A 115,343-nucleotide genomic window follows, 5' to 3' on the forward strand; every position below is an offset into this window, starting at 1 on the left:
TAAGTAAACTTAAAGCAAAATTTAGAGTTACTTATAATACAAATGTGTCCTTATTTACGATTAGACACTTTACAAATGAAGCTATTACCTCTTTAGAAAGAAATAAAGAAATTTTGCTAAAACAAATAACCAGAGAGACTTATCAAATGGTATCCAGAGATTAGTGATATCAATTCAAGGATTTTGCTATATTTGCAGTTAGCGCAAATTGTATTTAATGCCCATAGTCACAGCAAGAGAAGTAGCCGCGGGGCTCAAAATGGAAAAAATTGGTTTTATAGGCACCTTTATTGGTTGGGTGATTCTTAAAGTTACCCGGATATCAAAAATAAATCGACAGTATGATAAACTTAGCCATTTAAAAGGGCTGGAGTATATAAATACAACACTTGATTTATATGGCGTTACTTTTGAAATCCCTGAAGAAGATTTAAAACGATTGCCAAAAGAAGGACCGTTTATTACATTATCAAATCATCCGCTTGGAGGAATTGATGGAGGGGTATTACTTAAATTAATGCTTGAACATCGTTCTGATTATAAGATTATCGCAAATTTTTTATTGCATAGTTTTAAACCATTAGAACCTTATGTTATGCCTGTCAATCCTTTTGAGGATAGAAAAGAAGCAAAGTCTAGTCATAAAGGAATTAAGGAAGCTATTTTACATCTTCGAGAAGGGAAACCATTAGGTATTTTTCCGGCAGGAGAGGTATCTACTTTTAGAGAAGGAAAGAATTATGTAGATAGACCGTGGGAACCAAGTGCAATGAGATTAGTTCAAAAAGCAAAAGTTCCTGTAATTCCTATATATTTTCATGCTCGTAATAGCAGACTTTTTTATCGTTTAGCTTCTATGAGTGATATCTTAAGAACAGCTAAATTGCCGAGTGAGCTTTTTTCTCAGGAAAATAAAGTAATCAAGGTACGAATTGGTAATCCGGTTTCTGTAAAAGATCAGGAAGAGCATACTAATCTTGAGGATTTTACGAATTTCTTACGCAAGAAAACGTATATGTTAGCCAATCCTTTTGAGAAAAAGACATTAAGAGAATCGATTCCTCAAAATTTGAAATTGCCTAAATCACCTAAAGAAATAGCTGTTGAAGGAAATATCAATGCGATAGAATCAGAATTGCAATATTGTAGAGATCATGATAAACGATTATTGACCAGTAAGAATTATGAAGTTTTTCTGGCAAAGAAAAAGCATATCCCAAATGTAGTTCATGAAATAGGAAGGCTTAGAGAGATTACATTTAGAGAAATTGGAGAAGGAACTAATAATTCGTTGGATCTGGATCCTTTTGATGAATATTATCATCATATGTTTTTATGGGATAGTGAAGCAAAAAAAATGGTTGGAGCATATCGAATGGGAATGGGTTCACAGATTTATGCTAGTCGTGGTATTGACGGGTTTTACCTTCAGGATTTATTTAGATTTGAACCAGAATTACATAAAATGATGAATGAATCTATCGAGATGGGTAGAGCTTTTATTATTAAAGAATATCAACAGCGTCCTATGCCATTATTTTTACTTTGGAAAGGTATAGTACATTGTACACTTCGTTTCCCTGAACATAAGTATCTTATTGGAGGAGTTAGTATTAGTAATAAATTTAGTAATTTTTCTAAATCTCTGATGATAGAGTTTATGAAATCTCATTATTACGATCCTTATGTAGCACAATATGTTAGACCTAAAAAGGAATTTAAGGTAAAGCTAAAAGATGCTGATAAAGATTTCGTTTTTGATGAAAGTAAAAGTGATCTGAATAAATTTGATAAAATTATCGACGAAGTAGAACCAGGAAGTCTTCGTATTCCGGTTTTAATTAAAAAATATATTAAGCAAAATGCTAAAGTAGTAGCATTTAATGTTGATCCATTATTTAATAATGCAGTTGATGGTTTAATGTATATTCGTATCGCCGATCTTCCCGATAGTACTGTAAAACCTGTTATGGAAGAATTTCAGGCAGAATTAGAGCAGAAATATTTTAAAAATGGTGATAAATAATACCATTTGTAATTTGAATTTACTGTAAAAATGATAATTATAAAATTAAAAAAGGTCTCGCAGATTTTAAAATCTGCGAGACCTTTTTTAGTTGTTACTTTATTGAGATATGGTTTTCAATATGTTTTTCTCTACAAAATCTTTGCAATATTCTTTAATCTGATTTCTGGTTTTTGTAAATGCAGTATGAATTTCTTCTTCCGTACCATCTATCTTTGATGGATCAAAGAAATTATAATGCAATCGTTCTGCCTTACCAGGAAAGAAAGGGCATCTTTCTTTGGCATTATCGCATACCGTAATGATGTAATCAAATTGCACATCTAAATATTCATCTAGGTTATTAGAAGTATGAGTAGTGATATCAATACCATCTTCTTTCATAATAGCTATTGCTCTGGGATTTACTCCATGTGTTTCTACTCCAGCACTATAAATAGTTGCGTTGTCTTTGGCAAAATGTTTTAAATATCCTTCTGCCATTTGACTTCTACAGGAATTACCGGTGCATAATACTAAAATATTCATAAGTGTTTTCTCTTTTAATTTTCCTCTTTCTAGAAGAGAATTTGTGGTGTTTGTTGTGGTTATATTATTATTTTGCTTCTTCGTTCCAAGAGTATATTGTCGTACCAGACATTATTTAGTTTCGCCACTTTTTCTCTATACCCTATTTCTCTAAATCCTAGAGATTTATGTAAATCAATACTAGCTTTGTTATTCCTAAATATTCCAGCTTGTAAGGTCGAAAATCCTCCTTTTTCGCTTTCCTCAATCAATTTGTATAAAAGTAGTTTACCTATACCCAAACCTCTATATTTTGATGTTATATAAATGCTAACTTCTGCTACTCCTTTATATACTTCTCTTTTTGAAGTAGGGGATAGGGCTGCCCAACCTGCAATAGTATTTTTGCTGATTGCTTTAATTCTACACGATTTTATGTGCGAAACATCCCATGTTTCCCAAGTAGGTATCTGAGTTTCAAAAGTGGCAATCCCTGTATCAATTCCCTCTTTATAGATTGAAGAGATTGTGGGCCAATCCTCTTGGGTAAAATATGTTATTTTGATTGTAGTATCCATCTAGCAACAACCACTACCTGGTGCACAAGAAGCAGTTTCTTCAGAATTGGCTTCTGTAATTCCGCAAACTTCTTTAGCCTTGCAATCTGTTGGATTTACGGTTAGTTTTAGGATCAACTGATCATTTTTAATTTCAAAATCTGAAATATGCAATTGCGCTGTATGAAACATAGTATTTCCATATTCTATTTTAGCAACGGCGTCCATTTCATAAGGCTTCATCTTTCCTACTTTTCTTAATATTCCTAAAGCTTTAAGAGTGCTCATATATTCTGGTTTACCTAACTCGTTTGGACTCTCCCATAGTTGAATAATAGTTTCTTTCCAGAAATCGGTACCAGTGCCACAATCCACAGCATCAACGGTAACATGTTTTACTTCGGTAATGTGATAATTAGTTCCTACCAGCATTCCTGGAGCATATTCGAATAGTAATGATTTATCTTGGTGTTCTGCTAATAGTGTTATAAAGTCTGATGTATTCATAGTTTTTAATAATTAATAGATTTAACAACAATTCTTTTTGGTCGTATTAAAAAATGAGTTTAGATTTTTTTGCAAAGCTGTCCATCGATCGATATCGATACAGTAGCACATACTTTTACCTTCAATCTCTCCCTTAAGTAATCCTAAGCTTTTTAGTTCTTTAAGATGTTGAGATATTGTAGCTTGTGCTAATCCTATTTCTTCAACCAAATCATTACAGATACAAGCATTTTGTTTACTTATGTATTGAAGAATGGCAATACGAGCAGGGTGCCCTAGTATTTTGAAGAACTGTGCCAATTCATTTTGTTGTTGATCGAATATTTGCGTTTTGGTAATTCCCATAATTGATATTATAATATCGCAATATTACGATAATAAAATGTAATAAAAAAGCTGAAAGTTAAAATTTCCAGCTTTTATTATGATTAGAACCAAGGTTTTTTGTTTACTTGATACGTTTGATAGAACTCATCATCAGATTTTACTAAGTACATAATACCTTCTATTAGCCCTATAATTCCGGAAATCGAAGAAGTAATTCCACAGGTAAAAAAACCAAGAAGTCCACAAACAAGCATAATAACACCTTCTTTATTATATCCTAAAATAAATTTATGAATTCCTAACCAGCCCAAAAGTATTCCTAAGATACCAGCCAACATTTTTTTGTTATCTGTAGAATTAACAAATTCTTTAGCTTCTTCTGCAAAATCACTGGCTGCTTCTTTAACAGTTTCTGCCGCTTCTTCTGCTCCTTTTTTTATGTCGTCTCCTAGGTTATTGTTTTCTTCGCTCATATTATTCAAAATGATTTATTAGTTTGGAGAAAATTACAAAAAAATATCAATTAAAAATTAGAAGATTAGCAGAATATTTGAGAGTGTTAATCATTAGTATATACGATAGCTATAGCATGGAGTATTTTGATAAGTCATATTTATTACTATATTTGGTATAACAACTTTGAATAAAAAAACAAATACTAACCTTTTAAATTTGAAAACTATGATATGGGGAATCTCATTAATCGTTTTAAGTATTCTTGCAGTACCATCATTGCTATTATCTAAAAAACCAAATGCAAAAGAACTTTTAGAAAAAATCGAGCCTTACCAGGGTTGGATTGGGTTCATATTTTGTATTTGGGGTATTTGGGGTATTATTTCTGCAATTTTAAATCTGGGGTGGCTTACAACATATCCTATTTGGTGGATAACCTTGTTGGCAGGAAACATTGTTTCTGCAACATTAGGATTTATGCTTGGATTTGGTCTCATCAGCAAATATTTTTTATCCAAAAGTGAAGAGGCAAAAGAAAAAGCGAATCGCCTTAGAGAGAAATTGGCTCCAAAACAAGGTAAGCTAGGTATCTTAGGAATAATAGTAGGTTGCTGGATGATTGTGGCATCTTTATTATTCTTTATGTAATATTCTAGATGAAATTGTATATAAAAAAGGTTGGCTATATAGTCAACCTTTTTTGTTAATACCTTATAAGAATGCTTTATCTACGGGTTCCCAAAGTTCTATTTTATTGCCTTCTGGATCGATAATCCATCCAAATTTACCATATTCATATTCTTCTACTTTGTCAATTACAGTTACTCCTTCTTTTTTGAGCACTTCTAGAAGTTCGATTAGATTTTCTACCCTGAAATTCATCATAAATTCTTTCTTACTTGGCGCAAAATAGGTGGTGTCGTTTTTAAAAGGACTCCATTGTGTAGAACAATCGTTACCTTCTTTGTCTTTCCACCAGAATGTGCATCCATAATCATCTGTATTAAATCCTAGATGATCTCTGTACCAATCTTTTGTTTTTTTAGGATCTGCTGTTTTAAAAAATATGCCCCCTATCCCTGTTACTCGTTTCATAGTTATATTGTTATTTGTTTTTTACTTTAGATTCATACATAGCAATCCATTCTTGCGGAGTCATTTTGGTTGATAATTCTCCGATCAATTTCATCGGAATCTGATCTATTTTCTTAAAACGGATACAACTTTTACCCATATCTAATTTTGTTTTTACATGCTTGGAATATTCTTTAACAAACCAATCCATTAATTCGGGATTTGCATAAATACCACTATGATAGATTGCTATAAAATTCTTTTGAGAAGCTATATTCATAAATGGTAACGGTAGCTTAGGGTCGCAATGATATCCAGATGGATATAACTCATGTGGTACAACATAACCAATCATTTTATAATTAATTACTTCAGAAAAACCTTTTGGAAGATGTTCTTTAATCACCTTTCTAATATTTTGCATAACCTCTTTTCTTTCTTCAGGAATTGCATCTATATATTCATCTGGTGTTTTAGCTTCGTATTGCATGTCTTTTGATGTTTTAGTTACTTCTTTTGGGTTTACGTTGAAGAATCAGTGCAGAGATTAACGAAATTATAAATCCAACAATCATGACTGTAGCAAACATTAAAAAGAAGCTTATAAACCGGTTAGAAAACAACTCTTTTTGAGCTTCTAACTCTGCCAATTTTACTTCAAGTTCGGCTTGTGGGAGAGAGTTTTTCATCTGTTCAACATAATGTGAATAGTATTCTGCCATAAAATCCGGATTGATATATTTTATATAAATTACATCTAATATTCCAAATGCCAAAGCCGCAATAAGAGTGATAAGTACACCTATCAATAATGCTTTTCCAAAGGAAACAATACCATTATTTTCTTTATCTCGATACTGTTTAATTCCAAGAAACACAAAAAGCAGTGATATTATAATACCAGCATACCCAATTACTTCTTGAATAGAATAATCTAGATTTTTTCCTAAAAACCATCCTGCAAGTGCTAACAAACATATAGAAATGGCACTTCGTAATCCATAACGTATAATTGTATTTTTCATTGATTTATAAGTGTTTATTGTTAGTCTCAAAAGTAAATTTAGACTAATAAATAGCATTCATACTAAAGTATGAAATTTACAGTATATAGGGTTGAAATGCCTTAAAGAGGTATAATTTGTAGTTTTTTTGCAATCTGTATTGCCTGAGTACGACGTTTGGCATCTAGTTTTACTAACATATTAGAAACGTGAGTCTTTACAGTACTTTCTGAAACAAAGAGTTTTTCGGCTATTTCCTTATTTGATAATCCCAAAGCAATCTGGCATAAGACTTCATATTCTCGTTTACTTAAGCCTAATTCTTCAATTTTTTGATAATTTATTTCTTGCGTAGGACTTTTCTTTTTATGCAGGACTCTTTTGTTTATTATAACGCCAATTACAAAAAAAATAACAGCGATTATGGCAATTACAGTTTCTATTGATGTATCTCCTGTAATAATACTGTATTTACTTAACTGAAAAAGAGCTAGTATTGCGACGACTAAAGCGGCAAAAGTAAAAATTGTTTTCCTCACTCTATAAATGTAATAAAACTGAAATTTACTTAGCAAGCAAATCAATTTCTTGTTGAAGATTTTCTTTTGCTTTAGCTTCAAACCTTTTATAGAAGTATTCAGATTTAAAGATGGCGGGCATATTTATAAAATGATTTAAAACTTTGATTCTTCCTTTGTTATACATAAAATCGGGATAGTACTTATATTCTTTCCTTACATTTTTAAAGTACTCCTCATAGTTTTTCCAATCACTTCCTAATATCGAGAGATCTGCATCTGTGAAGTAGTTTATGTCTTTATTTTCTGAAATATGATGTCCTTTGGTGGCCAATATAATATCCGAACAAAGAGTGATTCGATTATCTTCAATAGATAATGAACTTAAGATTCCTACTGCTTTCTTTGCACTTTGTTCCTCGTTATCCTGTTTTAGTGCGTTGTAGATATAATCATGATAAAACAAAGCAAATAAGACTATATCCCAGTCTTTGATTTCGTTTTTAACTTCGGTTAGTTTATGATAAAGATGTTCTAGGTGAGAAAGGTTGTGATAGTACCTATTCTTTTTGCTATGGTACTTTACAACATCATCCCATAAAGATTTGATATAACCAACATCCGTTGTGTAGTTTGATAATAATGTGATAAATGCTTGTTTTAACAAAACTCTGCTTTAATTTTATCAACTATGGTTTGTGCTAATTTTTCTTTAGACTCTACAGTCCAGCCTGCTACATGAGGACTCAAGATTATATTATCCATTTTTAATAAAGAGGCAAACGCATCTGGTATTTCTTTTTTTGAAGCAAATAAATTCTCAAAAGAGGATTTTTCATATTCTAAAACATCAAGACCAGCACCAAGAATTTTACCATTGTTAATGGCTTCAACCAGGTCAGCGGTTACGACACTTTTTCCACGAGCAGTGTTGATTAACCAAAATGGTTTTTTAAATTTATTGATGAACGTGTTATTGATCATTCCTATAGTCTCTGGAGTTTCTGGAGTGTGTAGACTTAATACGTCTGTTTTTTCAAATAATTCGTCAAGTTCGACTTGCATCGCATCACTGTTTTCTACATCTTCTTTGATGTCGTAACATATAACTTCTACCGCAAAACCACGAAGTTTTTTGGCAAAGGCTCTACCCATATTACCATATCCAATAATACCCACAGTTTTACCATCGAGTTCTATGCCACGATGTGCTTCTCTAAGCCATTGCCCATTTCGTACACTTTGATCCCCGTTATTCAATTTATTAAATAGAGATAAGATCATTCCCAATGTATGCTCTCCTACAGCATTACGATTGCCTTCTGGAGCATTAAATAGTTTAACTCCTAGCGTTAAAGCATATTCGATATCGATATTCTCTAACCCGGCACCTACACGTCCTATAAATTTTAGGTTTTTTGCCTTGTCTAAAAAAGCTTTGTCAATAGTAAATCGGCTTCTGATAATAATCCCATCATACATATGGATTTTGGATTCGACCTCTTCTTTATTAGAAGTATAATCTACATCGTTTTGAAAATTCGCCTGTTTGAGTTGACTTAAAAGTAGAGGATGGTTTGTATCGAGGTGAAGTATTTTCATATATTTTGTATAGATCATCAAAATTAGTTAATAAAAGATTAGATACAGTATCTTTGGTATGTATCATCCCTTAATTTTAGAAATATTTAAGATGAAGTCATCAATTGTTCTTGTTTTAATTTTTTGTCTTTTTACTATAACCTCTCTTTTTGCTCAAGGAAATGATATAAAAAATGATAGCCTACAAGTAGAAGAATTATATGCAAAGGCAATAGAAATAAAAGATAATGATCTTGTAGAAGCAAAGAAAAAGTTTGAAAGCGCCATAGAGATCATTGATAAGAGCTTATTATCCAAAGATGAATTTTTATTAAAAAAGGCTTCTATATTAGAACAGCTTGCCTATTTTTTGAGAAGAGAAAACAAGTTTGGCCCCGCACTAAAGAACCTTCAGGAAAGCTTAAAATTAAAAAGAAAAATAGGAGAAACATATACCTTGGGATATACCTATTCTCAAACAGCTTGGTTATGGCTTTATCAGTCGGAATTTGAAAAAACGAAGGTTAATTTGGACTCGGCATACGCTCTGAGTAAAAAATACAATAATACAATAGAAATTATTAGGACATTGAGTCGATATGGGATTCTTTATCTAAATATAAAGGATAGTACTAAGGCAGAACAACATCATCTTCTAGCGATTAAACTTGCAGATTCAATTAATGAAACCAAATCTATCGCGGCTACCAATGCGAATTATGCTTTCTTTTTAAGACGACAAAAAAGGTATAAAGAAAACATACCATATCTTGAGAGAGCAGTAGAGATGCATCAAAAAGCAAATAATCAAATAGGATTAGAATCTGGTTATTTTGCTTTGGGAGTTACCTATAGAGTTTTAGGAATGCCTCATAAAGCGATCGAACTATATAATAAGACTCTTGTTATGTCTAAAGAGCAAAAAAATGAAGCTGTTTTGCATTCTAGATATTTGGGGTTAAGTAATAGTTATGCAGATCTCAAAGATTATGAAAAAGCGTATTCATATCATTTAGAATATACTAAGTGGTGGATAAAAGTCAAGAATGAGAAGAACTATCAAAAGATGGTAGATCTGGAGACTAAATATAAATACGAACAGCAGCTTGCTGTAGATAGCCTCAAATTTGCGCAAGAGAAAAGAGAAGTAGAACTTGTGGCACAAACAGAATCTTCAAAAAAGAAATTATACTTTGCCTTATTACTTGTTACACTTATTGGAGGTGGAGTTATTGGTTATCTAATACGACGCAATTATCAACAACGTTCAAAACTTGCGAAGGCTACATATGAGAATGAAAAAAAGATATTAGATCAGAAAATTAATGCGAAAGAAGAAGACATCAAACGACTTGTTGCTGATAATAGCATGCGTTTGGCGTTTAAAGAAGAATTGTTGGATAAAATAAAAAATGAAGTTATAGGGGCTGAGCCAGAAAATATTAAGAAGTCTCTTAGTTCTTTAACCACCCAATTACGATTACAAATTGAAACCGAAAGTAAATTATCAGGTCTGCAAGAAAAAATAGAAGTAGTTAATAAAAGTTTTGATACTAAACTTCAAAAATTATATCCCGAACTCACAAAAGGAGAACGAGAGGTCTGTGCATTACTACGATTAAATCTCTCTATCAAAGAAATCATGACTATTCGTAACGTTTCTTCAGATTCAGTCAAATCTATGCGACGCCGTATTCGTAAGAAGATGCAAGTTTCTTCAGAAATTGAACTTGAGAAGTTTATCCAGGAGTTAGTCTAAATGAATTGTCTATGTTGTGCTTAATCCTGTGTATAGAGCTTGTCGAATCCGTACACTGAGCCTGTCGAAGTGTAGTCTTCGACAGGCTCAGATTATACGATCATAAAACTTCACGCAATCCCATACGTGGCACTACGTATTTTGAGCTAATCATTATAAATGACACCTTTTGACACTGTTAAAACTATCTTAAAATCAGATATTTGTAGTATTTTTGCACTAATATCCAATAAATCCCAAAATATGATAAAACAACTACCCTTCGTTTTAGCACTTTTTTTATTGATCACTGTATCACAAGCGCAGACAAATAATCAATTTGATGGAGCAACAGTAACACCAACGCAAGATTTCAATACACATACACCTGCTCCTTATGATGGCACCCAAACATTTACTCCTGGATCATCTTTTACCTCTGGAGATTGGAACCTTTCTATAGGTCCTGGCGCGGGAGCCTCCTTGGGAGTGTCATATAGTAATATTTTGATAGGAGGTATGGCCGGAGCATTATTAAATGAAAATACTTCTGGTATTGATGCTGAAGATAATATTGTTATCGGAACATTTGCTGCTGATCGAACTCTTAGTGCATCTGATAATGTATTTATTGGAAATTATGTAGCCAGGAATGCCACCGGAAATGATAATGTTGTTGTTGGGCATCGAGCAGGAGGCAATTTAACTACCGGATATGACAATACTATTATTGGAGAACAAGCAGGTGCGTTTCTTACTGAGGGAAGCGATAATGTACTCATTGGTGAAGATGCAGGATATGATTTAACAACAGGTAAAGACAATTGCTTTGTAGGAAGTAGGGCTGGAGCAAATACAACGACAGCCAGCGGTAATACTTTTATTGGTGGAGAAAGCAATTACTCACTACCTAGTTCTTTGGGTAATGGAGTTGATTATGATTTTAATAATTTAGGGGATGGGGTAGGAGAACGAAATACAACAGGTCAAGCCAATACGTTTGTAGGTTCTGGTGCAGGTTTGGATAATGTTGATGGTTTTGCGAATACGTTTTTGGGGTATGCCGCAGGTGCTAATAGCCAGTATGGAGATGGAAACACATTTATCGGTTATGGTACAGGTTGGGATAATAATCGTACTAATGAAAGAAATAATGCAAATCGAAATACTTATGTAGGGGCACTAACTGGAGGTGTGAATAGAGAAGGGTCTGATAATATAGGAATGGGATGGAAAGCTGATTTTAATAGTACAGGATCCGATGGGAGCTCTGATGGTAAGAATAACCGAAATATCTTTTTAGGAAATTCTGTATCGGTTTTTGGAGATGATCAGGTGATTATTGGTCACGCCGCCAGAACTACAGGAAATAGAGGTTCAATTACGATTGGGTCGCAAAGTAGTACAGCCAATTCATATGCTGCAGCTATTGGGTACGATGTAGATGTTACTCAAGCGAATACGATGGCATTAGGAGGAAGCACTACTACCAATCGCATGAGTGTAGGAATTGGTACAGTAGCGGCAAATCAAAATGCGTCACTAGAACTGGCAGATATAGATAAAGGATTTTTGGTAAACAGATTGACCACGACACAACGTACCGCCATGGAAACTGCTGCGGCAAGTGGTAATCCTTTGGCAGCGACTGAAGCAGGAATGCTCGTATATGATACTGATCTTTCTTCTTTATTTGTATGGGATGGAACACAATGGATTAACTCTACCATAGATACTAATACAGATACCGATGATCAAACCATAGATGAGTTTCAGTTAAATGGTGATGATCTCGAACTTTCTTTATTAGATGATGCTGAAGCTACTAAAACGGTTGATCTTTCGGGTTATTTGGACAACACAGATAGTCAAGCCTTATCTTTAGCAACGAATACTTTAAGTATTTCTGGAGCTGCAGGAACTATTGATTTATCTGGATATCTGGATAATACTGATGCTCAGGATCTAAATTTATCTTCTAATACGCTTAGTTTGACTAATGATGGTACAACGGTTGATCTTTCAGGATACCTGGATAATACCGATGCGCAAGAATTGTCTTTAGCTGGTAGTACATTAAGTATTTCTGGAGGGACCAACACTATAGATTTATCAACAGCACTCACCAGTTCTGATAATCAAAACTTAACTTCTGCTACATTAAGTGGTACAGATCTTACGATTACAATAGAAGGTGGTGATGCAGTATCTGTTGATCTTTCTCCCATTATTTCTTCACTACAGACGCAAATAACAGATGTTTTATCAAGGTTGGACACTGTAGAAAATTGTGCCTGTGATAGTCAAGGTAATAAAAACTTAGGTCCTATATTATATCAAAATATACCAAACCCGTTTAACGGAACATCTTCGATCAAATACTATTTGCCTAATGGTATTACTAATGCATCTATTGTTTTTAGTAATTCAATGGGTCAAGTCATATCAACCGTTCCTTTACATAAAACAGGTACAGAAGAAGTAAATATTAATAGCGATAGTTTATCCGCTGGAACGTATTTCTATACATTGTATGTAGGAAGCCAAAAGATCAATACCAAAAAGATGGTGATCAAAAATTAAGAATTTAAAGTATAAGAACAAAAAAGCTTCGTTGTATGGCGAAGCTTTTTTTAGCAAATCACTATTCTCGATACAATCCTCCTGCCTGTACTAGCTATGTCGAAGTACTTGATCACTCCTTTAGATTTGTATTTAGAATTTATACATTAAACAAATAAAGAAATGATTTCATCAGGTATCCTTGCTGGCCGTAATGATTTCTTATGTAAAAAACACCAACTTGTCTTGGCCGAAACCAATACTTTTTGAGTGGTTGTGTTTATTATTTTGGTATGGCGTTCACTTCTAACACCTCTATAGTTATCAATCCAGGTTTGTAGCGTGATTTCATCATTTTCAAAAGCAGGGCTATGATATTCTATATAATGATTAAGAACTACCCAAACATAAGTATTCCTAATATCTTCATTGGTTCCGGATTCCCAATGTTTTTTGGCAACATCTTGTACCCACTGTAGATATACTACATTATTTACATGATCCATATCATCTATTGCAGACTTTGGTACTGTAAAACGGAATTCAAAAATTTTGGATTTCATGAATAGGTGAGTTATATAGAATAAAAGTACAATTATTTTAAAATTTGAAAGAAGATTTATGATCTAAAATCCTAAAATAAGTTTTGCTATATAAAAGAATAAGAAGATCCCAAAAATGTCATTACTGGTTGTAATAAAAGGACCTGTAGCAATTGCAGGATCAATACCTCTTTTGTCAAGAATAATAGGAACAAAAGTGCCAATAAGTGCAGCTACAATAATAACACTCATAAGTGCTGCTGCTATAGTAATACTAAACGAGATTTCATAGTTCATTATAAAACCAAAAACAATAATAAGTAGTGCTAATGCAGCACCATTAATTAAGCTAAGGCTCACTTCTTTTAATAGTCGATTTAATAAACTTCCTTTTACTACATTATTTGCCAATCCTTGTACTATAATTGCAGAGGATTGAACACCAACATTTCCTGCCATTGCAGCAATTAGTGGTGTATAGAAAAATAAATCTCTAATTCTTGGATTGGTCATTACACCTTCAAAGCCCTGCATGATGAATACACTTCCTAATCCTCCAAAAAGGCCTAAAATCAACCATGGTAATCGTGCTCTGGTAAGTTCCCATACATTATCATCTGCTTCTACATCTTGAGAAATACCTGCAGCTAATTGATAATCTTTCTCGGCCTCATCCTTAATAAAATCTACAATATCATCTATAGTTACCCGACCAACTAATACGTTTTCATTATCTACTACAGGAATGGCTTCAAGATCGTATTTTTGCATAATACGAGCAACTTCTTCTCCTTCGGTATCTACATCTACAGAATCTACTTTAGGGATATATACTTCGCTAATATGAGTTTTTGCAGAGGCTGTAAGTAAATCTTTAAGAGATAGCCTACCTTTTAGCTTTCCATCTTTATCTACAACGTAAATAGAATGTACCCTAGTAACATTTTCTGCCTGTCGTCTCATCTCTCGAACACACCCCGCTACGGTCCATGTTTCTTTTACTTTTACTAGCTCTTTGGCCATGAGTCCACCTGCAGTATCTTCATCATAGGTAAGAAGCTCTTTAATATCTTCTGCACGTTTTTCATCTTCTATCTCAGCAATTACTTTTTCTGCACGATCATCAGGAAGTTCGGCAACAATATCAGCGGCATCATCGGTATCCATTTCTTCTAACTCTTCTGCAATCTCTTTTTCAGAAAGGTTTTTAAGGATACGTTCACGAAAATCTTCCTCGAGCTCCATAAGAGCTTCAGAGGTTTTTTCGCTATCTAATAATTTAATAAGATAGGTAGCTTCAGATAAATCAAGTTCACTAATAATTTCTGCAACATCAGCAAAATGTATTTCACTAAGTATTTCGCGCAGACGAGTATCACCTTCTTCCCGGATGAGGTGCCGTACCTGTTTGATTAACTCATTAGAAACTTGAAATTGCATATACTCTGTATTTAGTGATCTCCCCGCACAAACGCTCACAAAGATAACCAAAGAATTTAATTGGACTTTATGGAGGTGTTAAATCACTTAACCTATTGCTTTTCAATTAATAATGTTAATTCTATAAATTGATCTACAGATAATTGTTCAGGTCGTTTAGTCAGTATTTCTAATGTTTTGATCTCATCGTTCAATTCTAAAGTTTTAAGACTGTTTCTTAGGGTTTTACGACGTTGCCCAAAAGCAGTTTTTACGACTCTGAAAAATAATTTTTCGTCACAAGGTAGCGCATATTCATTTTTTCTAATCAATCTCAATACTCCACTATCTACCTTAGGGGGAGGATTAAAAACATCGGGAGGAACAGTAAACAAATATTCAGCATCATAAAATGCTTGTGTAAGCACCGAAAGGATACCATAGGCTTTACTACCCGCTTTTTCGCAAATACGTTGGGCGACTTCTTTTTGAAACATTCCGGTGAATTCGGGAATACGATCTTTGTTTTCTAATGTTTTAAAAACAATTTGAGTAGAAATATTGTACGGAAAGTTACCCGTTATGGCAAATTGCTCTTTAGTAAATATAGTATCTAGATCAAATTTCAGAAAATCTGCTTCGATTACCCTAAATGTAGTATTACCTCTTAGTGTTTCATTTTGTTCTAGACGAAAATTGGTGTTAAGATATTCGATAGATTCCTTGTCCAGATCCATGGCGATGACATCGAGATCTTTTTGAAGGATATATTTGGTAAGAACACCCATTCCCGGGCCAATTTCAATAACATTTTTATAGCCTTGCAAAGTAAGTGTGTCACCAATCTTTTTGGCTATATTTTCATCCTTTAGAAAATGTTGACCCAGGTGTTTTTTTGCCTTTACAGCAGTTTTTTCAAAAGAAGATTTGGGATTAGAACTGTATTTTTTATTTTTTTTTGGTTTACCCATCTTGTTCGCTTACAATTTCTAATTCTGTTCTAAATGCTACAAATTTACCCGTGAAACGATTAGATTTTGACCTAAGATGATCTGCATCTTCATCATAGTATTTTTGTAAAGTTGCTTTATTATTGGTCGTGTATTGTACAGAATAGGTGGCACCTCCCATTTCTTCTTCTACCAATACTTTGGTCATTAAAGCTTTGCTAAACTTTCCTGTAGAAAGCATATCGGGTATATGTTCCTTTTTCATCCAATCCAACCATTCATCATGAATAGTTTCTTCTATATTTATGGTAACGTTATATATGTACATTTTATAGGTGTTAGTTGACAATGAATAACAGTTTATACATTGTTATTACTGCGTTTTTTTATGTTCTCTTTGATTTCTGATTGAATGTATTCTTTTGACTTTCCTTTTGGAATAGAAGGCGAATCCCATCTTTCATTTAAAATCATTTTTCCTATATATGCTATCTGTCCAATATGATATGGATAATGAGCAATCTGTCTGGTAATACTTTCTATTAATTTATATTCCTTATTTCTGATATAAATAGGAGTGTTAAAATTAGTAGAATCTAATGACTCCAGACTAGAAAAAAGGCAATTCCATCCGTTTTCCCATTTTAAAATAATTTCATCATACGTCAAGTTCTGTTCTAAAAATTCATCATCACGATTTCTCCAGTCTTTTTCTCCGTCACTATTGAAGAAATCTGTCCATCGTGATGTCATATTCTCTGATAAATGAACAATGATACATGCAATATTATTGCTCTCTGTATTGTATCTCCAATAAAGATCTTCTTGGGTTAATTGTGAGATGGTTTTATCTGCAACAGTTTTATAAGACCTAAATTGTTTTTTAATATTCTCTAAATATTCCTCTATCATTTTATTTTTTCAAAGTATTTGTACAATAGATTATAATACTCGCACAAAGTTACAAAGATGCAAAGACCTAATATAGAGTAATTATGTCTAAAAAGATAAATTGCCGATTTAATCTATGTATTGTCTGTTTTTAGGATATAAAGAAAAGAGTAGTTTTTATGTACTAGTGTAATAGAAAAATTACAGCCTGTGTCCCCCGTTGTGTAAAGATCTTTTGGAAATCAATGGATATTTAATTTATGGCATCTCCTCGCAAGGTTCTGTATTTTTTTCGTGCTTCCACAAAATAAATACTATCAGCGTGATTAAAAATTATCTTTTCATATAATTCTTTAGCTTTTTCAGGTTCCCCTAGTTCGTTTACATAGAGTTCGGCTAACCAATAATAGGCATCATCAACAAGAATATCCTCGGTATAGAATTCGATAATTTTCAGGTAGTTAATTTTAGCTTTTTCGAATTGTTTTTCTTTTTCAAATAGTTTTGCTTGTCGTAAAAAAGCTTCATCTTCAATCTTTTCACCTTTATGTTGAGTCAAGATAATTTCATACATAGTAATAGCTTCTTGATTTTTACTCTGGAAGGCCAATAGATCAGCCTTTGCAAAAATCTTTAAAGCGGTTTGAGTAGAATCCTCAAGAGAATTATCGCTGATAATTAAGCTTAATTCCATAGCATCGTTAGCAATCAATTGAGAGGTAGAAGATTTTAGTACATCGAGTTGCGTTTGTGCCCAGGCAAAATCCCCTTTGTAATAACTGGTTTTTGCGACTTTAAACCTGGCATCTTGTGCTAGGAAATTATTTTTTAAAGCATTTTGTACCTGAGTATAGTAAATTAATGCCTGATTAAATTTTTGATCTAATACCAGGATATCTGCAATTTTCATTTTTATTCTAGAGGATTGAAACCTTGATAACGGTTCTCTATCCAGTATATCTTTTAAAAAACGAATAGCTTCCTGTTTTTTATCTTGATTAAATGCAAGAAAATGTGAATAATCAATTTGTAATCCTATAGTTTCTCTGCCTTTTCCATATTCCTTAAATACGGTATTATATTGTTCTATAATAGTTTTATGTTCTTTTTTAGAAGCATTATCTACTTTTGCTTTCAGGATAATTTTATGTGCTGTAAGCTTCATGTCTTTTGAAGCTGGTGTTTCCAAAATATAATTTAGAATTTCTACTGCAGACTTAATATCTTTCTCCGAAATAGCAATTCTGGCCAAATCTATGATACCTTCTGGACTTTCCTGTTTACGCTTGTATATTGCTTTCTCTTGTATAAATGCTTTTTTAAATTCCTTTTGTTGTACAAAAAGCCAGCTTAGCATTTCGTTGTATAAAATATCGGGATTCTGTTGAAGTTTTTTAATCAATAATTTTCTAAATATAACATTTGCCTCACCCGTTGGGGTATCTGTTATGTAATCACTAAAATTTCGTTGTACAATATTTATATAATTAGGTTGTAACCGTAATAAAGCCAAATAACTATTAAACATTTTTTCTAGTTCTCCCTGTTCTCCATAAATTTTAGCTAATTGTACATTAAAATTAGCTCTGGGATTATTCTTCATCCCTTTTTCATAAATCAATGCGGCTTCATCTAATAAACTATATTTTTCAAAGGTTTGAGCAAGCGAATATGCATGATTTGCATTATTATTACTATAGTTTTCTATAGCCTTATCATAGTAGGTACGAGCTTGTTCTGTTTTCCCTTGTAGATCATAATGATGTCCTAATTCGACCAGAATTTGAGAATTATTTGGAACTTTCTCAATTCTCTTTTTTAGAATGCTCTCTGCTTTATCAAAATGTTCTAATTGTTGATGAGATTCTACCAATCCTAGTAAATAATTGATTCGGTTTGGGTTTTTGGCATATAATTTTTTATAAACAGAAAGTGCTTTTTCGAATTGTCCCTGCTGGATATAGTTTTTTGCTAACTGCTCCGACTGCGCAAACGTCGAAAAAGCAAATAAAAAGGAGATGTAGAAAAAGATAAAGCGCATTTTGCAAGTTTTTTTGTAAAGATAGCAAAATGCGCTTTAGTAATATGTTATGGATCCCTTAATCTATATATTCAAATCCACAGTAAGGAACTAATACTTCAGGGATTTTGATACCTTTTGGGGTCTGGTAATTTTCTAATATACCTGCAAGTACTCTAGGTAATGCCAAAGAACTTCCATTAAGCGTATGTGCTAATTGGTTTTTTCCGTTTGCATCTTTAAACCTTAATTTTAAGCGATTAGCTTGATAAGATTCGAAGTTAGATACAGAACTAATCTCTAACCAGCGGTCCTGTGCTGTAGAGAAAACTTCAAAATCAAATGTTAGTGCAGAAGTAAATCCGATATCCCCTCCACAAAGACGTAGGATACGATATGGTAATTGTAAATCGTTAAGGATGCTTTTTATATGATCTACCATCCCATCAAGAGCCTTGTATGAATTTTCAGGAGTTTCTACACGCACAATTTCTACTTTATCAAATTGATGCAATCGATTCAATCCACGCACATGTGCGCCATAAGAACCTGCTTCGCGCCTAAAACATGGCGTATATGCTGTACAACAAATAGGAAGATCACTTTCTTGTAACAATTCGTCTCTAAACATATTGGTCACAGGAACCTCTGCAGTAGGGATAAGGTATAAGTCATCTCCGGTTGCATGATACATTTGCCCTTCTTTATCGGGTAATTGTCCAGTACCATATCCTGATGCTTCATTAACCAGATGAGGGACCTGATATTCTTTATATCCTGCTTCAGTGTTTTTATCCAAAAAATAACTAATCAAAGCACGTTGTAATCGTGCACCTTTACCTTTATACACGGGAAAACCTGCTCCGGTTATTTTTACACCCAATTCAAAATCAATAATGTCATATTTTTTGGCAAGCTCCCAATGTGGTAATGCACCTTCTTCTAATACAGGAATATCCCCTTCGCGAAAAATCTCTTCGTTGTCTTCATCACTTTGACCATTTGGTACAGAATCATGAGGAATATTAGGAATGGTATATAGTAACTGTATTAATTTTTCTTGGATATTGGTAAGCTCTGTCGATAACTCTTTAGAACTTTCTTTTAGTTGTGCAGTTTTCTCCTTCAGAAGGTTTGCTTTTTGCTGCTCTCCATTTTTGAACAACATCCCTATTTCTTTAGAGAATTTGTTTGAGTCAGCCAGAGTATTATCTAATTTGGCCTGTGTAGCACGGCGATTCTCGTCTAGACTAATAACTTCTTCTATAACAGAAGCGGCATCAAAATTTCGTTTTGCCAAAGCTTCTATATAAGCACCTTTGTTTGCTATGATGTTTTGTACTACTAACATGATGTCTTTTTTGGGCGATTACCGGGCTATTCGTTATATCCCTGAAACAAGTTCAGGGGATGCCACTACTATCCCTATCGCATTGAAGCAGCAAATTTAAAGAAAAGTGAGGTTTGTAGGTTATAGTTCTGTAGTGAATTTTAAGAAATTTATTTAAACCTTTTTTTTAACATAAAAATTTATGCAACAGGTACTTCAATATTAATGACTGTACCTCTTTGAATTACAGAGTCTATAAACATATTTCCAGATAGAGTATTCAAACGGGTCTTTATATTTTTAAACCCAATTCCATCAACCGCTTTTCCACTTTCAAAACCTACTCCATCGTCCTCAAAAAGTAGTTGTATCGAATCATCGTGATGATTGAGATAGATATCAATATTTTTGGCTTTAGCATGTTTAAGACAGTTAGTTAATAGTTCTTGTATAATTTTAAATAATTCTTCAGTAAGCGTCGGGCTAATTTGATTGACTTGATTTTTGGGATATGGGTGAAATGATATTTGCTGACCACTACCATTGATCACATTATTGATGTATTCTTTTATCAATGAAGTAATTGGGTTTTTTTGAAACTTTTTAGGGATAAGGTTATGAGAAAAATCTCTTACCTGATTATAGGTTTCATCTACTTGTTTAATAATACTTGCTTCCTGGTCATTGGTTTTGTCTGAGTTAGAAAGTTGCAATTTGATACTTGCCAGATTACCTCCAACACTATCGTGTAGCTCTCGTGCCAGGCGTTGTCTTTCTTTATCCTGTCCTTCCATGGTGGCTTTGATGAGGTTTAGTTCCTGATCTTTCATCAACCCATATACTTTTTGAGTATTTACTTCTTCCTGAGATTTGTTAAGCGCTATTTGAGTCTTTAATTTCTGAAAATACATAAATAATAAACCTACTACTGGTAATAGTACAGCAAGAAAACCAATCAAAAACGCTTTTTTGATAGTGCGTTGTCTATTAAGTTCACTTTCTTTTAATAATTGTTCCTCTTTAAGCGATAATATCTCTTTTTCTTTTTGAAGTGTCTGATATTTAATTTCTAATTCTTTTACAATTTTTTTGTTTTGCTTTGTGATAATTTTATTAGAAACATCTACATATTGGGTCATTAATGCATATGCGTTTTTATAATTTCCGCGACTTGCATACAGACCCTTTAGCATATTGATAACTTTTCTTTGCAATTCTAGCCTGTTCCATCGTACTGCATTTGTATAAGCAGAGGTTAGTACCATTTCTGCAGAGTCGTATTGTTCTAGTTTATAATAAACCCGACCGATATGGTATACAGCATCTATATATAGATCATAAAAATGGTTTTCTTGTGCTTCTTCTTTTACAGGAACCAAATACTCCATTGCTTTAATAGTTCGATCATGAAAAAGTTCTATTCTACCCAAATTTATTTGTGTTTCCATGCGAATTTTGTTGGGAGTTTGGGTAGGAATATTTTCAAGAACATCTAAGTAATACGATGAAGCCTTTTCGGTATTTTGTCGATCAAAGTAAATATCACCTAAGAATTTTTTGGCAAGTGTTATCGTTTCCTTATTCTTAGATTCTAGGATACAAGCTTCAAAAATAGGAAAAGCAATATCATGTTTTTTTTGTTCGAGATATACAAGACCTAGCCCGAGTTGATGCTTGTAGTGCATTATTGGCATTTCTGAAACAGGAGAGTTAGAAATACCCTCAAGAAAATGTTTCATTGCTTCATCATAGAGTCCGTTTTTTAGCTTCCCCCAGCCAATAATGTAGTTGGCTTTAGAGAGATATAATGGTTGGTTAGATATACTTTCTGCTAATGCTTCTGTTTTTAAAAGATCCCCATAATAAATAATAGAATCTGTATTCCCAGATTGTTTGTGGATTTGAGATATTTCTTCAATTAACTGTAATGTTGTGGTGATGTTTTTGCTATTCTTAAGTTCTTGATACAGTTCGGGATCCACGGTATTAGGGGTGATACCAAAAGAGGTAAAAGTAATAAGTTCCCTATTTTCCTGACTATATAAAGAAATCGAAGACAATATGAATATGCCAAAGATCCCTCTTACTAAATATTGATACATTGCAATGGTTTTTGTGAGTCGAAATTAGATACAAATTAGAGTGTATAATTTCGAATTAAAATCGTATTTCCCTGATTTTAAACTATACAAAACTACATAAGGTTTTATAATGAAGAGCCATAGGTGCTGAAAAATAACTTAATTTTAGCTCTTTTTATTCTTTTTCTTCATATTTGAGAATCCATGGATTCGTAGTAAAATAATTCCATGAAGCATTCGCTAAGTCAACCTTTGGGTCGATAAGAGTTTGATATTTTTTGCCATTGATTGATACTTTGCTATGAACATAGATGGCAATATCTTTTTCTTTGGTTGCATATTCTGTTTTGAGTCTTTGCGCAAATTGCCACATTGCATCGGGTTTTGAAGAGACTAATCGCAATTGTTTTTTAGAGAGGTAATCATTTTTGTTTATTAATTTCTGTAGTGCTTTAGGATCATTTTTATCTACAACATAAAAATTTGTAGTACCATATCTACCTCTTAGCATCATACGCCAACTCATTCGATGACCTTCTTCTGTCCATAATACATCTCCCGGAATAGTCCAGTGTCGAATGGGAAGTAGGATTTGAATAATAAACCAGAGTGTAATTACCGGAATTAGAAATTTACGATACGAAGGTATAATTATTTCTCCCTCGTTATAAAATTCCTTTTTTTTCATAAACAAATGATGTATCCGTTCTCTTGAAAAGAAAAAGACAGTAAAAGCCAATGATAAATATGGAAATATCCCTATTTGAAAAACAATAGAATTAAAAATATGGAAAAACACACTAAAACAAAAAGCAGCTAGTCGAGTTCTCTTCCATAGTAACAATGGAACAATTAATAAATCAAATAAAATACCGTAATACGCAATAAAAACATGTGCCCAACGCTCCTGAAGAATTTCTCCTACAATAGGGTAATTTGCTTTACCAGCCATCAAGTTTTTGGCAACAGTAAAATCTAGCCAGTCTGGATATAGTTTGGCTACCGATGCATAGGTATATACAATCCATAGTTGAGCAATAATGACCAATACACACCATCTGGGCATCGCAATTTTTTTGAGTAATGGATTTCGTTTTACATCTACCGAGAAATAATTCCCTGCGGGTAACGTACACATTAGTATGCAAAGTAGTAATAAGAGATAGTAATGGTTGTTATAAGATGCTTTTTGCATAAAATAAACTCCTGCCCATAATATGGTATAGCTAATCATACTCCATCGATATTTAAAACCAATCATTACCAACAGGCCAAAAATCCCCATTACAGCAAAATAATAATACATACCATTACCAGGTAAGGGTTGTAAAAAATCTAAACCAATAAAATTGAAGGTGAATTTGGGTTCAACAAGAGTGCGAGTAACCCAGCCTGTAAAAATGGCTCCAATAGCTTCTGCAGCGATCAGGAATCCAAAAAACACTCTAAAAATAATAAGGGAGCTATTATCTATATGTGTGAATAGCCAACGATTGATCATACTAAAGAGTTTATAAAATCACGAGAAAATTCCTCATCTTGTTGCATGGCATCTTGCAACTGTTCTAGGGAATCAAATTTTTTCTCGTCTCTGATTCGTTTTATCATTTCTATTTGAATCTTTTTACCATATAAATTAAAAGAAGTGTCAAAGAAATGAGTTTCTATCGTTTGGTGGGTACCATTTACCGTAGGATTTGTGCCGATATTCATCATCCCAAAATAGGTTTTGCTATCAATAAATGATTTTACAATATAAACTCCATTTTTTGGAATTAGTTTGTAATCTTCTTCAATATGTAGATTAGCCGTCGGATAGTTAAGTTTACGTCCGAGTTTTTTTCCTTTTACTACTTTACCGGTTAACATAAAGTAATACCCAAGGTATGCATTTGCTTTAGTAATATTGCCTTCAAATAGTGCTTTTCTGATTTTGGTAGAACTTACGGCAACATCATCAAGATCTTGTTTAGAAATTTCTTCTACTGTAAAATCATACTGTACACCATAAGAAGCAAGATCTGTGATATTAGAATTACGATTACGTCCAAATCGATGATCATATCCTATAATAATATGTTTTGATTTAAGGCAATCAATAAGCATTTGTTGTACATATTCTCCTGCGTTTAGACGAGAGAATTCCTTGGTAAACGGATGAATAACCAGATTGTCAAGCCCGGTCTTTTCTAATATTTGGATACGCTCATCAATAGTGTTGATCAGTTTAATATCAGAATCCTGTTGTAATACCATTCTGGGATGTGGAAAAAACGTAAGAATAACCGACTCTAGGTTATTTTTTTTAGCATTTTCAATCAGGCGTTCTATTATTTTTTTGTGACCAATATGTACACCATCAAAAGTACCTATGGTAACTACAGAATGTGTTTGGCTATCGTATGTCTTTGCATTTGTATAACGTTTCATCTGTTCATTTTTGATTTGATTTCAACTGTCAGATAGAATTCGTTAATGAATAGTATAACCCGTCTATTGTTGGATAGGTAGGTGTTAATATGATTATTATAACTCATTTTGAGAAGTAAGATTTTAAGCAATTGTAAAAATAAAAAATAGTTGTGAGACATTTCTTTATTTTCCGTTAAAGCTATTCATTGTATTTGATGTTCCTGCGGTAGCAAAAGATTTAATCAAAGCGATTCCTTTTTCTAATCGTTCTGGTATAGCAGACTCTTCTTCGGGATTCCACTCTCCAAGTACATAATCTACTTGCCTGCCTTTGCCAAATTCATCACCAACTCCAAATCTAAATCTACAATATTTAGAAGTTTGTAATTGAACTTCGATATCTTTAAGTCCATTATGACCCCCAGCACTACCTTTTGATTTGAGTCGGATAGTACCAAAAGAAAGATTGATATCATCGGTAACAACCAAAAGGTTTTCTAAAGGTATTTTTTCTTTCTCTAACCAATATCGAACTGCTTTTCCGCTAAGGTTCATATAGGTGTTGGGTTTGAGAAGTATAATGGTTCTTCCTTTGTGTTTGTACATAGTAAGGTCGCCTAGTTTTTTGGTTTCGAAAGTTAGATCTTCTTCTTTGGCCAAGGCATCTAGTATTTTAAAACCAATATTATGGCGGGTATTGTGATATTTAGGACCAATATTACCAAGACCGGCAACAAGAAATTTTTTCATGAGATCTTCTTGATTTTCATGGGGTTGTTTAGAAAATAATTTTTTAATTATCGAAAACATGTTGTTTTTATTTGCGTAAGGGATAGGAGCGGCATCCTTTTTTATACTATTCTGAACTAGTACTCAGAATAGTATAAAAAAGATACAGCATATAGCCCGACCTACACGCCAAAGCGTGTGGGATACGCCCCGAAAATTTTCATAAAAATAAAAAAAGCATTCTGAATTCAATTCAGAATGCTTTTATATTATATTAAAACTGTAAGATTATGCTTCTGCTGCAGGAGCTTCTGCACCTTCGGTTGCACCCTCGGCTGCACCTTCAGTTTCTTCTTCTTCTTCGTCTTCAACCGCTGTACGAGATGTCTTAATCATACAGATAACAGTATTATCTGGATGTAGGATAGTATAATCATCACTTGCTATATCGGTAATGGTTAACTTATTTCCGATTTTTAGGTTGGTGATATCTCCTTCGATAAGGTCTGGAAGATTAGTTGCAAGACCTTTTACTTTGATACGTCTTAAGTTAAAACGTAGCACACCTCCATTAAGAACCCCACGAGAATTTCCTATAGTTCTGAAAGGAATCTCCATAGTAATAGGTTTATCATCGAAGATTTCAATAAAATCGATATGTAAAATTTTATCGGTTACAGGGTGAAATTGGATATCCTGTAGAATAGCATTTACTTTTGTACCATTATCCAACGCTATTACCACGGTATGAACGTCTGGAGTATACACTAAGTTTTTGAAAGCAATTTCTGGTGCTGCAAAGTGTACAATAGTGTCTCCACCGTAAATAACACAAGGTACCTGTCCAGCATTACGTAAGGCTTTTGTTGCTTTCTTGCCTACGCTTTCTCTTTGAGATGCGTTGATTGTTAATGATTTCATTTTTAAAAATTTATTAATTAGTATTTACATTATAAAGTTAGAGCTGATCGACTCGTTTTTATGAACTTTGTTCATAACATCTGCAAATAAATTTGCACAGCTTACAACTCTGATTTTACTACTTTCTTGTTTTAGAGGAATAGAATCGGTTACAATTAATTCTTCTAATTTTGAGTTTTCTAATCGCTCATAAGCATTACCCGAAAGAATAGGATGTGTACAAATAGCTCTAACACTTTTTGCTCCTCTTTCGATCATAAGATCTGCTGCTTTGGTTAATGTGCCGGCAGTGTCAACCATATCATCAACTAATACTACATTTTTTCCGGTAACATCTCCAATGAGTTCCATATGTGAAATTACATTGGCTTTTGCTCTTTGTTTATAGCATATTACTACATCACTAGTTAATGCTTTAGAATAGGCATAGGCTCTTTTTGATCCTCCCATATCTGGTGAAGCGATCGTAAGGTCGGTCAGATTTAACGATTGTAGATAAGGCAAGAAAATAGTAGAAGCAAATAAATGATCTACTGGCTTTTCAAAGAACCCCTGAATTTGATCTGCATGCAGATCCATTGTAATGATTCTTGTCGCTCCTGCAGTTTCAAGCATTTTTGCAATTAATTTTGCAGCAATCGGAACCCTTGGTTTATCTTTTCTGTCTTGACGAGCCCATCCATAATAAGGCATTACTGCAGTAATATGTCTTGCAGAAGCTCTTTTGGCAGCATCAAGCATTAATAACATTTCCATAAGATGATCAGAATTTGGATGTGTTGATCCAATAATAAAAACTCTGGATCCTCTTACAGATTCTTCAAAAGAAGGTTGAAACTCACCATCACTATAGGTTGATGTAATAACTCTACCTAGTTTAGCACCATAGGCAGCAGCTATTTTTTCTGCAAGTTCGGTACTTTGACTACATGTAAAAAATTTTGCTTCTGTAACTGCAGTTGACATAGGGTAAAATGTTGTATTGTAATGAGTTAAAACTTTTTTCTGAAAACAAGGTGCAAATTTAGAAATTTATTTTCACTCTGACCTTTATTTTGTTACTTAATTTAATGGCTAGGAAGAAATATTTTGCTAATTTTGCCATCCGAATATGCTCGAGTGGCGGAATTGGTAGACGCGCTGGATTCAAAATCCAGTGACTTCGGTCGTGTGGGTTCGATTCCCACCTCGAGTACTAGAAGCCCTGATAAACAATTGTTTATCAGGGTTTTGTTGTTTTTAAGGGCAACGAATAGGGCAACTTTTGAGTTAAAAACCTTCATTGTCTTACATTTATATTAAGTAAGGTAAAGGGTTTATTTTGTTTACTCTGCCCTATACTTATTAGGAATTTTATCTCTTATAGATTCTTTAAACCTGTGTAAAGTAGAATATGATACTTTTTTATTGAAGGCTAATATACCAACTACAATTGATGGATGTAATTTATGTGTTCTTGAAAACTCTCTTACTTTGTCATCGGTAATATAACCGAAGTCATTATTGAAGTATTCAAAAATCTCATCTTTAAGTAACATTTTCTCTGCCATATCATTTGCTTCCTCCTCTTTTTTAGAAATTTCATTTATGGCACTAGATGTGTCATCTATAAAGATAGTGTCTTTAGCTTTTTTATTAGTCAAATGAGCATAAACATGGCTGATTTCATGTGCAATTGTGAACCAAAAATTATCTACTCTATCGTATCTTCCTGTTAGTGCTATAACAGGATTTATTTCGGATAAAAATGCTGCACCATCAAGATATGTTTTGGATAAGTGAGATAAAAAGCAAAACTTAACCCCAGATTTAGTCAGTTCATTCAAGAATTTACTAACACCATTTGTTTGAATCGTATATTGATGTAATTCAGACATTAATACTTCTAGCTTTTTTTTATTAAATACTTCTGCCTTGATTTTTTTAGAATGAGTAAGTGCTTTTTGGTGCCAAATTAGCGCATTAAATTCTTTGAACTGACCTTTGTATGATTCAGATGTTCTATATTCAAGTTGTACAGATTTCGAATTTAGAAGAAATGAAAGGTCAATCTCATTATTGTCGGATAAACCCCAGAATGATTGAAGCTGTTTGTCTAGTTCTTTCGAGTCTTTGTAGGGTTTTAACCAGCCTTTTTTGATTAATTCATTAATTGGTAAATATTTATAAACTTCAGCTTTACGCTCAACAAACTGTTCTTTTTTTTGTTCAACCTTTTTAGAGAGTTGAAAGTTTGTGTCTAACATTACCCAATCATAAGCATTCCATTCAAAAACTTTTTCAAGAAGTCTGGCTATATCAATTGATATTGATTTTTTGTCTTTTATTAATTCATTGGTGTGTTTCAAAGAAACAGAGAGGATGTGCGCTAAATCTTCTTGAGTCCATCCATTTAGAGCTAAAAAATGCCTGAGTGCTTGTCCAGGACTTTTAAAATCAGAAGTTGTCTTTGTCATAGAGAGTGTCTTGCCGAATAAAGATGGTTTTCTATATCAGGAAGTTTGATTACCTGTTATTAAGGTTCAGTAAACAATTCTTAAAATAAGATTCATGTAAATATAACCTTTTTGGTAAAATTTGCAAATTATTTAACGTTTTTAACCGAATGAGTTATGAACTATATTTTATATTTTACCTGTTTGGTAATATTTGTTTTTCAGGTATTGATATTTTTCTTATCTTTGTATTTGTTCAGATAGTAGATATCTGTATAAACAAAAAAAATCAGACAGCAAGCTATCTGATTTTGGTATTTTAGAAAATTTGATTTTGGATTGCGTAATCCTGAGTCAAACCTATTGTAATTCGGACTACAAAGGTATATATTCTTTTCAGGAATACCAAATTCACCTAGCTTTTGTTTGATTATCTATTAATCTTTTTAATATAAAATATTACGCGAAGTAAGTACTGATTTTCCTTTTTTTTAATCTATTTCTATATAAAAAATAGGTTGAACATCTTTGCGATGATTATCTCCATTTTTAAGGGTTTTATGAAGAATTTGGAGAAAAAATATTTTATAATTTTAAATTTTAAGAACATGTCCATACAAAAGACAGATTTAAGAAAATGCTTTTGCAGTGGGGTAAAACCAGCGATCGCATACGAATATATATTCGACATAAATGAGGGAAGATATTCCTCTAAAGAGCAAGTAATAACAGGTAATACCTTACATGAACTAGCTGGTACAGATCCTAATACACATTTTATTAGGATGGTCACCAATAAAGGAAAAACACTTGTGGGACCTGATATCAAAATCGATCTAACAGAGTGCGGTATCGAAAGGTTTATCATACGTCCTTACAAACAAGAAACTATTGATTTAGAAAATTGTTTTTGTGAAGGAGTAAAACCGATAATAACATACAAATATCTTATCAAAATTAATGGTAAAAAATATATCATTGAAAAAGAAAAGATTACTGGTCGTGAAATATTGGAATTGGTAGATAAAGATCCTAAGAATTATAGGCTTAGGATGTTCACTAAAAACGGTAAAGTAATAGTTAAGCCAGATGATGTCATCGATGTTACCGAATGTGGAGTTGAAAGGTTTGTTTGCGAACCTCTGGATTGCACAGAAGGATTTATTCAGAAAACGGATTTTGATATACCTGCAGATGATAGTGAGTTCTTGAACTCACTATCAAATAAAGTTGATATATTAAAAGAAGGGAATGTTTGCTGGATCATGCTTAGGGATTATGCTTTGCCAGAGGGATATAATGTAAATACAGCCGATGTGGCGATTATGATTCCTCCTCATTATCCCAGAACCGCCTTAGATATGGTTTACTTTACCCCTCCTTTGCATAGGAAAGATGGTAAACAGATTGGGCAATTGGTAAATCAGTCAATAGAAGGTAAAAATTATCAGCGTTGGTCGAGGCACAGGACACAATATAATCCTTGGCATCCCGAAATTGATAATTTCGAATCTCATTTAGATCTGATGATGCATTGTTTGATAGCTGAATTTAATAAACGTTAAAATCAGTATTATGATGCATATTAAATTAACAAGCAAGATGCATCAAGAGCTAAAGAGCCATCTCCATCCAGGAGATGGTTTGGAAGCCCTTGCATTTGCAGTTTGTGGGAGGCTAAATTTTGGTAAAGACAATTGGTTGTTTGTTCATGAATTGTTTCTTATGCCTTATGATAAATGTGATCGAAAAGTTGATTCTATTCGCTGGAAAACTGAATATGTAGAGGATATTTTGGAGAAAGCGAGAACCAAAGGATTTGGAATAATAAAATTACATTCTCATCCTAGATTTGCAACTGATTTCTCAGATTTAGATGACATTTCTGATACAACTTTTTTTGAAAGTGTTTATGGTTGGACAGATACACCGTTGCCTCATGCTAGTGTAATTATGTTTCCTGATGGTTCTTTAAAAGGCAGGCTAATAGCAGAAGATCTAAGTTTTCAGCCGATTAAAAAAATATCAATAATTGGAGAAAATATTGAAGTTTTTGAGAAGCATACCAAATGTATTCAGCTGAGCAGAGCTTTTAAAAGAAACGAACAAACATTCGGAAAAAAAACAACCGATTTGTTAAGTAATTTGAAAGTTGCAGTTATTGGCTGTTCGGGTACTGGAAGTCCAGTTATTGAACAATTAGTAAGACTTGGAGTAGGAGAATTAGTTTTAATCGATTCTGATATTGTTGAAGAAAAAAACTTGAATAGAATTATTGGTACTACGTTACAGGATGCTAAAAATGGTCGATACAAGGTAGATGTTTTAAAAGAGTATATTGAAAATATCGGTTTAAATACTAAGGTAACTGTTTGTCCAGTTTTACTGCAGGAGAGTAGGGAAGCAATGGATGAATTGGCAAGCTGTGATGTAATATTTGGTTGCCTAGATTCTATAGAAGGGAGGTATGTTTTAAACCTAATGTCTACTTATTACCTAATTCCGTTAGTCGATATTGGTGTTAAACTCGTTGCAGATGGTGAAGGTGGTATTGATTCGATTAATGGAAACATACATTATGTTTACCCAGGATCTCAAACTCTTATAGAGAGAAAAGTATTTACAATTGATCAGCTGTCAGCAGAAAGTTTGGAAAGAATCTCTCCAGAAGAGCATCAAAATAGACAAGTTTATTTTGATAATATAGAGGTAGATAGTCCAGCTGTAATAAGTGTAAACATGATTTATGCTTCACTTGGAGTAAATGAAATGCTTAATAGGCTACATCCTTTTAGATATGGTAATAACAGTAAATATTCTCATACCTGTTTTAATCTTACCGATTGGGATATAAATATTTCGTCTACTGAATTAAGTACATCAATGTTGGATAACAAGTATATTGGAGTAGGGAATTTAGAACCCGATCTAAAGAATATATCTATATGAGAAAGTTTTTTAGATGGTTAGGAAGTTTATTTACTAAACAGGTAAATGAAGAAGTTTATCATTTGAAAATAGTTTCTGAATTACCGGAAAATATTCTTGATCGAACACTTTATCTTGAAGGAGATCCTTCAAAAGAAGATTATTGGTACGCTTTGTTAAAGTGCCCTTGTGGTTGTAATGAGAGAATAATGCTTAATTTGATGCAAGATGCCGAACCTTGTTGGGAGATAAGAATGGATAAAAATGATTTTTCTATTTATCCTTCTGTATGGCGTACTAAAAATTGTAAAAGCCATTTTTGGTTAAGGAATCGAAAGATTATTTGGACTAAGTAGTTTGTTTTAAATTGTTTGTGAAATATTTTTATTAACTTAGAAGCAACGTAAATTAATAATTACCCCATATCCAGAATAGCTCTGGGTATGGGGTAATTAATAATAGTAGAAATTTTAAATGAATAATATACGTTGCTACAACTGTACTGAAGAAATTAATCGGGAAAATCAATCCCTGGAACATATTATTCCAAATGCTTGCGGAGGAAGACTAACTTCTAGAGATTTACTCTGTAAAGAATGCAATTCTTATTTTGGTGAAAAATGGGACGCAGCCCTGGCTAAAACTACCAATGCATTCGCAAATCTATTAATGATCACCAGAGATAGGGGAGAACCTCAATCCGAAAAAGGGGTTGGATTGCGTACTCAGGAGGAGTTTAAACTTCCTCCGGGAAAACCACCGGTGCTTTCAAAGCCTACCATTATAGAAGACCTGAAAAATGGTGAAATTGAAATACATGCTAATTCAGAAAAAGAGTTAAGAAAGGTTCTGGAGGGGTATAAAAGAACATATCCTGAAATAGATGTCGAGAAGGCATTAGCTTCTACAGAGCACAAAAGAGAATACTTCGATCAAGCAGTGAATCTTAAAGTGCATATAGGAGGTCCTGAAGTATTAAAGGCTATAGTTAAAATTGCTGTTAATTTTTTTATTCACAAAGGTGGGGGAAGAGATGACATAAAACATCTGTTACCATATTTAAAAGGGACAAAAGAATTAAATATTGTGTGGCTTTATCATCCTGAAGAAAGGGTATATGCTGCAGGAATCAAAGAGGTTCCTCACGTGATAAAAATTATCGGGGATCCAAAAGAGGGTGTCCTTTACGCTTATGTGGAATTATTTGATACACATAGTTTTATTGTGCTTCTAAACGAAAATTACAAGGACGCACCTGTGGATCTGGACTATGTCTTCGATGTGGTTTCGCAAACCTCTAAAGAAAATGTGACTAAACTTACCCTAGTAAAAAATGACATTATAGAGATTTTAAAACAAAAACCTTTTAACATAAATAAGGTTAGAAGTAGGATTGACAGGGTTCGTAAAATATCGAATAAGCTTCACGATCATAGGGAAATAGATAAAATTATCAGGAATGCAGTAAAGGTGTTTGAAAAAGAATCGGAAGGAGTTCTCATTAGCGAAGAAGCAAAGAATAAATTCTTAGAACAAGTCAGTTTAGATTTTGCAAAATTTATGTTGCACAAACAAAACTCAGTAGCGTATTTAAGAGAGGATAAACCAAAATAAAATTAGTTGACACAGTATGTGATAATTAGGAACCATAACCAAAAATGAGGGTTTACTTTAATACACGATGAGGGAGGTGTTTAGACTTCAGGAACTTATATTTGAATCAAGAATTATAAGCAAAACGCTCAAAATAGATCTGAGAGAAGTAATAGTATACTAAAAAATATCCCATAAAGGTTCATTCTGCCAGTTGGGTTTCATTCCTAAAGCACCTGGATCAACATTAGGATATTTTTGAAACAATGTATCCAATTTGTTTGTAAACGTGTTACCTGGCTGTACCGTATTGAGCAAATATTTCATTAAACAAAGATGTACGTATAATTTCAGGAACTCGTGCTGCTTGGGTATATTTTGTGTTTCAAGTATCCATGGATTAGGAGGTTTTGGTAATAGTTTTGGAGCTCCAGGTAGATTCCTGTTCCAAAGTCTTGAATGATGTGCACAGTAGTTGCGTATTTGAGCTATAGATTGTAACCAACTAGGTAGAAATGTATGATTTACTACTCCGTATTCTTCTGCAATCTTATCTTTAGATTCTATAGTGTTTTTAAGGTTTCCATATAATTTTGATAAAGCACCAAAGCTAGTTTGCTCTAAGGATTTCCAAGCAGGAGGAAAGCGTAAATCATCTCCATATTTTTTTCTGTGATTTTTTATAGTTGGGTCTTTAGATCGAGAAAGTTCTCTTTTTAAATTAGCTAAGGTTTTTTCTAACTCATACTTATTTTTGAATAACTGTTCGTTTGCAAACCACCAAGGATCTGATTCATGCGATAGGTGATAAATAAGTTTAGTTCTAAGACTTATCTCTATTTTTTCAATAACATCAAAAAGTAAAATACGCAATTCTCTGTCAAAACTATAAAGTGCAATAACATCAGAAAAACGGCTATTTTCTTTAAAAAGGTGTTGCTCTTTATCATATTGCATAGAATGCCAATATTCACCTAATCGGTAATAGCTTATGTGAGAAAGATAATGATCTGCTTTATCTTCAGGAGCTATTTTTAGACCTCTATCTTTAAGTTTTTGAATTTGTTCCTGTATTGTAGTTGGTTTTTTTTGAAACATTTTAGCCGTAAAATAGGTGTGTAATTCTGAAAACAGAAAGGTTTATAAAGCAAAAGACACACCCTGGGACGCTGTTCTAATGGGTAGCGTGGTGTGTACTGTTACTGCAAATATATAGTTTTTATATCTTTTTTCTGTCTTTTTTAACAATATTTTTCTATAGCAGAGGAAGGTAATCTTGTTTTTCTATGTATTGTGAACATTCATATTGTCACAAAAGTAGTATGTTTTTGTGACAATATTTGTTTGCTCTTTGCTTCTTCTTGTGAATTTAACAGATAGTGTCTGCTAAATTTTTGTGCTCTTAAATTTATCTACGCTTTTTTCGAGCTTTCTTTTTAATTTTTTGTTCTTCACGTAATAAATCTATTGCACTGTCTACAGACATACAACAAATATTGCCAAATGAACTCTCTCCATTATCTTGTAAATTATATGCATTGATGAAATTATAGTATGCAATAATTGCTTTTGGATTATCTTTTGCTTCTAACAATGTCCTGTATGAAGATACTCTATATTCTTCTGCAAAAATATCATTTACATATTCCTCCAGTACTTCATCAGAAACAGAAACCTCTTTATTAAGTTTTGACCAAAATTCTTTACTCTCTTTTCTAGAATTCCTTTTGTCAAACAAATTTCTTAATTCACCTTTTTTATATGCACTATAATCTTTTTGATTTTTTGTAGGTCTGGCATTAAGGGAATTTCCATCTTTATCAGTCGGATACAACCATAAACCTTTATTGAGTTTCTTTTTGGTCTTTCTCTGCAGCCTGAATTTTTTGATCATTTCTTTTTCTTTTTAACAAGAACCATGTATTCTAAAAGGTCTTGAAGTTGTTTAGTATTCTTAAATCTAATTTCTAGATATCGTTTGGCAAAAAAAGCTGGGATTGAATAAAAAAATGTCTGAATAATAAGAACTATAGCTATCAAAAACATTAATAAATATTTCATTTGATTAATCTCACTTTGATCACCTTCCTTAACTTTTCTTACTTTATCTAGTATATCTGTAAAGAAATCTACTTTAAGGTAAATTTTCACAAATTCGAGTAAAGAAACAGAAATTGCAACAACCAGTATACCAACAACAAAAACTAAAAAAGAAGCATTAACAGCTTCTCTATGTCTTAAACTATTAATAATGAAATCGGGTTTAAAATCAATGCTATTTTCCTTTAGGAATTTCTTTGTTTTTTTTGCTCTAAGTTTTAAAATCTTTAGAGATAAACCATCATCTCCAATTTTGACGTTATTACCATCTTCAAATGCTCTATCAATCATAGCATCACGCTTGGTAAAATAATTATATAAAACCCCTTTCTTTTTATCTCTGATTAACAAGTTAGCGTCTACAACAATTATTAATAAAAGGATTATTGCTAAAATTGGAAAAAAATTAAGCAGTAAAATTGAGAAAAGAAAAACTCCGAAATACAAAAAAATCAAATTATGATAAATTCTTTGCCAAAAACCAAGTTTTTTTATTACTAGCTTTTTGTATGCTAATTCATTCTTGAAAAAGTTTTCCAGTTTATTGATCATCTTTAAAATTTTTAAGTTAAATGGTTTTATTCGAAACATATATTTCATCCAAAAAAAGATATAAAATCAACTCACTAAATCCATATATTATTATAAAACATTACTCTTTTGTTGCATTATTAACATTACCTCCTCGTAAGAAATAGGATAAAAGTCATGACAATCAACCCCAACATCTAAAGCAGATTTTCTATTAAAGCTATTGAGTTTCCCGTGAGAGTGCCCGAAAATATGGTAAGAACCACTATGTTTTCCTTTCCAGGTCATTAATGGGTAATGCATCATCACAATAAGTTGATTATTGGCTGAATCTGGATCAGACAGCTTTAATTCGTGATAGTCTTTGATCCATTCAAACCGATCTTTACAATTTCGGTTCAAATCATCATGATTTCCTTTGATTAAATGAATTTTTCCATTTAGCCTCTCTAAGATCTTAACTAACTTACTAGATGCCATTAATCCAATATCACCAAGATGATAGACGATATCATTCTTTTTTACTTTATCGTTCCATTTAAGAATCATAGTTTCATTCATTTCTTCCACTGATTTAAAAGGTCGTTTGGCATGTTTAATAATTCCTTTATGTCCGAAATGATGATCAGAAGTGAAAAATATAGTGCTCATTTTTTTGATTATTATATTGGCTTAGTGAAGTGAAACGAGCAAAGATTTCTGGTAAGTGCCTGTATAGGCCTTAACAGGAATTTTGCGAAGCTTGATCGAGCTAAGCCAATATAATTTGCAGTTTAATTCGATTAATACTAAATTCTTAACTATTTTGATTACCTCTAATAGTCATAGTAATCCACATTTATTGATTTTTCATATGTTGCTCCGTTGGAATCTCTAAAATGAAATGTAACAACCCCTTTTCGAGGAGAAACCATCCCTAATTGTTTTAGTAAACCCCCATTCGAAATTCTATTACCAATATTCCACTCAAATCCTTGAGGAATATGATCTTCACTCCCGTCAATGATATACATTAAATCTCCTAATCCAACCGAAGTGATATGTAAATAATATTCAATTTCTTGCTTCAAATTATCTGGACGTTTAATGAAATAAGTAAAACTTAAATCCCAACGATATGGTACAGATAAAGGATCAGGAGTCATTACTACCTCAAAATCCGTAAGTAATGTTTCAAAATTGATTACTTTAGATTTCACAACCCCATTAGAAGCTTCAGCTATAAACTCTATATCAGTATCTTGAGCCTTTGTTCCCTCATACTCTCCAAAAGTTATCCCTTCAGAAAGGTTAAACTCTCTATTTTGAAGTATTTCTTGATCTTCTGAATCCAATTTCACTTCTCCTTCCACATTTTTAAAGTATACTTTATACGTTAAGTTTTCTGTTCCTTTTGTTTTAATATCTATACTGAATGGTGTGGATTCATTAATGTAGTTTTTCTCTTTATCAAAAAGAACTGTAAACTCAAAATCTGTTTCATTAACTGTTATTGGTACAATAATCTCTTTGGTAATTTCATTTGAAGCTGTTACTTGAAAGGTTAGATTCCCAGCCCCTATTGACGTTCCTAGGTAATTCAAACTCATAATACCGTTTGAAATATTATTTATAATTTCTCCCTGGGCATATTCGACACCATTTATAGAAAGCTTACCTTCAACGCCAGTGTCAAAATATTTCATTGAGAAATTAAGCTCTTCTGTTACTGGTTCTTCAATAGTAATAGATAGATTAAGTTCTATGCTTTGATTGATCAAAAGAGTTTCTTGATCTGTATTTGTAGTAAGTGTAAAATTTGTTTTTTCTAAATTTTGAATATCTACATCAAGTTCTTCACAAGAAATTATAGATAAAGCAATACTAACTAAGATGATTATTTTTTTCATTGTTATAAAGTTTAAAATTTAAAGGCAAGTCCAAGCCCAATCATGAATTTGTTTTTTCCTATCTCGCTTTCAGGATGGTAAAAATGAGTATATCTAGCTATAGCAGAAAGATGATTTGTTATTTTGACATCTGCTTCTGCAGCTCCATAACCACCATAAATAGCCCCTCCCTTCGTAGTTATAAACTCTCGTTCTTGTAATTGTATTTCTGAAAAATCAATAGATTCATTCCCTATAACTCCACCAACTCCGACAGAAAAGAGAAATGACTTACTGTAATTACTTATCAAAGGTATATTTGTGAAATACCCTACATTAAGAGTATACACTTCTATTGGAATGTCATATCCAGTTTGTTTTTCTTCGAGAAAGCCTGCATATCCCCCAATCTCAAAATATCGTCCAATATTTTTATCTGGATAATAATGAAAATTACCCGCAGCAGAATAGCCATTATTTGAATAGCCAATCAAACCGCTTACCTCATTTGAATACTGACCGCTTACAGTACAAAATGCTAGTAACATAATAAGCAGAATTATATGTTGTTGTTTCATGATCTTAATTTTGTTTGTTACTTGTGATTCCATAATGATTTAATAATAGATTAGTTTTAAATACTTCATTTTTCATAAGTCTGATTTCTGTTTTTAGATGCTCATTTTCTAGTTCAATAAGATTAATGGTATTACTGTCGTTAAAAGTTAATGTCCTTCCTCTCAGCTTTTCTATTGATAGGTATACTAGCCCTATTGTTACTGCAATCATTATTGAGATAGATGATCGGTAGATTTTATCACTCAAAAACCAGTTTTCGGTTTTGTTCCATAAATTGTTTTCACTTGTTTCCATAATTTTGATTTTTAGAAATTAATTAAATTGCCATCTTCTTTTTGGTCTATACCTGCAATGCCCAAAACTTCATTGATGATGTTGTTGTAATTACGTTTGAAATATTCTTCGGGAGTTTTGATGTTATAGGTATGTTTTATTTCAGGTTGTTCAGAAATCAAAAACTTAGTCTTTAAAAATTCTCGGGGTGTTCCTTCTGCTACAATTCCATAGAATTCCCCTTTATCCAAATTCATAATATCAGTAACCTTAACACGATCTCTTTCCTGAATCGATTCATTTTGTCCTTTGCTCTTACTTCTTCCTAATTGCCAAGCTAATCCTCCAGATTTTCCATCATTCTGCGAAGTGGTTACAAAAGTTCTATCTTGTTTACTGAAAATAGATTTTATCATTTCTGCAGTTTTTACATTTGCGGTTCGCCCATAAATTTGCGTACCTAAATTTGAAAGAATAGATTGAGCAGCCTCTTTTCCATTTTGAGCTTCGATTTGACCATAATCCTGTGCAGCATAGATTGTAGAAATTTTATTGGATCTTGCTGTGGCTAAAAATTCCGTTAGTCTAGGAATGAAAATTGTAGGAGCTTCATCAATTATAATTGTACTCTTATATTTATCTTCTTGATTCATTAACCGCAGTGTAGAAGATAGAATAAGGGAAATGACTGGGGCATATGTAGCTGATAAAGTACTGTCATTACCAATGCACATAAACTTTGGATCGCTGGGATCATTAAGGTTTAATGAAAAATCATTCCCAGATAGAATCCAAAATATTTCAGGGTTATTAAGTGTTGATAAAGCATTTTGAAGTGTTGACATCACACTCGCTACTAATTTATTAGCTTTACGATCCATTGCTTGCCTCAAACTAGAAATCATTCCAGAAGCTTCGGTATCTGTTCCTACCATTTCTATAATTTTCTCTATATCGACATGTAAAAACATGCTAATGATATGTGGTATGGTGCAATACTCTGGGTGATTATTTCTCATATACCACATCACGCCTGTTAGAATACTTTGAGCTTCCCTATCAAAATATTCTCTCTGCTTTATAGTTTCTGGCAGAAGGTTTTGAATAAGGGTTTGACTTAATTCAAAAGCATGGGCAGATTTGAGAAGGTATTTTGGGGAAATCGGATTAACTCTATTACTTCTAGAAGGATCTTTAAAATCTACAAAAAATGTACTTACCTTAGTTGAATCTTTATATTCGTATAATAGTTTTTCACTCATGGAAGGTGCTTTAAAATCATAAAAGACACCGGCCATTTCATTTTTTGCGGATTGAATGATTGTTGGTTCGATTACGCTTTTCGATTTTCCTGCACCAGCTCCACCTTGTACATATATATTTCTATAGATGTTATCAATTGTTATGATTCCTTTTTCTGTCTTAAAACTTAAACTTTCTGAGTTATCACTATTTTCAGAATCAGCAACTTCAATATCATTAATTTTATCAATATTCTTTTTAGCAACCAGTTTATTGATCCAGTAATAAAAGGGAAATACTGTGACCAATAAGTTAACTAAAGGAAAAAAGTAGATAAGTACTCCGAAGGCATAATGAATCTTAAAATATTTGCAGAATAGGTAACAGCTATATACTGTCCAGATTTTTATTAAAAAAAATAAAGTGTGTCCTAATGCTTCAATTATATTGATGTCTTTCATAATTCTAGTTCTTTTGATTTATCTAAATTATTTTCTTGTATTAGGCTTTTATATTTTATCTTTTCTTCAGGAGTTCCATTCTTTAAAGCATATTGTACTTCAAACTTCTCATTCAGGCTTCTTTCGTATTTAAATTGCCTATCAAATGATTGTTCATTTTTGATAACCCATTGCATTCGGTCAAAACTTGCGTTAGGTACATTTCTACCTCTTAGTTTATGATTATTAGTGTTCCTGGCACTTCTGTGCGGACTTAATCGGATTCGTTTTTCTTTATGAGACCTGCTAACAACAATATGTACGTGACTTTGTAGCCCAGGTTTTAATTCCCCACTTTTAGCTTTGCCATTGATGACTTCTTTTTCTGTGCCTTTGTACTTTCGTTTGTGCTCAGTTTTTCCGAAGTATACAATGTCGTTTTTCGAGATATTGTTTCGGAAATTTGAAGCATAGTTTTTCATTGCGTTTCTCGCATACTCACGGATGTTAGTATTATATTTTTCAAATTCTTTTTTACTCATTTGGTTTACGTTATCAATCCCTTTTCTACCAGTTGCCTTTTCTGCCAAATAGCTCAATTCTTTTTCGCTAAAATTCAATGTAACAGTGAAATATTTATCTTCTTTTCTGGTTAGTCCTTTGCCTCTGGTATTTTGATCGATCTTTTGCATAGCAGTTGTAGAGGATAGTTTATTTTGATGTTGATCAAAAAAGAATTGTTGGCGATCATACTTTTTCTCTGCAATGAGTTCTTGATTTTCTTTATTTAGATAAAAGGTATATTTAGAACAACTTCCTTTACTGTCAGCAGTAGTTTTATGTATAATACAAACTGGCATTATCTTAATTTTGAGTTCAATTGTTCTAATGATTCACTAATCTTTAATAGATCATTTTTTAGCTCAATATCTTTTTCTTTTACTCTTCCAAAAATAGAGTTGAGATTCTGAATTAAGTCTTTGAAAAAAGAGGTGTTCTGTTCAATAGATTCTGATAATGACACTTGTAACGGATAAAGAATTTCAGATTCTTGTGTTTTGAAAAAACCGACAATTCTACGATCAATAACCTTTATCATTTGAGAGGGAGTTTTGTCATTTATTAGTGCAGGGTCTTGTCCTGTTTTTTTGAAAAACAGTATCATATCTTCTGTGAATTTTCCGATAGGACGGTTAAATTCTTCAGAAAGATTCCTCAAATCCTTATGGGGTTTTTCATTAATCACAATACTCTTTTTCATCTGTTTTATAATTTTTAATGTTGAAAATCAGATCATTACATAGATGTTATAAGAATCTTATAAATCGTTATAAATTTTAACTTGTTCTAATTGATTGATATCCCATTGATTAGCCTCGCAGAGCAAGTTGGGTTCACTGCGTTAGCATGAATCCTACTTGCTGTTCTTAAAATAAGAACACACTCACCGTTTCTTAGAATTGGGTATCAAAGGGAAATTAAAATCTACGACTCTCTCCATTAAGAGGAATCACATTAAACATGTGGTAGATACGATCATCGATGCGTTTATGATTTTCTTTAGCATCCCCATCATATTTTTTTACGAGTTCTTTAATAGTAAGATTAGTAGAGCAAAAAGTCTTTGTACCGATAGCTTTAAAGCGATTATATCGCATTTCTAAAATCTCTCTCATGAGCTCCTTTCTAATACCAAAGTCGTTCGCGATTCTTTCACTGCCCAGATCATCAAAGTATACTTTGCCTTTTGAGTAATTTTCAATTACACTTTCACCACCTCCTGCGGAATTATTTTTTTTGTTTTCTTTATTAAATTTTGTGGTGATGGTAAGACAAGAGACATTAGTAAACCATAATTGTGGAATATTATGTGCTTTTCCGATACTTTGCATGATTTCAAAAAATGAAGTTTTGCCAACTCCACAATTTCCAGCAAGCATGATACCTTTTTGTAATTGCCCATTTTCTACTATTTCTTCAAATGAGGGATCATTTGCAAAATAGCGACAAAGGATATCGAGTATGTGTCGATTTTCATCATCTACAATGAATGCTCTGCGTTCTTTCAAGTAATATGCTTTTGCAGCCTTATAGAACTCTTTTTTAAGCCACTCTAGGGGTAAGGTCATATTTTTAATTTTAATAGGTTCTGGTGTATTATGAAGCTTTTCGAAGTATTCTATAGTTTTTCTTTGTCGCGCAATTCTTTCTTTTTTTTCTTCGGGAGTTTCCAACCCAAACTTTTCTTTTACTCTTTGTCCTAATGAATTTTTCATTTTTTTCTTGGATTTGCGTTGATGATTTTTGATTTTTTCTTTTTAAAAGAAAATGTATTATTACTATGTATTATTATATTGTCACTTTCCGCACTTTGCGAATCCTGTATGTGCGAAGTGCGGACTGCTAGATTATGGGAGTGCGCAATAACAGTTTTCAGGTAGTGCGAAACATTAAGGTATCTAACAGAGCCATTCTGAGTTCTAACCACTTTTCTAGTGATCATTTTTTTGCTTACAAGCGTTTTAATTATATTTGAGACTCTACTCTCGGATACGCCAAAGAATTCAGAGAAATATTTATTTCCAGCGTAGCATCCACCTTTTACATGATCCTCAAGGCTATCAATTTCTACAATGAATATTTTTTCCTGAATAGATAGGTCTTTACTAAGCCAGATTTCTTTAGGTATCCATATTCCTTTGAATGCTCTATTCATTACCTTCTACTTGATTGTACTAGCCCTGGATTTTTTTGAGCAAGTTTCAAAAGTTGTGATTTGGAAAAAAACACAGATCTACCAATTTGAAAATAAGGCACTTTACCTTTCTTTTTCCAAGCTATAAGGCTTGTTACTGATATACCAAGAAATTTGGCTGCTTCTTTTTGTGATAGTCGATCTTCTGTAGGGTTAATAGGAGTTTGTTGTATAAACTCTGTCTTACGCAATCTATCGATTACAACCTCTACAATACGTTCTAGGTCTTTTTTGGAATGTGTTATTAATTGGAAACTCATATGACACTGTTTTTAAATTAAACCACCTTAAATAGTTTAGGTGTTTGAACAGGTCAAATTTGGATAAATAATGAGTAGAAAAAATTTGACGAAAAAAATTGTCAGAGCAAATGAGTAGTACTAATGAAAATAAGGAATTATTTATTAATCAATTTGTCAAGTATAGTTTTCAAATCATACTTGATTTCGTTTGAAAAATCTGATTTCTTGTACAACTTGGTTCTAAAAGTCACATCACCTATCAAGAGTTTTATATCTGGAAATGATTTAATTAAATTTTCATACAACCTATTAGCATTCAAATTCAGGATAATAGATTCATTGCTAAAAAACTTTAAGAGTCCAACGAAATCTGAGAGCTCCTCTATAGTTAGATTTGTTGTGTATTCTTGAAAATCAAATATTTCTTTAATATAAAAACTCTCTGGAACATTCTTTTTGTACACTGTGCATTGTTGTATAAATAACCGAAAAAATGTGTTATTATAATCTTTGGGCATATATTCAGTCCAAAAAGTCTCCATAGCTAATTTTAGAGCTTTTTGAGACAGCTTGTTCGAAATGTATAGAGGATTCTTATTTTTACTCCTTTTGAGAGCTTCTTTTAACGTTACTATTGAATAATCTTGATCTATGACTTCTTTATAAATTTTAAAATCATCATATATCCATCTATTGATTCCATTATGGTCAATATTTAAATTATCATAATATGAATAGAATTCATTGTAATTGCTTCTTTCCAACCCTAACTCAAAACAAGTCTTAACCATGTCTCTAATACTTCTAGCATCGGTTCCTTTGAGATGGGAATTTTTAATGTCTTTCCTAAACTGAGTTTTCCATTCATTGAGAGTCATGATGAATAAGGATGCAGATAAAAATTTTGGGTCATGAAGTAGTAATGGTTGATTATTAAAATAAATCTGTTCCCAATGCTCAACACGATAAATCTTTCTCACTTTAAAAATGGTTTTAACTATAAGGCTCGTGATTTTTTCATCAAGCAAACTTTTTTTTTCTTGATTAATTTTGCAACTAACTGATTTTCTCAAAAGAAAAAAAAGACGATCCAGTATATCTAATTTAAGTCCTTCAGAGATTATACTATTAATATCTGTTTGTAAAGTGTTCTCGCCCTTAATAGCTGATTTATTCATATGTCCCTGATTCACGCTGATTCATTTCAAATTAACTATATTCACTTAATTTTATCCCAAGTATTATCCATTTCACTACGTTTTAGATCCTCAGCAATCTTTACATAACGTCTAAAACTTTCCTCTTTTTTGTGACCGGTGATGTTACGCACTACCATTTCTTTCATACCTAACACCAGGCTATTTGTTACAAAAGTTTTACGAGCTGTATGACTCGTGATGAGCTTGTGCTTAGGAACTGTCTTATCAATTCGTTGTTGTCCAACATACCTTGTTGTTGTTATAGGAGTGTTGATTTCTGCTTTTTCACAACACTCTTTGATGTATTTATTGAACTTCTGTTGTGAGATGATAGGCAAAGGTTCATAAATGGTGTCTTTGTATTTCTCCAAAATAGCTTTAGAAAATCGATTTAAAGGAATTCGAGTGTTATTAGCTCTTGTTTTCTGAATTGTTAGTGTAATCGCATCATCACTAATATTTGATGGTTTAAGAGAGCTGGTATCACTTATCCGTAATCCCGTAAAACAGTTGAAACAATAAACATCTCTTACTTGGCTTAATCTATTGGATTCGAATTCAAAATTATATAGTGTCATTAGCTCATCCATTGTAAGGTAGATAATCTCTGTTTCATCTATTCTAACTTTAAATTTTTTAAACTTTAGATTGTCGTGATATTCTTTGTCATGCGACCACTTCATAAATGTGTTTAGGACTTTTATGATGAATGCTAAATAACTATTCTTGTTCTTTCGGATCAGAAATGTATAATCCTGTATTTTTTCAAAGAAGTTGTTGTCAATGGATTCAAAGGTCAGTTTATAACCAGTAGAAATTTCAAAATCCTGTAAAAAGTTACGTGTGGTAGCATATGATTTAATAGTCCGTGGAACTTTTACTGATTTACAGGTCTCAATAAATTCTTCAAAGGAAGGGAAGAATAGGTGTGTAAGCTCAACTTTCTCGATACCAGAAGTAAGTTTTTCTAAAATGTATTCTTTTGTAGGGACGATATTATTCAGGAGAATATATCTATCAAGCTTCTTTATGTTTGCTTCCAGTTCATCAATGATCTTATTGTATTCGATGTAGTTGTTGTATTCTTCTTTTCTTTTTTGAGCTTTTATTCTTTCTTTTCTAGTATCCCAATTGCTTTCAGAACATTTTACGCCTTTTACCGCTTTAAAGATTTTAAATCCATTGGTCGCGATAACCATCCTAATGGGAGCTAGCCCAGCTTTACCGATTTTGTCCTTTCTTAAATGAAATGAAACTTGCATTAGTGTATAGTTTGATATAAATATACTAAATAGGGCAACAAAAAGGGCAACTTTTTTGAATAAAAATTGATTTAATTGGATTTTAATTTATTTAACATAATCTATGTATAGTAGTCTAAAAGGGTTTAAAAGGATTTAAGTATAATTAAAAATAATGGTACTCCCACCTCGAGTACTTAGATCAACCCTTTGATTTTCAAAGGGTTTTTTTGTTTTTGCCTGCTTCTTGCTTTTTTCTTTTAGATTTAAAATAGATGGGTCAATTTCATAGGGATATACAAGCAATACAGTTTAATCAAAATGCACTTATTTGTAGTGTTTTCTCTTATTATGCATTCTATGTTGTCAATCAGTTTGTCATTTAACCCTCGTTCTGGTTTTACTTTTTTGAAAATAAATCAAATTGCCTCAGAAATAGTTTTATTCTCTTTCAGGGACTAAAGAAACAGCTTGAAAATCAAATTCTTCAGTAAAAAGTGCTATATCTATTTGAATCTTGAAAAGAATATCAATAGTAATTATTGGATACTCAGATAACGAGAATAACTTGTAATTGTTCTCGGTACTAATTATCCTTTTATCCTACTTGGACTAACTCCGAATTTTCGTTTAAATGCTGTAGAAAAATGCTGTGGGTTTTTATAGCCAATCCTATCTGAGACCTCGTTGACAGAAAGTTTTTGATTTAGTAACATCTTTTTTGCCTGTTCCATTTTTGTGTCTCTTATGTAACCAAAAACAGTTGTCCCAAATACATTTTTAAATTCTTTTTTCAATGTACATTCGTTGGTACTCACTACTCTAGCTAAATCGGATAAACACATTGGGTTATTTAGTTTGGCTAAAACAATTTCCTTTGCATAATACATCTTATCAATAATGGTTTTAGAAGTATTGATATTCACAAGACATACATCACACAATCTAATTTGCTCTAATTGTAACAATAAAAGTTCTAAAACCTTAGCTTCCAAAAACAACTGTCTGTATTTGTTTTTCCATGAACAATTTATTATTTCATATATAATAATGAGCATAGGAGGGGTAATGGGATGATTGTGTGGGCTTAAAAAACCTATTTCTTTATTTTGTATTATTTTTTTGAACGTATCGAATAAACCATCATCAGGCAGGTATTGCTCAAAAAATTTAGGTTGTAGATTGATTTCAAAAATGTAAAAATCTTTTGAGTTCCACTCCATTTTCCCTTTAATATCGTTGCAATAAAAAATGTTATGTGTATTATTACCAATAGAAAAATCGGTAGGTAGAGCTTCTATTGAAGTACTCGAACTTCCTTGAAGGGTGAAGTGCATTTCTACGGTTTCTTCATTAAACTCAAAAAAAAGAGTTGTTTTTTGTGAAAGTGTACTACTACCATAGCCTATTTTAAAATTATCCAGTACAATTTCTTTGTACCATCCTCTAAAATTCTTGTAATTGTAGGATATGTTTAATTCATGAGTGCCTGCAACATCAATATCATATTGGTGTTTTCCAGATTCAAACATGATATCCTGAACATCCTCTAAACATAATTTGAGTCCCATATATTATTCCGTTACACGTATATAAACTTCCCTTTTGCGTAGTTGAATTTTTTTTTCAACAGTATTTTTGCGCTTTCAAATTTAACTATTTAAAATGAATCTAAATAAAACAATTAAAAAAATTAATCTCTGTATTACTCTAATTATATGTGTATTAAGTTCTTATGCTCAGAAAACTATCAGCGGAAATGTAACGGATGAAACAGGAAATCTAATTGAAAGTGCCGATATTATCATTTTAGGTACAGTAAAAGGAGTTTCTACTAATGCAAAAGGAGAGTATAGGATTACCAATTTATCCAATAAGTCATATTTTATAAAAGCCAACTATTTAGGATTTGCATCACAAACAACAAAGATTGACCTAGAAGAAGATAATACTATACTAAATTTTGTGTTGAAAAAATCTACTAATGAGCTGGAAGAAGTTATTATTTCAGGTGCAAACAACCGTCTAGAGAATATACAAACAACAGCCGCTTCTATATCGGCAATTAGTTCTAAAGAAATAGCTCAATTGCAAATCAGTCAAATAAGCGAGTTAAATAGCATTTCTCCAAATTTTAGGGCTTATGACGATGGAGCAAATGGTGCTTTTACAATGATTAGCAGTAGAGGTATTACTACTTATGATAATAAACCAGTTGTTGGAGTATATATAGATGATATCCCGTATTTTAATGGATATTCATTTCCTATAGCACTACAGGATATCGATAATATTGAGTTACTAAGAGGTCCTCAAGGTACGCTTTACGGAAGAAACTCTTTAGCAGGTGTAGTCAGAATAACAACAAAAAAACCTACCAATACAATAAATGGCTACATAAAAGCAGGCTATGGTAATCTAGAGGCAAAAGAACTAGCTCTAACATTTAATGCACCTCTAGTAGAAGACAAATTATTCTTTAGAGCAAGTACTAATATAATTGACAGGAATGGTTTCATAAATAATAGTTTTAACAATAAAGAACTACAAAACAGAAAAAATATTGATGCAAACTTTAAATTAAAATATTTGGCAACAGATAGGTTAAGATTAGGTTTCCTATATAATGTACAACGCAAAGAATCTGATGCCTATGCGTTTTTGATTTCTTCTTCACAAAATGCATTACAAGATCTTTTAAAAGATCCATACAAAGTTAATTTTGATGTGGATGTATTTAGAAAGACCGTAAATCAAAACATTGCCTTTAATATTAAGTATGACTTCTCAGGCTTTAATATAAACTCAATTTCGGCCTATCAAACTACAGTAGAAGATGGTGCAGATGATTATGACTATACTCCTCTTGATATTCAGTCTTCATCTGGACTTTCGAAGGTCAAGAACTTTTCACAAGAATTTAGATTCGTCTCTAACGGTGATTCTAACCTAAAATGGGTAGGAGGGCTGCTTTTATATCATAATATGTTTCAGCTTGACAGAAATCTAAACACAGGAAACGATATTGGGCAAATTAATCCAACTTTAGAACCATTGGCACCATTTACACGTTTAGATGATTCTAAAAATACTCAAAAAGGAATTGCAGTTTATGGGCAAGCATCGTATGATATTATTGATAAATTAATACTTACTGGAGGGGTGCGGTTTGATTATGAAGAAAGTAGTCTTGATATTAAAAGAACATTTAACACATCTGCTTTTCTACCGGGCAGTTTTGAAAAAACTGCAGAATTCAATGCGTTTTCACCCAAGTTGTCATTAAGCTATACTGCCAATGATGATGTATTTGTATTTGCTAGTATTGCAAAGGGATTTAGACCTGGAGGGATCAACGAATTTGTACTCGATAAACAAAAAGCGACCTTTGACAATGAAAGTAGTATAAATTATGAGATAGGTGTAAAAACTAATTTTTGGGATAATAGAATAAAGTTAAACCTTACGGGCTTCTATACATCCTATACAGACCAACAAATCTATACTATAGTTGATCTGTCTGCCTTTGCATTTGGTAATGATAATATTGGTGAATCAAGAATTTTTGGAGCAGAACTGGAAGCTAAAGCTTCTCTTGCCAAAGGTTTAACTCTCGGACTAAATTTAGGGTACTTAAACGCTGAAATCAAAAAATATGAGGAAACAGTGATAAATCCTCAAGATGGTTCAACAACTCTGGTTGATCGGTCAGGAAAATCACTGCCTGTTTCCCCTGAAATTAATGGAAATATCACCCTAAACTATATTCAGCCTATCACTAAAAAGATAGACTTTGAAACAAGTCTGGACTATAATTACCAAGATGACATTTATTTTGACATTCCTAATCAAATGCTTCAAAAGGCTTATGGCTTGCTTAACGGTAAAGTAGGAATAACTTCGAAAAATATAGATGTGTTTGTGTGGGCTAAAAACTTAACCGATGAAGCTTATTTCAGCTATGGTTATGGTGTTGGTGGGTTTCAAGCATCGACTTTTGCATTGCCTAGAACCTATGGCACTACATTGACCTTTAAATTTTAAGATAACAGGATGAAAGTAGCAATCTATATCATTCGATTTTTATTAGCTCTAATGTTTATTTATGCGGGTATCGAAAAATTGTTCCTGCCCTATGATCCTTCGATATTTAGAGCAAATGCAGTGGGTAGTGATCCGCTGTTTTTTGAATTTTATGATTTCTTGCAGAATAGTGGATATCTCTATTTTGTAGGCTTTTTTCAATTGCTGTGTGGTGTTTTATTAGTTTTCAAAAGAACCTATATTTTGGCAGCCATAATGCTTGTGCCTTTGATACTTTGCTTGTTGATGACCCATGTGTATTTTTCTAAAAACACCTTCTATATCCTTTTTGACTCCAGTATGTTTTTGTTGAATACAATACTGATTATGGGTAGGTACAAAGAATGGTATCCTATCCTTTTCCAAAAAAATAAAACTCTCATCTAATAAAGAACAGACAATGAACAATAGTGTAAACATATTTGAAGGCGACCGTGCTATCAATTACGATGAATTTGTTCAATGTTGGATTCCCAATTATGATTACTTCATATCGACACTGCCACAAATGTTAAAAAGTGTTTGTGAAAAGGAAATTTTGGTTGCCGGTTGTGGTACGGGAAATGAAATTCTAGCTTTCGCCCAAGCCAAGGAAGACTGGTCAATAACAGGTGTAGACCCCTCACCCGAAATGGTTAGCATAGCTAAAAAGAAACTGCATCACTATAAAAACATCAAACTTATCAAAGGAGAAGTAACACAGTTACCCACAAACGAACTTTTTGGTGCGGCAACTTTGCTACTTGTTTTACATTTTATAAAAGATGACGGTAGTAAGCTACAATTGTTAAAAGAAATAGCACAAAGACTACGACCTGGATCCCCCTTTGTCCTAATGAGCATTTTTGGCAATAAAACAGAGCTTAAAAAGAACTTGGAAATTTTGAAACAATTACTATCTCCTTTTCTGAATAAAGAGGACATAGACGAACGAATAGATAGAATTACCAATACCCTGTATCACGATACAGAGGAGCGACTTATCAAATTGTTGATCGATACTGGTTTTGAAAAACCTGTACGCTTTTTTCAAACGTCTATATACGGTGCTTGGATAACCAAAAAAGTATAACAATGAAACTCAAGATTACCATGCCATCAAAAAATAATAGAGTATGGATTTAATAGCAAAACAAAAAGAATTCATACTGACCGGAGCTCTAGCGAAAGTTATGTGGAAGTTATCGCTTCCGGCAATTATCGCTATGGTGCTTTTTGGATTAAATGCCTTTATGGACACTGTTTATATAGGGCAATTGATGGATGAAATTGCGCTTTCTGGAGTTGCTTTAGCATATCCATTAACCTCTATTACTTTAGGTCTGGGGGCATGGGCAGGAACAGGAGGTGGAAATTTACTGAGTATCGCCCTGGGCAAAAATGATACCAACACACAACGTTCTATTTTATCCAATGCAACTATTTTAATGCTCATAACCACGTTGTTGTTCGCTATTCCATCTTATGTTTTTGCTGAAGAATTAATCGAATTGATGGGAGGAAATGGAGCAGTTAAAATGTATGGAGTGTTGTATCTGAGAGCTACTTTATGGGCATCACCTTTCTGGGTATATGGATTGGGACTGAATTTTATAGTAAGAGCTGAAGGTAAAATGAAAGAAGCAGCTATAATGATGTCTTTCGGTCTCATTATAAATCTTATACTCACCCCTATCTTTATTAAATATTTTAATATGGGAGTAGAAGGGGCTGCGTGGGCAACTAATACAGGAATGCTGATTTACTGTATTATGGGCTATCGCTATTTTAAAAAAGGAAAAGCTTCCTTTACCGCAAATATCGACTCATTAAAATACAATAAACCCATTTTTAACAACATTGTTAAAATGGGTTTCCCTGGACTTATGATGTCTATCATGGGGCTGGTACAGGCATTGGTGGTTTTCATTGCCATATCTAAGTATGGTACAGTAGAAGATCTTGCATTTTTTGCTTCTGCAAATAGAATTCTACTTTTTCTGATGACTCCTCTTTTTGGTTTAATGAGATCTTTGCAGCCTGTAACGGGCATCAATTATGGGGCAAAACAGTATAAAAGAGTGAAGAGTAGTTTTGTTTTGTTTTCAAAAACAGGCTTTTGGCTTGTATTTCCTTTTTGGCTTTTGCTGACCATTTTTCCACAACAAAGCCTTTCATTAATGTTACCAGATGTACAGTTTTCTACAGACAATTTATGGCATTTTAGAATCTATGTTTTTGTTCTCCCATTTTTACCTCTTGTTTTTATGGCATTAACCTATTTTCCTGCTATAGATAAATCTAAGCCTGCAAGTATATTGGTTTTGGCCAGACAACTTATATTTTATATCCCTTTAATGATTTTTCTACCAAAATGGTTTGGAATAGGTGGTATTTATTATGGAGCAACATGTATAGATATTGTAATCACCATCTGGATTGTCTTTCTCTGCTTAAAATCATTTAAATCCTTATCAGAACTACAAGATAATGGGCAAAACATACCCAAAATAGTTATTAATTCAGATTTAAAATCAATAGAAAAATGAAATTAGAAATAAAAAACTTATCAAAAACATATAAAAACGGGGTAAAAGCCCTACAAGACGTATCGCTTACAATAGGTAAGGGAATGTTTGGGCTTTTGGGACAAAATGGAGCCGGAAAATCTACCCTTATGCGTACTATTGCTACTTTACAAGACCCCGATTCTGGAAGTATTGATTTTAATGGAATAGATGTATTGCATAAACCAGATGAACTACGAAAAACACTGGGGTACTTACCACAGGAATTTGGTGTTTATCCTAATGTAACTGCCGAAGAGTTATTGACCCATATAGCAGATATGAAAGGGGTTACTCAAAAAAGCGAACGAAAAGAACTGGTTTCGACACTACTACAACGCGTAAATCTATATGAAGCACGCAGCAAAAAACTAGACGGTTTTTCTGGGGGGATGAAACAACGTTTTGGTATTGCCCAAGCGCTGCTCGGAAATCCACAATTGATTATTGTAGATGAACCTACCGCAGGATTAGACCCAATGGAACGAAACAGGTTCTATAACCTACTATCTGAATTGGGTGAAAATACCGTAGTTATTTTATCTACCCATATCGTAGAAGATGTAAGTACATTATGTAATGAAATGGCCATTATAGGCAACGGAAAACTATTGCTTACAGGTAAGCCCCATCAAATTGAAAGTGAGTTAAATGAAAAATTATGGGAATTGGAAATCGATAAATCAGAATTGGAAACCTATACTAAAAACCATACCGTTATATCCAATCGTTTTCATGGCGGAAAAATGCTGATTACCCTTTTGGATGATGATATGCCCAATGAAAAATGTTGGAAAAAAATGCCAACATTGGAAGATGCTTACTTTAACCTTATTTCCAATCAACAAAGCTTAACTGTATGAAAACGATATTTAGCATCATAAAACACGAACTAAAAACAAGAGTGTTCACGTGGCTGTCTCTTATCTTTTTTATTATGTTGGTGTTTCAAGGTATTTGGTATACCAAAGGAGCCTTCGATTATTATGTAAATGATGGCGTTTTAATGAACGCTCCTGCAATTATCTATCAAAATTATGCGGGTCTGGGAATGCTTATGGTAATTATCATAGCAATTGTTACAGGGGGAGTATTGTACAAAGACATTCAACATAAAACTGCACAATGGATGTATAGTATGCCTGTAAATGAAAAACAGTTTTTTGTAGGACGCTATCTAGCTGCTTTTCTGTATTTAATGATTTTAGGTACCGGAATGTTCGTAGGAATGTTGCTGGTTCCTTATTCGGGTATTGGAGAAGCACATCGATTTGGTCCTGTTCCTATTGGGCAGATGTTTCATGCGATATTGTTTTTCTATATTCCCAATGTATTGGTTTATGTTTCACTCATTTTTGCCAGTATTGTATTCTCTAAGCGAATGGCTGTTGGCTATTTGGCAAGCTTTGTATTAGTTATTCTATTTGTAGTAATGCAGGTATCCTATGAAGGTGGTGGAGGAAGTCTCATCTATTTTTATTTAGACCCATCTGGTTACGTTTCTGTAGAGAATTATATGGATTACCTTACTACTGCACAAAAAAATACTGAATACATTAAGATAACGGGTTATGTGCTTGCCAATAGATTGATATGGATAGGGGTTGCATTGTTTCTTTTTATCCTTGCCTATAGAAAATTTAGTTTTAAAGATTTTGTAAATGCCGGTAGTTCTACAAAAACTAAAATCAAGGTAATAGATGCACCTAATAAGGCAAAAAGCAGTATACTACCTAAGGTAAATATCTCTCAGACCTTTAAGGATTTTGTAATCAAGCTATTTAGGCTTTCAAAGCTTGAGTTGTTGAACATTGTTCGGCCAACATCCTTTAAAATCATTTTATTTGTAATGATACTAATGATTTTATTACAAAACCTATTATTTAACACCAGTTATTATATAGGAAATGAAATGCCGCTGACCAGTAATATGACCTTCTTTAGGTTGCCTTGGGGCGTGTTCATTACAATGCTGTTGATGATATGGTCGGGCGAATTGTTCTTTAAAGAAAAAACAGTGAAAATATGGCAAATTACAGATGCCTTGCCCGTGCCCGTTTGGGTGACACAAGTTTCTAAACTCATTGCAACCTATGCTTTAGCGCTTATTTTATGTTTAGGATTTGTAGTTGTGGGGATGTTCTCACAAATTATCGAAGGCGGATTTTCGTTGATAGACCTTAAACAATATGCGATTGATATTCTAGGATTCAGGTTAGGGTTCGTAAACTTTGTATTCCAGATTTCATTGGTGTTTTTTATTGCTGGACTTACAGGAAATCGATTTTTAACCCACATACTTACCGTTGGTTACTTTTTGATCAATATTATATCGTTCGATATGGGGCTCTTTGAGCAAATACGCCACGGTTATGCACTTGTACCGGGTATAGAAGACTTTTCTGAAGTTAGTGGTTATGGCATTCTAAGCAAATCTGCATATTGGTTTGCTGCAATGTGGGCATTGTTGGCAACAACCTTTGTACTTTTAGGAGTATTGTTTTGGCATCGAGGCGTAGGAAAAAAATGGTATAGAAAATTAATGGGTAACCAATTAAGTATTGGTAGTAAAATAGCCACAATATTATTTTTTGCTGGATTTATAGGGGTACAGTTTTACCTGAATCAACAGATATACGCAAATGGAAATTTTACACTCTCAGAAGCACAAGAAGCTCTAGATGCCGATTATGAGAAAAACTACAAATACATAGCAAAAAAATCACAACCAAAATATGAAAAAGTAGATTTGATAATGGATTATTATCCTGATATACGTAAAGTTAATTATCAGGTTAACATAAAATTGACTAATAAAAACGTAGATACATTATTTCTGACTTTTAAAGATTTTATAACAATCCATAAAATTGCTTTGAATGGTAAAGATTTGCAAAAAGTAAGTGAAGATATTGATCACCACATTATAGGATACCTTGTGCCAAAAGCTACTCAAAAAGATAGTTTACTTACTTTAAATCTTCAGGCGACAAAACAGTATATTGGGCTTTCGCAAAGCGAATTACAACCCGATATTACTAAAAACGGTTCTTTTGCTCCTATTAAAGAGTTTCTGCCTGTTATTGGGTATGATAGCGATATTGAATTGACCGAAAACCGAAAACGCCAAGACAATGGGTTAGAAAAACTAGGTTCTAGAATGGCCAATACAGATGATAAAAAGGCCTTGTCGCAAAATGTGTATAGTCCTGATGCGAATAGGTTAACAGGTTCAATAATCATTAGTACAAGCTTAGAACAAACAGCCATAGCTCCTGGTGAAATTGTAAAAAGCTGGAAAGAAAATGAACGCAATTTTTATAAATATGTTATCGATTCTCTTTTACCTTTTAATTGGTGTGTAGGTACTGCTAATTATAATAATTATGTACAGGATAATTATGGTGGTATCAAATATCAAATATATGCCGATGCTAAGCATCATTTCAATATCTCATTTTATCAAGATGCCATTAAAAAAAGTATCACATATTATCAATCTGTTTTTCAAGGATTTTCACCTAAGGAATTGAGGTTTTATGAAATTAATAAATGGAACGATGAAGATTTTTATGCCTTTGCCAATGTAATTGCCATATCAGAAAAAGAAGGGTGGTTTGCGAATACAAAGTATATGGCTGAAAAAGCATACATATATCAAACCGTTGCTGCTCAAATGGCAAAATTGTGGTTAAACAATCATATGGAAATAGCCAATGTACAAGGTGCCGATATGCTACGGGTAGCCATACCAGAAGCCTTGGCACTTAGCTTTGTTGAAAATGCCTTAGGCAAAGAAGCTATTGAACATATTATTAAAAAGAAAAAAGACAAATACGGTAAAGACAGAAACAATGAGCCTAACGTAGAACAACCATTGATTTATGCTGACGGAATAGAGTATTTGGAAGCCAATAAAGGAGCTATTAAACTGTATAATTTAAGTAAAGAAATTGGGGATGATTTGTTTAATAAAACTATTATAGAATATTTAAATGCAAACTCCAACCATCTAATTGTCTTTGAAGAATTATACCAACAGTTGTTAAAAACTGTACCAAAGGTCAAAAAAGAAGCTATAAAAACAACATTTGAGACGGTAGAGTAATTATGTAGAATGATAAAATTCAATCAATATGGATACTATTCTAAAAGGGTTTGACTGGTTTTAAAGTCAAACCCTTTTTGAGAGTTATAGAACTTATTCAAAACTTAATATCAAGTAAAGGCCTTTTCCATTTTTGCAGTATGATTTTTACTGTATTTCAATAAATATCTAAAAAAATAACACAAAAAATGTTTTAATTTAGAATCATTCTTAATAGATTTGCTTCAAAATTATTTTTATTTAATTTAAATAAGAATAGAACCAAAACTAATTATAAATGAAAAATCAATTATCAATAATTATTACATTGTTATTGTTGAGTTTCTTTTCATATTCTCAAAATGGAATTGTAAAAGGAACTACGACAGATAATGCTCAAAAAGTACTATCGGGAGTTAATATCTTGATAAAAAATTCGACCCTTGGAGTACAGTCAAATACAGATGGAACCTTTGAAATTGCCAATATAGAAAATGGAAACTATACTCTTATTATTTCTTATTTAGGTTTTAAAACAAAAGAAATTTCTTTTTCAATAGAAAACAATCAGACAAAGGAACTTGGCTTTATCACTTTGTATGAAGGAAATGAGATTTTAGCCGAAGTTATAATAGAAGGAACTCGCAAAAATAAGTTTTCAAGAAAAAAAACTGCTTATGTTGCTAAACTGCCCCTAAAAGATATAGAGAATTCTCAAGTATATAGTACTGTAACTACAGAACTATTAAAATCACAAGTAGTCACGAATTTTGAAGATGCATTAAAAAATGCAGCAGGTGTTGAAAAATTATGGTCTTCTACCGGGCGTGGTGGTGATGGTGCAGGTTATTATTCTTTACGTGGTTTTTCTGTACAACCTCAATTGGTTAATGGAATACCAGGACTTACTAACGGGACTATCAATGCTGCCAATATCGAAAGAATTGAAGTCGTAAAAGGGCCATCAGCAACCCTTTTTGGAAGTGCAGTAACTTCTTATGGAGGTCTTATAAATGTAGTGACAAAAAAACCATATGTAGGATCAGGAGGAGAGCTTTCATTTACATCTGGGACTTATGGTTTTAATCAACTAAGTGGAGATTTTAATACAGCACTTGATGCAGATAAGAATATTTACTTTAGGCTAAACACATCTTATGCTACAGAACAGAGCTTTCAAGATGCTGGTTTTAGAAAATCATTTTTTGTTGCTCCGTCACTTTCCTATCGTGTCAATAATAGGTTGTCATTTTCATTCTATGGAGAAATTTCGCAAGCAGAACAAACCAACCCTATGTTTTTGTTCTTGAATAGGAGTGCACCTACAGAGGCTGCTAATTTAGATCAATTAGGGTACAATTATAAATTATCATTCACCAGTAATGAACTAACCTTAGAAAACCCTACCCAAAATTATCGTGTAGAAATAGACTATAAACTTTCTGATACATGGCAATCACAGACGATATTGTCAAAAAGTGCTACATCAACCAAAGGGTATTATTCTTTTTTGTTTGATTATGGTATTCTGGGTAATGATACGTTTTCTCGTTTTGTTAGTAAACAAAATGCGAATACACAAACAACTGATATTCAACAAAATTTCATAGGAGATTTTAAATTAGGATCAATCAGAAATAGAGTAGTTTTTGGTATAGATTACTTTAATTCTACTCAAACAGATAATAGTAGTGGTTTTGCTTTTTATGGAAATGTAACCCCAGAAGGAGGAGCTAGTAGTGATAATCCTTTTACTCCAGATGTAGAAACGAATCCATTTCCACTATCTGAAGCAGGAGTAGATGCCGTACTCGCATCTCAGGGAATTGCTAATATAAAATCTAAATCACACGTATATAGTGCTTATATTTCTGATGTCGTTAATATTCTTCCATCTTTATCGGCTATGGTAGGTTTACGATTAGACGTATTTGATAATGAAGGTGACCTTTCAAACCTTGATGATGATTATGATCAAACAGCTTTCTCTCCAAAATTTGGAATTTTATACCAACCTATACAAGATAAACTATCAGTATTTGCCAATTACCAAAATGGATTTACAAATGTAGCACCTGCACTAGTTGGTGATCCAACTGCTGGTCCGCAAACACTAAAAACGTTCGATCCAGAACAAGCTAATCAATTAGAATTTGGGGTGAAAGCTAATTTATTTAATAATAGATTAAACGCGACTATAAACTATTATGACATAAAGGTCAAAGATCGGGTTATTACAGATCCAACTTCTCCTTTTAATAAAATACAAGGAGGAGAAGTAGAAAGTAGCGGTTTTGAAATTGAGGTAAATGCAAACCCCGTAGACGGACTTAATATTAAAGCTGGTTTTAGTAATAATGATAGTGAAACCACAAAATCTGATAATGTAGAAATCTTAAATCGTAGACCATTAGAAGCTGGTCCTGAAACCATTTATAATTTTTGGACGGATTATGAATTTCAGAAAGGAAAGCTTGAAGGTTTTGGATTAGGACTAGGTTTTAACGGAGCAAGTGAACGTTTTGCAATTAATTATGCTTCTACAGGAGATTTTATTTTACCTAGTTATACCGTTGCCAATGCATCTATTTTTTATCAAGCAAATAAATATAGAATTAGCCTAAAGCTCAATAATGCCTTTAATAAGGAATATTATAAGGGATGGTCAACAATAACACCGCAAGCCCCTAGAGCGTTATTTGCCAATATAATTTATAAATTTTAAGTAAACGGTAATATTAGTTAAATACAAGCAACTATAAACATCTAGTATATAGTTGCTTGTTTTATCAAAATGAAATGATATCAATTAGTGTTTTATTAATCTTTTTTAGTAGTTTTTTACTGTATAATGCTTCAAAAATGGGTGTTTATAGTAAAGAGCTTATTACTAAAAAATGGATACAACCAAACATAAAAGTTTCAAAACTACTGGGAATTACGTGTCTACTAATTTCACTAATACTCTTTTCTATTTCTTTTGGAAGAGTCTCAGGAATTCTATTTTGGCTTTTCTTATTGATTATAATTTTAGGATTATTTATCATAGTAGCGCCTTTAAAACAAGTGACCTATAAACAGGTGTTGATTTTATTTTTGGTTCTACTATTAGTTGAATTCATATACTAAACTATGCCAGCAAATCCAAAATATTTAGACAAGTCACCTTGGCAACAATTTGCTAAAGTATCTGCCGGAATTATAGGAGGATACATTATTTCGGCATTGTTTCACATGTGCTTACCGCTCTGGCTGCCATATCCAAGAGAGATTTTGATTACATCTATACTTACCTTATTTGTTGTTTGGTGTGTGCTTTTGATTATTCCTTTTTTATTTAAAAATGGCTGGAAAGCATGGGGGATGTATCTGCTGATCATAGTTGCGTTATATAGCATTTATTATGTAGGAAACCTAAATAATCCTTTTATATAATGAGTAAAAGAAGTTATAACGTGTTTTTTAATACACATACTGTAAGTGGTATCGTTATAAGTGTTGCCTTATATGTTATTTTTTTTGCTGGTGCATTTGCATTGTTTAAAGAAGAAATTGCAATATGGGAAGAAGGGGAACTAATTGGTCATACAGAAAGAGATGATATTGATTATGATAAAATTTTTGAAACACTAGATGATCGATATGAATTAACAGGCAGAGATTTACAACTTAACTTTGGCGAAAAAAGTGATCATATCTTTGTTTTTATGGGAGCTAGTAAAGATTCGCTAGCTTCCGAAAAAGGAAAAAAGGCGAATTATTTTTCTGTTGATATTAATTCTGTTGAAACTAAAACATACTCTGAACGATATAGTTTAGGTGAATTTTTATATCGATTACATTTTTTTGCTCAATTGCCTGTAATAGGGATGTACTTGGCTGGTTTTATATCTTTCTTTTTTCTATTTGCTATAGTAACAGGTGTTATTGTTCATTGGAAAAAAATCATTCCAAATTTCTACTCATTTAATCCCAAAATAGCTTTAAAAAAAGTTTGGACTGATGCACATACAGTTCTTGGTGTTATTGGGTTACCATTTCAGTTTATTTTTGCGGTTACTGGGACTTATTTTTGTTTAAGTGTTTTAGTGTTAATCCCTGCTAATGCCTTATATAATAACGATCAGGTCAAGCTTATGGAGGATTTACGCCCAGAACGTAAAACCTATGAATGGATTGGCAAGGCAAAAAAGAGTCCGCCCAGTTTTAATGATTTTTCTCAAAAAATGACCAATGATTTGTTAGATTTTCATATTACAAACGGGTTTATAAAAAATTATGGTGGCTCCAATATGAAATATGTTTTAATTGGAGAGTATAAGGATAACAAGCGTTTTATTGGTACTGGCCGTAGGGTTCTTGATGCTTTTTCAGGAAAAATAGAAGAACAAAAGAATCCTGATAAATTAGTATATACTGAAGATGTTCAACGTTTAGTTGGGCGCTTACACTATGGAGATTTTGGAGGTATTCCCATGAAAATAATCTATTTCAGTTTAGCTTTAATCACGTGCTTTGTGATCATTACTGGGGTGTTGATTTGGATTGAAGCTCGTAATAAAAAAAGTATGACAATTAGCCAAAGACTATACACTGCTAAAGTTGGTCATATTTACCTTGCTATTTGTTTATCAATGCTTCCCATAACTGCATTAGCATTTTTATTCGTAAAATTTTCAAATGGATATTTCGAAGATAAACAAACAGCTATCTACTATTTTTATTTTATTACTTGGTTAATAGTAATCTTGTTTTTTCGATTTAAAAGAGATAACTACATTATCAATAAGTACAGTTTATTATTTGGAGCCATTTTTGGATTTCTTGTCCCAGTTACTAACGGAATCATGTCAGGAAATTGGCTATGGAGTTCATTTAGTCAACATCAATATGAAATTTTATTGATTGACATAATGTGGATTATAATTGCCAGTATTTCATTAATTTTTTATCTAAGAATACGTCCAAAGGTTAAAAATCAAAGCATTTTTGACAAAAACCCTATTGATTATAAAAATATTTCAGCTTTAAAAGCTGAAGAAACCAAAAAGATGACTCATAACAACTATATGGAAACAAATACAATAGCAACAACAGCTAAGAACGATAATTACATGTCAGTTAGGACAAAAATTATTATACTATGGATGTTTATCATTCTTGGTTTTATATTTCATCATATATATGGATTAGCCAGCATATTTTTTAATGAATCAGTATTGATAGAAGGGGCTACTGGAGAAACTCCGTTTTGGGCACATCAATGGCGTATTTTAATGGAAGGACTCGCCTTCTTTTTTGCTGTATTGACTGTGCAACTATCCAAAAGTTGGTTTAGATGGGCTTCTTTTGTTTGGGCAATTATTGTAGCTTTATTTAACGTGTATCACGTTGCTGAAGCCATTATGCATGAAGCTAGTAATTATTCAGAAATTTTAATACTACTTTTAATGGCGGTAGCGAGCATCTTTTTGGTTATAAATTTGAATACATGGAGGAAAATCAAAGCATTCTAGATCCTTTATGTTCTAATAGTCTCAGCAAAAATTAATAACAATCCATCTTAAGTTGCCCTTTATTTTGATAATAACCTATAGGCTTATTATTGACTTCTCTACATATTTCATCTAATACATTAATAACCTCTTTTTGCATAATAACAGAGCCGCAAATTAGTACAACTCCGTTTTTATCTAATGTTTTTGTAATTAGGTTACTATTTCTTTTTAGCAAATGCTGTACATATATTTTTTCTTGCTGGGCTCTTGAATACGCAGGATAAAAAGTAGTTAAGCGACTGTTTTTTAGGCTTTCTCGGATTGTTTCGTTATACAGTTCATTAGATTGTTTATTTCGTCCTCCCCAAAATAGATGTGTTTTTATATTCTTATTATTTTGGCTAATCATTCCTAGAAAAGGAGCTATTCCTGTTCCGTTTGCAATCATAATAACCTCTTTTGCATAGGTTGGAAAATTAAAATCAGGATTTCGCTTTATTGATGCCGTAATATTATCGTTTTTGCTAAGCTTACTAAAATAGGTTGAACATATACCGAATTCATGTTTTTTAATACTCAAAAGAATATCGTCATCAATTTTTCCAATAGAGTACAGGCGTTCTGCATCATCACCTTCTGGATAAAAAGCTAGCAGATCTCCTGATTGGAATTGTATTTTCTCTTCTGGACGTAAACGCAGTATAAATGTATTGTCAATATTTAGTGGTGATCTATGAACAACAATGAATTGTTTATTGTTTTTAGATTTTGTAGTCTTTTGTAACTGTTTTACCTGTATTGGTAAATCAATCTTTTCTCCCCATTTTAAAGACCAATTTTTAAAGGATTCATAGGATTGATTATTTATAGTGTATAGTTCTATAATCGATTTAAATTTTGGATGGGATTGTAACATTTTGTCAACGTCTATTGCATATTTACAAAAATCAGGATATGCTAATGAACCGAAACCGATAACCGAAAATTTAATTTCTTTTTTAGGTTCATTTTTCTTAAAAAGTAACTCAAAACTTTTTGCATTTGCAGGAGGCTCTCCTTTACCATAAGTTGCTGTAAATACAATCAAGTGTTCTACTGTTTTATAAGAAGAGTATTTGTTTAATTCTGAAATAAAAACTGTTTTCCCCAAATCAATTAAAGCATTATAGCAAAGTTTTGCATAATCAAATGTATTTCCGGTTTCTGAGCCAACCAAAATGATGTATTCGGATTTGTCTTTATGATAAACATTTTTTAGCACTAGACTTTTCTTTCTTCGTTTGAGAGTCATTAAAAAGCCTGAATACATAAAAAACAGAATAGAACAACTGGAAATAAGTAAAATAATAGACCATAAGATACTTCCTTGCCCTGTATGTAATACCATGCTCCAATGTGATAGTAATGTATTAAAAGGGTACTCTGCTTTACTTAATATTTCGCCTGTAAATTGATTAATATTCAATTCCTTATCAGATAGTTTTATATGAAAATAATCTTCACGATCATCAGAAAAAGGGAACTCTACTTTTCTGACATTTTTAAGTTGTATTTGATTAAAAACTTTAAAATCTTTGATTTGCTGTTTGGGAATTTCTTTTATATTCTCAAAATCAATTTGATGTTTGATTATATTGGATGGTAATAGTGAAAATTTTTCTAATGACAAATACACACCTGTTAGCGCTATTATGATAATAGGAATCAATGTTAACCTGCCTATTTGTATGTGATAATATTGCTCAAAATTCTCTTTTATAACTTTAGAAAAAAAACGGCGTATACCTTGTTGTCTTTTAATAATCAAAAGGACTCCGGTAGTTGCAATTAAAAACAATATAAGAGAGACTAACCCTACAAAAAAGCGACCAGTACTTTTTAGAAATAAAGAACGATGTAGGTTGGTGACAAACTTAAAAACAGGCTCTTTTTCAATAATATCACCTACCTTTTTACCAGTTAAAGGATCGACATAAAAAGTTTTGTTTTTTCCTTCCTTGGTAATTACAGAGGTTGATACAAAATCATTATTATCGATTTCAATTTCAATTATCTCATCATAATTTTTTTGTAATACTGTTATAGTTTGTGCAAGAGTAATGTTTTTTATGTTTTTTGCAGCATAAGGTTCTAGCTGATTCGATATAGGTTCGAATGCTAAAATAATTCCTGTTAATGAGGCTATACCTATAAAAGCAAATGAAGATATAGCCAAAGCAAGGTGGCTATATCTCCAAATTGAAATCGTCATTTATTCGTATTGTTATTGTGGCATCATACGAATATATCGTATAAACCCTTTTCCTTCAACTTTACTTTTTATGGTTTCAGATGTTAGCTCAAACTCTACATCATTCTTGTAATATTCTTGATCTTCTACAGCAGTTTCAAAACGTATTTTATAGCCAGAGTCAATCTTATTGCTTTCAATTTCAATAATATTGATAGATCGTCCACCACCACTTACAGTTGCTCCCGTAATAGCGTCAATATCTTGACGTTTTTTTCCATAGAATTTCCACCAATCGGTAATATCATGATACCATTCTTCATCGTCACCTTGTACATATAGTGTTTTTTCATAGTTGCCATTTGGGTCTAATAAAGAAATGACAATATATGCACCTTCTCCGGTATAATTTGTCATTTGTATCATGCATTTGTAAGTATTACTTTCTATACTACTTTTAAATCCAAATAGTGTAAAAATTGTAACTGCTATTGAAAACACTTTAAATATTACTGTTTTTTTCATTTTATTTTAAAAAATTTAAATCTACGTTTTTTCTTTTTAATACTTCATTTTCACTTGCCAAATCAAATACAGATTCTTCAAAATCAGTTTTAATAGTCTTATCGGCTCCAATAGATAATAAATATGCTAAGATTTTATTATTCTGGGCATTCATCGCTGCTTTATGTAAAACTGTAATTCCTTCTTTATTCTTAGCATTGATGTCGATATTATAATAAGGAACCATTTTTAATAATTCCAGATCATTTTTCTCTATGGCTAAATGATACATTGTATTTCCGTTTTTTTGAGGTTTGGTAATATCCAATCCTTTTTTAGTCAAAGCATCTATTTTCTTTTTGAATTGATCAACCTTATTAGGGTTATATGATTTTAGTGTATAGTATCCTAAATCATTCCCTTTAGAATCAATTACATTTACATCGGCTTTTTGACTAATCAGAAAATCAACCACATCTATTGTATTATTTTTTATGGCATTGGTTAGCGCAGAATGTCCTTCTTTATTAATGGTATTTATATCATTTGTCTTTTTTACCAATAATTTTACTACCTCTAAGGTATTGCTATGAGATGCATTTAACAAAGGAGTATTACCTTTATCATCCTTTTGATTACTATTCACCTCTTTATCTAAAAAGTAGTTGAATGTATTTAAGTCTCTATTACCATAAGCGATGTTATGCAGTGGTGTTATTCCATCTTTATTAGTAATGTTCGGGTTAATGCCTAAACCTTCTAAGTACTTGATAAAACTCAATGGATTATAACCGCTACGTGAGCCTATAGTAGCTGCCAAAATAGCGTTATCCCCGTTGACACTTGGATTTTTATAAGGCAATCCCTTTTTTATTAATAACTCCAACATGGTTTTGTTGCCCTTATAAGCTGTATAGTTAAAAACTCCGTTTCCATTGTTGTCTATGCTATCAAGGTTAAGCCCTTTGCCCGCAAAATAATCTACAAGTTCAAAATCTTTTAAATGACCAATTAATAGTAATAAAGCATTGGCTCCTTTTTCATCTAAATCACTTTTAACATCAATCCCGTTTTTTATAAATACATCGTAGATTTCTGTATTAGTTTGTCCTGCGACGGCAGCAAAAGTTAATGGTGAAAAATTGTGTGAATCTTTTAAATCTAATCTGGCATTATTATTAATAAGATGTTTTACCAATTCAAGATTTCCTTTATAAGCTGCCCAAAATACATAGGTTCGTTTATCATGGGTTAACTTGTTAACGCCATTCCCTTTTTTAGAAAGCAAATGTTTTATTATAGTATTGTCTGCTTTTTCCAAAATAGCATATACTACAGCATCGAATCCATATCGATTCAATTCTGAAGGATTATTCCCTTCTGTTATTTTTTGCTCTATCGCCTCTACAGAGGGCTTGGTTTCCCAGAATTCTCTTTCTAAAAAAACATTTTTTGTCTGAGCTTGTATGCCACTTACAAACAAAATAAATGCTGTGGCTAATAATTTTATTGTATTCATTTTATTTAATTTAAAATTTATATCGCAATACTGTTCCAAAACTAACAGGTTGAATCCTGTTAAGATATACTGTACGATATGCATTATATCCAATTTCATTAAAAACATTATTTGCGAAAACATCTAAACTTAATTTGTTATTAAATTTATATGATGCTTGTACATTTACCGTAGTATATGCTTTTAAGTCAAATGGTTTAACCCCAGGCACTACTCCAGTATGTGTATAATTCCTGGACCATACATTATGTGGTCGTTCTCCTAAATAATAAGCTCCCGCACCTAAAGACAGACCTTTTACATGTTTTTTGAAGTTATAACGTGCCCAAAAATTGGCTGTATGTTTAGGTGTATTTAGAGGGCTAGAATTAAAATAATATGATGCGTGGTTCTTATATTTGGCATCTAAGTAAGAATAGCCTCCGATTATTTCTAAATTTGGTAATACTCGACCAATTAATTCTATTTCTATACCATTTCTGGTATCTTCTCCTCCTTTTAAATAATATCCTAAGAAATTACCTGCAGGATCAATTGCTTGTAGGTTTAGATTTTTACTACTCGTTAAGAAGTAAGTAACATTAAAACGTAAGGCTTTGTTTAACCATTTAGATTTAATTCCTGTTTCGAATTGATCCCATCGTTCTGTACCCAACTCTTCACCATTAATATCTCTATAAAATGATGTCATAGGGTTAGAGCTGCTGGCATAAGAGCCAAAAATAATAATATTTTCGTTTGGCTTAATATTTATTCCTGCCAGAGGGTTAAAAGCATCATCACGTTTGGCACCAGTTAGGCTACGGCCAATAAAATTACCTTTTGTTCTCTCTAAAGAGGTGTATCGCAGTCCTAAAAATACATCTGCCCATTTTGTAACAGAGATTTTATCTTGAATAGTGAAACCATAAGATTTTGTTTTTGATCCTGTAGCTCTTGCCGGATTAACTGTTAACGATATCGCTGATGGTAAGGTGTTATTTATTGGTTGAGTTACATCTATAATATCTACATAAGTAGGAGGATCATTATTAGGGTCATTATCATTATCTGGATAGTTAGCTGTATAAGCAGTATTGTCAAAAGTTGTGTTTCTATAATCTACACCAACTTGAAACGTATGCTTTAGAAATCCTGTTTCAATAGCTTTACCAACAAGATCAATCTGCAGCACACTATTTTTATCACTTCTTCCTCCACCATAATACTCTCTGTATCGTTGTGTATTAGATAATTCAGGTAAACCTGATCTTCCTCCACCTTCAAAAGCATAGGCTCCTTCATTATAAGTTTCTAGGTCAGAAGCAAAATATCCAGCTTTTATAGTTAAATCACTGTTTATTTTTCTTTCGAACCTTACAGCATAAGTACTGTTTACAGAAGTATATCTATCGGATTCGAAACCTAAAAATTTTGAATCTGGTAATTTCAAAATATTATTAGTGCTGTAATCTCCAAGATTGATTGTACCTTGATCAGGAGTTGTACTATTATCTGTATAATCCATTTCTAAAACAATAGAAGTTTTATCATCTGGTCTCCATGCTAGAGAAGGATTAATATAAAAACGTTCTGAGTTTACTTTTACTCTATAACTGTCTGCTCTATCATATGAACCAGCAACTCTAAAAGCTACTGTTTTTTCTTTATTTAATGGGCCATAAAAATCAAAAGTAGGGCGTACTTTTCCGTAGCTACCTGCTCTTAAAGTTACTTCGCCTCCACTATAAAATTTTGGAGTTTTGGTAACTATATTAATTACGCCTCCTACAGAACCTAAATCTCCTCCCAGACCTTGGCTAATTGCAGAAATACCTTTTAATACCTGAATGTTATCTACTCCAGCCATATCAGTAACAATACCAACTCCTCTAAAATCAGAATTAATTCTAACTCCATTTTTTAGTAGAGGAATACCTCTATATCCTCTTAAAGACATACTCTCTCTAATGTTGCCATAAGTAGCAAAAGTATAAACACCAGCTACATTTTTGGTAACTTCACTTAGAGTGAGTGCATTTTGCTGATCAATAAGTTTGTTAGACAAGATCGAGATACTTTGTAATTGCTCATTTGGTTTTAAAGGAAGTCGAGTTAGTGTTTCTAGTTTTTCTGCTCTTTTATTTCTAGAGCCAAAAAGCTCAACTTCTTCTAACTGAGTATCATTTTGTAATACAAAAATAAGATTTGATAAATCTCCTGATACAGCTATCTTTTGGCTAAGTTCATTATATCCAACAGCACTAGCTACTATCTCGTAGGTGGCAAAAGGAACATTGTTAATGGTAAAAGCACCATCTTCTTGTGCCTGTGCACCTAGATTGGTTCCTTTAATAAAAACATTTGCATAAGGAACCGACTCGTTAGATTCGCTTTTTACAACACCTTGTATAACAGCTTGACTATACATTAAATTTAAGCTACATAGAAGAAGTAGTAATAGGGGTAATTTTTTTAAGACTGACATGGTTGTATTATTTATTGGTTGTATTTGTATTTATTTAATAACAAAGGATTCAATGACTTTATTAATATCTTTTTCTTTTATATTTTCATCAGAAAATAAATGTTTATATAATGGTTTGTTATCGACTTTGGCTTCTAATACCAGGTCAGCATTTCTACCATAAACATTTTCCCATTTGTTACGAACCAAAGCCCATTTCTGGTTGTTTTCTTTCCACCAGTTTGCGGCGGCTTTACATTTACTATCGTCTACTTTTACATAAGTATTATATCCTTTTTCCTTAGCCAAAATAACATCAGCTTTACCTGCTTCACGTATTACTTTATCATTATTTTGATCATGGACCCAACCGTTTTTAGTAATCTCATGCCTATTTCCTCTAACAGTTACATTGTAATCGCTTCTTTTGGTATATTCTCGTCTTGGTAGTGGTGCATCTGTTCTGTTTTCCCAAAAACTTTTTCCATCTACATGCACCCAGGTTGCAGAACCTTCATAACGAGGACTATCGTCTACCTGATATACTTTTTGAGTCCATTGTCCTTTTACTTCAGACGCAGACTTACTCTCGTAGTTCCAAGAATTATTTCCATTAAACATATAAAAATTGGTGTTTTGATATATCCAATCTTGTCTCCAATGTTTTACAATATGAGGTTTTGATGGATCTCCAACCTGTAATAAATGCTGAATAGAAACTTTGTTTTTATCATCTTCAATTAGCTGGGCCCATTCTAGTGCTGAAGCAACTTTTGTCTTTGAAGGTTTATAAAGAGAATCTTTACTATACTGAAAAGTTTCAGCAAAATTAAAAGTCACTTCATAACAGCCACACATCTTTTTTATGGCATTTTTATCCTGGACCTTTTTGCTCTGCGCATTTGTAGTAAATACAAATGCTAATAATAAAAGTGATGAAAAAGTAAATCGTTTCATTTTTGAATATTTAAAAAATTATCAATTCTTATTTAGATTGAATTAAAATAAGATATATATTTGCTGCAAATTTATTAAGAATGAATCTAAATAGAAATAGATTTTTGCTTTATTTTTTAATTTTTTGCTTTAATTTCCTTTTTGCGCAAAAAAATGAAATAGAAAAAGATTCTGTTAAAACAGAAAAATTGGAAGAAGTAGTTGTTACGGGTCAATATTCTCCACAATCAATTAAAAAATCAGTCTTTGAAGTAAAAATTATTAGATTATGAAACCAGAAATAGTATTGGAAGTGGTTGGCGATTCCCATATTCATCAACAGCAAAATTGCTTGATGATAGGTATTATATCATAAAAGATACCATTGGTAATTATTATAAACTTCGTTTTACCGCAGTTGTAAATGAAAGTAATGAAAGAGGAAACCCTAAATTTGAGTATACTTTGTTAAAATAATGAAGTGTGTTTTTTGTTTTATAACCATAGTGTTAATGTTAACTCTCCATGTCTTTTGATATGGAGAGTTTTTAGTATTGAAATAGTTTAAATTTTCTGTTTTCACTTTTGAATTTTAGAATATGATTTTGAATGTTAATTGGTTAGATGTTGTTTTGTTATATCAAATCCATAAAATAACGATCTAAGTATTGGTTTGTTCAATAACATATCTTTAATCATATAGTTCTAGATTAAAATATTTTTCTCTATCAATATTCCGTTATATCCCTTGAAACATATGTAAGGTTGACCTTCCTTGAGTTTATGAGTTTTTCCAAACTCCTTGAAATCAAACGCTACACTGTCATGATATGGAGTTCGATATCCATCTCGTGTTCGGGAATTAAAAGATCCCTTTGGTTTCAAAGAATCTTTTTATTTTTAGCTAATTTGTATACTTTATTAAATCATATACTGTTTTATTAATAGCATGGTCGATAGAAGGTGAATTCTAAATTAGAATCTATGGAAAAATTTTATGCCAAGATTGTTGTGGTTTTAGTATTAATTTGTTGCCAGTATGATGCGCTAGCCAATGAGAAGTATAGTATTGAACAGATCACAGTTAAAGATGGTCTGGCTAGTAACAATATTCGTTCTATCTATCGTGATCATTTGGGCTATTTATGGATAGGTACTGTTGGAGGATTGCATAAGTTTGATGGTTTTTATATGCAAAAATTCTTCTATGATGACGAAAATGATAAGTCCATACCAAACAATCATATTAATTTTATTATTGAGGATGATTCTTTAAATCTATGGATTGGCACACGTCGGGGATTAGCACGTTATAACAGAGAAGAAGATTCATTTTCAACTATCGTATTTGATGAAAACTCTGCAGGAGTTCATTCTTTTAGTAAAGAAAATAATCAACTGGTATTTGGTTTTTCTACTGGATTGGCATTCTTCAACTATAAAACTAATGAGTTCGATGTAAGACTCTTTGAAGGAGAAGGCCCAGATTATTCTATTTCTAAATTGGCTAGTTTTGATAGTGAAAACTTTGTCATTGGATCAACTAGAGATGGGCTATGGGTATATAATAAGTCATCAACCAATATGATTCAAATTGGGGATAATGAAATTGAAGGTGTTTATGATGTCTTGGTCGACAAAAAAGGAATACTATGGGTTGCTACCAATAAAAATGGGATAAGACTTTTTGAAAAAAATGGAGAAGAGATTTTTGATAAGACCGTAAATCAACTGATAGACCCTAAGTATCATTTTGTAACAGATTTAGTTGAAAAAGGGAATGAGCTATACATTGCTACCGATGGTGGCGGGATCATAATATTTGATCAAATAACCCGAAAGATTAGGAAATTACAACATCAAAAAGGAGTAGAGAATTCATTACTCTCTTTACCTAGTAATTCTATTACCGATTTATATTTTGACCATTTTGGAAACCTTTTTGTAGGTACAGTTCGTACTGGTTTGATCTGGATCAATGAAGTATCTGCTCAATCTTTTGCTGAGGTTCCTTTTGGTAATCATTTCGGGTTGTCTAATCCAACTGTTTTAACACTATTTGAAGGTAATGATGGTAAAATCTGGATAGGAACCGATGGAGGAGGGTTAAATGTGTTTGATCCTAGACATAATACATTTGAACATATAAAGGAATTTCAAGAAGGAAAAATTGTTTCGATATGCGCATACGGAAAGGATAAGCTTTTGGTGAGTTTTTATCATGATAAAATTAGAGTATTTGATAAAAAACGAAATACGTTTGAAAAAGAAGACAATACCTCTTGGTTAGAAGAGTGGAGTGATTCAGATTCTTATATCCCTACATATCTTTTTCATGACAAATATGGTAATATCTGGAATTTTGGAAGAGAAAAAGTAGAGCTAAGGACTAAAGATGGTGAAATAGATGTATTAGCAAAGAATAATGGGTGGGATATAAAACAGTCTATAACGATTAATATTATTGAAGAAATCAATGATGAAGAATTTGTTGCCAGTGGAGTGGATGGAGCATATCTAATAAATACTTCAAAAAAATCGGTTAGCAATATTTTTTCATTATCTGATGAGAAATGGAATTGCGAAAAGTATAATAATTCTATTTATTCGATGATCAAAATAAAGGATAGTATATGGATGGCTTCTTCTATAGGACTCTTCTGCTACGACAATAAAAAGAAACAAATCTATTATAATAAAAACAAATTTTTCTCAGCTGTGCAGAGCGTTACAGAAGGAGTAGACAATAGCCTATGGCTAGGAACCAATAATGGACTGTATCGTTATTATCTTTCTGATAGAAGCTATCAACTTTACGGGAGATTTAAAGGAGTACGAATCCATGAATACATGAGTGGTTCAGTATTAAAATGTAGAAATGGAGATGTGTATTTTGGAGCTGCAGATGGATTAGTAAAAATTAATGCCAATCAAGATGTTAATGAATCATTAACTGCTCCTGTGACTTCTATTGTTGATATCATAACTGATGGTGTTCGAAAAACAGAACATCAAGAGGGTAACCTGCTAAATAATAAAATTAAATTAGTTTGGGATAATTCAAGTTTACGTTTCAATTTGGTAGTAAATGAAAAAGATATTTTTCGTAATAGAATATATAAAATTCAATTTGATGGATATTTAGATAAAGTTATAGAAACTACTAATCCGCAAGTTTATTTTACGCATATCCCGCATGGAAACCATGAAATAAAAATATGGTGCAATCTTACAGATGGAAGTTGGCCTAAAGAATATACGTCAATATCACTTTTTGTTCCATTACCCTGGTGGAAAAGTTGGTGGTTTATTGGCGGTGTTATTTTTCTGACATTATTTGTTTTTATTCAGATGTCATTAGACTTTAAAAAGCGAGAAAAACTAAAGGCTGAGCTATTTATAGAAAGAGAACGGAAAGAACAAGAGAAGTTACTTCACAAAAAAAAGCAAGAATTCTTTACTAATATTTCACACGAACTAAGGACTCCTCTAAGCCTGGTTTATGGTCCGTTAAAGCGTTTGTTGGGTGAACAGGTTTTTACAAAAGAAGAGGTCTTTCGAAATATAAAAATAATGCACGGCGCTACCCTTAAAATGAAACGATTAGTAGAGCAGGTTTTGGATATTCGAAAGTTTGAAGTAGGGATAGGAGAGGTCAAATTGGATATGTTGCAGTTAAATGATTGGTTACATAAATATTTAAAACAGTTCGAACTCGAATTTGAAACAAAAGGCATAACTCTTGTTGTTAAACTGCCAGAGAAAGAAAAGGTTGTAGCTCTAGATGAAGATAAATTGGATAAAATCCTTAGCAATTTATTAGTCAATGCGATTAAGTATTCTCCTCAGAATGGACAAGTGTTTTTAAGTTATACAAAAAAAGCTGATAAAATTGAATTTGTGATTGCTGATGAAGGACCAGGGGTTTTAGAAGAAGAAAAGGAGGTTATTTTTGATCGCTTCTTTCAAGGAAGTAATCATTTAGGAGGTTCAGGAATTGGATTAACATTTGTTCGTAAACTAGTAGAGTTTCAGCATGGCAAAATTTGGGTAAATAATAGACCCGAAGGAGGAGCCGAGTTTAGTTTTTACCTACCATATACAAATAATATACTATCAGAAAATAATGACAATCCAGCATTTGATGAGGTTTATTCTGATAAAAATGAATTTGTACAGGATAATAATTATGAAGTATTGCGAGATAAAGTGATTTTGATTGTTGAAGATGATATCGACTTGAGAACTTTTATTGCTAGAGGACTTGAACAGTATTGTAAGGTCATTGAAGCTGCCAACGGAGAAGAGGCATGGCATTTGGCCCTGTCTCATTTACCAGATATTATTATTTCTGATATAATGATGCCAAAAATGAATGGTTTTCAATTATGTGAAAAAATCAAGAATGATGTTCGCATAAGTCATTTAGTAGTTATACTCTTAACTGCTAAGAGTGATGAAGAAAGTCGATTATTAGGATATAAAGGGGGGGCTGATGCATATCTGTCAAAACCTTTTAGTTTGGATTTGTTATGTGTTCGAGTGGTGAATATTATTGAAAATCGAAGTCTTCAAAAAGAATTAGTAAGAGTGAAACAAAAAATTGTTCCCTCATTGATAACCTACAATAATACGGATGAGGTTTTTCTTAAAAGAGTGATTACTATTATAGAAAATAATCTCGATAACCCTAATTTTAATGTAAATATGTTAAATGCTGATTTTGCAATGAGTAGATCTGCATTTTATGCAAAAATGAAAACTATATCTGATTTAGGTGTTAACGAATTTATTAAACTCATTAGAGTTGATGCTGCTGCAGAATTATTAAGAAACACCAATCTCCCTGTAAACGAGATAGCCATGAAAGTCGGGTTCGACAACCAACGATATTTTAGTACAGTTTTTAAAGAAATGAAACATTCTACACCTACTCAATATCGTGAAAGTGAAAAATAATTCCAGTTCTTATATCAAATAACTATATAAAATCATTTCTGTGGATAGGCATATCCACAGATTTTTTTTCTTCTCTGAAAACAAAATAATTCAATTTTCCTTTTGGGTAATTTCACGTCAGAACTGGTATAATATCTGTTTTTCAAAGAACGTACTAGTTTAGATTTTACTTTTCGTTTTTGTTGTTCCGCAAAGTCGGGAGACTTTACGGGGGTCATCCTGAGTGTGTCGAAGGGCTCGATACACCATTCGTACTTCACGGCATTCCTTTAGACGGATTTTGGTTAAAATAAGGGTATGTTGGACAAAATCAAACATCATTTGGATAGTATTGAACATGATAAAAACTAAAATTTGGTTGCTTTGATTGTTCTATAAAATAAACTGATTTATAAAACTAAAATTCACGAACAGTTTACTTATAGGTAAAAAAAATAATCTTTTAACCAAAATTTTTAACCATGAAAAAATTATTTTCAAAAGTGCTTTTGTCAATGGTACTACTCTTATTCTTTTTTGGAAATGGGTATGCACAAGCGATAAAAAATGATGCTGTTTCTGCCAACGGCCAATTACAAGTTAAAGGCTTAAAATTATGTAATCAATATGGTAATCCAATTCAACTAAGAGGAATGAGTACCCATGGTATTCAATGGTATGGACAATGTGTTACCGACGCCTCCTTAGATGCTTTAGCAAATGATTGGGATGCCGATATTCTTCGTATTTCTCTTTATGTTCAAGAAGGAGGGTATGAAACAGATCCTGTTGGTTTTACTGCTAAAGTCGCAAAGATGATTAACATGGCAACTGATCGGGGTATGTATGCTCTGGTAGATTGGCACCAGTTAACTCCGGGTGACCCAAATTACAACACCGAGAATGCAAAAACCTTTTTTACAGACATTGCTACTCAATTCAAAGACTACAATAATATCATTTATGATATTTGTAACGAACCAAACGGAGTTCCATGGGCAAATGTTAAAAGGTATGCTGAAACTATGATTCCTTTTATTCGCAAGATTGATGCAGATGCACCAATATTAATTGGCACACATGGTTGGGGTTCACTAGGAGGTGATATGACTGGTACTAAGGAGATTGTAAATAACCCTGTGAATTTCTCAAATATCATGTATACCTTCCATTTTTATGCTGCTTCACATGGGCATTATTATGAAAGATTTGATTGGGCATCAGATAGGTTACCTCTATTTATTTCAGAATTTGGTACACAAACATTTAGTGGTGATGGTCCAAATGATTTTGATACGTCCAAAAAATATCTGGATTTATTTCGTAGAAAAAAGATCAGTTGGATAAATTGGAATTATTCTGATGATTCTCGATCTGGTGCCGTATGGAATGCAGGAACATGCACAAGCGGAAATTGGACTGATGCTAATTTAAAAGAAGCCGGAAAATGGATAAAAAAGAGAATATTACTTCCCGCAGATGATTTTCCAACTCAAACTAATAATATAGCCCTTGGTAAAACAGTTACCGCCTCATCTATAGAAACAGCAAATTTCCCAGCAAATTTTGCCGTTGATGGTAAGAATACTACTCGTTGGTCTAGCAGATATTCAGATCCACAATGGATTTCTATTGATCTGGGAGCAATTGCCAATATTAATCGGGTAGTCCTTAATTGGGAAGTAGCTTATGGAAAGGCTTATCGTATTGAAGTTTCAAATGATGGTACGACATGGAGATCTATATATTCAACATCAAATGGTGATGGAAGAGTAGATGACTTAAGTGTTTATGGAACAGGACGATATATTAGAATGCATGGTGCTGCCAGAGGAACTGCTTATGGGTATTCATTATATGAATTTGAAGTTTATGGTGCTTTTGCAAGAGGAACACTTAATAGTAAATCATTAAGCGCTATTGATGTAAAAGCATACCCAAATCCTTTTACAAATACTATTAACTATGCATTTAACTTGGCAGAGCGTACTCATGTAACAATGAAATTATTTTCTTTACAAGGAACTGAGGTCGATGTAATAATTGACAAAACGTTACCCGCCGGGAACCACAATCTTAAATATGATGGAACTTCGTTAAATAGTGGCATGTATATGTATAGAATGCAACTGGATAAAGGTAAGACCATGTATAACTATTTGATCAAATAGCATCCAAATAAGCTTCAAATAGTTAGCAAGAAAGCTGTCCATCCCTCAATGAGGCAGCTTTCTTTATTCCATTCTGGAATTTATAAATTATTGTTGCTTGTATACGCACTCTAAATGGCTGTTTTAGGAGTTTTTAGGTGTTGGTATAACAGCGAATTTGAGATAAAGGATTCGACATAAAATATCATGAACAATTTCATTACTTGATCACGTACTATTGTTTAAAATAAGGGTATGTTGGACAAAATCAAACATTATTTAGATAGTATTGAACATGATAAAAACTAAAATTTAGTTGCTTTGAATAACTATAAAGACGAACTGATTTATAAATAAAATTTGCAAACAGTTTACTTGTAGATAAAAAATTAATCTTTTAACCAAAATTTTTAACCATGAAAAAAATATTTCCAAAAGCTTTTTTATTAATAGTGTTACTCTTATTCTTTTGTGAGAATGGATATGCACAAACAATAAAAAATGATGCCGTTTCGACCAACGGCCAATTACAAGTTAAAGGCTTGAAATTATGTAATCAGTATGGTAACCCAATTCAATTAAGAGGAATGAGTACACACGGTATTCAATGGTTTGGGTCATGTTATACAGACGCTTCCTTAGATGTTTTAGCAAATGATTGGGATGCTGATGTTCTTCGTATTTCTCTTTATGTTCAAGAGGGGGGGTATGAAACAGATCCTGTTGGTTTTACTGCTAAAGTTGCAAAAATGATTAACATGGCAACTGATCGAGGCATGTATGCTGTGGTAGATTGGCACCAGTTAACTCCGGGTGACCCAAATGCAAATACCGAGAGTGCAAAAACCTTTTTTACAGACATAGCTACTCAATTCAAAGGCTACAATAATATCATTTATGATATTTGTAATGAACCAAATGGAGCTGATGTTACATGGCCAAAGATTAAAAAATATGCTGATACTATTATCCCTGTAATTCGCGCCATAGATGCAGATGCACCAATATTAATAGGAACACATGGTTGGGCCTCACTTGGTGTATCTATGGGACTAAGTTCTCAGGACATTTTAGATGACCCCTTGAATTTCTCAAATATCATGTATGCCTTCCATTTTTATGCTGCATCACACCAAGATGCATATTTAAAAGAAGTTGATTTGGCATCAGACAAGTTACCCATATTTGTTACAGAATTTGGCTCACAAAATTATAGTGGAGAAGGCCCAAATGATTTTACTATGACCGATAAATATCTGGATTTATTTCGTAGAAAAAAGATCAGTTGGATAAATTGGAATTATTCTGATGATTTTCGCTCTGGTGCCGTATGGAAACAAGGAACATGCAAAACTGGAAAATGGACAGATGCTAATTTAAAAGAAGCCGGAATAGAGATAAAAAAGAGAATATTATTTCCTGCAGATGATTTTCCAGTTGACATAGTAACTCCTCTTTTTGCCCCAAGTGATTTAACCGCAATAGCTATCTCAAAAAGCCAAATCGACATTAATTGGTTAGATAAATCCAATAATGAAGATTTATTTAGAATAGAACGTTCTGCAAATGGTACTAGTGGTTGGACATCTATTGCAACAACTACGGCAGATGCAACCTCATATTCTGATACCGGTCTTACTGCCAATACAACCTACTATTATAGAGTAAGAGCTGAGAATACAGCGGGTAATTCTAAGTATTCTAATACTGTTAATGCAACTACGTTGAAAGATGGAATTCCTCCTCCTTCTGGAGAGAATATAGCTCTTAATAAAACAGCCACTGCTTCATCACTAGAAGCACCAAGTTTCCCCGCTTCTTCTGCAGTCGATGGTAAAGGTGCTACGCGTTGGGCTTCTGTTGAAAAGGTTGATCCCCAGTGGATTTCTATTGATCTGGGAGCAAATGCTAAGATTGATCGTGTAGTGCTAAACTGGGAAGCAGCCTATGCAAAAGCTTATCGTATTGAAGTTTCAAACGATGGTACAGCGTGGACGTCTATATATTCTACATCAAATGGTGATGGTAAAATAGATGATTTGAATATCACAGGAACTGGGCGATATATCAGGATGTATGGAACAGCCAGAGGAACTACCTATGGGTATTCATTATATGAATTTGAAGTTTATGGTACTATTGGAGATATTCCTCCTCCTGGAGAGAATATAGCTCTTAATAAAACAGCCACTGCTTCATCTATAGAAACATCAAGTTTCCCCGCTTCTTTTGCAGTTGATGGTGATAATACTACGCGTTGGGCTTCTGTTGAAAAGGTTGATCCCCAATGGATTTCTATTGATTTGGGAGCAATTGCTAAGATTGATCGCGTAGTGCTTAATTGGGAAGCAGCGCATGCAACCACTTATAGTCTCGAAGTTTCAGATGATGGCACGACATGGACATCAATATATTCCACATCAAATGGTGATGGTAAGATAGATGATTTGAGTATTACCGGAAACGGGCGATATATCAGAATGCACGGAACAGTCAGAGGAACTCCTTATGGATATTCATTATATGAATTTGAAGTTTATGGTGCCTTTACAAGTGGAGCACTTAATAGTGTATACCCGTTAAGTGCTATTGATGTAAAAACATATCCAAATCCTTTTACTAATGATATTAATTATGCATTTGATTTAGCAGAACGTACTCATGTAACTTTGAAATTGTTTTCCTTAAAGGGAGCAGAGATCGATGTAATAATTGACAAAACTTTACCAGCTGGAAACCATATTCTTAAATATGATGGTACTTTGTTGAGTAGTGGTATTTATATATATAGAATGCAACTAGCTAAAGGTAAGGTCATGTATAACTATTTGATTAAATAGCACCCAAATAGTTATTAAGAAAGCTGTCTCTTAATGAGATGGCTTTCTTTTCTCTACTATAATCTGAAATTTTTTAGAGGATATTCAGGGTGAAAATTTGGACAACAAATATTTGGTCAATATATGTAGTATCCAAGATCAATATATGAATTTCAATTAAAGAAACACTTTTTAACGGTCGAAACCTTTGTGTCTGATCTGATTTTAAAGTGTCTAATGCTATTTGTTAATTCAGAATTCTTATCTGTACTCAAAACAAGCAATTGTTGAAGTAGTTTTTCGATTTTTTAGGACTTATAAAACTTAAATACAAACTCAAATCGTCGTGAACAAAAAAATACACCTAACTTCTCTGCTATTCACTATACTTTCTTTTAGTGCTTTATTTTCTCAAACAGTAGAATTAAGCACAGATGTGAATTCTAATACAATATGTAGAGGGAATGCTATTCAAGTTACAGTTGATGTAAACCCATCTTCGGTCGCTTATACGTACAATTGGAAAAACCTTACAACCAATCAGTTTATTAAAAGTGTAAATGGAGATGCAGGAACTTTTCATGTTTTTCAGAGTGCTGATCGTTTATTAGAAAATACAACTATTCAAGTAGAAGTATTTGGAAGTCCATCAGGAGTCGTATCGGGGACCATTGATATCATTGTTGTACAATCTTTAAACCCAGGGGCACAGGGAGATGTTTTGCTTTGCAATCTATCAGGAAGTATCGATTTATTTGATCGATTGAGAGGAACACCGGATCGTGGAGGAACCTGGAACCCACCTTTGGCAAATGGAGATAGAGGTACTTTTAACGTTGAAGTTGATGCACCCGGAGAATATAAATATATCCTTAAAGGAACTGTTCCATGCCCAAATAGTGAAGCTAGTGTGATGGTAAGAGAATGTAAGAACGATGATTTTGATAATGATGGAGTTATCAATGATATCGATCTTGATGATGATAATGATGGTATTTTGGATGCCGAGGAGAATGGAAGTTGTAATGCAGGAGGTCTTACCGAAACAAGACCTATTGTTGATATTGATTTTGGTCAAGGAAATTCAACTACAGACCCTAATGTTATTAGCCATACCTACACAGCAATCTATGCTCAAGATGGAGAGTACAATGTTGCCACTTCATTGGATATGTTTAACTCTGTGAGTTGGGACCCCGAATTTGCTTGCACCAATGATAACCCAATCCCTCATATTGATGGTAGTGGAGATATTGATGGACGCTATTTGATGGTAAATATTAAGGATAATTTTGTAAACAAGGCGCTGTACCGATTAGAAAACATTCCAATTGTTCAGGGTACTGATTATAATTTCAGAATTGATTTGGTGGGATTATGCAGTGATCCCGTTGCGTGTATTGATATTCCAATGTTGGATTTGGAACTTATTGATCAAGTGACCGGAGCGATCATTGGTTCTGAAACTTCCCAAGGTCTGGGGGTTGCAAATGATGATATCTGGAGACGGTTACTACTTAATTTTACAGCACCATCTTCAACTTTTTTGACTTTGATTATCAGAAATCAACAGCCCAACGGAGCCGATGGGAATGATGTAGGAATTGATAATATCCGATTTGCACCTTTGGAGTGTGATTTTGATCGTGATGAAGTGCCCAATTACTTGGATTTGGATAGTGATAATGATGGTATTTATGATTTGGTAGAAGCAGGGTTTGGAAACCTTGATGCTAATGGTGATGGAATTGTTGATGGTGCCATTGACCCATCGAATGGAGTTCCCGTAAATGCTACAGGAGGACTCACTCCTTTACCTCATTACTTGGATATAGATGCTGATGATGATGGTATTCAGGATAATATAGAAGGGCAGTCTACCGCAGGATATATTGCTCCTAGCGGTAATGATACAAACAGGAATGGAGTGGATGATGCATATGAGGCTGGAAATAAAATAGATCCAGTAGATACAGATAGTGACGGAACACCGGATTATTTGGATTTGAACTCTGATGATGATTGTTTAACAGATACAATAGAAGGATATGATCTTGATCAAAATGGAGTTGCTGATAGTATTCCTGCAGGTACTGATACTGATGATGATGGTTTGGATGACGCTTTCGACACTATAACATTAGATACATCAACTTCAATGATCAACGCCACAGATGATAGAGAACTCCCAACGGATTTTCCTGATTTTTATACTCCTGGAGGTGATGTCGATTTTAGAGAGGAATATGTAGCAATAGATGAAAAAGTAAATGTTCAAATCTGTACAAGAAATTCTACAACCATTAATCTTTTTGATAGTTTGGTAGATACTGCAATTATTGGCGGTGTTTGGTCTGGACCTGATATCTTGGTAGGTGGTCATCTGGGTACGTTTGATGCATTAACAAATACAGCAGGACAATACAGCTATACACTTCCAATAATTGACTCTTGCCCTAAACGTAAAGCAGAGGTAACCATAACAGTGATCCCAGATCCTGATGCTGGAGTAAGCACATCATTGAATTTGTGCGCAAGAGACGAAATAATTAATCTCATTGACAGCCTGGGGGCAACAGCTCAAACAGGAGGAACATGGACCGATCCTAGCGGAAATCCTTTTGGGATTAACGATCAGGGAAGTTTTAACCTTTCAACAGATTCTTCTGGCTTGTATACATATACAATAGGTATAGCACCATGTAACGATATAGCAACGGTAGACGTAATTATTGGAACGAGTGCAGATCCAGGAGATTCAGGTGCTGTATCGTTTTGTTCAACAGATGTAATAGTAAACTTATTTGATAGCTTGGCAGGGGCACCAAACACAGGAGGTATCTGGACTGATCCCAATGGAAATCCATTTGGGAGTGATCACCTGGGGACTATAGATCCAACAAATGCAACTACATTATCAGGAAATTATACATACACAGTTACAAGTGCAACATGTCCCGATTCATCATCAAGTATAATTGATGTGAGTATAGAAACAAGCCCCACATTGCTGCTTGATAGCACTTCTTGTTCATTTGATAATGCTACTTACAATGTGATTTTTACCACCAATGGCATCTGGGATATAACAACAGATCCACCAGGTGTTGGAACTATAGATATAACTGCTGGTACGATTACCGGAATTACTTTGGGAGTCGATATTACAGTGATTGCTAAAAACCCTGTAAATGTAGCATGCAAAACAACCTTAACAATTGCAGCACCAGATTGTAGTTGTCCTGATATAACAAAACCTATCAACCCTGGTAATGAAGTCATATGTGAAGGAACTCCAAACCCAATACTTTCTGTTCAGGTTTTGGCAGAACAAACTGCAAATTGGTATGCTCAGGATGGAACTCTGTTGGTTGCTAATGAAACAACTTATACCCCAACAGATACAACAATAGGTGATTATGTATACAGTGTAGAAGCTTTTGATACCACTACTGGTTGTTTTAGTGATCAGATTGAGGTGTTATTTAGCATTATACCTGTTCCCACAATAGAATTAGATTCTGAGGCTGTTATCTGTGTTGATGAATTGGGTGAACCATTGGATACAGGGAGTTTTCCAATCATAAATACATTCCTTAGTGAAGCAGATTATGCTTTTGTATGGAGTCTTAACGGAATCGAAATTGTTGGGGAGACCGGAGCTTCTGTACAAGCGATACGCCCAGGAACATATCGTGTAACATATACAAATATTGTTTTTGGTTGTTCCAATAGTGCAGAGATAAGTATTGAAGCTACTATTGGTCTGGAGAACATGAGTTTATCATTAACAAATGGAGCTTTTGCCGATAGTAATACTATTGTTGCATCTGTTATAGGTGATGGGGTTTACTCATATTCATTGGATAATGGATCTCCGCAAGAAAGTAATGTATTTACTAATGTAGCTCTTGGACTTCATACTGTTACCGTTTTTGATATCAATGGGTGTGGAACGCTTACAGATGAGATTTTTGTTATAGGTTTTCCAAAGTTTTTTACACCTAACAACGATGGTTTTAACGATACATGGAATGTTATAGGGGGTGCAGATCTGCCCGATATGAATATTTATATATATGATCGATTTGGGAAACTTTTGACACAAATACAAGGTGCTGGTCTTGGTTGGGACGGTACTTATAACAGTCGTAACCTACCTTCTTCAGATTATTGGTTTACAGCCAAACTGATTGATAGTTCAAAAATCTACCGTAGTCATTTTACATTGAAACGATAATAAATAACATCATTCATAATTAAGAAATAAAGATCGATGAGAAGTAAAAAAATAGCACTACTAGTAGTAATGACCTTATGTATAAAGATTATGATTGCGCAAGAAGGTTTGCCAATATATTCTGACTACCTCACAGATAATTATTATTTGATACATCCATCAATGGCAGGAGCATCAAACTGCTCTGAAGTACGATTGACTGGACGTAAAAACTGGGTAGGAGAAGAAGATTCGCCCGGGCTTTTTACAGTTGGTTACAATGCAAGAATTACAGAGAGTTCTTCTATAGGAACAACTGTATATCAGGATAAAAATGGTTTTCATTCGCAAACGGGAGCATACTTGACGTATGCGCATCATTTGATGTTTTCAAGAAGTGAAGTTGATTTAAATAGGTTATCCTTTGGATTGAGTGCAGGTACTATTCAATATCGATTGGATCAGAGCCGTTTTGTACCCAATGGAGATCCCATAATATCTAGTAATTCAATAAATACAAGTGCGTTTAATATTGATTTTGGGTTCTCTTATCATGTATATAACTTCTACATACACCTTACTGGAAAAAATTTACTAAAGAATTCAGGAATTAATAACGATATACAAATCACTAGTGATTTGAGACACTATTTGATGTCTGTAGGATATGTTATCGATAAACAAAACAGTGAATGGTCTTTTGAACCATCATTATTATTTTCTCATAGAAAAGGGATTGATCAATCTTCTATTGATTTTAATCTGAAAGCATATAAGGATATGTCTTTTGGAAAATTATGGGGAGGATTATCATATAGACGAAGTCTAGATGCTGTTAAGATTATTCAGGGTGCCGAATCCAGAAGTCAAAATTTGAATTATATCACACCTTTTTTGGGAGTTAATTATAATAAATTTATAGTAGCCTATACCTATTCATACCAATCGAATCCTATAGTATTTAATAATGGGGGGTTTCATCAAATTACATTAGGAATTGATTTTTCTTGTAGAGCCAAAAGATATGCTTGCTATTGCCCGGCTGTTAATTAAAAATTTCTGTTTATTATATCTAATACCCTTTCTTTCTCACAAAAACTAATCGAATACATCATCTTCCCGATACATTGTTTTGTGTCATCGGTAAATAAGTTAATGCTAATTTTGCGATACGTAGGGTTTGATTTTTATGTAAAAATGGAAACTATATCTGATTGTGCGTTAACGAATTTATGAAACTCATTACAATAAATTCTTCTACAGAGGTATTAAAAAATACAGACCTTCCTACTAGCAAAATAGCTATGAAAATTGGACTTGATGACCAACAATATTGTAGTGCAGTTTTTAAAGAAATAAAATAGTGTACATCTACTTACTATCGTGAAATTGAAAAGTATAATTTTTTAGAGAACAGTTTAGGCCTTTGACCTCAGTTCGATGTAAACAATAGTGTTTATTAAAGTGTCAATTCGAGTGGTTTTTCAGAATAAAATGGAGAAAAACTATATCGAGAATAGTGATTTTCTTATGTCGAATTTAGGTTTTTAATCATTTGTTGCTAATAATAATTAAACAAAATCGGTTTTTCATCTCTGAGTGAGATGAAGAGTTTTAAGCAGTAGTATACACTAATGTAAAATTTAAATAAAGAGTGTTATATAAAATACCTTCAACAATTTTTTCACTTGATCACATGCTATAGGTTAAAATAAAGCATATTGGACAAATTCAAACATCATTTGGATAGCATTGAACATGGTAGGAATTAAAATTTGGTTGCTTTGGTTAATTATTAAGACAAACTGATTTATAAAACTAAAACTCGCGAACAGTTTGCCTATAAATAAAAATAAATCTTTTAACCAAAATTTTTAACCATGAAAAAAATATTATCAAAAGTTTTTTTATCAATGGTGTTACTTCTATTTCTTTTTGGGAATGGATACGCACAAACAAATGATACCACACCTAAAAACAGAATAGCTATACCACCACCATACGACTATTCTGATAATGTCCCACATTCAGTTAATCATCCAGGTAGTGATAAAATACCGTTATCAAAAGTTCCTATGTTTGTATCTATAGGCTGGGATGATAACGCAATTTCTGGAGATCCTCTTAGTAAAAAATTAAAACCAGGTACCAAGGATAGTATACCGCGTCACAAAAATGGAGGGATGAAATGGATACTTGATTTTCTTGCAGGACTACAAAATCATGAAGGAGTTGGTAATAAAAGAACCTATGATGGCACATATGCCAAGAATACTTTTCTAAATACCTCACGCCCTATTACCGAATGGGTCTGGGAAGATTCCAAATATGTACGTAAAGCTTTGAGAAGAGCTATGGAAGAAGGGCACGAAGTAGGAAATCATACCCGTACACATTTAAAAAAACCTCTGAATGGTAAGACCATGACAGTAGATCAATGGAGAAAAGAAATCAAGGATTGTACTGATGATTTTAAGAAACCTTATCCAGAACAAGGTGTTGGTCTTACTCGCTTATTTGGATTTAGAGCCCCACGCTACGAATTTAATAACAATACCTATACTGTATTAAAAGAGCAGGGGATAATGTATGACTGCAGCGGTTATGGAGGCAGTAAAGAACATACTGTGGCAGATGGGAGACATTATTATTGGCCATATACTATGGATAATGGTCTGCCAGGAAAAAGAAATCTTAAACACCCTGGTATATGGAGAATGCCTAAACATGGTCTCATAGATTCAATAACAGGTAAGAAACGTTCATCTACTGATTATACTTTACTGAATGGTAAGAACGGGATGAATTATGATGAGTTTTTGGGAGCCTTAAAGCGTACGCTTGATGAGCGAATGAAAGGTAACAAGGCTCCATTTATATTTGGAGGACATACAGAAATATATACAGATGGAGCTGGTTTTCTTAACGATAAAAGCCCAACATCAGAAGCAGAAAGGAGAAAAGCTATTGAGAAATTTTTGATCTATGCCAATAAGTTTGATGATGTTAGAATTGTTAGTACCAAGCAAATCCTTGATTGGGTTCGTAATCCGGTAGCATTAGATGATTTGTCAGACAATCATGAGCCGCCTAATAATAGCCAAATGGAGGCTATTGATGCACCTGCAGCGCCTACTAATTTATCAGCAACGTCTAATTCTAATAGTCAGATTAATATCACCTGGACGGATAATTCTATAAATGAAAGTAAATTTATAGTAGAACGTTCTGCAGATGGAGCTAGTGGATGGAAAAATGTTGCTGAACTAAAAAAAGATGCAACGAACTATCTAGATACTGGTTTAACTGCGAATACCACTTATTATTACAGGGTAAAGGCCAAGAATTTTGGAGGAGATTCTAAGTATTCTAATACCGCTAATGTAACTACTCTTAGTCGTGGTACTGTCCCTGCAGCGCCAACCAGTCTAAAAACTGTCTCTGCTATAAGTACCCAGATTGAATTGAATTGGACAGATAATGCTAATAATGAAGATTCATTTAGAATAGAACGTTCTGCAAATGGCACTAGTGGTTGGACATCTGTTGGTACCACTGCTATAAATGTAAGTTCATATACCGATAAAGGCCTCTCATCTAATACGACCTACTACTATAGAGTAAGAGCCGAAAATACTATAGGAAACTCTACATATTCTAATACAGTTAATGGAACGACCACAGCAGGAAATATAGCCCTTGGTAAAACAGCCACTGCTTCATCTTTAGAGACACCAAGTTTCAAAGCTAATCTTGCTGTTGATGGGAAAGATACTACCCGTTGGGCTTCTAAAGAAAAAGTTGACCCTCAGTGGATTTCTATTGACTTAGGAGGCGTTGCCACTATTGAGCGGGTAGTTTTAAATTGGGAAGCTGCCTATGCAAAAAAGTATGAAATTAAAGTTTCAAACGATGGCACAACGTGGACAACACTATATGCTACATCGACTGGAGATGGAGGAATAGATGATCTAAGTATTTCTGGAACAGGACGATATATTAGAATGTATGGTACTGCCAGAGGAACTTCTTATGGGTACTCATTACATGAATTTGAAGTGTACGGTACTATTGGAGAAGGAACAGCTCCAAAAGCACCTACTAATTTATCAGCAACTGTTGTTTCAAAAAGCCAGATTGATTTAAGTTGGACAGATAATGCTAATGATGAAGATTTATTTAGAATAGAACGTTCGGCGAATGGTACTAGTGGTTGGACATCTGTTGGGACCACTACAGCAAATGCAACTTCATATTCTGATACCGGTCTTACTGCCAATACAACCTACCATTACAGAGTAAGAGCTGAGAGTGCGACTGGTAATTCTTCGTATTCGAATCCTGTTAATGCAACCACTTCGTCAGATGGAACTCCTTCTGTAGGGAATATAGCCCTTAAAAAAAGAGCTGTTGCGTCATCTTTAGAAACACGCAAGTTCCCAGCTTCTTATGCAGTTGATGGTGACAAAAATTCACGTTGGGCCTCTACAGAAAAACATGATCCTGAATGGATTTATGTTGATTTGGAAGGAGTTGCCACTATCGAGCGGGTAGTTCTAAATTGGGAAGCCGCTTATGCAAAAAAGTATCGTATTGAAGTTTCAAATGATGGCAATATATGGACATCAATATATGAAACATCGACTGGAGATGGAGGAATAGATGACTTAAATATTTCTGGAACTGGACGATATATTAGAATGTACGGCACGGCAAGAGGAACTCCTTATGGATATTCATTACATGAATTTGAAGTGTATGGTACCTATGGAAATAGAGCACAAAATAGGTCGGAGCTATTAAGTACTATAAAGGTAAAAACATATCCAAATCCTTTTACCAATGATATTAATTATGAATTTGATCTGAAAGAAAGAACTCATGTAACTTTGAAATTGTTTTCCTTAAAGGGAGCTGAGATCGATGTAATAATTGACAAAGTTCTACCAGCAGGAAACCACATTGTTAAATATGATGGGAGTTCCTTAAGTAGTGGTGTTTATATATATAAAATGCAACTAGATAAAGGAAAGACCATTTATAACTATTTGATCAAATAACCCCTTCATATACTCATATCAAATAGTTATTAAGAAAGCTGTCCACTCCTCAATGAGACAGCTTTCTTTAATTAAATTCGATACAATTTTCTGTCGAAAATCGCACTGACTGATGTAAATTATTATATCAGTCAGTGTTATTTGTATATAGAGTGGTTTATTCTAGAAGTGATTCTAGCAATAAATAACTCATTTCTTCAAGATGATGTAAATTCTCGAGTAAGGACTATTTGTCTACATTAGAAACTTAGTTTTCTTGTTGTTAATAACATTTTTAATAACTCATTTTTATTAATTTGAAATGAGAAGTTTCTATGCTTAATTTTATAAATGATAAAAAGGTCTTTTAATAGTGTAATGATGAATTTTTATGATTTTCATATAGTGCTTCAGGAAGTACCAGGGGAAATAAGTATATGTTTTAGTATTTCAGGGTGTCCTTTACGATGCAAAGGGTGTCATTCACCTTTTTTATGGAAAAAGGGGAGTGGAGAAAAATTAACTAAAAAAATATACAAGGATATACTCAATCAGTATTCTGGATTTGCTACCTGTGTTGTTTTTATGGGTGGAGAATGGCACAAAAAAGAATTGATAAACAACTTAAAACACGCTAAAGAGAAAGGATATAAAACCTGTTTGTATACAGGCTTAGAAAAAGTAGATGATAAAATCTTATCTCAATTAACCTGGATTAAAACCGGAAGATGGGATCAATCTCTTGGAGGACTAAATAGCGAAACCACCAATCAAGAATTTATAGAAGTAAAAACCAATAAGCGACTTAATTACTTATTTATTAAAAATTAAAAACTCATGATACGACTTTCAGATGATCAAATAGCAAATAAAATAGACTTTATAACTCATTATTTAGATTCTACCAATGCAGCAGACGGTTCTAAAGTAGATGCTAACGCCAATGTAACTTCAAAAAACATTGCAACAATGGAAGCAGAATTAAATAAAGATATTAATATACAGGTAAATAGGGCATTGGTAAAACAAAAAATAGCTGCTCTGTATGGCGATGATCTGGCAGAAGAATATATAAGGCAGATAGAGTCACATGAAATATATGTACATGATGAGACTTCACTAAAACCATATTGCGTTTCTATAAGTATGTATCCGTTCTTATTAGATGGACTTACAAAACTAGGAGGCGAAAGCAAAGCGCCAAAACATCTTGAGAGTTATTGTGGTGAGTTTGTTAACCTTGTCTTTGCAGTAAGTTCACAGTTTGCAGGAGCATTGGCGACCGTAGAGTTTTTGATGTATTTTGATCATTTTGCTGCTAAAGATCTTGGAGAAGATTATTTACAGACTCATGAAAAACGCATTGCAAATCATTTACAACATGTAGTTTATGCGGTTAATCAACCCGCCGCCGCAAGAGGGTATCAATCCGTATTTTGGAACATCTCACTATACGACGAAGCCTATTTTAATAGTATGTTTGGAGATTTTGTATTTCCCGATATGACCAAACCAAAATGGGAAAGTGTAAAAAAACTACAAGACTTCTTTATGAAATGGTTCAATAAAGAACGAAAAAGAGCCGTGCTTACTTTTCCTGTAGTTACTGCGGCAATGTTAGTGAAAAATGGAACTCCTGTCGATAGAGAATTTACCGAAATGTGCGCACAAGAACTTAGCGATGGAAATTCTTTTTTTATATACCAATCCGAAAACGCAGATAGTTTAGCATCTTGTTGTCGTTTACGAAATGAAATTAGTGATAACACCTTTAGCTATTCTTTGGGTGCTGGCGGAGTAGCAACAGGGTCGATTAATGTAATCACTCTTAATATGAACCGGTTGATTCAAAAAAAGGCTGATATGGTTGAAGAAGTGCAAAAAGTTCATAAATATCAGGTTGCCTATAGAACACTTATAGACGAATATAATGAAGCGGGATTATTGCCTGTTTATCAAGCGGGTTTTATCGCATTGGACAAACAATTTTTAACAGTGGGTATTAACGGTATGGTAGAAGCTGCCGAAAGTCAGGGGATTGAAGCAAGCAATAACACAGCATATAAGAACTTTGTAAATAGATACCTAAAAGCAATTTACCAGGAAAACAGGGCAGCAAAAGAAAAATACGGATATATGTTTAACACAGAATTCGTTCCTGCTGAAAATCTAGGGATAAAAAATGCAAAATGGGATAAAGAAGATGGACTATTTGTACCTAGAGATTGCTATAATTCATATTTCTATGCGGTCGAAGACAATAAAGTAAATGCTCTGGATAAAATAATGTTACACGGTAAAGAGATTATACAATATCTGGACGGAGGTTCTGCACTACACCTTAATCTCGAAGAAGCACCGAACAAAGACGGGTTTATAAAACTAATTCATGCAACGGCCGCTGCAGGATGTAACTATTTCTGTTTTAATATAAAAATTACAATATGCAATGAATGTTCACATATAGATAAGCGCACTATGTCTATGTGTGGTGATTGCGGTTCTAAGAATGTAGATCATGCTACCCGAGTAATAGGATATTTAAAACGAGTATCTAATTTTAGCTCTGGCCGACAGGGTGAACATCAATTAAGACATTACCATACGCAGCCTGAAAAACCTAATTTGGCAAATAAAAGAATTGAAATTTTGACAGAAAATCAACCCGAATACCAGATTGATGATCATGCCCAAAACTTAGAAGTTATTAAAACATGATAATTGTCATATTTAGTTCTGTTTCCATTCGTGATTTTTGACAGCTGCATATGTGTTAATGTATGTTGAGAAAATTAGGATGATTATGGTATTATATCATAGTGAACTAATACATAACTAAACCAGTACAAAACTTAATTCATTATGATGAAATTACATTCATTTCATATTCCTGTAATGGGAATAGGTTTTACTATTGATACTCCATTAAAAGTTTCTCATCTAGGAATAGATTCTGTTATTTCATTAGTCGATGATATTCTATTAGAAAAACTAAGAAAGATGTATTGTGATACATTCGAAATGCCATATAATGAAATCACAGAAAGCATAGAAGATTTTAGGGCAAAGAGGATTACTTCTTACCTTAATTTGATGAATGATCTGGCAGAAGAAAAGTTTAATCAACTTAAAAGTATTACAACAGAATGTAGTAATGAATTGAAGCAATATTTCAATATTTTACCCGACACATCCTCATTAAAACAACGATTTAAAAATCTTACATCCAATGATTTTAATTTTAATGGGATCAAAGATTTAATAGAATCAAATTTATCAATGGGTAGTATTGATGTTAATATTATGACCAAAGTTGATAAAGAAAATTATCAAAAAAAAGAAAAACTACCTTCTAAGTATAATGATGCACATGCAGCACTTAGAGGATATGCTAATAGTGATTTATCATCATCAGTAATACTTTCTGCTGGGATGAACCCCAGACTGTATAGCTATATGGAAGAGTTTGAAGATTTTTATCCAAACGAGAACGGAGAAATAAAAAAGAAAATAGTTTTAAAAGTAAGTGATTATAGATCTGCGTTAATACAAGGAAAGTTTTTGGCCAAAAAAGGGTTATGGGTTTCAGAATATAGAATCGAATCCGGACTTAATTGCGGTGGACATGCATTTGCAACAGATGGGTACCTTATGGGGCCAATACTAGCTCAGTTTAGAGATCAGAAAGAAGAATTGATTTCTGAAACACATAAAATCATAACAGAAGTATTATCTCGTAAAAATCGATATACTCCTCAATCTCCTTTACCGATTAAAATCACTGCCCAAGGTGGGGTAGGTACAGCAGAAGAACACCAGTTTTTACTAGACCATTACAAAGTAGATTCTGTAGGGTGGGGAACTCCGTTTCTTTTAGTGCCAGAAGCAACAACAGTAGATAATGCTACATTAGATAAATTAGTAAAGGCCAAAGAAGATGATTTATATTTAAGTGATATCTCACCATTGGGGATACCATTTAATAGCCTTAAAGGAAACACAAAAGATCAGGAAAAGTTAACTTTAATAGAAAAGGACAGGCCTGGTAGCTCATGCCCTAAAAAATTTGTTGCACTAAACAAAGAATTTACAGAAAAAGGGATATGTACAGCATCACGACAATATCAACATGTAAAGATTAAGGAGTTAGATAAAAAGGGGCTTTCTAAAGAAGACTACCAAAGAGAATTTAACCAAATTGTAGAAAAATCATGTACTTGTGTTGGTCTTGGGACTTCTGCACTATTAAAGTACAACCTAGATACTAAAGTTGAAGGAGAAGGAGTTTCTATATGCCCTGGGCCAAATATGGCTTATTTCTCTAAACTTATGAGTTTAAAAGAAATTACAAGTCATATTTATGGAGAGTCTGACGAGGTTGTACGAGCAGATCGTCCTAATATGTTTATAAATGAGCTTACTATCTATATTGATTTTTTAAAAAATAAGCTTGAAGAAACAAAGCATTCTATAAATGATAAACAAAAACGATATTTATCGACGTTTGTCAAAAATCTAAAAGAAGGAGTTTCTTATTATGAAAATATCTTTAGTGATATAAAAATCGCTTTCGAAAATTCTAAATCACAAATATTAAATGACTTAGATAAAGGAAGAACGACTTTAAACAAAATAAACTCAGAAATTGATGATTTGTAAATAGCACTCTGGTAGAAAAACTATTATTTCAAATCAAACCCCTTTAAAGAAATTACAGTTCCTTCTATTTCAATTTCTTCAACAAGTTTTGAAATCGTTTTATCTCTAAATTCATTCAATATTTTTTTCTTGAAAGGAGATACAGTAAAATGTACAGGACAGGGGTTTTTATCACTACATTTTGATAACCCAAGAAAACATTTGTCAAATTTATGAGTGCCGTCAATACAACAGATGACATCCCAAATCGATTTCTCTTTATTGTTTTTATCCAGAAAAAAACCTCCCCCGGGACCTTTAGTCGAGGAAACCAGCTTATTTGAGGTCAATTGCCTTAATAATTTGGCTAAAAAAGGTTGAGGAGTTTCTAAGTCTTCAGCAATTTTTTTTACACCTATTTTGTTAGTCTCATCAGAGTGTATTGCCAGATAAAGTATAGCCCTTATAGCATATTTACAAGCATTAGATAGCATAATAGCACTTTTTTTTAATCAAATATAATAAAAAAGATCGTTTTGTCTTTTTTGTGACTTTTATCATGTTTTTTTTATGGTAATTGAGACTATATTTGCCGTATGAAAAGTACGGTAATATTGTTTGTTGCTTTCCTTATGCTTATAAAGCCTCTTTGGCCTATAGGAGAGTATATTATGAACTATGATTACATCGTAAAAAATCTGTGTGAAAATAAAGACAGGCCTCGATTAAAATGTAATGGTAAATGTTATCTGGTAAAACAATTAGCCAAACAATCAGAAGAAACAAATACCAATCCGTTCAAAAAAGAGCAATCCAAAAATAAAACTCAAGAAATCGTCTTTTTTCAACTGTTATTTCAGTTTGATTTAAAAAAAGAACCTGAAAACACATTAGAGAACAATTATAAAACTACTTCAGAAATTATTTCTAAGTTACTTATTACAGATCTTTCTCCACCTCCAAAGTTTGGATAGTTCAATATAAGTGTATTTGTTTTTGAAGGTATACCATACCTATAAAAACCGCTACACAAACTTATTTATATGTTGAATTATTTATAAAATATACTTTAATGAAAACCAGTATTAGGGTGACCTCTTTGTATAAGATATTGAGGGCACCGTTTAAAAGGGTAAATACCCTATGGTATATCCTGCTTTTTCAAATTATCCCCTGTTGGATTAGTGCTCAGGAAGAAATCCCTAATAAAGAGGCAGATAGTATTATGTCTGTCAATTTAGAAGAAGTGATTTTGATATCTGCAAGGAAAGAATTGGATTATCAAAAACAACCTAAACCATTATCCTCGTTGGATGAATACCTAGAGCTTTCGCAAAAAGTGGGTATGATAAAACGAGGAGCCTATGCCTGGGAACCTGCACTAAATAATATGACATCAGAAAGGCTCTCGGTTACTATAGATGGGATGCGAATCTTTGGTGCATGTACTGATAAAATGGATCCTATAACCTCGTATGTAGATGTGTCTAATCTAGCCAAAGCACATGTTGCATCTGGACAACAAGGATCAGAATACGGAAACTGTATAGGAGGCGCAATAGATCTGGAGTTGGATAAAAGTAATTTTAGAGAAACAGGATTTAAAGCAAGTTTAGAAGACGGATTTGAAACCAATAACCAATTAGTGGTTTTAGGAGCAGAAGCGAATTATTCAAATTCTGATTTTTATGTAGATGGAGATATCATTTATCGCAAAGCGGAAAATTATACTGCAGGAAACGGCGAGGAAATTAATTTTTCTCAATACACAAAGTATAACATTTCTGTAAACGGAGGGTATAAGATTGATGAGGATAGAGCACTCACAGCAACTGCAATTTATGATGAGGCACGAGATGTAGGGTATCCTGCCTTACCCATGGATGTTTCTTTGGCACGTGCAATTATTGCATCTGTTGGTTTTGAACAAAGTACTATTGGTGTGTTTAGCGATTGGAAGTCTAAAGTGTACTTTAATAAAGTTACTCATGTGATGGATGATTCTAAAAGACCAGATGTACCTATTCGAATGGATATGCCGGGATGGAGTGATACATATGGGTTTTTCTCTGAAGTGAATCTAAAAACCAAAAAACAACACTTTTTGATGAAATGGGATGGGTTTTATAATAAGTCTCTTGCAGAAATGACAATGTACCCAAATAACCCCAATGAGAACCCCATGTTTATGCTTACTTGGCCCGATGTACGAACTTGGAATACAGGTTTATATGCAGAAGATAAGATGAGCTTTAAAAAAAGTTCTTTAAAACTATCTGCAAGATTAGCAGTGCAAAATAATAATGTAGCTGATGAATTTGGACTTAATAGTCTCAGAATCTTTTATCCAGATATGGAAGAATCTAAAACAAGGTTTCTTAAAAGTGCTTCGCTTCAATATCATAAACATTTAGAACCCATTCACATCAATGCAGGACTATCCTATGGAGAACGTGCACCATCGGTATCAGAAGGGTATGGATTTTATCTTTTTAATAGTTTTGATAATCACGATTATATTGGTGATCCAAACCTAAAAAATGAACAATCTATAGAGGCTAATGCTAAAATTTCTTTAGAAAAATCGAAACTAAAAATTGCTCTGGAAGGAAATGTTTTTCGAATGCCAAATTACATTATTGGAGAGGTAAATGAATCGCTAAGTACTATGACAATTGGGGCAGATGGAGTAAAAATATACGAAAATCTAGAGTATGCTGATTTGATTAATGTGTCTTTGAGTACAGAATACAAAATCCTACCAGAACTTGCATGGTCTGCTTCAGTATCCTACCATCAGGGAAAAGATGATACCGATCGTAATTTGCCTTTTATAAGTCCTGTATCATATCGGTCTGGTATTAAATATAATAAGAACAGTTTTTCAGGAGAAGTTACCATGAAAGGTGCTGGAGATCAAACAAATTTTAATCCAGAATTTGGTGAAGATAAAACATCAGCTTATACCATTTTTTCGCTAACTCTGGGAAAAACCTTTTATATAGCTAACGATGTGGTATACGCCAAGGCAGGTGTAGAAAACATTTTTGATGAATACTATTCAACGTATGCAGATTGGAAAAATGTTCCTAGAATGGGACGCAATTTCTTCATTACACTTTCATATAAAATCAATTAAAAAAACATAATTAAAAATAAACAAATGAAAACCATAAAATTAATTTTTACAGCAATCATTCTTTCAACCATTTTTGTCTCATGTAGTTCTGATGATGATGAAATGATATTAAATCCTATGGATGGATTTAATATAGTAACCTCTTTTGATGCGAACAATCATTCTATCGAACTATATTCTAAGAAAAACGATTTTAGCATAGGATATAATGAGGTACACTTACGTATTAAAGATATGGCAACAAAAAGTTATATTTCTCAATCCGAAATTTCTTGGATGCCTGTTATGCATATGACACAAATGAAACATTCTTGCCCAAAATCTACTCTGACTGTTACCGAAGATAAGACGGTTTCTAAAGGATTCTTGGTTTTTCAAATGCCAGGTAATACAGATGAATATTGGGATCTTATTATTACCTATACAATTAATGGAGAAGAATTTACGGCCAAAAACACTATAGATGTAATATCACCTAAAGATGGTAAACAAAAAGTAAGCACATTCAAGGGTAGTGATGGTACTCGCTATATTTTGACTATGACCGGACCAGTAGAGCCAAAAGTTGCAGTAAATGATTTTAATGCAATGCTTTTTAAAATGGAAAATATGATGACTTTTCCTGTAGTAGAAAACTATAAAATTACAGTAGATCCTCGCATGCCTGGCATGGGTAATCATAGTTCGCCAAACAATGAAGATTTGAGCTATGATGCAGCATCAAAAATGTACAAAGGAAAATTGTCTCTTACCATGACAGGATATTGGAAGATTAACCTAAAATTATTAAACGAATCTCAAGAAGTACTAAAAGGAGAAGACGTTACCACAGATAACGTGGAAAGTAGTTTGTTTTTTGAAATTGAGTTTTAAAATTCCTCTTTTCTTTTTTGAAAGGCCACTCGAAAGAGAGGCCTTTTTTTATGGGAGTAGAATGAATTTTGAAATGAGTTCTTTTATTAAAAATTATAAAAAAGACTTTTTTATCTTTAATTATGATTTTTGTCATAGTATTCACATTCAAAGACCTCTATTTTTCGCGATGTAATGAATACTATGATAAAAGTGGAGCTAAAAGAAAAAATAAATAACATAAAGAAAGAGAAAAATGCTGTAATCCTTGCACATTATTATCAACGGCCAGAAATACAGGAGGTTGCTGATTATGTGGGGGATAGTTTAGGATTATCTCAAAAAGCAGCAGAAATTGATGCAGATATTATTGTCTTTGCAGGTGTGCACTTTATGGCAGAGACTGCAAAAATTCTTAATCCATCAAAAAAAGTAGTATTGCCAGATTTAACTGCCGGGTGTTCATTAGCAGATTCGTGTCCCCCTGATGCATTTGGTTCTTTTGTAAGATCACACCCTAATCATGTTGTGATTACTTATATCAATTGTTCGGCAGAAATTAAAGCAATGAGTGATTTGGTTTGTACCTCTTCTAATGCGCTTAAAATTGTAGAATCAGTACCAAAGGATACACCTATCATTTTTGCTCCGGATAAAAACCTGGGTAAATACATCATAAAACAAACCGGTAGAGACATGATACTTTGGGACGGTAGTTGCATAGTACATGAAGCATTTTGCATTGATAAATTGCTGGATTTATATCAAGATAATCCAGGGTCGGTGATTATAGCGCATCCTGAATCTGAAGAACATATTTTGAAAACCGCAAAGTATGTAGGTTCTACTGCCGGGATGATAAATTATGTAAAAGAACATCCAAAAGAGAAATTTATAGTAGCTACTGAAGCAGGTATTTTACATGAAATGAAAAAAGAAGTACCCAATACAGTATTGATTCCGGCTCCAGCCGAGGAGGATAATACTTGTGCTTGTAGTGAGTGTAGTTATATGAAAGTAAATACACTTCAGAAATTATATGACTGTCTACTTAATGAAACTCCCGAAATAAATGTAGCAGAAGATATAAGAAAAAAAGCTTTAACTCCTATTGTACGAATGTTAGACCTCTCTAAATAAAAGAATGATGATATCTGTAGATTATTTAGTAATTGGATCAGGTGCTGCCGGATTAACTTTTGCAGTTAAAATAGCAGAAAAATTTAAAAACAAAAGGGTTTGTATCGTAACAAAAGCCGATGATGACGAATCTAATACAAAATATGCCCAGGGAGGAGTAGCAGTGGTATTAGATGCCGAAGAAGACTCTTTTCAAAAACATATACAAGATACTTTGATTGCTGGTGATGGTTTGTGCGATTCTGCAGTCGTTAAAATGGTGGTTAAAGAAGGCCCAAAAAGACTTAATGATTTAATACAATGGGGAGCTAATTTTGATTTAGATTATAACGGAAATTTAGATCTAGGTAAAGAAGGAGGACACTCAGAATATCGTATTGTTCATCATAAAGATATTACAGGTCGCGAAATAGAAACTGCATTACTAAATCGTATTCATCAATTGCCTAACGTTAATATATTAAGTCATCATTTTGCAATTGATCTAATTACAGAACATCAATTGCAAATACAAGATCGTGAACATATTTCTTGTTATGGAGTCTATACTCTGAATCAAAAAACTGGAGAAATAAAAACGATAAAAGCCACCGTTACATTGTTAGCAACAGGAGGTATTGGTAAAGTATACGGTCATACTACTAATCCTGTTATTGCAACTGGTGATGGAATTGCAATGGCCTATAGGGCAAAAGCAAGAATTAGAGATATGGAGTTTGTTCAGTTTCATCCAACAGCATTATATGAAGATAACGATGGACAATCTTTCCTGATTTCTGAAGCAGTAAGAGGTTTTGGAGCCTATCTAAGAAATAAAAACGGTCATAGGTTTATGCTGGATTATGATGAAAGAGGAGAACTTGCTTCACGAGATATTGTTTCAAAAAGTATAGATAACGAGCTTAAAAAATCAGGAGATTCTAGTGTCTATTTAGACTGTACTCATCTTCAGATAAATGATTTTAAAAAACACTTCCCTACAATTTATAAAAAATGCATGGCCAATCATATCGACATAGAAAAAGATTGGATTCCGGTAGTTCCGGCATCACATTATTTATGTGGTGGTATTGAGGTTAATAAAGATGGTATGACATCTATTCAAAATTTATTTGCCTGTGGAGAATGTTCGAGAACAGGTTTACATGGAGCAAACCGGTTAGCTTCAAACTCTTTACTAGAAGCCTTGGTATATGCGCATAATAGTTACCAATACCTTTGTTCTAATGTTGTACAATCGGTTTCATTAGCAATTCCCGATTGGAATGATCAGGGAACTCATGTTAATAAAGAACACATCATCATAAAACATAATACCAGACAATTACAAGCCTTGATGAGAGACTATGTTGGTATTGTGCGTAGTAATCACCGTTTGACAAAAGCTAAAGAACATTTAGATGTAATGTATAGAGAAGTAGAAGAATTATATAAGGATTCGAAGGTAAATACGTCATTATGCGAATTACGAAACATGATTAATATTGCGCATTTGATTATCGGACAATCTTTAGAAAGAAAAGAAAATAAAGGAGGATATTTTAATATAGATAATAGTACTTCTCCAGAAATTTTAGAAATACAGAACCCTTAATATAGTATGATATGATGAATGAAATAATTAAAGAAAGTATAGCCAAAGGGATTTCTTATGTGGCATATGTCGAACTAATAAATCGCTTTGTTGCAGAAGAAAAAACGACAGGAGCAGAACAGACGAAACAACGGATTGATTTTACTAAGTTAAATGCGAGTAGAATGCGAAGACTTGATAAAACTCTTATAGTACCAGAGCAATCCAAACAAGTTTTTCTGGATCTGAAAGAAAAGCAAACCTGGTTTGTTCTTATAGAAAGTTGGTGTGCCGATGGCGCACAGACTATTCCTATCTTAAATAAAATAGCAGAAGCTTCACCTGCTATTGATTTAAAAGTTTTGTTACGAGATGACAACCCTGAAGTTATGGATCTTTTTTTGACAAATGGAACGCGCTCTATACCTAAACTCATAATTGTAGATAATGATGGTAATGTATTAAATACATGGGGGCCAAGGTCACAAGCAGCAACAAACCTGGTTCTGGCTTATAAAAAGGAAAATGGAAAAATAGATGATTCTTTTAAAAAGTTTCTTCAAGTATGGTATAATAAAAACAAAGGAGAAGCTATTGTTGAAGATCTTGTGAAAGTAGTTGAAGATTCACTTACGCTGGAAAAAGATTTTGATTGAATAATGTTACCTACATATGAAAGAGGGTGTCTAAAAATATACTTTTTAGACACCCTCTTTTTATGAATGAAAAGATATTAATCTTTAACAAGCGAAGATGTTTTCGATTTTTCTATGATGTTCTTCTCTAATTCCACTGCTTTAGGAAATAAAATGTTGTTTTCTAAGTGAATATGTAAGTGTAAATTCTTTTCAAATTCTTCTAATAACGAAAAAGTAACACGATAGGTGTTGCAGGCATCCTCTGGTGGAGTATAATTATCTGTTAATGAAGCAATTTTCCGAAATCGTTCTCCTTCATTGTCATGTTCTTGCATCATCATCCCAATAGGATTTTCGACGGTTCCGAAATGGGGAGGTTGAACGGTATTATTTTGCGCTAAGCTTGTTACCATTTTTCTAATAAAAGGGAAGAGTATAATTTCTTCTTTTTTCATGTGTTGCGTAAGTTCTCCTCCGGCTTGATGAAAGAGTTCATAGATTTCTAGTAACTCTTGGTGCCGCCCTCCATGTACCTTACATAATTTTCCTAAGTATTGAGTCACTATTGGTATCTTTTCTTCAACATAACGATGATGTGTTTTTTCGATATAGTCTGCTAATAAATCAAGTGGCCAGGATTGATAATCAATTGCAGTATCATCTTTTTTGGTTAATACATCATTCAGACTCTCTAAAATATGTTCAATTTCGATCCCATTCTTATTACAAACTTCTTCTAATGTTCTATCTCCTCTACAGCAAAAATCAATTCCATGTTTTGAAAAAACAACAGCGGTTCGGTAATCCTTTGCTACGAATTGTCCTACCTTGGTTTTTATTAATGTTTCCATAATGTATTTATTTTAAAATTGTTTTTATTTTGTTCTTTAATGTTAGGTCAAACACGAACCAGCAAGTAGTTACTATGCCAATTGCAAAAATGATATCACCAATAGATCGTAACCATTTTAAAATAGTCATTGTAGGATGTTGCATTAGTTCGGCGGAACGGGCGTACCACATTCCGTGCTCCATACTTTCTAGTGCTTGCCATATACCAATGGGTAATAAGCTTAGTAATGCCATAGCCAATAAACCTATGTTCAAGGACCAAAAAGTAATTTTCAGCAACTTTTGATTCCAGAGTATATCCCTGTATAAGCTTCTTAAAACAAATAGCATTAAGCCTATTCCCAACATGCCGTAAACTCCGAACATGGCTGTATGTGCATGAAGTGGTGTTGTATTAAGCCCTTGAACATAATACAAAGCAATTGGCGGATTGATGATAAAGCCAAAAATCCCTGCCCCAAGAAAATTCCAGAAAGCGACTGCTATCATAAAATAAATGGGCCACTTATAATCGTTAAGCCAACGTGTTGCTTTTGATAATTTATAATTGTGATATGCTTCATAACCTATAAGAGTAAGAGGTACGATTTCTAACGCACTAAATGTTGCACCCAGAGCCATTATAGCGGTAGGAGTCCCAGAAAAATAAAGGTGATGAAAAGTACCCAAAATACCACCAGATAAAAATATAATAGTAGCAAATAGTACATTGTGTATTGCGGTTTTTGTTTTTAGAAGTCCTAATCGCACAAATAAAAAAGCAATAACTACTGTGGCAAAAACTTCAAAAAAACCTTCTACCCATAGATGCACAACCCACCATCTCCAATATTCTGCTATTGCAAGATTGGTTTGTCTACCCCACATAAGACCTGCTCCATAAAACATGGCTATGGCAATACAGGATATTAAAAACATGATGATGAGGTTTTTTTCTTCAGTTTTTTTCTTCAATATGGGTAATAATGGTCGAGCCATTAATGCCAACCATAAAAATAAACCTATAAGCAGGAAAATTTGCCAGAATCTACCCAGATCAACATATTCATATCCTTGATGACCAAACCAAAAGTTTTCTACTAGATTCAGTTTTTGCATTACTCCTAACCATTGCCCAAACATCGAACCTGCTACAATAATCAGAAGGGCTATAAATAAGAAATTAACCCCAAATACCTGAAATTTTGGATCCTTACCAGATATTGAAGGAGCAATATATAATCCAGTAGCCAACCATGCGGTGGCTATCCAGAAAATAGCTAATTGAGTATGCCAGGTACGGGTAACTGAATAGGGAAGAATTTGATCTAAAGGAATCCCATAAAATCCATCTCCCTCTACACCATAATGAGCGGTAACAATACCAAGTAACATTTGAATGATCATTAATAGACTTACAACCCAAAAATATTTTTTAACCAATTTCATAGAAGGTGTCATACCTTGTTTTAATAAAGGATCCTCTGATGGAGGAGGAGTATCTTCATCTTCACCTGATTTAACGTGATAAAAGATCAATATACCAATGCATAGTATCAATAAGATAATACTTACCCCAGACCAAGTATATAAACTCGTTGTTGGAACGTTACCTACTAATTCATCTGAAGGCCAGTTGTGAGTGTATGATATAACATCTTCTGGTCTTTGTGTAACCGTCGCCCAGGTAGCCCAAAAGAAAAAAGCATTCATTTTACGCATTCGCTCTTCATTTTTAATAGTGTTTTTGGGGATTGCATAATCCATACGTAATTGATCAAACTTCGGGTCGTCTGTAAACAAATCTTTATAATAATCACTCAGATGGTGTATGGCTTCAATTCTCTCTTGTGAAATTGTAATTGTACCATTCACTTTATCATACGTATTAGTTCGTAGATTCTTTTGTAATCGTATTTTTAAAGCCGCCTGCTGCTCTTCATTGATTTCATCATAATTTTTATTAAAATCTGCTTGAGCATATTTGTTAAGAATAAATAATGCTTCTCGATGTAGCCAATCTGCAGTCCAATCGGGAGCAACATAAGCCCCATGCCCCCATATAGAACCTATCTCCTGGCCACCTATACTTTGCCATATATTCTGACCATCTTTGATATCTGTACCAGTGAAAATAATACTATTATCTGATGAAATAATTTTATCGGGTATTGGAGGAGCTTCTTGATAAATTTCATAACCGTAATACCCTAAAACGCTAAAGGATAGCAGTATGATTACTGCAAACCCTAACCATAATTTTCTTTCTTTATTCATTTTTTTGTCATTGAAAAATTAATTCGGACAATTTTATCCTATTTAGTGATAATTTTTTTTAAGTTTTTAAATATGAAGCTCCAGATTTTATTCCAAGAGCTAATTCTTCAAGGTTGGTAGACTCCAACATTATTTTTAATTCGTTTCTTACGGAAACAAATTTATGATGAACAGGGCAAGGGTGGTCTTCAGAACACTTATTAAGACCTAATCCACAGCCAATATAAATATCATCACCATCTATGGCGTCAACAATCTCTGCAAGTTGTATAGATGCTATTTGATCTTTTTCGATTTCAAACCCACCAGCTGCACCTTTTATTGAATTAACAATCTTATTTTTGGCAAGTTTTTGAAGGATTTTTGCTGTGAATGCTTCTGGCGAATTAATTCGAGCTGCAATATCTTTTAGACTTACACGCTCTCCTTGATATGATTTTAAGGCGATAAAGATAGCAGCTTTAATTCCGTATTCGCAGGCTTTTGAAAACATTCAAATTAAAAATTAGTTACAGTACAAAAATAGTAATTATTTAATTAGGATAAAAATATCCGAATTAAATAATGAGATCTTTTTCTGTCGCAAATAAATAAAAGACTAATTAGTCTGAAATATGATAATTATCATATTTCATGTGCTACGGTAATTATTATTTTTACAAAATAAAAGATAAAAAAGTCTTTTATTAATAAAAAAAATAGTTTAAACATGAAATCAAAAAAACCATTTGTATTGTTATCCGGTACTGGATTGTTTGCAGTAGTTCTATTGATGATCCTGTCTGCGTGCTCTGAGAGTAAAGAAGCAGAGGCAAAGAACTACTTGGGGCCAGAAGGTATTCCTGTAAGTCAAGAAATGATTGCCGAATTAACTGCACCGCCTAATGTACCAGGACCAACAGCAAGAAGAAAGGCAAAGAAGCTTATTGTAAATATGGAGGTTCTAGAAGAAGAAGGAGAGATGACAGATGGTGTGAAATATGTATATTGGACCTTTGGAGGTTCGGTACCAGGAAGTTTTATTAGAACAAAAATTGGAGATGAAGTAGAGTTTCACTTAAAAAACCACCCTGATAATAAATTACCCCATAATATAGATTTACATGCTGTAACAGGCCCAGGGGGTGGGGCAACATCTTCTTTTGTTGCTCCCGGACACGAAGCTCAGTTTTCTTTTAAAGTACTAAACCCAGGATTGTATGTATACCACTGTGCAACAGCTCCGGTAGGGATGCATATTGCTAATGGAATGTATGGATTAATACTTGTTGAGCCCGAAGAAGGTCTTCCACCGGTAGATAAGGAGTATTATGTAATGCAAGGAGATTTTTATACTAAAGGAGAAAATGGCGATAGAGGACTACAGCCTTTTGACATGAAAAAAGCTGTAGATGAAGATGCAGATTATGTGGTTTTTAATGGAAAAGTAGGCTCGTTAACAGGAGATAATGCTATTACAGCAAATGTCGGAGAAACGGTTAGATTATATGTAGGTAATGGTGGACCAAACCTTGTATCTTCTTTTCATGTTATCGGCGAAATTTTTGATGTCGTTAGGGTAGAAGGAGGTGATCTTATTAATACCAATGTGCAAACTACTCTGGTTCCCGCAGGAGGTGCAGCTATCGTAGAATTCAAGGTTGATGTTCCTGGAACCTTCATTTTAGTGGATCATTCGATTTTTAGAGCATTTAATAAAGGTGCCTTAGGAATGCTCAAGGTGCAAGGAGATGAGAATAAGAAAATCTATTCTGGTAAACAGGAAGAAGGAGTTTATCAACCAGAAGGAAGTGGAATTCAGGAAATGCCGGTTGATAAAGATATCGTTCAAACCAAAGAAACTGCAAAATCACTACAAGAAAAAATGGAATTTGGTAAAGCTACCTATATGAGAACTTGTTTTGCTTGTCACCAGGCAGAAGGGCAAGGAATCCCGAATGCTTTTCCTCCTCTTGCCAAATCAGATTACTTAAATGCTGATCTAAATCGTGCAATAGATATTATTTTACATGGTAAAACAGGCGAAATTACTGTAAATGGCGTAAAATATAACAGTGTGATGACAAAACAGGATTTAACTGATGAAGAAGTGGCCAATGTACTTACTTACATATATAACAGTTGGGGAAATTCTAAAAAAGAAGTTACGCCTTCTGTAGTCGCTAGTAGAAGAAATGCACATTAAAAATTGAAATAAATGATAACCTCTCCTTTAAAAATAGTTTTCTTTTTTGCTATATGTATAATATGTACATTAAATAGTGTTATAGCACAAACAGAGAATATGGTTACTGTTAAAGGAGGGGTTTATATTCCTTTATACGGGGTGGATTCTACAGCTGTTAAAGTTAATGACTTTTTAATGGACATCTATCCTGTATCAAATAATGACTTTTTAGCATTTGTTAAAAAATATCCACAATGGAAGCGCAGCCATATAAAACGATTATTTGCAGATGAAAATTACTTGGTACTTTGGAATGACGATAACACTCTAGGAAATCAACTAAAACCTAACTCTCCTATAACTGGTGTTTCTTGGTTTGCTGCAAAAAAATATTGCGAATGCCAAGGAAAAAGATTGCCAACTATTGATGAGTGGGAATATGCAGCAATGGCAGATGATAAGATGCCAGATGCTAGAAAAAAAGAAACCTACAATCAATATATTTTGGAATGGTATGAGACTCCTAAGTCTTTTAACAATAGCATAGGGTCTACTTTTAAAAATTATTGGGGGATATACGATTTACATGGATTGGTTTGGGAATGGACACTCGATTTCAATTCTGTACTAATATCGGGAGAATCGAGAAAAGATGTGGATAAAGACAGTAATTTATTTTGTGGTAGTGCAGCGGTTGGAGCTTCAGATTTAATGAATTATGCTGCATTTATGCGTTATGCTTTTAGAGGCAGTATGAAAGCAAATTATGCAGTAAAGAATTTGGGTTTTCGCTGTGTAAAGGACCTAAATATAACTCCTTAAAAATCGAATATAGAATGTATGTTTAATCATCAAATATGATCAAAATGAATATCATAAAAACATTACTATTAGGAGCAGTCATTGTGTTAAGCTCTTGTAATAAAGAAAAAAAACAGGAAGAAGTAGCTGTATCCGAATCTAAATCCAAAGAAAATAGTGCTTCTATTTCTGAACTTTCGATTTATAATTTACCTTCCGTTTGGACCACACAAAACAATAAAAAATTAGAACTGAAAGAACTAAAAGGGGATGTTCTTGTGATGGTAATGATTTATACTTCTTGTAAAGCAGCCTGCCCCAGATTGGTGGCTGATATGAGAGATATAGAAGCAAAAATTCCAGATTCAAAAAAAGATAATATTAAACTATTATTAGTTAGTATTGATCCAGAAACAGATACTCCCGAAAGACTCAAAAAATTCTCGATTGAGAACAAAATGAGTTCTGATCAATGGTTGTTTCTAAGAGGAACTAAATCAGATACTAGAGAATTTGCAGCTGTTCTTGCTGTGAATTACAAAAAAATATCACCAATGGATTTTTCGCACTCCAATATCATAAGTGTCTTTGACCAAAAAGGAGAACTAGTACATCAACAAGAAGGGTTAGGGGTAAACAACAAAGAAACGGTAAATAAAATTATTGAATTGGCACATTAATCTGAAAAAGAACATAGCCTATATCGATGTTTTTGAGTGTTGTCAATGATTGATGATACTTGATTTCTATATACTATTTTCAATAAAACAATAAGATAAAGGACTAATTTGTCCGAAAATATGATAAAAATCATATTTATGTCTCTTACTCATACCTAATTTTGCCATATGTACTCAAAATAGTGTTTCACTAGAGAAATGAACTTTTGAAAAATAATTTTAAATCGATTAAAATGATTAGACTAGACAAATTAATGATGTTATTCGCTTTTACACTACTAATAAGTTGTGGGGGAAAAGAAGAAAAAAAAGAAGAGCAAATTAAAATAGGGAAAAGTACAACAACTCAAAAAAAAGAAACCAAACCGGTTTCTACAGGTACTCCTGCATCAAAGACAGTTGATCTTACTAATAAAGGAGTTGGGCCAATCAAAAATTTGGAGTTGGATGCAACTATTGATCAAAAAAAGGCTGATCTTGGTTTAGAACTCTTCAAAACAAAATGTGCTGCATGCCATAAGACTCATAAGAAATTTATTGGGCCTGCTCCTGTTGGTATTCTTGAAAGACGAACTCCAGAATGGGTTATGAATATGATTTTGGATCCAGAAAAAATGATTAAAGAAGATCCATTAGCTCAAGAATTATTAAAAGAATTTAATGGTTCTCCTATGGCAAATCAAAGTTTAACAGAAGAAGAAGCCAGATCTATTTTAGAATACTTCAGAACTTTGAAATAAAAGTGACGTAATTTCTTATTGGAAATGTTGTAACCTGTCTAAGGAGAAAGAATGTTAAAACAAATTGTTGAACCGACCATATTAAATTTAAAACAAGCAGAAGAGATATTTGCAGAATTACCACCTGCCATTTATTCCAGTACATCTGCAGCGCCTTATTACAGTAGTATAGGAGGGCATTTACGACATATACTAGACATTTTTAAATGTATACTTAAAGGTATAGATTCGAGAATTATTGATCTAACTAATAGAAAAAGGGGAACTATTGTAGAACAAAATCCGATTGAAGGCCAGAAATATTTAAGAAAAATAATTTCTGAACTTGAATGTATTTCTGATTTTGACCCCAGCATTTCCATTATCATAAAAGATGATCTTGGAATGGGAATAGTTGAGATTCCAACAACTTTAGGAGGAGGGGTGAACCAAGCGCATAGTCATGCAATTCATCATTTTGCCTGTATTGGATACATATTACATATCCATGGAATCACGTTACCTAATAAAATTTTTGGATACAATCCTACAACACCTAAAAATCAGAATATTTGATGCTGTAGGGGTTATAGATTTTGTGCAAATCAATACCCGCACAACAGAAAAATAAATTAAACTAAATATTATGAAAACAACTAAAGCAATTTTTTTAATTCTAATGAGCTTTACCTTCTTGCTAAGTTGTAAAACCGAAACGAAGAAAGAGGAAACAAATTCAACACCCCAAAATACAGTTACTGAAACCACCGAAAAACAAGGCCAAGCATTTATTCAAGATGATGAAGCGACTCCTAATGTGCTTAATATAGCAATTGGTTCTAAAGACCATACTACATTGGTAGCTGCTGTTCAGGCCGCTGGTTTAGAAAATTCTTTGGTGAATGCAGGACCTTTAATGGTATTTGCCCCAACTAATGAAGCGTTTGATGCATTACCAGCCGGAACGGTAGAGAATCTTTTGAAACCAGAAAATAAAGATGCATTAGCAAATATTTTAAAATACCATGTAACACCAGGTAACTACTCAAAAGATTTTTTGAAAAAATTTAAAAAACTGGGTCAATCTAATGGTGTTAATGTAAAAGTCACTAAAGAAGGTGAAGATGTTTTTATTGGCGAAGCCAAAATCGTAGCAAGTATCCCTGCTGGTAACGGAATTGTACACGTTATTGATAAGGTATTATTGCCACCATCAAATTAGTAAACTAATAAAAAAGAATAGATGAAATCATTGTTATATGACTCCATTTAACGCTTATAATAAATACAAACCAATGAAACGTATATCTCAAATACTCTTTATAACAGCGGTACTTAGTTTGGTAATAACCGGCTGTGCTGACATTAGTAAAGATAAGAAAACAACCAATGGAGCATTAGGATCTAATGCTGCAGAAAAAGTCTATGTAGCTCCTGGAGAGCATGATGAGTTTTATGCATTTGTCTCAGGAGGATTTAGTGGACAATTATCTGTATATGGACTTCCATCAGGACGATTATTTAAGGTAATTCCCGTTTTTTCTCAGGACGCAGAAAAAGCCTGGGGATATAATGAAGAAACAAAACCAATGCTTAATACTTCTTATGGTTTTGTTCCATGGGATGATTCTCACCACCCTGATATATCACAAACAAATGGAGAAGTTGATGGGCGTTGGGTTTTTATTAACGGAAACAATACTCCAAGAATTGCAAGAATTGACCTAAGTACTTTCGAAACTACAGAGATAATTGAAGTTCCGAATAGTGCAGGTAATCATAGTTCATCTTTTGTAACAGAAAATACAGAATATGTAGTAGCCGGAACTCGTTTTTCTGTGCCTGTACCACAAGAAGATATTGCCATCAAAGAGTATAAAGGTAAATTTAAAGGAGCCGTATCCTTTATTAGTGTAGATCCTGATCATGGAAATATGGATTTGGCTTTTCAGATTTTACTACCAGGCTTCAATTATGATTTAGCTCACCCAGGTAGAGGAGCTTCACATGGTTGGTTCTTCTTTACTACTTACAATACAGAAGAAGCAAATTCTTTGTTAGAAGTAAATGCATCTCAAAATGATAAAGATTTCATTGCTGCAATCAATTGGAAAAAAGCAGAAGAGTATATCAAACAAGGGAAGTTTAAAACCATGCCGGCTAATTACGCACATAATGTATATGATGAGAAAACACATACAGCGACTTCGATAATGAAGAAAGAAGTGAAAGTATTGGATCCGGCAGAATGTCCAGGTTTAGTATACTTTTTACCAACACCTAAGTCTCCACATGGCTGTGATGTAGATCCATCGGGAGAGTATATTGTAGGTAACGGTAAGCTTTCTGCCGATCTTACGGTACATTCATTTAGTAAAATGATTAAGGCTATTGAAAATAAACAGTTTGATGGTGATGCTTATGGAATTCCAATTATTAAATTCGAAGATGCATTGGCTGGTGTTGTTTCTCAAGCTGGTTTAGGACCATTACATACAGAATTTGATGGTAAAGGAAATGGATATACTACTTTCTTTATTTCTTCTGAAGTCGTAAAATGGAAACTAGGAAGCTGGGAAGTAATAGATAGAAAACCTACATATTACTCTGTAGGTCACTTGATGATTCCGGGTGGAAACTCTAGAAAACCATTTGGTAAGTATGCATTGGCAATGAACAAGATAACCAAAGATCGTTACCTGCCAACCGGACCAGAAGTTACACAATCAGCACAATTATATGATATCACTGGTGAAAAAATGGAATTACTATTAGATTTTCCTACCATTGGAGAACCCCATTATGCCGCTGGTATACCTGCAGATCTAATAAAACCTCGTTCTAAAAAGATCTATAAGCTAGAAGAAAATGAGCATAAATATGGTGTTAAGAATAATGAAGATGTTAAAGTAGTACGTAACGGAAAAGAAGTACATGTGTATATGACCATGATTCGTAGTCATTTTACACCAGATAATATAGAAGGAATTAAAGTAGGGGATAAGGTCTATTTTCATGTAACAAATTTAGAACAAGATTATGATGTGCCTCACGGGGTGAGTATGATCGGAGCCAATACTTCTGAATTATTGATTATGCCAGGACAGACAGAAACCTTTATATGGGAACCAAAACAAGTAGGAGTTTGGCCATTCTATTGTACCGATTTTTGTTCAGCATTACATCAAGAGATGCAAGGATATGTTAGAGTATCGCCTGCATCATCAGATATAGAACTTTCTTGGTCTCTGGGAGAAGATTAATTTTCAGATGTATCAAGAAGGAGATAGATTAGTTATATTTCCAAAAAAGCGAGAGGACAATAACTCCTCTCGCTTTTAAATCAATTTAAAAGATAGTTGTCATGAAGAAGAAATCAAGATTATTAATGCTTGTAGGAGCTCTGCTGCCTTTATTTCTATTTGTATTCCCTCTTTGGAATATTACATTAGAAGCTCCTCAGTATCCAACTCCATTAGGAATGGATATCTATATAAACGATTTTGCAGACATGCATCCTCATGACATTAAGAATATTAATTTAATGAATCACTATGTAGGAATGAAGTACATTCCTGAATCGATTCCAGAATTTAAAATCTTTCCAGCTGTAATCATGATAATGGCTGCTCTGGGAGTTATATTGGCTTTTAAAACAAACTATAAATGGTTTTTAGGCTGGTTTATTATAATGACCATTTTGGCCTTAGCAGGAATCTATGATTTTTATCTTTGGGAACATGATTATGGACATGATTTAGATCCAAAAGCAATAATGAAATTTACTAACCCAGATGGTACTGTTATGGGCTTTCAACCTCCTTTATTTGGCACAAAAGATATTTTGAATTTTAGAGCTCATTCATATCCGCAACTTGGCGCATATTTTTTGGCAGTAGGAATGGCTCTTACTTTTATTTCTTATTTTGTAGGGAAACGTGAAAAAAACTTCAAACGTCTATAAAAATGAAAAAATATAGCTTTAATAAAATACCTCTTTTTATTTTGACGATTGTGTTTTTGAATTCATGCAGTGTTCAACCTGAAAAAATACACTACGGAGAAGACAATTGTCACTATTGTAGAATGACTATTGTAGATAAAATTCACGGAGCAGAAGTTGTTACAAAAAAAGGTAAGGTGTTTAAGTTTGATGCGATTGAATGTATGATAAATTATTCTGCAGAGGTAGACAAAGAAGAAATCTCACTTTATCTTTCTAATCATTATGATACTCCAGAAGAATTGATTGATGCAACACAAGCTACGTTCTTGATAAGTAAAAATATTTCAAGTCCTATGGGAGCATTTTTGACTTCATTTGAAGATAAGGCAAGTGCCGAAAAAATAAAATCAGAAAAAGGGGGGGATTTATTTACCTGGGAAGAACTTTTAAAACACTTAAGACGCTAAAAATACATATCTTGATGAAAATCAGGAGTTATTCAAATTCTATATTGATCTAGGTCGATCTGCATTGGTACAGATCTTATCTTTGAAAAAGCAAAAAATAATAGATGTTTCAAATCAGAAAAATACTATACCTAGCTATCTTTCTCCTACCTATATTTCTTCAGGCCAAGACTGTAGAGGTTTGTGATTCTTGCGAAACAAAAACCATAAAAGAAGGTATTGCCAGAGCAACCGCAAGTGATACAGTACTCATAAAAAAAGGAAAATACAATGAATTTGATATTGTAATTGATAAACCTTTGACATTGCTGGGAGAAGACTATCCTGTTATTGATGGAGAGTTAAAAGGAGGGATTATAAAAGTGATCTCTGATAATGTTACAGTAGATGGGTTGTTTATTATTAATGTAGGGACTAGTTATACAGAAGATTATGCAGCTGTAAGAGTGGTAAAAAGTAAAAATTTTTTGATACAAAACTTAGTATTAGAAAAGCTATTCTTTGGGATATATTTAGAAAAATCAAGAGATGGCAGAGTATTTCATAACAAGATTATTGGTGATGCAGTAGAAGAATATAATTCGGGTAATGGGATACAATTATGGTATTCTCAAAATATAGATATCGAAAATAATATCATTACACATGTAAGAGATGGTATCTATCTTGAGTTTGCTAATGATTGTAGAATAAAAAATAATATAAGCTCTGATAACTTACGATATGGGTTGCATTTTATGTTCTCTAATAATGACCTTTATGAAAATAACACGTTTGAGAATAATGGAGCAGGTGTTGCTGTGATGTTCTCTAAGAAGATAAAAATGCTAAATAATACATTTAAAGAAAACTGGGGGACAGCATCATATGGTCTTCTGTTGAAAGAAATTAATGACGCAGATATAGTAGGAAATATTTTTAAAGAGAATACCATAGGAATTAATATTGAAGGCTCTAACCGAATTAAGTACACTAAAAATAATTTTATAAAAAACGGTTGGGCTATAAAAGTACGAGGAGCTTGCTACGCAAATATATTTAGCAACAATAATTTTATGTATAATTCATTTGATGTCTCTTATAACAGTAAACTAAACGATAACAAGTTTGATCAGAATTACTGGAGTGGGTATACAGGATATGATTTGGATAAAAACGGCGTAGGAGATGTACCATACAGACCTGTAAAGCTTTTTTCATATATCGTAAACCGAACGCCAGAAACGATTATCTTAATGAGAAGTTTATTTATTGATATGATTGATTTTTCTGAAAAAGTTTCACCAGTATTTACTCCGGATGATTTACTTGATAATTTTCCGCTAATGAAAAGACAAGAATGATTAAAATTGAAAATTTACATAAGAATTTTGGAAAGAATCAGGTCTTAAAGGGAGTTGATCTAGATATAGCACAAGGAGGAATATTTGCAATACTAGGACCAAATGGATCTGGCAAGACAACATTGATCAAATCTATTCTTGGGATGGTGATTCCAAATGAAGGAGATATTTTTATTGATAACATACTAATTAAGAAAAGTTGGAAATATCGACAACAAATAGACTATTTACCACAAATAGCTAATTTTCCTGCAAATCTAACAGTACAGGAATTGATAAAAATGATTAAAGATCTACGAAATAAACCTGGAAATGATGAAGGACTTATAACATCTTTTCAACTAACTCCTTTTTTAGACAAAAAACTAAGCAACCTATCTGGGGGAACAAAACAAAAAGTAAATTTAGTATTAACACTAATGTTTGATAGCCCATTGATTATTCTAGATGAGCCTACCACGGGACTTGACCCTATTGCTTTGCTCGAGCTTAAAAAAATAATACAGCAAGAAAAAGATAAAGGAAAGACAATTTTGATTACTTCTCACATCATGAGTTTTGTAGAAGAGATAGCCGATGAAATTGTTTTTCTACTCGAAGGGAAAGTATATTTTAAAGGAGATATACATACCTTAAAAGAAAAAACAAAGGAAAATGATTTTGAACATGCTATTGCTAATCTGTTAAAAGAAAACAATGCTTAAGATTTTAAAATATAGTTTTTATGACCTTATCCGTAGTCGCTGGAGTTATGTATACCTGCTTTTCTACTTGGCATTAGGTTTCGTATTATTATTCTTAAATAGTGACTTGTCTAAAGCCGTAATTACTTTGATGAATGTGATTATCATTCTTGTTCCTCTTATCGGAACCATTTTTGGAGTAATGTATTATTATAATTCTAAAGAATTTACAGAATTACTTTTGGCACAACCCATTAAAAGGTCATCTATTTTTCTTGGGCAATACCTAGGAGTAGCTCTTTCACTTTCTATGAGCTTGGTCATAGGGTTAGGATTACCATTTATAATGTATGGTCTTTTTCAATCCAGCGCAATTTGGGAATTTTCATTACTCCTTATAACAGGTGCATTTTTGACATTAATTTTTACTGCTCTGGCATTTAATATTGCCTTGTATAATGAAAACAAGATCAAGGGATTTAGCTATGCTATTTTACTATGGTTATTTATGGCAGTAATCTACGATGGCCTTTTTTTAATGTCATTAATTATGTTTGAATCCTACCCATTAGATAAATTTTCAATAGGAGTAACTTTATTTAATCCTATCGATTTATCTAGGATTTTAATTTTATTAAAACTTGATATCTCTGCTCTTTTAGGATATACCGGTGCTGTTTTTCAGAAATTCTTTGGTACTAATTTAGGCGTGATTTTATCTTGTATCGCACTTTCTATTTGGGTATTTTTACCTACATTCAACATTTATAGAAAATCTAAGAAAAAGGATTTTTAAAGCTAAATAGTTGTATTGAATAGACGAATAGATGATTAAATCAAAACGAGATGCTACAATA

The 115,343-nt window shown here is 33.0% G+C and carries 99 protein-coding genes and 1 tRNA gene (2 of these 100 cut by a window edge); 50 read left to right on the plus strand and 50 right to left on the minus strand.

What is annotated here, in order from left to right; translation table 11 throughout:
* Positions 1-164, plus strand: partial view of an aspartate kinase gene (locus ATE84_RS05810; RefSeq protein WP_101446651.1) — the end only. 1,090 nt of this gene lie to the left of the window's left edge; only the last 164 of its 1,254 coding nucleotides appear in the window; the start codon falls outside the window, past its left edge; its stop codon occupies positions 162-164.
* A gap of 53 nt (positions 165-217) precedes the next feature.
* On the plus strand, positions 218-2,026 hold the full coding sequence (locus ATE84_RS05815; RefSeq protein ID WP_101446653.1) for a lysophospholipid acyltransferase family protein: 1,809 nt from the start codon (positions 218-220) through the stop codon (positions 2,024-2,026).
* A gap of 99 nt (positions 2,027-2,125) precedes the next feature.
* On the opposite strand, the gene ATE84_RS05820 is transcribed toward ATE84_RS05815, so the two are convergent.
* The 5 genes from ATE84_RS05820 to ATE84_RS05840 all read right to left on the minus strand — a co-directional run bounded on the left by ATE84_RS05820 (position 2,126) and on the right by ATE84_RS05840 (position 4,397).
* Positions 2,126-2,554: an arsenate reductase ArsC gene (locus tag ATE84_RS05820; protein ID WP_101446654.1), complete on the minus strand. Its 429-nt coding sequence runs from the start codon at positions 2,552-2,554 to the stop codon at positions 2,126-2,128.
* Between the two features lie 59 nt (positions 2,555-2,613).
* Positions 2,614-3,111: a GNAT family N-acetyltransferase gene (locus tag ATE84_RS05825; protein ID WP_101446656.1), complete on the minus strand. Its 498-nt coding sequence runs from the start codon at positions 3,109-3,111 to the stop codon at positions 2,614-2,616.
* Positions 3,112-3,597, minus strand: a complete 486-nt coding sequence (locus ATE84_RS05830; RefSeq protein ID WP_101446658.1) for a DUF6428 family protein — start codon at positions 3,595-3,597, stop codon at positions 3,112-3,114. It lies immediately after the preceding gene.
* Positions 3,598-3,618: 21 nt separating this feature from the next.
* Positions 3,619-3,942: a helix-turn-helix transcriptional regulator gene (locus ATE84_RS05835; protein WP_101446659.1), complete on the minus strand. Its 324-nt coding sequence runs from the start codon at positions 3,940-3,942 to the stop codon at positions 3,619-3,621.
* Positions 3,943-4,025: 83 nt separating this feature from the next.
* Positions 4,026-4,397, minus strand: a complete 372-nt coding sequence (locus tag ATE84_RS05840) for a TM2 domain-containing protein (protein ID WP_101446661.1) — start codon at positions 4,395-4,397, stop codon at positions 4,026-4,028.
* A 208-nt stretch (positions 4,398-4,605) separates the two neighbouring features.
* Between ATE84_RS05840 and ATE84_RS05845 the strand changes: the two genes are divergently transcribed.
* Entirely contained in the window at positions 4,606-5,028 is a 423-nt protein-coding gene (locus tag ATE84_RS05845) for a hypothetical protein (protein ID WP_101446663.1), read from the plus strand.
* A 63-nt stretch (positions 5,029-5,091) separates the two neighbouring features.
* Here ATE84_RS05845 and ATE84_RS05850 read toward each other — a convergent pair whose 3' ends face one another.
* From ATE84_RS05850 to ATE84_RS05875, 6 genes are all read right to left on the minus strand, one after another.
* Positions 5,092-5,475: a VOC family protein gene (locus ATE84_RS05850; RefSeq protein ID WP_101446665.1), complete on the minus strand. Its 384-nt coding sequence runs from the start codon at positions 5,473-5,475 to the stop codon at positions 5,092-5,094.
* 10 nt (positions 5,476-5,485) lie between these two features.
* A complete protein-coding gene (locus tag ATE84_RS05855; protein WP_101446667.1) occupies positions 5,486-5,944 on the minus strand; it encodes a DUF1801 domain-containing protein in 459 nt (152 codons plus the stop codon).
* Positions 5,945-5,957: 13 nt separating this feature from the next.
* A complete protein-coding gene (locus ATE84_RS05860; protein WP_158237187.1) occupies positions 5,958-6,479 on the minus strand; it encodes a DUF4199 domain-containing protein in 522 nt (173 codons plus the stop codon).
* 101 nt (positions 6,480-6,580) lie between these two features.
* Positions 6,581-6,997, minus strand: coding sequence for a response regulator transcription factor (locus ATE84_RS26765; RefSeq protein ID WP_101450848.1), 417 nt, complete (start codon positions 6,995-6,997; stop codon positions 6,581-6,583).
* Between the two features lie 25 nt (positions 6,998-7,022).
* Entirely contained in the window at positions 7,023-7,643 is a 621-nt protein-coding gene (locus ATE84_RS05870) for a hypothetical protein (RefSeq protein WP_101446670.1), read from the minus strand.
* Positions 7,637-8,578: a 2-hydroxyacid dehydrogenase gene (locus tag ATE84_RS05875; RefSeq protein WP_101446672.1), complete on the minus strand. Its 942-nt coding sequence runs from the start codon at positions 8,576-8,578 to the stop codon at positions 7,637-7,639. The genes ATE84_RS05870 and ATE84_RS05875 overlap by 7 nt, the downstream gene beginning before the upstream one ends.
* Positions 8,579-8,669: 91 nt before the next feature.
* On the opposite strand from ATE84_RS05875, the gene ATE84_RS05880 reads away from it, so the two are divergent.
* Together ATE84_RS05880 and ATE84_RS05885 are read left to right on the plus strand one after the other, a co-directional pair.
* Complete coding sequence (locus ATE84_RS05880; RefSeq protein WP_158237188.1) at positions 8,670-10,316, plus strand: tetratricopeptide repeat protein; 1,647 nt, start codon at positions 8,670-8,672, stop codon at positions 10,314-10,316.
* A 243-nt stretch (positions 10,317-10,559) separates the two neighbouring features.
* Positions 10,560-12,878 carry a T9SS type A sorting domain-containing protein gene (locus ATE84_RS05885; protein ID WP_158237189.1) on the plus strand — a complete coding sequence of 773 codons (2,319 nt, stop codon included), beginning with the start codon at positions 10,560-10,562 and terminating at the stop codon, positions 12,876-12,878.
* A gap of 146 nt (positions 12,879-13,024) precedes the next feature.
* Here the strand turns inward: ATE84_RS05885 and ATE84_RS05890 are convergent, their stop codons facing one another.
* From ATE84_RS05890 to ATE84_RS05950, 13 genes are all read right to left on the minus strand, one after another.
* Complete coding sequence (locus ATE84_RS05890) at positions 13,025-13,420, minus strand: thioesterase family protein (protein WP_101446678.1); 396 nt, start codon at positions 13,418-13,420, stop codon at positions 13,025-13,027.
* A 63-nt stretch (positions 13,421-13,483) separates the two neighbouring features.
* Positions 13,484-14,839, minus strand: a complete 1,356-nt coding sequence (gene mgtE, locus ATE84_RS05895) for a magnesium transporter (RefSeq protein WP_101446679.1) — start codon at positions 14,837-14,839, stop codon at positions 13,484-13,486.
* 92 nt (positions 14,840-14,931) lie between these two features.
* A complete protein-coding gene (gene rsmA, locus ATE84_RS05900) occupies positions 14,932-15,789 on the minus strand; it encodes a 16S rRNA (adenine(1518)-N(6)/adenine(1519)-N(6))-dimethyltransferase RsmA (protein ID WP_101446681.1) in 858 nt (285 codons plus the stop codon).
* Positions 15,782-16,096: a DUF4286 family protein gene (locus ATE84_RS05905; protein WP_101446683.1), complete on the minus strand. Its 315-nt coding sequence runs from the start codon at positions 16,094-16,096 to the stop codon at positions 15,782-15,784. The genes rsmA and ATE84_RS05905 overlap by 8 nt, the downstream gene beginning before the upstream one ends.
* 32 nt (positions 16,097-16,128) lie before the next feature.
* On the minus strand, positions 16,129-16,680 hold the full coding sequence (locus ATE84_RS05910; protein WP_101446685.1) for a DUF1572 family protein: 552 nt from the start codon (positions 16,678-16,680) through the stop codon (positions 16,129-16,131).
* 232 nt (positions 16,681-16,912) lie between these two features.
* Positions 16,913-18,700, minus strand: a complete 1,788-nt coding sequence (locus ATE84_RS05915; protein ID WP_101446686.1) for a tetratricopeptide repeat protein — start codon at positions 18,698-18,700, stop codon at positions 16,913-16,915.
* Between the two features lie 58 nt (positions 18,701-18,758).
* Entirely contained in the window at positions 18,759-20,030 is a 1,272-nt protein-coding gene (serS, locus tag ATE84_RS05920; protein ID WP_101446688.1) for a serine--tRNA ligase, read from the minus strand.
* A 179-nt stretch (positions 20,031-20,209) separates the two neighbouring features.
* A complete protein-coding gene (locus ATE84_RS05925; RefSeq protein ID WP_101446689.1) occupies positions 20,210-22,111 on the minus strand; it encodes a histidine kinase in 1,902 nt (633 codons plus the stop codon).
* A 154-nt stretch (positions 22,112-22,265) separates the two neighbouring features.
* A complete protein-coding gene (locus ATE84_RS05930; protein WP_101446690.1) occupies positions 22,266-23,591 on the minus strand; it encodes an HTTM domain-containing protein in 1,326 nt (441 codons plus the stop codon).
* Positions 23,588-24,520 carry a bifunctional riboflavin kinase/FAD synthetase gene (locus tag ATE84_RS05935; protein WP_101446692.1) on the minus strand — a complete coding sequence of 311 codons (933 nt, stop codon included), beginning with the start codon at positions 24,518-24,520 and terminating at the stop codon, positions 23,588-23,590. Before ATE84_RS05935 ends, ATE84_RS05930 begins: the two co-directional genes overlap by 4 nt.
* Positions 24,521-24,685: 165 nt before the next feature.
* Positions 24,686-25,252 (minus strand): aminoacyl-tRNA hydrolase, encoded by a 567-nt coding sequence (pth, locus tag ATE84_RS05940; RefSeq protein ID WP_233195749.1) that lies wholly within the window; start codon positions 25,250-25,252, stop codon positions 24,686-24,688.
* A gap of 267 nt (positions 25,253-25,519) precedes the next feature.
* A complete protein-coding gene (locus ATE84_RS05945) occupies positions 25,520-26,152 on the minus strand; it encodes a 50S ribosomal protein L25/general stress protein Ctc (RefSeq protein WP_101446694.1) in 633 nt (210 codons plus the stop codon).
* Between the two features lie 24 nt (positions 26,153-26,176).
* Entirely contained in the window at positions 26,177-27,118 is a 942-nt protein-coding gene (locus tag ATE84_RS05950) for a ribose-phosphate pyrophosphokinase (protein WP_101446695.1), read from the minus strand.
* 147 nt (positions 27,119-27,265) lie between these two features.
* On the opposite strand from ATE84_RS05950, the gene ATE84_RS05955 reads away from it, so the two are divergent.
* Positions 27,266-27,347 (plus strand) — tRNA-Leu (locus ATE84_RS05955).
* A gap of 130 nt (positions 27,348-27,477) precedes the next feature.
* On the opposite strand, the gene ATE84_RS05960 is transcribed toward ATE84_RS05955, so the two are convergent.
* A complete protein-coding gene (locus ATE84_RS05960; RefSeq protein ID WP_101446697.1) occupies positions 27,478-28,608 on the minus strand; it encodes an ImmA/IrrE family metallo-endopeptidase in 1,131 nt (376 codons plus the stop codon).
* 587 nt (positions 28,609-29,195) lie between these two features.
* On the opposite strand from ATE84_RS05960, the gene ATE84_RS05965 reads away from it, so the two are divergent.
* From ATE84_RS05965 to ATE84_RS05980, 4 genes are all read left to right on the plus strand, one after another.
* A complete protein-coding gene (locus ATE84_RS05965) occupies positions 29,196-30,152 on the plus strand; it encodes a multiubiquitin domain-containing protein (protein ID WP_158237190.1) in 957 nt (318 codons plus the stop codon).
* A gap of 10 nt (positions 30,153-30,162) precedes the next feature.
* Positions 30,163-31,536 carry a ThiF family adenylyltransferase gene (locus ATE84_RS05970; RefSeq protein ID WP_101446699.1) on the plus strand — a complete coding sequence of 458 codons (1,374 nt, stop codon included), beginning with the start codon at positions 30,163-30,165 and terminating at the stop codon, positions 31,534-31,536.
* Positions 31,533-31,871 (plus strand): DUF6527 family protein, encoded by a 339-nt coding sequence (locus tag ATE84_RS05975; protein WP_101446701.1) that lies wholly within the window; start codon positions 31,533-31,535, stop codon positions 31,869-31,871. The genes ATE84_RS05970 and ATE84_RS05975 overlap by 4 nt, the downstream gene beginning before the upstream one ends.
* Positions 31,872-31,989: 118 nt before the next feature.
* Positions 31,990-33,129, plus strand: a complete 1,140-nt coding sequence (locus ATE84_RS05980) for an HNH endonuclease (protein WP_101446702.1) — start codon at positions 31,990-31,992, stop codon at positions 33,127-33,129.
* A gap of 159 nt (positions 33,130-33,288) precedes the next feature.
* Here ATE84_RS05980 and ATE84_RS05985 read toward each other — a convergent pair whose 3' ends face one another.
* The 16 genes from ATE84_RS05985 to ATE84_RS06060 form a co-directional block, all read right to left on the minus strand.
* The gene (locus ATE84_RS05985; RefSeq protein WP_101446703.1) at positions 33,289-34,206 is read right to left on the minus strand and encodes an Abi family protein; all 918 of its coding nucleotides are present in this window, start codon (positions 34,204-34,206) and stop codon (positions 33,289-33,291) included.
* Between the two features lie 310 nt (positions 34,207-34,516).
* A complete protein-coding gene (locus ATE84_RS05990) occupies positions 34,517-35,002 on the minus strand; it encodes a hypothetical protein (RefSeq protein ID WP_101446705.1) in 486 nt (161 codons plus the stop codon).
* Positions 34,999-35,760: a hypothetical protein gene (locus ATE84_RS05995; RefSeq protein WP_101446706.1), complete on the minus strand. Its 762-nt coding sequence runs from the start codon at positions 35,758-35,760 to the stop codon at positions 34,999-35,001. The genes ATE84_RS05990 and ATE84_RS05995 overlap by 4 nt, the downstream gene beginning before the upstream one ends.
* 90 nt (positions 35,761-35,850) lie before the next feature.
* Positions 35,851-36,390 (minus strand): metallophosphoesterase, encoded by a 540-nt coding sequence (locus ATE84_RS06000; RefSeq protein ID WP_101446708.1) that lies wholly within the window; start codon positions 36,388-36,390, stop codon positions 35,851-35,853.
* A gap of 164 nt (positions 36,391-36,554) precedes the next feature.
* Entirely contained in the window at positions 36,555-37,628 is a 1,074-nt protein-coding gene (locus ATE84_RS06005) for a TraQ conjugal transfer family protein (protein ID WP_101446710.1), read from the minus strand.
* Between the two features lie 11 nt (positions 37,629-37,639).
* Positions 37,640-38,185 (minus strand): conjugal transfer protein TraO, encoded by a 546-nt coding sequence (locus tag ATE84_RS06010; RefSeq protein ID WP_158237191.1) that lies wholly within the window; start codon positions 38,183-38,185, stop codon positions 37,640-37,642.
* A 4-nt stretch (positions 38,186-38,189) separates the two neighbouring features.
* Positions 38,190-38,480 (minus strand): hypothetical protein, encoded by a 291-nt coding sequence (locus tag ATE84_RS06015; protein ID WP_101446714.1) that lies wholly within the window; start codon positions 38,478-38,480, stop codon positions 38,190-38,192.
* Between the two features lie 11 nt (positions 38,481-38,491).
* Entirely contained in the window at positions 38,492-40,162 is a 1,671-nt protein-coding gene (locus tag ATE84_RS06020) for a type IV secretory system conjugative DNA transfer family protein (RefSeq protein ID WP_101446716.1), read from the minus strand.
* Positions 40,159-41,001 (minus strand): DUF5712 family protein, encoded by an 843-nt coding sequence (locus ATE84_RS06025; protein WP_101446718.1) that lies wholly within the window; start codon positions 40,999-41,001, stop codon positions 40,159-40,161. The genes ATE84_RS06020 and ATE84_RS06025 overlap by 4 nt, the downstream gene beginning before the upstream one ends.
* The gene (locus ATE84_RS06030) at positions 41,001-41,402 is read right to left on the minus strand and encodes a BfmA/BtgA family mobilization protein (protein WP_101446720.1); all 402 of its coding nucleotides are present in this window, start codon (positions 41,400-41,402) and stop codon (positions 41,001-41,003) included. Before ATE84_RS06030 ends, ATE84_RS06025 begins: the two co-directional genes overlap by 1 nt.
* A gap of 217 nt (positions 41,403-41,619) precedes the next feature.
* Positions 41,620-42,417, minus strand: a complete 798-nt coding sequence (locus ATE84_RS06035) for a hypothetical protein (protein ID WP_101446721.1) — start codon at positions 42,415-42,417, stop codon at positions 41,620-41,622.
* Positions 42,414-42,857: a helix-turn-helix domain-containing protein gene (locus ATE84_RS06040; RefSeq protein WP_101446722.1), complete on the minus strand. Its 444-nt coding sequence runs from the start codon at positions 42,855-42,857 to the stop codon at positions 42,414-42,416. The genes ATE84_RS06035 and ATE84_RS06040 overlap by 4 nt, the downstream gene beginning before the upstream one ends.
* Complete coding sequence (locus tag ATE84_RS06045; RefSeq protein ID WP_101446723.1) at positions 42,857-43,156, minus strand: helix-turn-helix domain-containing protein; 300 nt, start codon at positions 43,154-43,156, stop codon at positions 42,857-42,859. The genes ATE84_RS06040 and ATE84_RS06045 overlap by 1 nt, the downstream gene beginning before the upstream one ends.
* 137 nt (positions 43,157-43,293) lie before the next feature.
* A complete protein-coding gene (locus ATE84_RS06050; protein ID WP_143273581.1) occupies positions 43,294-44,118 on the minus strand; it encodes a hypothetical protein in 825 nt (274 codons plus the stop codon).
* 239 nt (positions 44,119-44,357) lie between these two features.
* On the minus strand, positions 44,358-45,599 hold the full coding sequence (locus ATE84_RS06055; protein WP_101446726.1) for a site-specific integrase: 1,242 nt from the start codon (positions 45,597-45,599) through the stop codon (positions 44,358-44,360).
* Between the two features lie 569 nt (positions 45,600-46,168).
* On the minus strand, positions 46,169-47,149 hold the full coding sequence (locus tag ATE84_RS06060) for an AraC family transcriptional regulator (protein ID WP_101446727.1): 981 nt from the start codon (positions 47,147-47,149) through the stop codon (positions 46,169-46,171).
* A 94-nt stretch (positions 47,150-47,243) separates the two neighbouring features.
* Between ATE84_RS06060 and ATE84_RS06065 the strand changes: the two genes are divergently transcribed.
* From ATE84_RS06065 to ATE84_RS06110, 9 genes are all read left to right on the plus strand, one after another.
* Positions 47,244-49,622 (plus strand): TonB-dependent receptor, encoded by a 2,379-nt coding sequence (locus ATE84_RS06065; RefSeq protein WP_101446729.1) that lies wholly within the window; start codon positions 47,244-47,246, stop codon positions 49,620-49,622.
* Positions 49,623-49,631: 9 nt separating this feature from the next.
* The gene (locus ATE84_RS06070; RefSeq protein ID WP_101446730.1) at positions 49,632-50,048 is read left to right on the plus strand and encodes a MauE/DoxX family redox-associated membrane protein; all 417 of its coding nucleotides are present in this window, start codon (positions 49,632-49,634) and stop codon (positions 50,046-50,048) included.
* Between the two features lie 13 nt (positions 50,049-50,061).
* The gene (locus ATE84_RS06075) at positions 50,062-50,733 is read left to right on the plus strand and encodes a class I SAM-dependent methyltransferase (RefSeq protein WP_101446731.1); all 672 of its coding nucleotides are present in this window, start codon (positions 50,062-50,064) and stop codon (positions 50,731-50,733) included.
* A gap of 43 nt (positions 50,734-50,776) precedes the next feature.
* The gene (locus ATE84_RS06080; RefSeq protein WP_101446733.1) at positions 50,777-52,189 is read left to right on the plus strand and encodes an MATE family efflux transporter; all 1,413 of its coding nucleotides are present in this window, start codon (positions 50,777-50,779) and stop codon (positions 52,187-52,189) included.
* Positions 52,186-53,070 carry an ABC transporter ATP-binding protein gene (locus ATE84_RS06085; RefSeq protein WP_101446734.1) on the plus strand — a complete coding sequence of 295 codons (885 nt, stop codon included), beginning with the start codon at positions 52,186-52,188 and terminating at the stop codon, positions 53,068-53,070. The genes ATE84_RS06080 and ATE84_RS06085 overlap by 4 nt, the downstream gene beginning before the upstream one ends.
* Positions 53,067-56,315 carry an ABC transporter permease gene (locus ATE84_RS06090; protein ID WP_101446736.1) on the plus strand — a complete coding sequence of 1,083 codons (3,249 nt, stop codon included), beginning with the start codon at positions 53,067-53,069 and terminating at the stop codon, positions 56,313-56,315. The genes ATE84_RS06085 and ATE84_RS06090 overlap by 4 nt, the downstream gene beginning before the upstream one ends.
* A 277-nt stretch (positions 56,316-56,592) precedes the next feature.
* On the plus strand, positions 56,593-59,019 hold the full coding sequence (locus ATE84_RS06095) for a TonB-dependent receptor (protein ID WP_101446738.1): 2,427 nt from the start codon (positions 56,593-56,595) through the stop codon (positions 59,017-59,019).
* Positions 59,020-59,426: 407 nt separating this feature from the next.
* Positions 59,427-59,729 carry a hypothetical protein gene (locus ATE84_RS06105; protein WP_101446742.1) on the plus strand — a complete coding sequence of 101 codons (303 nt, stop codon included), beginning with the start codon at positions 59,427-59,429 and terminating at the stop codon, positions 59,727-59,729.
* On the plus strand, positions 59,729-61,810 hold the full coding sequence (locus ATE84_RS06110) for a PepSY domain-containing protein (protein WP_101446744.1): 2,082 nt from the start codon (positions 59,729-59,731) through the stop codon (positions 61,808-61,810). Before ATE84_RS06105 ends, ATE84_RS06110 begins: the two co-directional genes overlap by 1 nt.
* Before the next feature lie 31 nt (positions 61,811-61,841).
* On the opposite strand, the gene ATE84_RS06115 is transcribed toward ATE84_RS06110, so the two are convergent.
* Genes ATE84_RS06115 through ATE84_RS06135 form a run of 5 tightly spaced genes read right to left on the minus strand, consistent with a single transcriptional unit; the run spans position 61,842 to position 69,448 of the window.
* Complete coding sequence (locus ATE84_RS06115) at positions 61,842-64,043, minus strand: PepSY domain-containing protein (RefSeq protein WP_101446746.1); 2,202 nt, start codon at positions 64,041-64,043, stop codon at positions 61,842-61,844.
* A 12-nt stretch (positions 64,044-64,055) separates the two neighbouring features.
* Positions 64,056-64,547 (minus strand): DUF2271 domain-containing protein, encoded by a 492-nt coding sequence (locus tag ATE84_RS06120; RefSeq protein WP_101446748.1) that lies wholly within the window; start codon positions 64,545-64,547, stop codon positions 64,056-64,058.
* Between the two features lies 1 nt (position 64,548).
* Positions 64,549-66,045, minus strand: coding sequence for an ankyrin repeat domain-containing protein (locus tag ATE84_RS06125; RefSeq protein WP_158237192.1), 1,497 nt, complete (start codon positions 66,043-66,045; stop codon positions 64,549-64,551).
* Positions 66,046-66,055: 10 nt separating this feature from the next.
* A complete protein-coding gene (locus ATE84_RS06130; RefSeq protein WP_101446752.1) occupies positions 66,056-68,512 on the minus strand; it encodes a TonB-dependent receptor in 2,457 nt (818 codons plus the stop codon).
* A 30-nt stretch (positions 68,513-68,542) separates the two neighbouring features.
* Complete coding sequence (locus tag ATE84_RS06135) at positions 68,543-69,448, minus strand: DUF6607 family protein (protein ID WP_101446754.1); 906 nt, start codon at positions 69,446-69,448, stop codon at positions 68,543-68,545.
* A gap of 80 nt (positions 69,449-69,528) precedes the next feature.
* On the opposite strand from ATE84_RS06135, the gene ATE84_RS06140 reads away from it, so the two are divergent.
* The 12 genes from ATE84_RS06140 to ATE84_RS06190 all read left to right on the plus strand — a co-directional run bounded on the left by ATE84_RS06140 (position 69,529) and on the right by ATE84_RS06190 (position 93,251).
* On the plus strand, positions 69,529-69,720 hold the full coding sequence (locus ATE84_RS06140; protein WP_101446756.1) for a hypothetical protein: 192 nt from the start codon (positions 69,529-69,531) through the stop codon (positions 69,718-69,720).
* Positions 69,721-69,733: 13 nt separating this feature from the next.
* A complete protein-coding gene (locus tag ATE84_RS26790) occupies positions 69,734-69,904 on the plus strand; it encodes an HmuY family protein (protein ID WP_101446758.1) in 171 nt (56 codons plus the stop codon).
* A gap of 507 nt (positions 69,905-70,411) precedes the next feature.
* Positions 70,412-74,386, plus strand: a complete 3,975-nt coding sequence (locus tag ATE84_RS06150; protein WP_101446760.1) for an ATP-binding protein — start codon at positions 70,412-70,414, stop codon at positions 74,384-74,386.
* Positions 74,387-74,847: 461 nt separating this feature from the next.
* Positions 74,848-76,536 carry a cellulase family glycosylhydrolase gene (locus ATE84_RS06155; RefSeq protein ID WP_101446761.1) on the plus strand — a complete coding sequence of 563 codons (1,689 nt, stop codon included), beginning with the start codon at positions 74,848-74,850 and terminating at the stop codon, positions 76,534-76,536.
* Between the two features lie 395 nt (positions 76,537-76,931).
* A complete protein-coding gene (locus tag ATE84_RS06160; RefSeq protein WP_101446762.1) occupies positions 76,932-79,355 on the plus strand; it encodes a cellulase family glycosylhydrolase in 2,424 nt (807 codons plus the stop codon).
* A 325-nt stretch (positions 79,356-79,680) separates the two neighbouring features.
* Positions 79,681-83,574, plus strand: coding sequence for a T9SS type B sorting domain-containing protein (locus ATE84_RS06165; protein ID WP_101446763.1), 3,894 nt, complete (start codon positions 79,681-79,683; stop codon positions 83,572-83,574).
* Positions 83,575-83,610: 36 nt separating this feature from the next.
* Positions 83,611-84,606 carry a type IX secretion system membrane protein PorP/SprF gene (locus ATE84_RS06170; RefSeq protein WP_101446764.1) on the plus strand — a complete coding sequence of 332 codons (996 nt, stop codon included), beginning with the start codon at positions 83,611-83,613 and terminating at the stop codon, positions 84,604-84,606.
* A 179-nt stretch (positions 84,607-84,785) separates the two neighbouring features.
* Positions 84,786-84,917, plus strand: a complete 132-nt coding sequence (locus ATE84_RS26720; protein WP_255411988.1) for a hypothetical protein — start codon at positions 84,786-84,788, stop codon at positions 84,915-84,917.
* Between the two features lie 516 nt (positions 84,918-85,433).
* Entirely contained in the window at positions 85,434-88,613 is a 3,180-nt protein-coding gene (locus tag ATE84_RS06175; RefSeq protein WP_101446765.1) for a discoidin domain-containing protein, read from the plus strand.
* 330 nt (positions 88,614-88,943) lie between these two features.
* Positions 88,944-89,423, plus strand: coding sequence for an anaerobic ribonucleoside-triphosphate reductase activating protein (nrdG, locus tag ATE84_RS06180; RefSeq protein WP_233195750.1), 480 nt, complete (start codon positions 88,944-88,946; stop codon positions 89,421-89,423).
* Positions 89,424-89,429: 6 nt separating this feature from the next.
* Complete coding sequence (gene nrdD / locus ATE84_RS06185) at positions 89,430-91,310, plus strand: anaerobic ribonucleoside-triphosphate reductase (RefSeq protein WP_101446767.1); 1,881 nt, start codon at positions 89,430-89,432, stop codon at positions 91,308-91,310.
* A 147-nt stretch (positions 91,311-91,457) separates the two neighbouring features.
* A complete protein-coding gene (locus tag ATE84_RS06190) occupies positions 91,458-93,251 on the plus strand; it encodes a hypothetical protein (RefSeq protein WP_101450850.1) in 1,794 nt (597 codons plus the stop codon).
* A gap of 23 nt (positions 93,252-93,274) precedes the next feature.
* On the opposite strand, the gene ATE84_RS06195 is transcribed toward ATE84_RS06190, so the two are convergent.
* Positions 93,275-93,724 (minus strand): Rrf2 family transcriptional regulator, encoded by a 450-nt coding sequence (locus tag ATE84_RS06195; protein WP_101446769.1) that lies wholly within the window; start codon positions 93,722-93,724, stop codon positions 93,275-93,277.
* Between the two features lie 102 nt (positions 93,725-93,826).
* On the opposite strand from ATE84_RS06195, the gene ATE84_RS06200 reads away from it, so the two are divergent.
* From ATE84_RS06200 to ATE84_RS06225, 6 genes are all read left to right on the plus strand, one after another.
* Positions 93,827-94,204, plus strand: coding sequence for a hypothetical protein (locus tag ATE84_RS06200; RefSeq protein ID WP_143273582.1), 378 nt, complete (start codon positions 93,827-93,829; stop codon positions 94,202-94,204).
* Between the two features lie 98 nt (positions 94,205-94,302).
* Positions 94,303-96,369, plus strand: coding sequence for a TonB-dependent receptor (locus tag ATE84_RS06205; RefSeq protein WP_233195751.1), 2,067 nt, complete (start codon positions 94,303-94,305; stop codon positions 96,367-96,369).
* A gap of 24 nt (positions 96,370-96,393) precedes the next feature.
* Positions 96,394-97,242, plus strand: coding sequence for a hypothetical protein (locus ATE84_RS06210; protein WP_101446773.1), 849 nt, complete (start codon positions 96,394-96,396; stop codon positions 97,240-97,242).
* Between the two features lie 183 nt (positions 97,243-97,425).
* Positions 97,426-98,361 carry a quinolinate synthase NadA gene (nadA, locus tag ATE84_RS06215; protein ID WP_101446775.1) on the plus strand — a complete coding sequence of 312 codons (936 nt, stop codon included), beginning with the start codon at positions 97,426-97,428 and terminating at the stop codon, positions 98,359-98,361.
* 7 nt (positions 98,362-98,368) lie between these two features.
* On the plus strand, positions 98,369-99,955 hold the full coding sequence (nadB, locus tag ATE84_RS06220) for an L-aspartate oxidase (RefSeq protein ID WP_101450854.1): 1,587 nt from the start codon (positions 98,369-98,371) through the stop codon (positions 99,953-99,955).
* An 11-nt stretch (positions 99,956-99,966) separates the two neighbouring features.
* Positions 99,967-100,590 carry a thioredoxin family protein gene (locus ATE84_RS06225; protein ID WP_233195752.1) on the plus strand — a complete coding sequence of 208 codons (624 nt, stop codon included), beginning with the start codon at positions 99,967-99,969 and terminating at the stop codon, positions 100,588-100,590.
* A gap of 77 nt (positions 100,591-100,667) precedes the next feature.
* On the opposite strand, the gene ric is transcribed toward ATE84_RS06225, so the two are convergent.
* From ric to ATE84_RS06240, 3 genes are read right to left on the minus strand one after another with little or no spacing between them, the layout of a single operon-like run.
* Positions 100,668-101,423 (minus strand): iron-sulfur cluster repair di-iron protein, encoded by a 756-nt coding sequence (gene ric / locus ATE84_RS06230; protein WP_101446779.1) that lies wholly within the window; start codon positions 101,421-101,423, stop codon positions 100,668-100,670.
* Positions 101,424-101,430: 7 nt separating this feature from the next.
* Positions 101,431-103,680, minus strand: coding sequence for a nitric-oxide reductase large subunit (locus ATE84_RS06235; protein WP_101446781.1), 2,250 nt, complete (start codon positions 103,678-103,680; stop codon positions 101,431-101,433).
* Positions 103,681-103,738: 58 nt separating this feature from the next.
* Positions 103,739-104,173, minus strand: a complete 435-nt coding sequence (locus ATE84_RS06240) for an Rrf2 family transcriptional regulator (RefSeq protein ID WP_101446782.1) — start codon at positions 104,171-104,173, stop codon at positions 103,739-103,741.
* A gap of 216 nt (positions 104,174-104,389) precedes the next feature.
* Between ATE84_RS06240 and nirK the strand changes: the two genes are divergently transcribed.
* From nirK to ATE84_RS06305, 13 genes are all read left to right on the plus strand, one after another.
* The gene (gene nirK, locus ATE84_RS06245) at positions 104,390-105,865 is read left to right on the plus strand and encodes a copper-containing nitrite reductase (protein ID WP_199176858.1); all 1,476 of its coding nucleotides are present in this window, start codon (positions 104,390-104,392) and stop codon (positions 105,863-105,865) included.
* Positions 105,866-105,877: 12 nt separating this feature from the next.
* On the plus strand, positions 105,878-106,669 hold the full coding sequence (locus ATE84_RS06250; RefSeq protein WP_233195753.1) for a formylglycine-generating enzyme family protein: 792 nt from the start codon (positions 105,878-105,880) through the stop codon (positions 106,667-106,669).
* A 44-nt stretch (positions 106,670-106,713) separates the two neighbouring features.
* Complete coding sequence (locus ATE84_RS06255; protein WP_369828508.1) at positions 106,714-107,328, plus strand: SCO family protein; 615 nt, start codon at positions 106,714-106,716, stop codon at positions 107,326-107,328.
* Between the two features lie 233 nt (positions 107,329-107,561).
* Positions 107,562-108,068, plus strand: coding sequence for a c-type cytochrome (locus tag ATE84_RS06260; RefSeq protein WP_101446786.1), 507 nt, complete (start codon positions 107,562-107,564; stop codon positions 108,066-108,068).
* Positions 108,069-108,119: 51 nt separating this feature from the next.
* Positions 108,120-108,623, plus strand: coding sequence for a hypothetical protein (locus tag ATE84_RS06265; protein WP_101446788.1), 504 nt, complete (start codon positions 108,120-108,122; stop codon positions 108,621-108,623).
* 70 nt (positions 108,624-108,693) lie between these two features.
* Positions 108,694-109,269, plus strand: coding sequence for a fasciclin domain-containing protein (locus tag ATE84_RS06270; RefSeq protein ID WP_101446790.1), 576 nt, complete (start codon positions 108,694-108,696; stop codon positions 109,267-109,269).
* A gap of 73 nt (positions 109,270-109,342) precedes the next feature.
* The gene (gene nosZ / locus ATE84_RS06275; RefSeq protein ID WP_101450860.1) at positions 109,343-111,310 is read left to right on the plus strand and encodes a Sec-dependent nitrous-oxide reductase; all 1,968 of its coding nucleotides are present in this window, start codon (positions 109,343-109,345) and stop codon (positions 111,308-111,310) included.
* A 101-nt stretch (positions 111,311-111,411) separates the two neighbouring features.
* Positions 111,412-112,011 carry a hypothetical protein gene (locus ATE84_RS06280; RefSeq protein WP_233195754.1) on the plus strand — a complete coding sequence of 200 codons (600 nt, stop codon included), beginning with the start codon at positions 111,412-111,414 and terminating at the stop codon, positions 112,009-112,011.
* A 2-nt stretch (positions 112,012-112,013) separates the two neighbouring features.
* Positions 112,014-112,460, plus strand: a complete 447-nt coding sequence (locus ATE84_RS06285) for a nitrous oxide reductase accessory protein NosL (protein WP_101446794.1) — start codon at positions 112,014-112,016, stop codon at positions 112,458-112,460.
* Between the two features lie 104 nt (positions 112,461-112,564).
* A complete protein-coding gene (locus tag ATE84_RS06290) occupies positions 112,565-113,803 on the plus strand; it encodes a nitrous oxide reductase family maturation protein NosD (RefSeq protein ID WP_101446796.1) in 1,239 nt (412 codons plus the stop codon).
* A complete protein-coding gene (locus tag ATE84_RS06295; RefSeq protein ID WP_101446798.1) occupies positions 113,800-114,507 on the plus strand; it encodes an ABC transporter ATP-binding protein in 708 nt (235 codons plus the stop codon). The genes ATE84_RS06290 and ATE84_RS06295 overlap by 4 nt, the downstream gene beginning before the upstream one ends.
* Positions 114,500-115,282: an ABC transporter permease gene (locus ATE84_RS06300; protein ID WP_101446800.1), complete on the plus strand. Its 783-nt coding sequence runs from the start codon at positions 114,500-114,502 to the stop codon at positions 115,280-115,282. Before ATE84_RS06295 ends, ATE84_RS06300 begins: the two co-directional genes overlap by 8 nt.
* 31 nt (positions 115,283-115,313) lie before the next feature.
* Positions 115,314-115,343, plus strand: the start of a protein-coding gene (locus tag ATE84_RS06305; RefSeq protein WP_101446802.1) for a hypothetical protein. 1,191 nt of this gene lie beyond the right edge of the window; 30 of the gene's 1,221 nt are visible here — the first part of the coding sequence; its start codon is at positions 115,314-115,316; its stop codon lies beyond the right edge, outside the window.

The organism is Aquimarina sp. MAR_2010_214, from assembly GCF_002846555.1.
Taxonomy (GTDB): Bacteria; Bacteroidota; Bacteroidia; order Flavobacteriales; family Flavobacteriaceae; genus Aquimarina.

Coding starts and splice junctions, on each gene's coding strand:
- ATE84_RS05815 (WP_101446653.1), top strand. CDS start 218: ATGCCCATAGTCACAGCAAGAGAAGTAGCCGCGGGGCTCAAAATGGAA.
- ATE84_RS05820 (WP_101446654.1), bottom strand. CDS start 2,554: ATGAATATTTTAGTATTATGCACCGGTAATTCCTGTAGAAGTCAAATG.
- ATE84_RS05825 (WP_101446656.1), bottom strand. CDS start 3,111: ATGGATACTACAATCAAAATAACATATTTTACCCAAGAGGATTGGCCC.
- ATE84_RS05830 (WP_101446658.1), bottom strand. CDS start 3,597: ATGAATACATCAGACTTTATAACACTATTAGCAGAACACCAAGATAAA.
- ATE84_RS05835 (WP_101446659.1), bottom strand. CDS start 3,942: ATGGGAATTACCAAAACGCAAATATTCGATCAACAACAAAATGAATTG.
- ATE84_RS05840 (WP_101446661.1), bottom strand. CDS start 4,397: ATGAGCGAAGAAAACAATAACCTAGGAGACGACATAAAAAAAGGAGCA.
- ATE84_RS05845 (WP_101446663.1), top strand. CDS start 4,606: ATGATATGGGGAATCTCATTAATCGTTTTAAGTATTCTTGCAGTACCA.
- ATE84_RS05850 (WP_101446665.1), bottom strand. CDS start 5,475: ATGAAACGAGTAACAGGGATAGGGGGCATATTTTTTAAAACAGCAGAT.
- ATE84_RS05855 (WP_101446667.1), bottom strand. CDS start 5,944: ATGCAATACGAAGCTAAAACACCAGATGAATATATAGATGCAATTCCT.
- ATE84_RS05860 (WP_158237187.1), bottom strand. CDS start 6,479: ATGAAAAATACAATTATACGTTATGGATTACGAAGTGCCATTTCTATA.
- ATE84_RS05875 (WP_101446672.1), bottom strand. CDS start 8,578: ATGAAAATACTTCACCTCGATACAAACCATCCTCTACTTTTAAGTCAA.
- ATE84_RS05880 (WP_158237188.1), top strand. CDS start 8,670: ATGAAGTCATCAATTGTTCTTGTTTTAATTTTTTGTCTTTTTACTATA.
- ATE84_RS05885 (WP_158237189.1), top strand. CDS start 10,560: ATGATAAAACAACTACCCTTCGTTTTAGCACTTTTTTTATTGATCACT.
- ATE84_RS05890 (WP_101446678.1), bottom strand. CDS start 13,420: ATGAAATCCAAAATTTTTGAATTCCGTTTTACAGTACCAAAGTCTGCA.
- mgtE (WP_101446679.1), bottom strand. CDS start 14,839: ATGCAATTTCAAGTTTCTAATGAGTTAATCAAACAGGTACGGCACCTC.
- rsmA (WP_101446681.1), bottom strand. CDS start 15,789: ATGGGTAAACCAAAAAAAAATAAAAAATACAGTTCTAATCCCAAATCT.
- ATE84_RS05905 (WP_101446683.1), bottom strand. CDS start 16,096: ATGTACATATATAACGTTACCATAAATATAGAAGAAACTATTCATGAT.
- ATE84_RS05910 (WP_101446685.1), bottom strand. CDS start 16,680: ATGATAGAGGAATATTTAGAGAATATTAAAAAACAATTTAGGTCTTAT.
- ATE84_RS05915 (WP_101446686.1), bottom strand. CDS start 18,700: ATGCGCTTTATCTTTTTCTACATCTCCTTTTTATTTGCTTTTTCGACG.
- serS (WP_101446688.1), bottom strand. CDS start 20,030: ATGTTAGTAGTACAAAACATCATAGCAAACAAAGGTGCTTATATAGAA.
- ATE84_RS05925 (WP_101446689.1), bottom strand. CDS start 22,111: ATGTATCAATATTTAGTAAGAGGGATCTTTGGCATATTCATATTGTCT.
- ATE84_RS05930 (WP_101446690.1), bottom strand. CDS start 23,591: ATGATCAATCGTTGGCTATTCACACATATAGATAATAGCTCCCTTATT.
- ATE84_RS05935 (WP_101446692.1), bottom strand. CDS start 24,520: ATGAAACGTTATACAAATGCAAAGACATACGATAGCCAAACACATTCT.
- pth (WP_233195749.1), bottom strand. CDS start 25,252: ATGAAAAAATTTCTTGTTGCCGGTCTTGGTAATATTGGTCCTAAATAT.
- ATE84_RS05945 (WP_101446694.1), bottom strand. CDS start 26,152: ATGAAATCATTAACAATCAACGCATCTCAAAGAGAAAGCGTAGGCAAG.
- ATE84_RS05950 (WP_101446695.1), bottom strand. CDS start 27,118: ATGTCAACTGCAGTTACAGAAGCAAAATTTTTTACATGTAGTCAAAGT.
- ATE84_RS05960 (WP_101446697.1), bottom strand. CDS start 28,608: ATGACAAAGACAACTTCTGATTTTAAAAGTCCTGGACAAGCACTCAGG.
- ATE84_RS05965 (WP_158237190.1), top strand. CDS start 29,196: ATGTCCATACAAAAGACAGATTTAAGAAAATGCTTTTGCAGTGGGGTA.
- ATE84_RS05970 (WP_101446699.1), top strand. CDS start 30,163: ATGATGCATATTAAATTAACAAGCAAGATGCATCAAGAGCTAAAGAGC.
- ATE84_RS05975 (WP_101446701.1), top strand. CDS start 31,533: ATGAGAAAGTTTTTTAGATGGTTAGGAAGTTTATTTACTAAACAGGTA.
- ATE84_RS05980 (WP_101446702.1), top strand. CDS start 31,990: ATGAATAATATACGTTGCTACAACTGTACTGAAGAAATTAATCGGGAA.
- ATE84_RS05985 (WP_101446703.1), bottom strand. CDS start 34,206: ATGTTTCAAAAAAAACCAACTACAATACAGGAACAAATTCAAAAACTT.
- ATE84_RS05990 (WP_101446705.1), bottom strand. CDS start 35,002: ATGATCAAAAAATTCAGGCTGCAGAGAAAGACCAAAAAGAAACTCAAT.
- ATE84_RS05995 (WP_101446706.1), bottom strand. CDS start 35,760: ATGATCAATAAACTGGAAAACTTTTTCAAGAATGAATTAGCATACAAA.
- ATE84_RS06000 (WP_101446708.1), bottom strand. CDS start 36,390: ATGAGCACTATATTTTTCACTTCTGATCATCATTTCGGACATAAAGGA.
- ATE84_RS06005 (WP_101446710.1), bottom strand. CDS start 37,628: ATGAAAAAAATAATCATCTTAGTTAGTATTGCTTTATCTATAATTTCT.
- ATE84_RS06010 (WP_158237191.1), bottom strand. CDS start 38,185: ATGAAACAACAACATATAATTCTGCTTATTATGTTACTAGCATTTTGT.
- ATE84_RS06015 (WP_101446714.1), bottom strand. CDS start 38,480: ATGGAAACAAGTGAAAACAATTTATGGAACAAAACCGAAAACTGGTTT.
- ATE84_RS06020 (WP_101446716.1), bottom strand. CDS start 40,162: ATGAAAGACATCAATATAATTGAAGCATTAGGACACACTTTATTTTTT.
- ATE84_RS06025 (WP_101446718.1), bottom strand. CDS start 41,001: ATGCCAGTTTGTATTATACATAAAACTACTGCTGACAGTAAAGGAAGT.
- ATE84_RS06030 (WP_101446720.1), bottom strand. CDS start 41,402: ATGAAAAAGAGTATTGTGATTAATGAAAAACCCCATAAGGATTTGAGG.
- ATE84_RS06035 (WP_101446721.1), bottom strand. CDS start 42,417: ATGAAAAATTCATTAGGACAAAGAGTAAAAGAAAAGTTTGGGTTGGAA.
- ATE84_RS06040 (WP_101446722.1), bottom strand. CDS start 42,857: ATGAATAGAGCATTCAAAGGAATATGGATACCTAAAGAAATCTGGCTT.
- ATE84_RS06045 (WP_101446723.1), bottom strand. CDS start 43,156: ATGAGTTTCCAATTAATAACACATTCCAAAAAAGACCTAGAACGTATT.
- ATE84_RS06055 (WP_101446726.1), bottom strand. CDS start 45,599: ATGCAAGTTTCATTTCATTTAAGAAAGGACAAAATCGGTAAAGCTGGG.
- ATE84_RS06060 (WP_101446727.1), bottom strand. CDS start 47,149: ATGGGACTCAAATTATGTTTAGAGGATGTTCAGGATATCATGTTTGAA.
- ATE84_RS06065 (WP_101446729.1), top strand. CDS start 47,244: ATGAATCTAAATAAAACAATTAAAAAAATTAATCTCTGTATTACTCTA.
- ATE84_RS06070 (WP_101446730.1), top strand. CDS start 49,632: ATGAAAGTAGCAATCTATATCATTCGATTTTTATTAGCTCTAATGTTT.
- ATE84_RS06075 (WP_101446731.1), top strand. CDS start 50,062: ATGAACAATAGTGTAAACATATTTGAAGGCGACCGTGCTATCAATTAC.
- ATE84_RS06080 (WP_101446733.1), top strand. CDS start 50,777: ATGGATTTAATAGCAAAACAAAAAGAATTCATACTGACCGGAGCTCTA.
- ATE84_RS06085 (WP_101446734.1), top strand. CDS start 52,186: ATGAAATTAGAAATAAAAAACTTATCAAAAACATATAAAAACGGGGTA.
- ATE84_RS06090 (WP_101446736.1), top strand. CDS start 53,067: ATGAAAACGATATTTAGCATCATAAAACACGAACTAAAAACAAGAGTG.
- ATE84_RS06095 (WP_101446738.1), top strand. CDS start 56,593: ATGAAAAATCAATTATCAATAATTATTACATTGTTATTGTTGAGTTTC.
- ATE84_RS06105 (WP_101446742.1), top strand. CDS start 59,427: ATGCCAGCAAATCCAAAATATTTAGACAAGTCACCTTGGCAACAATTT.
- ATE84_RS06110 (WP_101446744.1), top strand. CDS start 59,729: ATGAGTAAAAGAAGTTATAACGTGTTTTTTAATACACATACTGTAAGT.
- ATE84_RS06115 (WP_101446746.1), bottom strand. CDS start 64,043: ATGACGATTTCAATTTGGAGATATAGCCACCTTGCTTTGGCTATATCT.
- ATE84_RS06120 (WP_101446748.1), bottom strand. CDS start 64,547: ATGAAAAAAACAGTAATATTTAAAGTGTTTTCAATAGCAGTTACAATT.
- ATE84_RS06125 (WP_158237192.1), bottom strand. CDS start 66,045: ATGAATACAATAAAATTATTAGCCACAGCATTTATTTTGTTTGTAAGT.
- ATE84_RS06130 (WP_101446752.1), bottom strand. CDS start 68,512: ATGTCAGTCTTAAAAAAATTACCCCTATTACTACTTCTTCTATGTAGC.
- ATE84_RS06135 (WP_101446754.1), bottom strand. CDS start 69,448: ATGAAACGATTTACTTTTTCATCACTTTTATTATTAGCATTTGTATTT.
- ATE84_RS06140 (WP_101446756.1), top strand. CDS start 69,529: ATGAATCTAAATAGAAATAGATTTTTGCTTTATTTTTTAATTTTTTGC.
- ATE84_RS06150 (WP_101446760.1), top strand. CDS start 70,412: ATGGAAAAATTTTATGCCAAGATTGTTGTGGTTTTAGTATTAATTTGT.
- ATE84_RS06155 (WP_101446761.1), top strand. CDS start 74,848: ATGAAAAAATTATTTTCAAAAGTGCTTTTGTCAATGGTACTACTCTTA.
- ATE84_RS06160 (WP_101446762.1), top strand. CDS start 76,932: ATGAAAAAAATATTTCCAAAAGCTTTTTTATTAATAGTGTTACTCTTA.
- ATE84_RS06170 (WP_101446764.1), top strand. CDS start 83,611: ATGAGAAGTAAAAAAATAGCACTACTAGTAGTAATGACCTTATGTATA.
- ATE84_RS26720 (WP_255411988.1), top strand. CDS start 84,786: ATGAAACTCATTACAATAAATTCTTCTACAGAGGTATTAAAAAATACA.
- ATE84_RS06175 (WP_101446765.1), top strand. CDS start 85,434: ATGAAAAAAATATTATCAAAAGTTTTTTTATCAATGGTGTTACTTCTA.
- nrdG (WP_233195750.1), top strand. CDS start 88,944: ATGATAAAAAGGTCTTTTAATAGTGTAATGATGAATTTTTATGATTTT.
- nrdD (WP_101446767.1), top strand. CDS start 89,430: ATGATACGACTTTCAGATGATCAAATAGCAAATAAAATAGACTTTATA.
- ATE84_RS06190 (WP_101450850.1), top strand. CDS start 91,458: ATGAAATTACATTCATTTCATATTCCTGTAATGGGAATAGGTTTTACT.
- ATE84_RS06195 (WP_101446769.1), bottom strand. CDS start 93,724: ATGCTATCTAATGCTTGTAAATATGCTATAAGGGCTATACTTTATCTG.
- ATE84_RS06200 (WP_143273582.1), top strand. CDS start 93,827: ATGAAAAGTACGGTAATATTGTTTGTTGCTTTCCTTATGCTTATAAAG.
- ATE84_RS06205 (WP_233195751.1), top strand. CDS start 94,303: ATGAAAACCAGTATTAGGGTGACCTCTTTGTATAAGATATTGAGGGCA.
- ATE84_RS06210 (WP_101446773.1), top strand. CDS start 96,394: ATGAAAACCATAAAATTAATTTTTACAGCAATCATTCTTTCAACCATT.
- nadA (WP_101446775.1), top strand. CDS start 97,426: ATGATAAAAGTGGAGCTAAAAGAAAAAATAAATAACATAAAGAAAGAG.
- nadB (WP_101450854.1), top strand. CDS start 98,369: ATGATATCTGTAGATTATTTAGTAATTGGATCAGGTGCTGCCGGATTA.
- ATE84_RS06225 (WP_233195752.1), top strand. CDS start 99,967: ATGATGAATGAAATAATTAAAGAAAGTATAGCCAAAGGGATTTCTTAT.
- ric (WP_101446779.1), bottom strand. CDS start 101,423: ATGGAAACATTAATAAAAACCAAGGTAGGACAATTCGTAGCAAAGGAT.
- ATE84_RS06235 (WP_101446781.1), bottom strand. CDS start 103,680: ATGAATAAAGAAAGAAAATTATGGTTAGGGTTTGCAGTAATCATACTG.
- ATE84_RS06240 (WP_101446782.1), bottom strand. CDS start 104,173: ATGTTTTCAAAAGCCTGCGAATACGGAATTAAAGCTGCTATCTTTATC.
- nirK (WP_199176858.1), top strand. CDS start 104,390: ATGAAATCAAAAAAACCATTTGTATTGTTATCCGGTACTGGATTGTTT.
- ATE84_RS06250 (WP_233195753.1), top strand. CDS start 105,878: ATGATAACCTCTCCTTTAAAAATAGTTTTCTTTTTTGCTATATGTATA.
- ATE84_RS06255 (WP_369828508.1), top strand. CDS start 106,714: ATGAATATCATAAAAACATTACTATTAGGAGCAGTCATTGTGTTAAGC.
- ATE84_RS06260 (WP_101446786.1), top strand. CDS start 107,562: ATGATTAGACTAGACAAATTAATGATGTTATTCGCTTTTACACTACTA.
- ATE84_RS06265 (WP_101446788.1), top strand. CDS start 108,120: ATGTTAAAACAAATTGTTGAACCGACCATATTAAATTTAAAACAAGCA.
- ATE84_RS06270 (WP_101446790.1), top strand. CDS start 108,694: ATGAAAACAACTAAAGCAATTTTTTTAATTCTAATGAGCTTTACCTTC.
- nosZ (WP_101450860.1), top strand. CDS start 109,343: ATGAAACGTATATCTCAAATACTCTTTATAACAGCGGTACTTAGTTTG.
- ATE84_RS06280 (WP_233195754.1), top strand. CDS start 111,412: ATGAAGAAGAAATCAAGATTATTAATGCTTGTAGGAGCTCTGCTGCCT.
- ATE84_RS06285 (WP_101446794.1), top strand. CDS start 112,014: ATGAAAAAATATAGCTTTAATAAAATACCTCTTTTTATTTTGACGATT.
- ATE84_RS06290 (WP_101446796.1), top strand. CDS start 112,565: ATGTTTCAAATCAGAAAAATACTATACCTAGCTATCTTTCTCCTACCT.
- ATE84_RS06295 (WP_101446798.1), top strand. CDS start 113,800: ATGATTAAAATTGAAAATTTACATAAGAATTTTGGAAAGAATCAGGTC.
- ATE84_RS06300 (WP_101446800.1), top strand. CDS start 114,500: ATGCTTAAGATTTTAAAATATAGTTTTTATGACCTTATCCGTAGTCGC.